Here is a 115343-nt window from a genome sequence, read left to right on the forward strand (position 1 = left end):
GAGTACTGGTACCTGCCGATGTTCCTGAAAGGCTATGGAATGTGTTCATTGTTCATTTCAGTCTGGTTTTATACCTTAGATAAGCTTGAAATGGATGATATGCTGGCTGCGATCGGGCTGGTCCTGGTCTGGAGGACGTTTCTGGCAGTCGGGATCTTCTCGGCGCTGTATTCATGGTTTCAGTACCGATTCCAGGTCATTGCTGTTGGAGACCTGGCTGTATATCTGGATGGTATGACCCTTACACCCCAGAATGTCGCAGGAAATATGAAAGCGATCCAGCTCAATGCGATTCTCATTGCAGGTAAAAAACTGTTCGGATACATTATCCTCGCCGGTTGCGGAGTACTGCTGTATGTATTCACCCATCATTTCGGCCGTGAACGGTTTGAATATGTGCGTTTCATCAGGGTACTGACCGGAAAATCAGTCATAGCCAGGAGAAGGCTGCGTGAAAGGAAAAAATTAATCGAAGAAATAAAAGACGCCGCAGGTCCTGCCGTCTGAAGAAACCTTGTTTTCACTAGTGAAGCCCTGCTCTTATCATGAGAGCGGGGCTTTGCGTCTAAAGATGCTGCGTATTGGCAGGAGCTTTTTCCCGCTATCCGCTCATACTCCTCGCGCCATTGCTTTCCCGGCGCCTGCTGTGGGGTAACCGCTCCTATCGGGGCTAGGCTGTAGTCCTTTGTTTGCATTCTTTGCCATAAAGTGATAAACCTTATAGGTTTTTAAAACCTATAAGGTTTAATGACAGTCAAAAAACGTCCCCTGAACTATTCAGGGGACGGAATTTATAAGCTAAACCAAAAATTTTAATTCCTGTAATACGGGTTGATTTCCGCAGAATCAAAAGTAAAGGCATTGCTGTTTTCAGATTTATCCAGCTTTTTGCTGATGGTCAGTGCCCATAAGACAAGCTCCTTGCAGAAGTTCTGGTCTTCCGGGCTAAGGTCTGATGCATTTTCTTCCACCACGGTTGATAATGGAGCAATGCTGTCCAGCTTGCGGTAAAATTCTTCATCGGTATCATTATAATGAAGCTCTAGCTGATTTTTATTGAACCATTTGATCAGATCTGTGTACGGCGTCTTGATGCTTTCTTTCTCCAGCTTGGAAATGCGAGGGAATAGGCTTTCAAACTGGGTCATCACGGCTTTGTCAATCAGGATTTTGGCCACATAGTCGGCACCTTCCTGTTCACCTTCGTAGACCAGTTCTATTTTCCCGGTGATGGAAGGGATAATCGATATAAAATCAAGCAGGCGGACCGTTGTGCGTTCGGCTCCGGATTCAATCAGTCTTAGCCTGGCTGCGGCCATCAGGTTTTCCATGGCACTGATGCTGAGACGGGCACTGACACCGCTTTTCGCATCCACATATTCACTGTCGCGTGCGGCAAAGGATACTTCTTCCAGCAGGTCTTTTGCGAGGTCCGGAATATGGATTTTAGACTGTTCCTCGGCAGGAACCTGCGCTTCCTGTTCGGTAATCTGACGCGCGAGCGCAATCGTCTGCGGGTAATGGGTGAAAATCTGGGAACCGATCCGGTCTTTCAGCGGAGTAACAATGCTGCCCCGGTTGGTATAATCTTCCGGATTAGCCGTAAATACAAACTGGATGTCCAGTGGCATCCTCAACTGGAATCCGCGGATCTGGATATCGCCTTCCTGCAGGATATTGAACAGGGAAACCTGGATCCTGGCCTGTAGATCCGGCAATTCATTCAGCACGAAAATGCAGCGGTTGGCGCGTGGGATCATTCCGTAATGCAGTACGCGTTCATCAGAATACGGAAGCTTTAATGTAGCAGCCTTGATCGGGTCGATATCTCCGATCAGGTCGGCAACGTTTACATCCGGCGTGGCCAGCTTTTCAAAGAAACGGTCTGAGCGGTGTACCCAGGAAATCGGGGTATCGTCACCCATTTCGGCAATCAGGTCCCTGGCATATTTGGAAATCGGCTGGAACGGGCTGTCGTTGATTTCAGAACCTTGTACAATTGGCATGTATTCATCAAGAAGGCTTACCATGCTCCTGGCGATCCTGGTTTTGGCCTGTCCGCGCAATCCGAGCAGGTTAATGTGATGGCCGGCAAGCAGGGCCTTCTTCAGTTGCGGAACTACGGTATCTTCGTAGCCCCAAAGCCCTTCAAATACCGGTTCCTTCGCCCTGATCTTGGCAACCAGGTTCGCCTGGATTTCTTCATTAATGGTTTTATGGGTATATCCTGAGTTTTTTAGTTCTTTAAATGTCGTATCGTTTTTCATTGTATTTTGAGCAGTAATCATTTAATAATATAATATAGTACATTGTTCATTATCCTAAAATTTATTCTAATCTCAGATTTCAATCTAAAATCTGGCATCTGACATCTGACATCTGGCATCTGATATCTGGTATCTGAAATTTATCATCATATCCTTCTTTTCCTGTTCTTCTCATAATCCTCAAAAATCATCTGGCCCAGTCCGGAAAGCCCCGTCAGGAATGCTTTTCCCTGGTTCTGTTCGGTAAAGGCTTCCACAAACTTCCTGAGGTAAGGGTCCTGGGCAATCATAAAGGTGGTGATTGGGATTTTCAGTTTCCGGGCCTGCGCGGCTCTGTTGAGGCATTGTGACACGATCATCTGGTCGAGCCCCACACTGTTCATGTAAAATTCCCCGGTAGGCAGCTGGATGCAGCTCGGCTTTCCGTCGGTGATCATGAAGATCTGCTTATTGGTATTCCGTTTCCTGCGGAGGATGTCCATCGCCAGTTCCAGTCCGGCCACCGTATTGGTATGGTAAGGCCCGACTTTCAGATAGGGAAGGTCTTTGATCTTGATCGGCCAGGCTTCATTCCCGAAAACAATAATGTCGATGGAATCTTTCGGGTATTTACGATGAATCAGTTCTACCAGTGCCATGGCCACTTTTTTGGCCGGTGTGATCCGGTCTTCGCCGTATAGAATCATCGAGTGGCTGATGTCGATCATCAGTACCGTGCTCATCTGTGCTTTATGGCGCGTCTCTTCTACGATGAGGTCATCTTCCGTCAGCTGAAGGTCACCGATGCCGTTGTTTACCTGGGCATTTTTAAGGCTTTCAGTCATGTTCACCAATGAAAGGTCATCACCGTACTGAAACGACCGGTGGTCACCATCCTTTTCATCTCCAACACCGGTTTTGGAAGTGCGGTGGTTTCCAATCCCGCTTTTTTTCAGCTTTCCGAATATCTGGTCTAATGCGTATTCGCGAAGTGCAGATTCCAGTTTGGGAGTCAGGATGTTCTTTCCTTTTCCCGTTCCGGTATTTCCGTCTTCTTCATCCACTTCTTCCCTGATGTAGCCGCGCTTCTTAAGGTCTTCCTCAAAATCCTCCAGGGTATATTCATCGGTGAAGATGTCGTATTCCTGGTCCAGCATATCAAGCCACTCGAAAGCCTCCTCGATATCACCGGAAGTATGGGTCAGCAGATCTTTGAATACATCAAAAACCCGGTCGAAATTCGATATTTCCTCCGGAACGTGTTTGCTGAAGATGTATCCTTTCTGGAAATTAAATTCTTTATTGGTCATTCAATCAATCTTCTTTTGAACAATACAAGTTAGGGAATATTATGATAAGTTTCAGAGTTTGAAAGATAGAATTTGGTTATGATCGTGATGGCAATCGGATGATAAAAAATATACAGCTATAGCCGCAAAATTCAAATTGCTATATTTGTACTGCGAGACCTTTTGATTATGAAAAAAATAATATTGCTTTCCCTGTCCGTTTTAGTATTGAACTCCTGTGTGGTATCCACTGCCGCTAAAGCCGTAAAAGGAGCGGTCAACCTCAGTTACAAAGCCGTAAAGGGAACCGTTAACGGAATCAGCTGGGCCGTTCGTAAGGCCAATGGAAAAATTGATGAAGACCGGATTGACGGTACCTGGAAAGTAGTGGGGGTATACCGGGGGTCTTTTGAAGACTTCACCAAAGACCAGAACCCGGAAAGTTCATTCACTTCAGAATGTGTAGACAGTTACGACCAGATCATCTTTAAAGCCAAAAGATCTAAGTTTCAGCCGGTACACTGCAGCTCCGAAAAGGAAGACTGGATAAGGTATTCTTTTGAATTTGGTAAAAATCCTGTTACCAAAGAGAAAGAGAATTATATAGAATACAATTCCAACAACTACATTTCTGTGATCGACGTCAATAACAAGACCATGGTCCTGGAGGGAAATCTGATGCCGAAACTGTCATTTTCAGGGGCTAAATTATACCTGCTGGAAAAAGTGAAATAAAGATTCTTTCAATACCGGAAACCTTGTCTTCAACGGATGCATTGTAGTCTTACTTTCTTGTGAAAGAAGAGTAAGGATATTCGTTTTTGGTATCTAAAGCCTTATCTTTGCCTCCATTAAAACTGCAGCATGAAAGACCTGATGGGCCAAGCCATTCACGACTATTATCACAACAACAATCCTGAAGATTTACAGACCGAAACTTCCATTTCGGAACTGGATGAAATGCCGGTGGCGTACCTCTTCCGGAAATTTGAGGAAATGAATGCCCTTGAGCGGAAAGCCCTGAGCTTATGCCGGGGAAAAGTCCTGGATATAGGAGCGGGAGCCGGTTCGCATTCCTTGTACCTCCAGAATGAAAAAGGTCTTGAGGTAACCGCACTCGATATTTCACCCAAATCCATCGAAATATGTAAAGCAAGAGGCCTTCAAGAGGCAGTCTGCGGAAATATGCTCCAGTTTCCGGAGCAGGAATTTGATACTATTGTACTGCTGATGAACGGTACCGGGATTTTCCAGAGCCTGCAGGTTATTGATATCTACCTTAAAAAGCTGTATTCACTCCTGGATAAAAACGGGCAGATCCTCATCGACAGTACGGATATTATTTACATGTTTGATGCAGATGAAGATGGCGGGGTCTACATTCCGGCAGAGGGCTATTACGGGGAACTGGACTATATCGTTCATTACAAAGGACAGTCGGAAGACCCGATCAAATGGCTGTACCTGGATTTCAATACCCTGAAAAATGCGGCTGAGCACAACGGTTTCAGGATTGAAAAAGTCCTGCAGGAAGAAGATTCTTATCTGGCAAAGCTGAAGAAGAAATAACAGACAAAAAATGAATTAACAGCGTATCAGGGAGATATGCTGAAGTGTTCTTACCAAGTCATTAAAAAATGTTGGATATTTAATAAGGCCGGGATCCCGGAATTATGCATTGTTATGATTCCGTAAATAATTCTTGATAACTACCGATCAGGCTGTTGATAATATTGTACGAAAACAAATGATGATCATTCACCACAATGAGGTACAGCATGATGCATGAAATGATGATTGGTAATAGATAGGATGTCGTCCGGTAAGGAAGCTTTTTAGGAGTGTATACCACCCACAGGACCATCAGGAAAATTGTACCGAATGCTGAAATAAAAAACTCCGGACTTCTTTTAAATACAATGATCTCTCTTCACTGAAAATTCTTCCTCTTCTTTCCAGCATTTCAAAAGCCATCTGAACTGCTTCGGGCGTAAGCCTGTTGCCTTCCTTCAGATAGTCTTCAAGTTCGGAGTCTGTACATTTTTCTAAAACTTTTCTCTATATCATGCCAAAAAAAATGGGCAAAAATGCCCATTTCAAAATATGATCAAAAAAATTATCCGATTTCAATACCATTCTCAACAGTGCTGTCGTCCGGCGTCACGAAAGACAGTTTACCATCCGGCTTGGTCGTCAATAATAACATTCCCTGCGATTCGATACCCCTGATTTTTCTCGGAGCCAGGTTCAGTAGGATCATCACCTGCTTGCCAATCAGTTCCTCGGGGGTAAAGCTTTCAGCAATCCCTGAAACCACGGTTCTTACATCTACTCCGGTATCCACTTTCAGCTTCAGAAGTTTGTCTGCTTTTTCTACTTTTTCAGCTTCCATGATGGTTGCCGTTCTCAGGTCGATTTTCGTAAAATCATCAAAAGTGATTTCTTCTTTCATAGGATTCGCGTTAGGATTGGTTTTTTTATTGTTTTGCTTTGTATTTTCCAGCTTCTGGATCTGAGCTTCGATAACGTCGTCTTCAATTTTGGAAAACAGAAGAGAAGCTTCGTTGATCTGATGTCCGGTTTCTATTAGAACCTGCTTTGTTTCCACATCATTCCAGTCCATTTTTTCAACATTGAACATATTGAGAAGTTTACCTGAACTGAAAGGCATGAATGGTTCACAAAGCTGAGCCAGTGCTACAGCAATCTGAGCTCCTACAAATAAGGAATGTGCAGCCTTTTCAGGGTTATCCTTGATGGTCTTCCAGGGCTCTTCCGTCTGAAGATACTGGTTCCCGAAACGCGCAAGGTTCATCAGGGCAGACAATGCATTCCGGAACTCATAACGGTTCAGGAATTCTGAAATTTCTTTGGCTGATCTGTTGATTTCCTTTAGTTCAGGAGCATGGACATCACCCTGTGGAATAACACCATCATAATATTTGTGCATCAGAACGGCAACCCGGTTGATGAAGTTCCCGAAAATTCCAACCAGCTCAGAATTATTCTTTGTCTGGAAATCCTTCCAGGTGAAATTATTGTCCTTGGTCTCCGGAGCAGAAGACAGAAGCGCATATCTCAGCACATCCTGCTGTCCCGGAAAATCATCTACATATTCATGTGCCCACACCGCCCAGTTTCTGGAGGTGGAAATCTTGTCGTTCTCAAGGTTCAGGAATTCGAAAGCCGGAACATTGTCGGGCATAATGAAATCACCGTGTGCCTTCATCATCGATGGGAAAATAATGCAGTGAAAAACAATATTATCCTTTCCGATGAAATGGACCAGGTCGCTTTCCTCGCTTTGCCAGTAGTCTTTCCAGTCTTTTCCGTTTTTCTCTGCCCACTCTTTGGTAAAGGAAATATACCCGATAGGAGCATCAAACCATACGTACAGCACTTTCCCTTCTGCACCCGGTAGCGGAACCGGAACGCCCCAGTTGAGGTCACGGGTCATAGCCCTAGGTTTCAGGCCGTCGTTCAGCCAGGACTTTACCTGTCCGTACACATTAGGCTTCCAGTCATCTTTATGGCCTTCGATGATCCATTCATTTAAGAAGGTTTCGTATTCATTCAATGGCAGGTACCAGTTTTTCGTTTCCTTAAGGATGGGTACATTTCCGCTGAGCATGGATTTTGGGTTGATGAGCTCGGAAGGCGACAGGGTAGAACCGCATTTTTCGCACTGATCGCCATAGGCGTTCTCATTGCCGCAATTAGGGCAGGTCCCTACAATATAACGGTCGGCCAGGAATTCTCCGGCCTGCTCATCAAAATACTGCTCGGAAACTTCTTCTGTGAATTTCCCTTTTTCATACAATACCTTAAAGAATTCCTGGCTGGTTTCGTAATGTTTCTGAGATGTAGTCCTGGAATATTCATCAAATGAAATTCCTAAATCCGAAAATGATTTTTTAATGATTTCATGATACTTGTCCACGATATCCTGAGGCGTTACGCCCTCTTTTTTAGCTCTGATGGTGATGGGGATCCCATGCTCATCCGAACCGCATATAAAAGCGACTTCCTTTCCTGATCTTCTCTGAAATCTTGCGTAAACATCTGCGGGAATATATACTCCTGCCAGGTGTCCTATATGAACCGGTCCGTTGGCATAAGGCAACGCAGCCGTAATCATTTTTCTGTTCGACATCTTATCGTATAGTTTTATCGGGCAAAGATAAGGAATATCCGCGGAAAATTTATTTCCGGTTTTTGGAGCGTCAGGATGTCCGAATGTTAACTGAATGTTACAAATAGTTAAACGACTGTTTAACTATTTGTTAAAACAACTTAACTGTTATGTTGTGCATATTTAAATTGATTATTTTGAAAATCAATGTTTTAATGTGCATAACTCGTTAAATATATACAAAATTAACTTAATTTAAAATAAAATTACCATCGTTAACTTTTTTTTATAAATTGCAAAAGCTTTAGCTTTTATAAAAGAAGAATAAACTATATAAAAAAGATATTGTGAAAAAATTTACAACAGTATTAAAAATTGCGCCGGCATTTCTACTCGCCGGCACAATGGTCCATGCGCAAACAAAGGACTCAGCAACAAAAGAGAAAAAAATTGAAGAGGTGGTGCTAATTGGGTACGGGCGGCAGAAGAAGACGGATTTAACGGGATCCGTAACGGCAATTTCCGCAAAAGATTTTAATGAAGGAAGTATAAACTCTCCTGAGCAATTAATTCAAGGTAAGACTTCAGGAATTCAGATAACCACCAATGGAGGGGCTCCAGGTTCAGGATCTACTATCCGAATCAGAGGAGGTGCTTCTTTAAATGCGTCCAATGATCCTTTGATTGTTATTGATGGTGTTCCGGTAGATAATAACGGAATCAGTGGAGCTGCGAATCCTCTTGCTTTAATTAACCCCAATGATATTGAAAGCTTCAGTATTCTTAAAGATGCTTCTGCAGCCGCTATTTATGGAAGCAGAGCTTCAAATGGAGTTATTATTATAACAACGAAAAGAGGAAGCTCCGGGAAATTACGGGCAAATTATAGTACCATTACTTCGGTATATACCAAAATGGGAAATATAGATATGCTGTCTGCGGATGCTTTTCGTCAGGTAGTAAGAGACAAGGCAACAGCTCAATATCAAGGTTTGTTGGGAAGTTCAAATACAAATTGGCAGGATCAGATTTATCAAACTGCATTAGGTGTTGATAATACGGTTTCTTTATCAGGAGGAATTAAAGCATTGCCATATAGATTGTCACTAGGCTATTTCAACCAGGAAGGTATTATAAGGACAAACACTATTGAAAGATCTACGGCATCTTTAAACTTAAATCCAAAGTTTTTTGATAAACATCTTGAAATTAACTTTAATGTTAAAGGTACCTATGTAGAAAACAGATTTAAGGATGATGGTGCCATTGGTTCTGCTGTTGTATTCGATCCTACTCAATCCGTTTATGATCCCTCATTTTCAAACTATGGCGGTTATTGGGAGTGGCTTGATCCTTCAACAGGAAAGCCTAACACCAATGCCACAAAGAATCCTTTATCAATGCTTAATCAGAGATGGGATCTGTCTTACGTTAAAAGAGTATTAGGGAATATTCAGTTTGATTATAAATTTCATTTTCTGCCTGAATTGAGGGCTAACCTTAATGTAGGATATGATTATAGTGATGCAAACGGAAATACAACGGTATTGCCAACAGCTGCAATTGCTTACTATAATCAGGGGAGCTACAGGAGATATTCTCAGGAAAAGAAAAATAAATTACTTGATTTCTACTTTAATTATCTAAAAACTTTTGAGTCTATAAGGTCAACCGTTGATCTTACTGTTGGGTATTCTTATCAGGACTGGCAGAGATCAGAGCCTTTTGCACCGACAGTATATGGTACTGGAGTATCAAATCCGGCAAGTGGAAACGATTTCTTCACTCAGAACACTATAATTTCTTATTTCGGGAGATTAAATTATACTTTCAATAATAAGTATCTTTTGACAGCTTCATTAAGAAGAGATGGATCTTCCCGTTTCAGCGAAGAAAACAGAATAGGTTATTTTCCTTCAGTGGCACTTGCCTGGAGAATTGATCAGGAAAATTTCCTGAAAGATTCCAAGACAATTTCTACTTTGAAGTTGAGAGCAGGATGGGGAGAGACAGGTCAACAGGAACTTAATTTAGGAGATTATCCGTATCTGGCTAGATATATACTATCTGATAGTGGAGCACAATACCAATTGGGAAATCAGTTCTACAATACTTACAGAGCGCAGGGATATGACAAAAACCTTAAATGGGAAACTACTGTGACAAAAAATTTAGGTCTTGATTTTGGATTTCTGAATGACCGGATCAACGGTACTATTGACGTTTATGAAAAAGAATCAAAGGATCTGATCAGTTTTATTCCCGTGCCTGCGTTATCTAACCTTACTAACTATTTGCTAACTAACGTTGGAGACATGCGGAACCGTGGTATCGAGGCTAATATCAATGTTAAGGCAGTTGATACAGAAAATTTTAAATGGGAGTTTAACGTAAATGCTACTCATTTCAGGTCGGAAATTACTAATCTGAACTCAAGCCAGACATTAGTTAATACCATAGGAGGAGCTACCGGTACTACAATACAGGTAAATACAGAAGGATATCAACCAAATTCATTCTATGTTTACCAACAGGTATATGATAATAATGGTAAACCCATTGAAGGCGTATATGTTGACAGAAACGGTGACGGTATTATTAATACGGATGATCTATACAGATATAAATCTCCTGCTCCTGATGTTTTATTAGGTTTCTCGTCTAAATTTAATTTTAAAAACTGGGATTTAGGATTTACTATGAGGGCAAGCATTGGAAATTATGTATATAATAATGTTGCATCTCAGTATGGTACAGAGCAGGCTATTACTTTGAATAACTATCTTCAGAATATTCACAGCAGTTACCTTGAAACCGGTTTTAAGCGTACGCAGCTTTTATCAGACTATTATGTTGAGAATGCTTCTTTCGTAAGAATGGACAATATCAATTTAGGATATAATTTCCCAAGATTTATAAAAGATTCAAAACTAAGAATTTTCGGTTCTGTTCAGAATGCATTTATCATTACAAAGTATAGTGGTTTAGATCCTGAAGTTTTCAACGGAATAGATAATAATCTATATCAGAGACCTAGAGTGTATTCATTAGGATTTAACTTTCAATTTTAATTAAGAATTATCATGACATTTAAATATATTAATAAGACAATTTTTGCAGCGGGTTTAACGGCCGTTTTATTTCTTACTTCTTGTGAGAATGACCTGGACAGAATGCCTCAGACAGAAGTTACTTCAGCATCAGTATATGCTGATTTCAATAACTATAAAAATGTTCTGGCTAAAATATATGCAGGCCTTGCCATGAGTGGTCAGAACGGCGGAGATGGTAATCCTGATATCAGCGGTATTGACGGTGGTACATCAAATTATATACGACAGTATTTCCAATTACAGGAATTGCCTACTGACGAAGCAGTAATAGCATGGGGAGATGGATCGCTTCCTGATTTGCATAATATGACCTGGTCTTCAAGCAATGAATTTATTGCCGCACTGTATTATCGAATCTATTATCAGGTTGGGCTTGCTAATGAGTTTATAAGAGAAACAACTGATGAAAAATTAGCTTCCAGAAATATTTCAGGTGCCAATGCGGAAGAAGCAAGAGCATTCAGAAATGAAGCTCGCTTTATGAGAGCACTTAGTTATTCACATGCCATAGATCTTTTTGGAAACGGACCTTTTTCTACCGAAGCTGACGAAGTGGGTATTAAACCCCCAAGAAGAATTGATCGCAAAGAATTATTTACTTATGTAGAAACTGAACTAAAAGATCTTGAGGGCTTACTAAAAAATCCTAGAACAAATGAATATGGACGTGCAGACAAAGCTGCTGTCTGGATGCTGCTTGCTAAACTTTATCTGAATGCAGAAGTTTATACTGGGCAGTCAAGATATTCTGATGCAAGAATATATGCAGAAAAAGTTATTAATGCAGGATACTCTTTAAAAGCAAATTACGGCGAATTATTTTTAGCCGATAATAACCTGGATAACAATGAAACAATATTCGCCGTGAACTATGATGGGCTGAATACGAGAACATTCGGAGGAACTACGTATATCATACATGCCAGTACCGGAGGATCCATGAATCCTGCACAGTTTGGAATTAACAGCGGTTGGGGAGGATTACGAAGTACAAAAAATATTGCTGCTTTATTTCCTACTACAGATGGCTCTACCGATAAACGAGGAAACTTCTATACGAGTGGGCAGAATCTGGAAATTAATAATGTAGGTACTTTTACGGATGGATATCCTATTATTAAGTTTAAAAACATTAAACGAAACGGGCAGCCTGGCTCAGATGCTGCAGGAGATTTCGTAGATACGGATTTTCCAATGTTTAGGCTTGCGGAAGCTTATCTTATTTATGCCGAAGCCGTTTTACGTGGGGGTGGTGGAAGTAATGCAACTGCTATTCAATACATTAATTTATTAAGACAGAGAGCCTATGGTAATGCATCAGGAAATGTGACATCGATTAATTTAGATTTTATTTTAGATGAGAGGGCTCGAGAATTATCTTGGGAAGCAGTGCGAAGAACAGACCTTATTAGGTTTGGAAAATTCACAGCAGGAAGTTACTTATGGCCATTTAAAGGTGGTGTTAAAGATGGTAAGGGAGTTGAAGATTTCAGAAAGCTATATCCTATTCCTGCAAGTGATCTTAATGCAAATCCAAACCTAGTTCAAAATCCTGGCTATTAATTTTTAATATACCCTAAAAATGAAACATTTACTTAAAATATTTACTCTTGCACTGATTGGCTTTCTAGTGATTTCATGTGAGAAAGACGAAGATCAGGCAGTTCTTGGGCAAGGTACAGACCCTGTGATTTCTGCAAATAAAACAACTATAGTTCTTTCAAGCAGTACTACAGCTAGTGAAGCTGTAGCTTTTAGCTGGGCAAATTCGGACTACGGTGTCAGTGTTCAGTTGACCAACCAACTGGAAGTAGCTAAAAAAGGAACTAATTTTAACGGTGCTAAAACAATAGACGTCATTAATGGTGCAAAAGTCTATAGTATGATGGGTGCTGATCTAAACAATCTTATCCTCTCTATGGGGGTAACTACAGCCACTGCTACTGCTATAGAAGTAAGATTGAAATCTTCAGTGGCCGGCAGGACCCGTTATTCTAATACGGTTTCATTAACAGTAACGCCATTCATTAACGGTCCGGTGTATACATTTACAGACCTATACCTCATCGGTGATGCTACCGCAGGAGCATGGGACAACCTGGCAACCAATACCAAAATCTATCCGCTTGTGAAAACTACGACGGCGGGTACCTATACTTATACCGGATATTTTGCACAGGGAGGATTCAAGATCATTAAAACTCCTGGTAGCTGGACTACCCAATATGGTGCTGGAAGTTCGGCAGGAGTGCTGGATACCAGCGGAGGCTCAGGGAATATTTCAGTGGCTGCAGCAGGGTATTATAAGCTTACTGTGAATACATCTGCTCTTACCTATACTTTTGTGCCGGTGGCAGCACCAACGGCTACTTATACTTCGATTTCCATGATCGGGCCTGCAGCAGGAGGATGGAGCACTGATCTTGACCTTCAGAAATCAACTTTTGATCCGCATGTATGGACCAAGAAAAACGTGATGCTGAGCTCAGGTGAATTTAAATTCAGGGCTAACCATGACTGGGGAACCAGCTGGGGCGTAGCACAGGAATTTTTCGGGACTGCTGCATTAGGCGGAGCCAATATCCCTTTAACCACAACATTCCATTATGATGTTTACTTTAATGATGCTACAGGGGATTATTCTCTGATTCCGGTGAATTAACAGTAAATATGAATAATAAATAACATAGAATACTTAGGGAAAAGTGTTGCTTTTCGGCAGCACTTTTTTTATTTTTAAAGCGTATAAATAGTCATTATGAAGAAAATTACGATGGGAGCAGTATTGTTCTCGATGATGTTTGCAGGCGTTCATGCCCAGACCTTACAATCGCCGGACGGGAAGTTTGAAATGAACTTCCAGCTGAAGCAGGGAATCCCGTATTATAACCTGAAGTACAATGGAGCAGTGGTCGTGGAAGACTCAAAGCTGGGGTTAAGGTTGTTTAAAGATACCGCTATTAAGTTTGCCTCTGAAATTGCGAAGCCGGAAGATGCAAAATTCGATCTGAATAATGGGTTTACCAAAAAAGCTGAGAACCGGGATTCCAAAAATGAAACCTGGCAGCCGGTACTGGGTGAGAAGAAAAGCTACATCAACCATTATAATGAACTGGCGGTTACCCTGCACCAGGATGCGACTGACCGGGATATAGTGGTTAAATTCAGGCTGTTCAATGACGGGTTGGGATTCAGGTATGAATTTCCGGAGCAGAAGAACCTGAATTATTTTGTAATCCGTGAAGAAGATTCTGAAATCGATTTCCCAACCGATATGAAAGCCTGGTGGATTGCCGCCGATTATGATTCCCAGGAATACCAGCCGCAGACCACTAAAATTTCTGAAATCCCGGCAAGATGGCCGAATTCTTTCGACAGTAATGCATCACAGCAAATGGTACAGAATGCGGTACAATCGCCTTTGATGTTGAAAAAAGAAGGTAAAGATCCATTATATGTGAATCTTGGAGAGGCTGCAGTTTTAGATTATCCGGCTTCCAACCTTGAAGTGGATGCCGTGAATTTCAAATTCAAAACCCATTTGACGCCAGACAGACAGGGAGCTAAGGGGTACATGCAGACGTCAACCGTATCGCCGTGGAGAACGATTATCGTTTCCCCAAAAGCAGAAGAAGTGCTGGCCTCCAAAATGATGTTCAACCTGAACGAACCGACGAAATACAAGGATACTTCCTACATCCATCCTACGAAATACATGGGTGTATGGTGGGAAATGATCATCGGGAAATCCCAATGGGCATATTCTACCGCAGAGAATGTCCATATCGGGGAAACCGATTTCAGCAAGCTGACGCCGAACGGAAAACATGCGGCCAACAATACGAAAGTGAAAGAATACATTGACTTCGCGGCGGCTAATGGTTTCGGCGGCCTTCTGATCGAAGGATGGAATGTAGGCTGGGAAGACTGGTTCGGCCACTCTAAAGAATTTGTTTTCGATTTCATCACCCCATATCCCGATTTCGATCTTACAATGCTTAATGACTATGCCCATTCCAAAGGCATTAAGCTGATCATGCACCACGAAACTTCCGGTTCTGCAACCAATTATGAGCGGTGGGCGGATAAAGCATTCAAACTGATGAACGATTATGGCTATGATGCTGTAAAAACCGGCTATGTAGGTGATATTATCCCGAGAGGAGAGCACCACTATTCCCAGTGGACCATCAATCATTTCTACAGGATTGCCCAAAAGGCCAATGAATATAAAATCATGGTGAATTCCCATGAATCCGTTCGTCCGGGCGGGGAGAGCAGGACATATCCGAACTGGATCTCAGCCGAAGCTGCCAGAGGAACCGAATTTGAAGCCTTTGCCGGAAACAATCCGGATCATCAGACCATTCTTCCATTCACCAGATGGATGGGCGGACCGATGGATTATACACCTGGAATTTTCCAGACGAAGCTGGATTATTATTTCCCTGGAGACAAACGTTTTGTGAAGACTACTCTTGCCAAACAGCTGGCTCTGTATGTGGTGATGTACATGCCGCTCCAGATGGCTGCAGATTTACCGGAAAACTATCAGAAGCATATGGATGCTTTCCAGTTCATCAAAGATGTGGCTGCAGACTGGGATGATACAAAGATTTTATCCGCCGAACCGGGCGATTATATCATCACCGCCAGGAAGGCAAAAGGCACGGAGAACTGGTTTGTAGGCGGAATCACCGATGAGAACAGGCGGGATTATACGGTTGATTTCTCATTCCTGGACAAAGGCAGGAAATATGAAGTAACGGTATATGAAGACGGTAAAGACGCAGACTACATCAATAATCCGCAAAGCTACCATATTTATAAAAAGACGGTTACCAGCAAATCGAAAATTAAAATCAATATGGCAAGAAGCGGTGGTTTTGCTATATCGATTAAAGTGATAAAGTAAATAATTTTTAATAGAAAATATTTTTTCTTATGAATTTAATTTTCTATATTTGGTGAGATAATTAAATTAATAACTCATTAAATTCATTTTTATGAAAAAGAAATTCAAAATTACAAGCAATCTTGAGCAAAAAGAAATTCTTAAAAAATCAATCCAGAATTCTGAGAATCAAAATGTAGATCTTTACAAATCTATCTTTGGAGGATTGAATTCAGGTATTGCTCCGGGAAACGGAGGTGGTGGTAGTATTATTTTGCCTCCAGGAGGTAGCTGTGATGTGGTAGCAATTTCTGGTGCATCTGCTGCTTACGATAGAGTGGATCAATTTTTAAGAGCTTAGAACTTGCTGGTTTTTAAAACATTAGTTCTTCATCAGTCAAATGATGAAGAACTTTATTTATTTCATACAACATGGTTACTTCTTTTGTTCTGAAGGTTGCAAGCAGATGCAATCTCAATTGCTCATATTGTTACATGTATAATTTAGGGGATAAAACTTATCTGAAACAACCTAAATTTATGTCAATAAGCACTATACATACTTTCGCTGAAAAATTGGCCCATTATAGTAAAGAAAATGGTTTGAGATCTTTTCAGATTGTCTTCCATGGAGGTGAGCCTTTATTACTTCCAAAAGAATTTTACAAGGAAAGTGTTAGGATATTTACTGAAACGCTAAGCGATGCTTATTTTGATTTTGTTATCCAGACTAATGGTGTTGGATTGGATGGGGACTGGTATGCACTATTTAATGAACTGAACATTCGTGTTGGCATCAGTATGGACGGACCTAAGGAATATCACGATAGGTACCGTGTATTTCATAATGGAAAAGGATCTTATGACGAGGTAAGGCACGCAATACAGATTGGATTGGAAAATGGGATGCATGGGGTACTGTCTGTAGCTAATCTTAATATCTCCCCTAATGTATTATATGAGGAATTCAAAAGCCTGAATGTTCCGAGTTTTAATCTTCTTCTTCCGGATGGTCATTTCGATAAGTTACCGGATGACCTCATAAAAGATAGAGTCAATACCTATGATTATACGCCATATGCAGATTGGCTGATTGAATTGTTCACGATCTGGAAAAGCGATCCTGATAGGCCGAATATGAGATTTTTCAAAACTCTTATTCAGCTGATTGCAGGAGAGGATGCTGGTGACCAGATGGTTGGGTTGAAAAAAAACGGCGTCGCTGTAGTGGAAACCAATGGAAACCTGGAAGTGGCAGATTCTATTAGAGCTTGTTATGAAGGCATTACCAGAAACAGCATCAATATCCATACTCACGAGATCAGCTCTATTTTAGAAGATCCGCTTTTTGATATCTATATCAATTCTCATCAGATGGTCAGTGAAAAGTGCATTAACTGTCCTATTTATGAAATATGCGGAGGTGGTTTTCTGTTGAACAGATATTCTAATGAAAATGGGTTTGATAATCCTACCATTTATTGTCACGATATGATAAAATTGGTAACTTACATCCAAAATGATCTTATTGACAGCTTGCCGGATGAGGTTTGTAAGGAAATGGAACTCAACAGAGTTTCCTATGATGAGATTTTGGAAGAGCTTGAGAATAAGGGTCCTGTTTCCATTCAGAAAAATATTAAAGATAAATTAGTAGCCTACAGTCTGACATGAGTTTAAAAAAAGGTATCAAAGTCGATGATCGTCATCTTAACAGTATGAGAGATCAGATCAGCATTAATACAGGAGTTGTTGCTGTTAAAAGCATGCATCCTGAAATAGACTATTACGATAATGCCTATTTACCTGATGCAAACTGGCGGTCCCTAACAGATGTTGAATATAAAACTATTTCAACTGCAGATGCTGACAGAAAAATATTCAATACTCTTGGAGTAGGCACAATTCCTGCTCATCTGAAAACGTTATTTCAAAAACTAAGTTTAGAAACCTGTACATCGCTCTTTGATGTTCCGGGGAAGTTTCAGGAAAATGAAATGCTCACAAAAGAGATTAACAAAGCAATCAATACGTTTCTGGATGAAAAATCTCTAAGTCGTAATTATAAATTTCACAGAATTGCACGTTCTCTTCCCGGTATGCAGAGTACGACGTTTCATCATATCGGGCAGAATGTTTTTAAATATACGGGCCTGCATATTGATAAAAGTATTCATTTTACTCCTCATACTGCATATAAATCGGGAAACAGGATTTCTATCAACATCAGTGAGGAATCACGTTACCTCTATTTTATCAATTTAACATTAAGGCAGATTTACGCTGAAATAAAGAAAAAATATCCTGAAAAGATCACATCTGAAAATATTGTTGAACAATTTTTCAAACTTTATCCCAGTTATCCTGTTCTAAAGCTTGAAATCAAACCTTATCAATATTATATAGCACCTACAGATAATTTTATTCATGACGGCACAACTCTAGGAAATAAAGGGTTCGATATTACGATGGTATATACTGGTGTATTTGATAAATATTAATCTATGAAAAAACTAAAACCTGGAATTAAAATATACTCAGATAAGCAAAATGGGAATCTCCAGATCAATTCAGGAGTCATCCATCATTCAAAGCAAGCTCCGAATGAACTTGTTTTTAAAAGTCAGAAGTTTATACAGCAGTATGAACCGGAAGCATATTTGCCTAAAAGAGATTGGCGGCCATTAAAGGCAGAAGAATACAATATATTAAAAGGAGATCATTTAAATAAAAAAGACTTTAATTCGGTTTTTATCGGTGAACTTCCCGATCCTCTGAAGATTCTTTTTGATAAATTAAATTTAGAGACTGCTCAATCTCAGGATGAAGTTTTTGACAAATTTAAAAACAATCATGAATTGGTCAATGACATTAATCTTAAGTTAAATGAATTTATCGAGCCTGTTTCATTAGGGCCCTATAAGTTCATGAGTCTCGCTACAAATTATGCGAACAGTGAGATTGTATCTTTAGATAAAAGAAAATTACCTGCAGGGTATACAATCAATGATTTACGTTTTATAGGAGTCCATAAGGACAGTTCCCAAAACATGACATTGCATACAGCGCATCGGTTTGGTAATAGAATAACATTTAACCTTGGAAAGGAATCCAGATATTTGTTGCTGATCAATTTAACCATGCTGCAGGTTTATCATATGATTAAAAAAGAAATAGATATAAAAGAACATAATATCAATAACAAAAATATAACGTCTTATTTCATGCAGCTGTTTCCTGATTATCCTATGTTGAAAATAGAACAGAAGCCTTATCATTATTATATTGCTCCTACAGACAACTGTTTTCACGACGGATCTACCTTTGGGAGTATGTCTCTTGATATTGTAATGACGTATCTCGGTAGATTTTTAATATAAAAATAACCTGTTTATATGAAATATGCTTTAACTTTTTTACTATTATGTATTTCGCTTATGCATATGGCTCAGAAAAAACTTCCCGTAATCAGGGCTAATTCATCTAAAGCGGTCATCCTTGAAGAAGATAACGGACTGAAGACGGACTGGAATATTGATCCGTCAGTAAAACCTGATATCTACATCGTATCCAAAATAAGCAGAGGTTCTAAGACGGTTAAGATAAAAACAGATATTGATTCGATTAGGATAAAAATAAAGCAGGGTGAAAAAAAAGACTTTGTAATTCTTCTGAAAGGCAAAGATTCCTGCCTGACAAGAATTGAGAGCCAGGTTCCTAAGAATTTCAGTACCGTGCAGCCAGCTTTTCATGACAGCATCCGTTTAGGAATTAACGGGCAGAATACGATGTTTGTCAAGGCGGCACTTAATAAAACAGATTCGTTAGTGCTGAATTTCGATACGGGAACCAGCAACCTTTCCCTTACTGCAGAAGCTTTGAAAGATAAGATCAAACAATCCCTGAAGGCAGGAGTCAACGTACTTTCCATTGGGAACAAGAAATACGACGGCTTTAAAATTTATAAGGTGGAGCTGTCGGGACACGGAACAGACGGCAGGTTCGGCTGGGACCTTTTCGACGGAATGGTGGTTGAGCTGAATTATGACCATGGAATCATGGTCGTTCATTCCCAACTTCCGGAATATGTAAAAAAAGACAAGGCTTACGAAAAGCTGGAGGTGAAATATCTTGACAAGCTTTTTTTTGTGGAGACTACAATCAACCAGGGTTCAAGATCATATAAGGATTGGTTTCTTTTTGACACCGGATACCAGCGTACGGCGATGCTTGACGGTCCTTTGTTGAGAGAACATCATTTCCCGACCACACAAATGAAAGAGATTAAAAAAGTCATCATGAGGGGAGGCCAGGGAAATGAAATTCCGGTCATTACGGCCAATCTCGAATCATTAAGCCTGGGTAAATATAAACTTAAGAATATTCCGGCTCAGCTTCTCTCTGAAAGCAGGCTGGTCATCAACAAAAGGATGAATATCCTGGGCAATGAAATCCTGAAACGTTTCAACGTTTTCCTGGATTTTCAGAATAACGCAGTTTACCTGAAACCCAACAGATTATTCAATGACAGCTACATTGAAAAAGAATAAAAATAGGCTGTAGAATAATATTTTCATAACTTTATGATCCTTGAAGGTTGTTTTGCCTTTAAGGATTTTTTATGATCATGATTTTATCCTTGATATACTGAAGATGATGAAGCAACTTTTTAACAAGCAGAATACATTTCTGTTCCTGCTGATTATGATGGTTATACTGGCAAGGTTTTTTCCCTTTCTGGAGTCGTACAGTACCTACTTTAACCTCCCGGGATTCATAGACTGGGGAATTGCCGCAATATTCCTGTTATACGGTCTTAAGCTGAACCTGAAAGAAGTGATGAAAGATGTGGCCAACTGGAAGCTGCACCTTTTGATTCAGTCCGGTACTTTTATCCTGTTTCCGTTACTGGTACTCCTGTTTTATCCGCTGGTGAAAGATTCTCAATACACTACGGTCTGGCTGTCCGTATTTTTTATGGCCTGCCTTCCGTCTACAGTCTCTTCATCCGTAGTGATGGTCTCCATTGCCAGGGGAAATGTGACATCCGCTATTTTCAATGCATCCGTTTCGGGGCTGATAGGTATATTGATGACCCCTTTGCTCATGAGTTTCTTTCTTGTGCCGGCAGAAGGTTCCGGCGATCAGGGAGAAATTATTCAGCAGTTGCTTATTAAGGTCTTGCTGCCCATTGTGCTGGGAATCCTGCTGAATCCTGTCCTTAAAAAATGGGTGACCAAATATTCTTCAGCCATTGCTGAATTTGACCGGCTGATCATCCTGCTGATCGTTTATGAAAGTTTTTCTACAGCGTTCTCACAACATATCTTTGCATCGGTTCCTGCCGTAACGTTCCTGATATTGGCCTGCAGTGTGGTATTCCTGTTTTTTGCCGTATACCATATCCTGCAATATGCCGCACGGAAAATGAAATTTAAACGGGAAGACGTCATTACCGCAACCTTTTGCGGATCCAAGAAATCTCTGGTCCACGGAAGCCTTTTCCTGCTGGTACTCGGGATTCCGGATGACCAGAAAGTCCTGTTTCTGCTTCCGGTCATGATTTACCATAGCTTCCAGCTCTTTTATGTAAGCTGGCTGGCCAGCAAGATAGCAAAAAGAACAGAAGGATTACAGCCTGAAAAAATTATTTAACTATCTTTAAACAGTATGAAAGTAAGTAAGGCAGCTGTATTGTCTCTGTTGGCTATGGCTTCATCCCTCTCTTCACAGCAGGTGAAATCCGTGATGAATAATGAAGGAAGGTTCAGGAAAGACATCATTCTGCCAGTAAAAAGCGGACAGAGTGATACCTATATTCCCGTTACCATTATCAAAGGAAAAGAAAAAGGACCGGTTTTCAGTATTGTTGCGGGAATCCATGGCTATGAATATCCGCCTGTTATTGCGGTTCAGGAACTCCTGAGAGAAATCAGTCCCGAGTCTGTTAGAGGCACCCTTATCATCATTCCTATAGCCAATATCGAAGCATTTAAGAAAAGAACGCCGTTCATCAGTCCGCTGGACCAAAAGAATCTGAATAATGTCTTTCCGGGTTCTCCTGACGGCTCACCAACCGAACAGATTGCCCATCTGATCACAAAAGAAGTTATTTCAAATTCCGATATATTCCTGGATATCCACGGAGGTGATGCCAGTGAAGACCTGATGCCTTTCGTGTGTTATTACAACAGGTCGGATGCCCCTGAGCAGACCGCTTCAGCATACGAGCTGTCCGTACAGTCGCAAATACCTTATGTTGTTTCTTATCCTTACACTATTACAGGAAAAGAACCGGCAAAATACGCTTTTAAACAGGCTGTGCAGCAGGGCATCACTGCGCTGAGCATAGAAGCCGGAAAACTGGGAAATGTTCAGGAGGACCAGGTAGCATTGATTAAAAATGCCGTTTACCGTATGCTTGAGCACTCAGGAATTTATACATTTAAAAAATATACAGATAAAGAAACTTCAAAAGTTACGCTGCTGAACCGACAGGAGTATATCCGTGTTCCGCAATCCGGGATATTCTACAGTCGCTTTAAAAGCGGCGATACGGTAAAAAAGAACCAGACGCTTGGCTTTATCACGGATGAATTCGGTACCAGAAAACAGGATATCATTGCTCCTGCAGACGGAATCATCCTTTACAAAATAGGCACTCCGCCGGTCAATCAGGGAGAAACCCTGTTCTGTATCGGCTATAACCAATAAATAAGTATTATGAAAAAGATATATGCATTCTGTGCGCTTTCTGCTGCTGCCTTTGCTTTTTCCCAGACCAAACCCCTGGAAAAAGTAGAGCCTGCATTCTGGTGGAAAGGCATGAAAAATCCTGAGCTTCAGATTCTGGTGTACGGTAAAGATATTGCCAGCCGGCAGATTGAGCTTTCAGACGGCATTCAGATCAAAGACATTCAGAAAGTTGATAATCCTAACTACGTCTTTGTGACCGTCAATACCAATGAAATCAATGTCCCGAAATTTAAAATCAGCCTTAAAAACGGCAGGAAAAATGTAGGTTCCTATACTTATGAGCTGAAAACAAGAAATCAGGGTTCCGCGGACCGGGAATCTTTTTCTTCCAAAGATGTTATGTACCTCATCATGCCGGACCGTTTTGCCAACGGGGACGAGAAAAACGACTCTGTTCCGGGCCTGACGGAAAAAGCCAACAGGAGCCTGCCTAACGGAAGGCATGGCGGGGACCTGCGCGGAATCATCAATCATCTGGATTATCTTCAGGATTTGGGAGCTACCGCAGTATGGCTTACTCCGGTAAATGAAGACAACGAAAAGGTATATTCCTATCACGGATATGCGCAGACCGATCTGTATAAAATAGACGCACGGTACGGCACCAATGAAGAATACCGTGATCTTTCCCGCGAACTTAACAAGAGAAATATGAAGCTGGTGATGGACTATGTGACCAATCACTGGGGAATTTCCCACTGGATGATCAAAGATCTGCCTTCAAAAGACTGGATCCACTGGTTTAACGATGGTGACAACGGGTTTAAGCGTTCCAATTATAAGATCACCACACAGTTCGATACGAATGCTGCGGAAGCAGATAAAAAAAATGCATTGGACGGATGGTTTGATACCACCATGCCGGATATCAACCAGAAGAATCCGCTGGTCCTGAAATACCTTACCCAGAATGCCATCTGGTGGATTGAATATGCCGAATTAGGCGGCTTCCGCGTGGATACCTATCCTTACAACGATAAAGAAGCGATGGCGAAATGGGCAAAAGCCATTACGGATGAATACCCGAAATTCAATATCGTCGGGGAAACCTGGCTCAGCAGTCCCGCTTATATTTCAGCCTGGCAGAAGGATTCCAAAACCGGTGAGGCGGCCCATTACAATTCCAACCTGCCTTCAGTAATGGATTTTATTCTGTACGGGAATATTCCGGGTGCCCTGATGGAAAAACAGGGATGGGACACCGGAATGATGAAACTGTACGACGGGTTTACCAGCGATTTCCTGTATCCTGATATCAACAACGTCCTGGTTTTTATCGAAAACCATGATACCGCACGATGGAATGAAATCTTCAATGCAGATCCAAAAGCCTACAAGATGGCCATGACCATTTTATTAACCGTCCGCGGAATACCGCAGCTTTATTACGGAACGGAAATAGGAATGAGAGGCGATAAAAATAAAGGCGGCGATGCCGATATCCGTAGGGATTTCCCGGGCGGCTGGAAATCAGATCCTCAGAACGCCTTCAATGCTTCCGGACAGACCCCTGAGCAGAAAGAATTCCATGATTTTACCCGGAAACTGCTGAACTGGAGAAAAAATAAGGCTGTAATCCATACCGGTAAAACCAAAAACTTCCTTCCGCAGGACAATGTATTTGTGTATTTCAGGTATGACGGCCGGGAAAGCGTGATGGTGGTCCTGAACAATAATGAGACAGAACAGAAACTGGATCTGAAGCGGTTTGCTGAATCACTGGACGGTTTTTCAGGCGGTAAAGATATTATTTCCGGCAAAGATATTTCCTTTCAGGGCAGCCTTTCAGTTCCTGCAAAAAGTTCCACGATCATAGAATTGAAATAATCACTAATTTACGCAGGTCAAATTAAAATTGAATACAGATACTTTATTATAGTAAACATGAAAAAACCAACCTTACTGTTTGCCTTCATCCTGATGGTGCTTAACCTCTCAACAGTTTCCGCACAGGCAAAATATGAAAATGAAAAAACAGCGATCAATAGGATGCTTGACGGATTCAATACTGCCGCAGCAAAAGCGGATTTCAATACCTATTTCGGCTACTTTGCCGATGAATCTACCTTCATAGGCACCGATGCTACGGAAGTCTGGGACAAAAAAGCATTTATGGTCTGGGCAAAGCCGTATTTCGATAAAAAACAGACCTGGAACTTCACCTCCCTGAAACGGAATATCTATTTCGGCAAAGACGGCAGGCTGGCCTGGTTCGATGAGCTGCTGGATACCCAGATGAAAATCTGCCGCGGTTCCGGAGTCGTGGAAAAAATCAACGGGCAGTGGAAAGTTAGACAGTATGTCCTTTCCATGACGGTTCCTAATGAGATCGTGGATAAGGTAGTGCCGGAAAAAGCACCTATTGAAGATATATTAATTCAAAAACTGAAAACTAAATAATGCAACCAACCTCTTTACCAAGCCAGCGTTCAGCAAAGAAAAAGCCTGATCTGTCTATGCTGCAGATCATCAATATGAGCATGGGATTTCTGGGGATCCAGATGGCTTTCGGTCTCCAGAACGGAAACGCCAGCCGCATACTGGCCAACTTCGGGGCAGACGTCCATGAACTGTCATGGTTCTGGCTGGTCGCACCGGTTACCGGGCTCATCGTTCAGCCCATTATCGGTCATATGGGAGATAATACCTGGAGCCCGCTGGGGAGGCGTAAACCGTATTTCCTGATTGGGGCCGTTCTCTGTGCCATCGGTCTCGTCATGCTCCCGAATGCTGCTTCCGCTACCCAGATGATGGCTGCCAATGTTTTGCTACTGGCTGTTATTTTCCTGGCCATGATGGATGCTTCCATCAATGTCGCTATGGAACCCTTCCGGGCCCTGGTGGGCGATATGCTCCCAAAGCATCAGGGAACTCTTGGCTTTTCCGTACAGACCATTCTGATCGGTATTGGTGCGGTCATTGGATCTTATATGCCGGACTGGCTGACGAAACTGGGTGTTTCCAACACGGCACCGGCGGGATTTGTCGCGGATAATGTGATCTATTCATTTTATGCGGGAGCAGTATTGCTGTTACTTACCATCCTGTATACTATTTTCACCACCAAAGAATATTCGCCTCAGCAGTTTGCTGAATTTGCCAATGAGAGTCCCGACACCATTCATACGTCCAAGTTCTCGGATATCTTCAAAGATTTCTCCAATATTCCTTCCCAGATGAAAAAACTGGGAACAGTGCAGTTCTTTTCCTGGTTTGCCCTGTTTACCATGTGGGTATTTACCACCAGTGCCCTGGCAACGCATCACTTCGGGCTGTCGCCGCAGGATACGCATTCCAAAGCCTTCAATGATGCAGGTGACCTTACCGGAAAGCTGTTCGGAATGTATAACCTTTGGGCTATTCCCTTTGCTTTCCTGCTGACGCCGCTCGCTAAAGCGATAGGGAAAAAACAGACCCATGCACTGGCATTGCTGTGTGGTGGACTGGGGCTTATCTCCATGTTCTTTATCAGGGATACCGGGCTGCTCTGGATTTCCATGATCGGACTGGGATTCGCCTGGGCAAGTATCCTGGCCATGCCATATGCCATGCTGATTGAAGTGATCCCGCAGAAAAAGATGGGTGTTTATATGGGCATATTTAACTTTTTCATCGTTATTCCGCAGATCATCAACGGGATTTTCGGAGGTCCTATTGTCAGCCGTTTCTTTGGGAATTATGCCATAGATTATATCGTTGTGGGAGGCATATGCATGATCATCGGAGCGGTGATGACCATGTTCTTTATTAAATCTGATCATGAAACCCCGGAAGAAATTAAAGAAGAAATTCAGCAGATCCATTTCTGATTTTTGGAGACTGTATCAAACATTACAAAGAGAGCTTGAAAAAGTTCTCTTTTTTTGTGCAGAAAAACATCAGTTCTGGCCTGCTTTTAGATTCTCAGATGGCAGGAATGCTTTTTACAATTAGGGATGTAGTTCTTAATAAAAGATCAGGTTCCAACATAAATCTTAATGACAAATACCAAATTTTAAGAAATGTATGACATCATCATTATAGGAAGTGGGGCAGGAGGAGCCACCATGGCCTATGCACTTGCAGACAGCGGAAAAAAGATCCTGATTGTAGAACGGGGAGGTTATGTTCCCGTAGAAAAAGAAAACTGGGATTCCACGGAAGTGTTCCAGAAGAACAGGTATACGACTACCGACCTATGGCTGGATAAACATGGAAAAGAATTCAGGCCGGGCATGCATTACAATGTAGGAGGAAATACCAAATTTTACGGTGCGGCCCTGTTCAGGTTAAGAGAGGATGACTTTAAAGAAATCCGGCATTACGGCGGAACTTCACCGGCCTGGCCTATCGGGTATGAAGACCTGAAAGACTATTACTTGGAAGCTGAAAAATTATTTTATGTCCATGGTAAAAGAGGATCAGACCCTACCGAGCCTTACGACTCCGAACCCTATCCTTACGAAGCCCTACCGCATGAACCACGGATCCAGGAAATATTTGATGAGCTAAAGCAGTACGGACTGAAGCCTTTTGAGCTGCCAATCGGAGTTAATTTCACGCCGCATGCTGTTATCAATGCCCCCTATACGTTAGACCGTTTCGACGGATTTCCGGATGCTGCAGAACGCAAAGGGGATGCCCATCTCTGTTCGCTTTCCAAGGCCCTCGAACATCCGAATGTAGAACTGATGATCAATACCAAAGTGTTGAAACTGGTCACTGATGAGGATGGCAAAAAGATTTCCGAAATCATCGTGGAACAGGACGGCGAAACCAAAACCCTGAAAGCCGGTTATGTAGTGCTTTCTGCGGGTGCCATCAATTCTGCCGCTTTGCTTTTACAGAGCCGTAGCGAAAAATTTCCTGCCGGCCTGGCGAATTCTTCCGACCAGGTGGGAAGGAATTATATGTTCCATCAGAATTCCGCGCTGGTCGCCTTATATACCGAGCCAAATTATACCAAATTTGGAAAAACGTTCGGCATCAATGATTTTTACCATGCGGCAAGAGGCTATGAATTCCCATTGGGACACATTCAGATGCTCGGTAAGTCGGATGAGCATCAGATCAAGGCAGACAGCCCAGTTCCGGCACCCGGTTTCACATTCGAGCTGATGGCTAAGCATGCGGTAGATTTCTGGCTCACGTCAGAAGACCTTCCGGATCCTGAAAACAGAGTTACCGTTGAAGAGAACGGGCAGATCAGGATTACCTATACCCCAAACAATACTGAAGGCCATAAACTGCTTAAAGATGAGCTGATCAAAGCCCTGAAAGCTTCCGGGAAATTTGATTCCTTTTTCTTTAAAGGCATCTATTTCAGCAAAGGAATGGACATCGGTTCCCCGGCACACCAGAACGGGACAACGAAAATGGGCACTGATCCGGAGAATTCCGTAGTGGATCCCTATTGTAAAGCCCACGATCTGGATAATCTTTATATTGTGGACGGAGGATTTTTCGTATCCAGCGGAGCTGTGAATCCTGCGCTTACGATTATTGCCATGGCATTGCGAGTAGGGCAGCATATCAAAAATAATGTTTTAGCATCATGAAACCTGAATTGGTGAAAACCGGACTGGTCTTTTTGATCGCTTTCCTTACCGGAGTTAATTTTGTCGTATTTCCGGCATTGGGAACGGCATTCACGGATCCTTCGGTTTTTGCACTTTCGTCTTCACAGTTCGGTAGCCTGTTTCTTCCGCAGGTGGTTTGTATCATCATTTCATGCCTGTCAGCACCATTTCTTGTCAACAGATTCGGGCCTAAGATCATCCTGGCATCCGGTATTCTTCTTATGATCATTTCCACAGGAGTTTTATGGTCTTTACAGTTTTTCATGCATGATAAAAGCCTGCTCTTTCCTGTTCTTATGGTGCTGGTGGCCTTCACAGGTTCCGGGTTCGGGCTTTCCATTACAACCCTGAATCCCCTGGCGGCAAGCCTGTTTAAAGACAATCCTTCATCAGCCATTCTCATTCTGCAGTTTCTGGTGGGGTTGGGAACGTCTGCCTCACCCCTTATGATGAGTGTTGCCGGTGATGTGCACCGCTGGATGTATGTCCCCGGAATTATTGTTCTCGCAGTAGGTTTTTCTCTTATTGCTTTTCTGTTTATCAGTCTCCCTAAAGAGCAATTTTTTGAACTTCCGGCAAAGCTTCGGATTCCGGTTAAATTATGGCTGTTTTTCGGAGTTATTGTCTTGTATGGATTTATTGAAGGGACTTTTGGCAGTTTCGGGACAATTATATTAAAAGGCCGCGGGCTGAGCAATTCAGAAGCCAGCCTCGGACTGTCGCTTTTCTGGGGTGGGATTGCCGTTAACCGTTTGCTATTCGGTATTTTTGCGAGGAAACATGACCTGTCGTTGATTTATCTGCTTTCACCACTTGGTGTAGGGACAGCCATTGTGTTGCTGCTGATATTTTCCGGAGCCGGATGGATCCTGTCGCTGATGTTCGTTACAGGATTTTTCATGGGAAGCATATTTCCCGGAACGATAGGATGGGGTACCGTGGAATTTCCTACGCTGACGGTCATGGTGTCTGGGTTTCTTATGGCGGCGAATCAGGTGGGCACCGGTATTGTAACCAATGTCTTAGGTCACTTTACCAGCCGGACTTCCTTTATTCTTGAAGCATTGGTCATTCTGGCTGCACTGATCTGCATGTGCCTTTTCCTGCTGAAGAACCACTCGAAAATAAAGGAAGCATTTTAAAACGGGACAGTATTAAAACCATATCGGTATCAGACCTGGATCTTTCTTATCCTACGTCAACAGCACGTCCCGGCGCCTGATGTACCTTTGTACCATATAATAAAAGATATGAAAACAGTTTATCATAAAGCAGATTCAAGAGGCCATGCCGATCACGGATGGCTGAACAGTTACCACACCTTCAGTTTTGCCGGATACCAGAACAGGGACAGGATGAACTTTGGTGTACTGAGAGTATTGAATGATGATACCGTTACCCAGGGAATGGGATTCGGTACACACCCGCACCGTGATATGGAAATCATTTCCATTCCGCTGGAAGGTGACCTGGAGCATAAAGATTCTATGGGCACAACGGCCGTGATCAGAAAAGGTGAAATACAGGTGATGAGTGCCGGAACGGGTTTGATGCACAGTGAATATAACAAAAACAAGGATGTACCCGTAAAGTTTTTGCAGATTTGGGTTTTTCCGCGTGAAACAGGCGTTCAGCCAAGATATGACCAGAAAAGCATTAAAGAAGGTGAGAAGATCAACGGTTTCCAGCAGATCTTATCACCGGATAAAAATGATGACGGAGTATGGATCCATCAGGATGCCTGGTTCAATCTGGCTCATTTTACGAAAGGAAACGGCAAAAATTATATGCTGAACAAAAAAGGGAATGGTGTTTATGTTTTTGTATTGAAAGGCAGTGCCAGGATCGGCGACAGAGTCCTGAATGAAAGGGATGGATTAGGAATCTGGGACACCCAGAGTTTCAATATTGAAGCTGTGGAAGACGCAGAAATCCTGTTAATGGAAGTTCCGATGGAATTACCCGAGTACCTGAAATAGCAATATGGTGTATTCCTAACGAATGTTCGGGAAATTAAAATAAATGATAATTTATGCAAATCTATATTGTGTATTTGGATATACTTCCTATATTTGCATTGAATTATACATAAAATGAACACGTTTTTCAACCTTATTATTGTCATTATCATTATTGGATCCCAATAATGCGAGGTGGCGTATAAATAATAATGTATAAAATATTTTCAACCATCCTCGCATGAGGGTGGTTTTTTTATGGTCAGAATTTAAATTAAAACAGCAATACATGTATTACAATGAGAACAGCGTCCTCTATTTTAACGGGGAATATGTAAAGGCAGCAGAAGCAAAGACAGACTTGTACAGCCAGTCCCTGCACTATGGCTATGCCGTTTTTGAAGGCATAAAATCTTATGGGACGGCTCAGGGAACAAAGATCTTTAAAGCAAAAGAACATTATGAAAGGCTGAAAAGATCAGCAGAACTGATGCTGATGCCTTTTGACTATACAGCCAAAGAAATGGTGCAGATCACGTATGAACTGCTTGAAAAAAACGGGCTTTCCAATGCGTATATCCGTCCTATTGTAGTTTGTTCACCCAATATGTCCCTCTCAAAAGGTAGAGAAAGCTATCTCGCTATTGAAGTATGGAATTGGGATAACGGCTACTTGGCTAATCAGATGAATGTAATGACTTCCTCCTTTGAGAGGCCGAATCCAAAAGCGTTTAAAGTAGAGGCAAAGGTCAGCGGCCATTATGTAAACTCTATCCTGGCCTGTCAGGAAGCCAAGGACAAAGGCTTTGATGAAGCGGTGGTTCTGGATCATGAGGGATTCGTTGCAGAAAGCTCCGGCGCCAATGTATTTTACGAAAAGGACGGAGTGCTCTTTACACCGCCGAAAGGAAGTATCCTGCCTGGAATTACCCGTGCAACCGTATTTGAAATCTGTGATGCACTGGGCATTCCTTATACAGAAAAACACTTCACACCTGAAGAAATGAGAGGCTCCGATGCCGCTTTTTTCTGTGGGACCGCAGCTGAAATTGTTGCGCTGGGTTCAATGGACAGCGTACCTTTTTCTTTATCCTGGGAAGATACCCTTTCGTCAACAGTTCAGAAAGCATACAGGCATCTGGTAATGGAAGAGGACTATTCGTATTTAAAATCACAATTAAAATTGAAGTATGCCTGATTCAGTATTAAATAAATATTCGAGGACCCTTACCCAGGATCCTACCCAGCCTGCAACCCAGGCACAGTATTACGCGATAGGATTTACCGAGCAGGATTTTGGTAAAGCTCAGGTAGGGATTGCGAGTATGGGTTACGACGGAAATCCGTGCAATATGCATCTCAACAGTTTGGCGGAACTGGTAAAACAGGGGGTAAAAAAAGAAGATCTGATGGGCCTCATGTTCCACACCATCGGGATCAGTGACGGAATGACCAATGGCACGGATGGCATGCGGTATTCGCTGGTCAGCAGGGATATTATTGCTGACAGTATTGAAACGGTGTGTGCAGGGCAGTATTACGATGCACTGATCACCGTCCCGGGATGCGACAAGAATATGCCGGGATCCCTGATTGCTATGGCGCGCCTTAACCGGCCTTCCATCATGGTATACGGCGGAAGCATAGAAGCCGGTCACTATAAAGGCGAAGACCTGAACATAGTCTCTGCTTTTGAAGCTTTGGGCAATAAGCTGGCCGGCAAGCTTTCGGATACGGATTATAAAGGAATCATCCAGCATGCCTGTCCCGGTGCAGGGGCCTGTGGCGGAATGTATACGGCCAATACCATGGCTTCTGCTATCGAAGCACTAGGGATGAGCCTTCCGTATTCTTCTTCCTATCCTGCACTCAGCAGGGAAAAAAAAGAAGAATGTGCGTATGCCGGGCATTACATTAAAAACCTGCTGGAAAAAGATATCAAACCTTCGGACATCATGACCCCGAAAGCTTTTGAAAATGCAGTAAGGCTCATCATGGTTCTTGGTGGAAGCACCAATGCGGTGCTGCACTTTCTGGCGATTGCCAAAAGCATTGGGGTGGAACTGACGATTGACGACTTCCAGAAGATCAGTGATGAAACACCCCTCCTGGCCGACCTGAAGCCAAGCGGCAGGTACCTGATGCCGGACCTGCATCTGGTGGGCGGCGTCCCGGCAGTGATGAAATACATGCTGGATCTCGGAATGCTTCACGGAGACTGTATGACCGTTACCGGAAAAACCATTGCCGAAAACCTGGAACTGGTGACTTCAGTCATCGAGAGGGACCAGGACATCATCAGGGATATCAGGAACCCGATAAAGGATACCGGCCATATCAGGATCATGTACGGAAACCTGGCTGAAAAAGGCTGTGTAGCCAAAATTACCGGTAAGGAAGGCCGTTTTTTCAGAGGTCCGGCGGTTGTTTTTGACGGCGAAAAGCAATTTATCAAAGGCATTGAAGAAAAGAAAGTGAAAGAAGGCAATGTGGTAGTCATTAAAAATGAAGGACCTAAAGGAGCACCGGGCATGCCGGAAATGCTGAAGCCGACCTCCGCCTTAATGGGATCCGGATTAGGAAAGAATGTAGCCCTGATTACGGACGGAAGATTTTCCGGAGGTACGCATGGCTTTGTCGTTGGCCACATTACACCCGAATCTTTTGACGGAGGCCTCATTGGTCTGGTCAAAGAAGGGGACATCATAGAAATTGATGCCGAGAAGAATACCATCAACCTGATGGTTTCTGAGGAAGAAATTGCAGAAAGAAAAGCCGCTTTTGTACAGCCCGACTATAAAGTGAAATACGGCGTGCTTTATAAATACGCAAAATCCGTAGCCGATGCTTCACAGGGATGTGTAACCGATCTTTAAGTAACAAATAAACAGAATATATATGAACACCATTCAGAAAACAGGCTATGAGCCACAGGTGGAGGAACATGGGAAAGCCGTAGAGATTTCAGGATCCAAGGCCGTACTGGAAGCGTTGCTGGAAGAAGGCGTGGATACCGTTTTCGGATATCCGGGAGGGGCCATTATGCCCATTTATGATGCTTTATATGATTATAACAGCCAGCTGAAACATATTTTGGTTCGTCATGAGCAGGGAGCCATCCATGCTGCCCAGGGTTTTGCAAGAAGCTCCGGGAAAACAGGAGTGGTTTTTGCCACCAGCGGTCCGGGCGCGACCAATCTGGTGACCGGACTGGCAGACGCCATGATAGACAGCAACCCCATTGTATGTATTACAGGACAGGTTTTTGCCTCGCTTTTGGGAACCGATGCTTTTCAGGAGACGGATGTGATCAACATCACAACGCCCATTACCAAATGGAACTATCAGGTGACGGATGCTTCGGAGATTCCTGAAGCCATTGCCAGGGCATTTCATATTGCATCAACCGGCCGCCCCGGTCCTGTATTGATTGATATCACCAAAAATGCACAGCTGCAGTTGTTTGATTATATGGGATATAAGAAATGCAGCCATATCAGGAGTTACCGTCCTGAACCTGAAATCAGGAAGGAGTACATTGAAAAAGCAGCAGCACTGATCAATCTGGCTCAGAAACCGTTGGTCCTGTTTGGCCAGGGGGTCATTCTCGGTAAGGCTGAAGCTGAATTCAGGGCATTTATTGAAAAGGCAGGCATTCCCTCAGCAGCAACCCTGTTAGGCCTGAGTGCTTTACCTTCCGATCATGAACTCCATGTAGGCATGCTCGGGATGCACGGCAATTACGCTCCGAATGTGATGACCAATGAGTGCGATGTCCTCATTGCAGTGGGAATGCGTTTCGATGACCGGGTGACCGGGCGGCTGGACCAGTATGCAAAACAGGCAAAGATCATCCATCTGGATATTGATCCCGCGGAAATCGATAAAAATGTGAAAACGACAGTGCCTGTCTGGGGGAACTGTAAAAAAACACTTCCCATGCTGACAGAATTGATCCATCCGGGAAACCATGGTGACTGGCTTCAGCAATTCCGTGAACTGGAGAAAGAAGAAGTGAAAGAAGTCATTCACAATGAGCTGAACCCTTCCGGTGAAGTCATGACCATGGGGGAAGTGATCAAAGTTTTGAATGAACTCACCAACGGTGATGCCATTATTACGACCGATGTCGGGCAGCATCAGATGGTAGCCAGCCGGTATGCGAAATTCAACCATTCAAAATCCAGTGTAACGTCCGGAGGCCTCGGAACGATGGGGTTTGGTCTTCCCGCCGCCATCGGGGCCTGGTACGGAGCACCGGAAAAAACCGTGATGGCCATTGTAGGGGATGGGGGCTTCCAGATGACGCTTCAGGAACTGGGAACGATAATGCAGTTCGGCGCCAAAGTGAAGATTATCATCCTGAACAATGAATTTTTAGGCATGGTGCGCCAGTGGCAACAGCTGTTTAATGAGCGGCGTTATTCTTTTGTAGATATAACGAGCCCTAATTTCGTTGCCCTTGCCAAAGCCTACCACATTGACGGGCAGAAAGTTTCCAAAAGGAAAGACCTTAAAGAAGCTCTTAAAACAGCCCTGGATCATGACGGAGCCTACCTTCTGGAAGTGATGGTAGGTAAGGAAAACAATGTTTTCCCGATGGTTACCCAGGGTTCATCCGTTTCAGATATCCGTTTAAAATAATACGATCATGGAAAAAAAAGAATATACCATCACCCTGTACACAGAAAATTCAATCGGTCTGATAGGACGGATCTCAGGGATTTTCTCACGGAGGAAAATTAATATAGAAAGTTTAAACACCTCACCGTCTGAGGCAGAGGGGATCCACCGCTTTACCATTGTCATTCAGGAGTCGGAGGAAGTGCTTAAAAAACTTTGCCGGCAGCTTGAAAAACAGATAGATGTACTGAAAGCTTATTACAATACGGATGAAGAAATTGTCTGGCAGGAGCAGGCACTCTATAAGGTTCCCGCAGATGTGGTTACTGAAAAATTATATGTGGAACGCCTTCTCCGGCAGTACGGAGCGAGTACTGTAGTCATCCGCCAGGATTATATTGTGTTTGAAACTGCAGGACACCGGGAAGAAATAGACCGGCTTACCGAAGAGCTGAACAAATACGGACTCATAGAATTCGTGCGCGGGGCCAGGATTGCCATCATTAAAGACAGTGCAGGGTTCCATGAAAAGCTGATGGAATTTGACCATCGTGAGCCGTCTCCAAATCTGGTTGAAAACGAATACCTGGACCAGAGGGGAAGCGTTTTCACGATGTAACCTTCACCATCTCATTTATTATCATCATCATCAATATTCATCATGAAGTCAGTGATAAAAACACTCTGACTTGCAACTTAAAATTAAAAAAATGACAAATTATTTCAATACACTTTCACTTCGTGAACAATTATTACAATTAGGACAGGCAGAATTTTTAGATTCTTCAGAATTTTCAGAGGGTGTGGAAGCGCTTAAAGGAAAGAAAATCGTAATTGTAGGATGCGGTGCGCAGGGCCTTAATCAGGGCCTTAACCTGAGGGACAGCGGCCTGGATGTATCGTATGCCTTACGCAAGGAAGCTATTGACGGTCAAAGGGCATCATGGAAAAATGCCACCGAAAATAATTTTCAGGTAGGGACTTATGAAGAGCTGATCCCGACGGCAGATCTCGTTATCAATCTTACGCCGGACAAACAGCATACTTCCGTTATCAATGCCGTGCAGCCTCTGATGAAGCAGGGAGCTACATTGTCATATTCCCATGGATTCAATATTGTAGAAGAAGGTATGCAGATCCGTAAAGATGTAACGGTGATCATGGTCGCCCCGAAATCACCGGGTTCCGAAGTGAGGGCAGAATTCGTAAGGGGATTCGGAGTGCCTACGCTGATTGCCGTGCATCCTGAAAATGACCCTCAGGGAAAAGGCTGGGCAGAAGCAAAAGCCTATTGTGCAGGAACAGGCGGGCATAAAGCCGGTGTCCTCAAATCTTCTTTCGTGGCGGAAGTAAAATCTGATTTAATGGGTGAGCAGACTATTCTTTGCGGCCTTTTGCAGACCGGCTCTATCCTTTCATTCGATAAAATGGTGGAAAAAGGAATTGATCCGGGGTATGCTTCGCAGCTTGTACAATATGGTGTTGAAGTGATCACTGAAGCTTTGAAGCACGGCGGAGTAAGCGGGATGTTCGACCGGTTGAGCAACCCTGCGAAACTGAAAGCTTTTGAGGTTTCAGAAGAACTTAAAGAGATCATGCGTCCACTGTTTCAGAAACACCAGGATGATATCATGTCAGGACAGTTTTCCAAAACCATGATGGAAGACTGGGCGAATGACGATGCCCAGCTGTTGAAATGGAGGGCGGAAACAGGAGAAACAGCTTTTGAAAAAACACCGGCAGCCAATGCCGATATTCCGGAGCAGGAATATTTTGACCATTATACCCTGATGGCAGCTTTCATAAGAGCCGGAGTGGAACTGGCGTTCGAAACCATGGTAGATGCAGGGATCAAAGCAGAATCCGCTTATTACGAATCATTACACGAAACTCCTTTGATTGCCAATACCATTGCCAGGAAAAAACTGTTTGAGATGAACCGTGTTATCTCCGATACCGCAGAATACGGATGTTATCTTTTTGATCAGGCATGTAAACCTTTGCTGGCAGACTTTATGAAAACAGTAGAGGTGGATCTGGCCGGTAAAAACTTCAATGAAGGTAAAGACGGCTCCGTAGACAATGCAACGCTTGTGAAGGTTAATGAAGTACTCAGGAACCATCCGGTGGAAGTCGTGGGAAGAAAGCTAAGGAAAGCCATGACGGCCATGAAATCCATCAAAACGGCATAGCATCTGCCTGTGCAGACGTGCTCCGGTTAAACCATTAAAAAAGAATGGAAAAAATGAAGACGAAAGAAAATCAGCATCGTTTAACGATCGATGCCATCAACAAAGCCAAGGAAAATATTGCCGGTGTTGTAGTCACCACACCGCTGCAGGAAAACTTCCGGCTTTCCAGAAACCTGAAAGCAAAAATCCTTTTGAAAAGAGAAGACCTGCAGCCGGTACGTTCTTACAAGCTGAGGGGTGCGTACCACAAGATTAAAACTCTTTTCGACCAGGGGAAAACGGATGGCGGAGTCGTGTGCGCCAGTGCCGGCAATCATGCGCAGGGTGTAGCGTTAGCCTGCTATGAGCTGAAGATCAGTGGTGTCATTTTCATGCCGGTAACCACTCCCAAGCAAAAACTGGAGCAGGTCAAAATGTTCGGGGGCGAATACGTTAGCTTACAGCTGACAGGGGATACGTTTGACGAATCCAAACAGGCAGCAATAGAGTACAGCAGGCAAAATGACACCATGTTTATCCATCCCTTTGATGATCCTCAGATCATCGAAGGGCAGGCTACCCTGGCCATGGAAATCCTCGAGCAGTCCGACACGAAAATAGACTACCTTTTTGCGCCGGTTGGCGGCGGAGGCCTGATTTCAGGAATTGTCAGTGTATTTTCGCTGCTGTCTCCCCATACCAAAATTATCGCGGTGGAGCCTAAGGGTGCCGCCTCGATGAAAGCGGCTCTTGAAGCAGGTGAAAATATAGAGTTGCCATCCATTGATAAATTTGTGGACGGTGCCGCGGTTCAGAAAGTCGGGAACCTGCCTTTTCATATCTGTAAAGATTACCTCAGCGGCTGCATCACAGTAGACGAAGGAAAAGTCTGCGATACCATCCTGGAAATGTACAATAAAGATGCGGTGGTCCTGGAACCGGCCGGTGCTTTGTCGCTTTCAGCACTGGAACAGTACGCCGCGGAACTGGAAGGGAAAACAGCCGTCTGCATCATTAGTGGCAGCAACAATGACATTACCAGGATGGAAGAGATCAAAGAACGGGCGATGCTGTATAAGGGCATTAAGCATTATTTCCTCGTGAAATTTCCGCAACGTCCGGGATCCCTCAAAGAATTTGTCCTGAATGTCCTTGGAGCCGACGATGATATTGCTTTTTTTGAATACACCAAAAGAAATTCAAGGGAAACCGCTCTGGCTACCGTAGGCATCGAGCTGGCCCGTTCCTCCGATTTTGAAGGGCTGAAACAGAGGATGCAGGATCGGGGATACTTTGAAGCCTATCTCAATAGGAGCCCACAGGTGCTGAACCTGCTGATCTGATTAAAATTTTCAGATAATTATCCTACATCAAGAATATAATGCCCGTCTTTGCGTAATTTTGCCGGAATGACCCGCAATAATTTGCCGGATAATACTCATTTAAAGGATAATTTATTTTAAACCAAAATATACAATGAAAATTTTAGCTATAGCAGGAAGCAATTCAGACACCTCGATCAATAAGCAGCTGGTAACATACGCCGCTTCATTATTTGAACATGCAGAAATCGAAACGGTAGACATGAACGATTTCGAAATGCCGCTGTACAAGCATCAGCGCGAAGTGGAAAGCGGAGTGCCGCAGCAGGCCGTGGATCTAGCATCCAAAATCGATGGAGCCCATGTGCTTCTGGTGGCCCTTTCCGAACACAACGGAACCTATTCCGCAGCGTTTAAGAATGTGTTCGACTGGACCTCAAGAATCAAAAATCGCGCAGTATGGAATGAAGTGCCGATGCTTTTGATGGCTACCGCTCCCGGCGGAAGAGGCGGTCTCGGCGTTCTGGAAGCTGCAGAAAAACGTTTCCCGCTTCACGGAGGCAATATTGTAGGTACTTTTTCACTTCCGTTCTTTAACGATAATTTTGATAAAGAAAATCAGAAAATATCAAACGAGGAGAAAGACAATGAATTAAAGGAATTGGTACAGAAGATTTCTGCAATTGAGTCGATCCTTGAAAAATAGAATTTGAATATTCATTTTAAATTACTATTTTTGCAAAAAGAAAAGAGATGAAAATTCAGACCTACTACAAGCAATGTTTTTCCGGAAAAGGCAAAACTGTGGGCTCTGAAATTCTGAGATAAAACAACGGCCGATAATCTACCAAGATTGTCGGCTTTTTTGTTTCCGAAATTTAAAATTGAAACGTAAATAATAGTAGAGATACAAGATCGGAAACCAGGCCCGGACCATGCACCCGGAATCTGGAATCTGATATCAAAAATCCGAATACAATGAGCAATACTTACAAATCTGCAGGTGTAGACAAAGAAGAAGGATATAAAACGGTTGATAAAATCAAAAAAGCAGTTGGGGAAACCCATAATTCCCGGGTGCTGAACCAATTGGGAAGCTTCGGTGCCTTTTATGAAATCGGAGGGTACAAAAACCCGGTATTGGTTTCCGGAACAGACGGGGTAGGAACAAAACTTAAAATTGCTTTGGATACGAAACAGTATGACTCTATCGGGATCGACTGTTTTGCCATGTGTGCCAATGACATCCTTTGCCATGGTGCAAAGCCGCTCTTCTTTTTAGATTACCTGGCTTGCGGAAAGCTGGATTCCGAAGTAGCCGCTGAAATTGTCCTGGGGATGGTGAAAGCCTGCAAAGACAACCAGTGCGCGCTTATTGGTGGTGAAACGGCTGAAATGCCGGGCATGTACCAGCCGGGAGATTACGATGTCGCAGGATTCTGTGTAGGGATTGTAGAAAAAGATCAGATCATTGACGGTTCGGCCATCAAAGCAGGAAATAAAATTATTGCATTGCCAAGTTCCGGGTTCCATTCCAACGGATTCTCCCTGGTAAGAAAAATATTCCCGGATTTTGAGGAAGAATTTGAAGGTAAACCGCTGTATGAAACCCTTCTGGTTCCTACAAGGCTGTACTTCAAAGACATTCATAAGGTCCTTGAGGAAGTCAATGTGGCTGGAATTGCCCATATTACCGGAGGAGGATTATACGAAAATGTTCCGAGGATTATTCCTCAGGGATTATGTGCTTCTATTGATGCTTCAAAAATCAGGATCCCGAATATCATGCTTGAACTGGAAAAGAGAGGCGGAATCGCCCGCGAAGAAATGTTTGGTACTTTCAATATGGGAATCGGAATGACCCTGGTCGTAGATGCAGAACATGCTGAAAAAATCCTTCACCTTCTGGATGATGCCTACGAGATCGGAGAAATCACAGAGGGGAGCGAAAAAATAGATTTAAAATTTTAAGATACCAGATATGAGACATCAGGCATCAGATTGTACCTAACACCTGATGTCTGATATCCGTCATCTCAATTATGAAAAACATTGTTGTACTTGTTTCCGGTTCGGGGACTAACCTGCAAAGGATTATCGATACCATTGATGAGGGAGCGATCCGCAATGCCAGAATATCTCTGGTGGTGGCAGACAGGGATTGTTACGGACTGGAAAGGGCAAAGAAACATACTATTCGCCATGTGCTGATCCCGAGAGGGAAAGATTTCAGCAATGAATTGGATAAAGTTATTCCTGAGCATACGGATTTAATCGTCCTGGCAGGATTTTTATCTATTCTGAAGCCTGAATTCTGTGAAAAATGGAGCGGTAAAATAATCAATGTCCACCCGGCACTGCTTCCGAAATACGGAGGTAAAGGCATGTGGGGACACCATGTTCATCATGCCGTGATTGAAGCCGGGGAAAAAGAAAGCGGCGTAAGCGTTCATTTTGTAACGCCCGGTATTGACGAAGGGGAAATCATCATGCAGAAATCATTTCCGCTGAATGAAGGTGAAACACCGGAAACCCTGGCCGAAAAAATTCATGAAGTTGAATATGAAATCTTTCCGGAAGCCATTGACAGGGTGCTTAACCCATAAAAGATAGAGGCAAACATCAGTAAGAGATATGAAAACAGACAGCCCTTCATTGATTGCTATTTTGGATGACTATCAGAACTCCGTAAAAACTTTACGCTGTTTTGACATCATCAAAGATCAGAACGTGCTGGTGCTTACTGAAACCTATAAAGATCCTGAGGTTTTAGCAGAGAAACTGAAGGATGCGGAAGTTTTGGTACTGACCAGGGAACGGACTGAGATTAATGAAAATCTCCTTTCACGTTTGCCTAATCTGAAACTGATCAGCCAGACCGGGAAAATATCCAATCACCTGAACCTGGCCGACTGCACGAAGTTCGGGGTAGCTGTTGCGGAAGGCGTAGGCTCTCCCACTGCTCCGGCAGAACTTACCTGGGCTTTGATGATGAATACGGTACGGAGGATTCCTCAGTCCATACAATCCATGAAGGAAGGAAAATGGCAGGGTGAAATAGGGGAAACCATTTACGGTAAAACCATTGGGATTTGGGGTTACGGTAAAATAGGAAAGAAAATTGCGCAATATGCGAAAGCTTTCGGCGCCAATGTCTTGGTCTGGGGAAGCGAAAACTCCCGGGAAGCAGCAGTACATGACGGCTTTGAGCGCGCAGAAAGCAAGGAGTACTTTTTTAAAAATGCTGATGTGGTTACCCTTCACCTGAGGCTGAATGGCACCACGTCAGGGATTGTAAAGGAAACGGATCTTATGATGATGAAGCCTGGTGCCGCACTGATCAATACCGCAAGGGCCGAACTGATCGAAAAGAATGCCCTGGTCAATGCGCTGAAAAACGGAACACCCGGATTTGCCGGGATTGATGTTTACGAGGAAGAGCCCGTGTACAATCCGGACTTTGATCTGCTGAACATGCCGAACGTAGTCTGTACGCCGCACCTGGGATATGTGGAAAGGAATGGATATGAGCTGTATTTCGGGAAAGCATTTGAAAATGTTATGGCATTCCTGAACGGCCATCCGGAAAATATTGCCAATCCGGAAGTGATCAATAAGAAATCTAAGTAAAAATAAAGACCGGAGGTGAAAGAACCGGTCTACAGTTTGAAATAGCTGTAAAAAGTAAAAAATTGAAAGAAAAGATGAGCAAAAAGAGAGTTTTAATCAGCGTATCGGACAAAAGCGGACTCACGGAATTCGCACAGTTTCTCGAAGCCCAGGGCTATGAGCTGATTTCTACCGGAGGGACATTCAAACACCTGAAAGAAGCAGGATTGAATCCGATCCAGATTGATGAGGTAACGGATTTTCCGGAAATGCTGGACGGAAGAGTTAAAACTTTACATCCCAAAGTTCACGGAGGGCTTCTGGCCGTACGTTCCAACGAGGAGCACATGAATACGGTTAAAGAACATGGCATCGGTTTGATCGACATGGTGATCGTTAACCTGTATCCGTTCTTTGAAAATGTGAACAAAGACATTTCCCTGCATGAAAAAGTGGAGTTTATTGACATCGGCGGACCTTCCATGCTGCGCTCCGCAGCCAAGAATTTTGATTCTGTAACCGTAATCACCGATGTGGCCGATTACGCAACAGTGAAAATTGAAATGGAGCAGAATGGCGATACCTACATTGAGACCCGTAAAAAGCTGGCCGGGAAAGTATTTAACCTGACCTCTGCCTATGATGCAGCGATCTCAAGAATGCTTCTGGACGAAGCGTATCCTGCTTATCTTAATGCCTCTTACAAAAAAGTTTCCGACTTACGTTACGGTGAAAATCCGCATCAGACAGCAGCCTATTATGTTTCCACTTTTGAAAACGGAGCGATGAAGGATTTTGAGCAGCTGGGCGGAAAAGAACTGTCTTTCAATAACCTGAGGGATATGGATCTGTGCTGGAAGGTAGTCACTGAATTTAAAGAAGAAATGGCATGCTGCGCTGTAAAGCACTCCACACCGTGCGGAGTAGCGATCGGAACATCCGCGCTGGAAACCTACCAGAAAACGTTCGAATGTGATCCGGTTTCCATCTTTGGCGGAATTGTTGCCATGAACTATAAGATTGATGCAGCAACAGCAGAAGAACTCAACAAAACATTCCTTGAAATCGTAATGGCTCCTGAATTTGACGAGGATGCTCTGGAAGTTTTAAGGAAGAAAAAAAATCTGAGGATCATCAAAATCATTAACCCGGTTTCAGATCAGCAGACCTGGGTGAAGATCGACGGAGGAATCCTGGTTCAGGATAATGATTCCGTATTCTCGGATGATATTAAAGTAGTAACAGATATTCAGCCTAATGAGGAGCAGAGAAAAGCATTGCTGTTTTCCCAGAGGGTGGTAAAATATGTAAAGTCCAATGCTATTGTGGTTTCCAACGGGATCCAGGCTTTCGGGATCGGAGGCGGACAGGTGAACAGGATCTGGGCAACACAGCAGGCGGTGGAAAGAGCGAAAGAGAAATTCTCAGGAGATCTGGTTCTGGCTTCAGATGCTTTCTTTCCGTTCCGTGATGTGGTGGATTTCTGCCATCAGGAAGGTATCAAAGCCATCATACAGCCGGGCGGAAGCGTGAAAGACCAAGACAGCATTGATGCAGCCAATGAGCACGGCATCCCGATGATGTTTACCGGTATCAGGCATTTTTTACATTGATAAATCAATCAGAACACTGAGGGATTCAGAAGGCAGAAATTTGGAATTTTCCGGTTTTCCGGCTTCTGAATCGCTTCATATTTTAATTCAAAATTATATATTTGTAAATTATAGACTAGATAATAAATAAAGTATGAGAATATTAATCATAGGTGAAGGTGGTAGGGAATCTGCGCTGGCTGCAAAGCTTCAGAACGATTCCAGAGTGACCAAAATGTTTTTTGCCAACGGAAATGCTAGTACGGATGTCATTGGAAAAAATGTTCATTTGTCAGAAATTAAGGAACTTAGGGATTTTGCCATCAAAGAAAAAGTGGACCTGACGATCGTGGGTCCGGAAGCACCACTGGTAGCAGGCCTTAAAGATGAATTTAAAAAGCATGACCTGAAAGTTTTCGGACCGAATCAGAAAGTGGCAAGCCTGGAAGGCAGTAAGGCGTTTTCTAAAAAATTCATGCAGACCTATGATATCAAAACAGCAAAAGCTGTGGTATTTGATTCCTATAACGATGCTAAAGACTATGTTCAGGACCATGAATACCCATTGGTAATCAAGGCAAGCGGACTGGCAGGCGGAAAAGGAGTGGTGATCTGTGATAATGTGGAAGAAGCGGAAGCCACCATCCACGACTTTATGATCAGAAGAATTTACGGTGATGCCGGGATCCGTCTGGTTATCGAGGAATACTTACAGGGGTTTGAAGCTTCAATCATTGCATTTTCCAATGGAGAAAAGCTGTTCCCATGCATCGCTGCCAAAGATTATAAAAAAGCAGGAAACGGAGATACAGGACCGAATACGGGCGGAATGGGCTGCGTGGCGCCAAGCCCGGAGTTTACCCAGGAACATTATGCCGATTTTGAAAAAAATATTTTAGAGCCGACAATCAACGGACTGAAAGGCGAAGGATTCAGCTTCAAAGGAATTATTTTCTTCGGGCTGATGGTCACCAAGAACGGAACATACCTGCTGGAATACAATATGAGATTCGGGGATCCTGAAACCCAGGTATTGATGGCATTGATGGAAAACGACCTTCTGGACGTTATCAACGACTGTATGAGCGGAAAAGACCTGAACCTTACCTTCAAGGACGAAAAGGCAGTTTGCCTGGTGATGTGTTCGGGCGGATATCCCAGAAACATTGAAACAGGGTTTGAGATTGTAGGTGAAGATAAAGTTAAACACAGTAAGCTGTTGTATGCCGGAGCTGTAAGAAGAGGGGATAAAGTGGTTTCCAATGGCGGAAGGGTGTTAAACATCGTGGCTACCGGAGCTACCTTTGAGGATGCCCGTAAAAAGGTATACGAAGATGCCGGCCATGTACATTTCGACTACTGTTTCTACAGAGAAGACATCGGAAAGTTCTGATAGAAAATACAAAAAAAGATTTGGAACACTTCCAGGTCTTTTTTTGTACCATATACCATATATAAGTACACATTTGCAGCTGAACAGCAATGGTATTTATTATTCATAATTCATCATTCAAAAAAATCATCATTTAAAAAATGAACAACGGTATTATCATATTGGATTTCGGATCACAGTACAACCAGCTTATCGGAAGGAGAATCCGTGAGATGGGGGTTTACTCTGAAATCTTACCATTCAACACGCCTTTACAGGCCATCCTGGAAAAACAGCCGAGAGGGATCATCCTTTCCGGCGGGCCAAGTTCCGTTAATGCGGAAAATGCCCACCTGGTTGAAAAGGAATTATACGAGCAGGGAATTCCCGTCCTGGGCATCTGTTACGGAATGCAGCTTACCGCACACCTTATGGGAGGTACAGTGCATAAGGGCGTAAAAGGAGAATACGGGAAAGCCCGTCTGGATATTGTAAAAGAAAGCTCTCTGCTGAAAGGAGTGGCACAGGACTCTGTCGTATGGATGAGCCATTTCGATGAAGTAGGCATGCTGCCTCCCGGATTTGAGCTGAATGCCAGATCCGGTGTTATTGCTTCCATTTCCAATGAAGAGAAAAAGATTTACTGTGTACAGTTCCACCCGGAAGTTTCCCATACTGAAGAGGGAGGGAAAATGCTGGAAAACTTTGTCTTTGCCATCTGTGATGCAGAGAAAAACTGGAAGCTGACCAATTATATTGAAAAAACCGTAGCGGAAATCCGTGAGAAAGTAGGGGATAACCAGGTAATTCTGGGGCTTTCCGGCGGTGTGGATTCTTCCGTAGCGGCAGTACTGATCCATAAAGCCATCGGTGATCAGCTAACCTGTATCTTTGTGGATACCGGATTGCTGAGAAAAGATGAAGGGAAAAAAGTAATGGACAATTATGGCGAGCATTTCCATATGAATATCAAGCTCGTAGATGCTTCCGAAAGGTTCCTTACCAAACTGGAAGGCATTGATGATCCTGAACAGAAAAGAAAGATCATCGGAAATGAATTCATTCATGTTTTCGATGAAGAATCCCATACAATTGAAGGGGCGAAGTTCCTGGCACAGGGAACCATCTATCCGGACGTGATTGAAAGCCAGTCGGTGAACGGCCCTTCTGCGGTAATCAAATCCCACCACAACGTAGGCGGGTTGCCTGAGGAAATGGAATTCGAGCTGCTGGAACCTTTAAGAGAACTGTTTAAAGACGAGGTAAGGAAAGTAGGCGAGGAATTGGGAATCCCTCATCACCTGGTGCACAGGCATCCTTTCCCGGGTCCGGGATTAGGAATCCGTATCTTGGGTGCTGTAGATCACGAAAAAGTAAGGATCCTTCAGGAAGCTGATGATATCTTTATTGAAGAGCTGTATAAAAATGACCTGTATGAAAAAGTTTCACAGGCATTTGTGGTCCTTCTTCCGGTAAAATCGGTAGGCGTTATGGGTGACGAAAGAACGTATGAATACACTGCTGTGGTACGTTCAGCCAACACCATCGACTTTATGACGGCCACCTGGAGCAAGCTTCCATACGAATTCCTGGAAACGGTTTCCAACAGGATTATCAATGAAGTAAGAGGGATCAACAGAGTAGCCTATGACATCTCCAGCAAGCCACCAGCGACCATAGAATGGGAATAATATAAAAAAGGTGGTGTTTTATGACCACGCTCATAAAATTTCGTTGTTATAGCTGTTATCTTTGTAACAGAAATTCAATCCGAAATAATTTTTTTTTCATCATTTGTGTTTTTGCCTCCCGCAAGGGAGGTTTTTTTATGCATGAAAATTAAGGTATCTTTTAAATTTTATAAATCTTTTTATTTGCAGGTCTTTTGATCCTATGTACTGACTTCTTTAATATAGTTTCCAGCTTAAGCCTGAGCCAGCAGTTTTTTTAATTTCTGTTCTAAAAATCTTCAATCTTACCATTCCATTTTATACATCAAGAATTCCGCAAATCTCGTAGGAAATTGATCTGATGTGTCCTGCATGTTTTCAAAGTTGTATCTGAATTTCTTATGTGTTAATCATCATTAAGATAAAGGCTTGGTAGTACGAGTATTCTGTTCCGGAAATTTTATAATTTTTTTGACATTATCAGTGTATAATCGTAATCATTTATTTCCTAATTTTAATATTTATTCTGCTATGAAATTATTGGGAACATTCACATTGGGCAATGATTTTTCACTGATCTTTATTTCTGTGCTGATCGGCCTTCTGATTGGGGCAGAAAGGGAATACCGCAATAAATCAGCCGGACTCAGGACGTTCATCCTGGTGAGTTTCGGCTCCTGTCTGTTCACCATTCTCTCGCTGAAGATCGGGATAGCCAACCCGGACCGACTCGCGGCCAATATCATTACGGGAATCGGATTCCTTGGAGCGGGAGTGATCTTCAAAGACGACAACAAAATAGGAGGGATCACCACAGCGACTACCATCTGGGCTACCGCTTCTTTAGGCATGTGCCTCGGTTCGGGGCATATCTATCTTTCTTTACTCGGGATGGTATTGGTGCTACTGGTGCTTACTTTACTGACATACCTGCAGGATTACATCGACAGCCGTCATAAGATCCGGGAATACCATATTACCATTGATGTCCAGGATGGCCTGGAATATTGTGAAAATATGTTCATCCGGCACCACCTGAAGTTTTTTGTACTCAGGCAGCAGTACAGTTCGGACAGTCTTTCCACGACATGGAAAATCACAGGCAATCTGCAAGATCATGAGGGATTGGTGAATCAGATGATGAAGGACAGCCACATTCGTTCCTATCAGTTTTAATTTCAAAAATACATTTTATGGATCGTAAAGAAAAAAGCATCCGATATGCTGATTTGTGGCTTAAAGAGCCTGAAGAGCATGACTTTCCCGCTGCTTTGGATTATCTGGAACTTCTTTTTGAACCCGAAGCTGCTGCCGGTCTGGTCACACAGCTGAGGCAGGCTAAAACCATACAGAAAAAAGCGAAGGACCTCTTCAGGGCCAGCAGGCTCCCGCTGCTTCCCAGGGATAACATCCATGTGAAAGAAAACCTTAAAAAAGTAAAGAACAAGAAAAAGCTTTCCCCCATTCTGCTTGTCAGAGGCAAGGAAAGGCTGATTATAGCAGACGGATATCACAGGCTTTGTTGCAGCTATTACCTGACGGAAGACCTTGAAGTGCCCTGCCGGCTGGTTTAAGTTCAGGAATAATCAGTAATATATTGGTTGCATTCTGTTCTTAAAGGAAGCCGATCTACCATAGCAATCGGAAATGCCTCATGGTTTATATTTTATGGAAGCAAAATAGGGTAGATCGTGAACCCGGTAAAAAACTTCGGCTGAATTTTTTTACTTATATTTAATGTAAATTTATATGATATCAGATGCAAATAGAAACAAGAACCCTCAATGTCGGGGATTATGAAGAACTGGTAGAGACCATGAGGCGTGCTTATCCTAATATGTCAGAGTACGTCTGGTCTAAAAAAAGTATTGAGAAGCTGACTAAAATGTTTCCTGAAGGGCAGATCTGTATTACCGTGGACGGAAAACTGGCCGCAGTAGCCCTTTCCATCATCGTCAACTATGATGAGTTTGGAGACGATCACACATATGCCGATATCACGGGGAATTATACGTTTAATACCCATACGTTCAGCGGGAACGTCCTGTACGGGATCGAAGTGTTTGTAGATCCTCAATACCGTGAGCTCAGGCTGGCCAGAAGGCTTTACGATACCCGAAAAGAACTGTGTGAGCAACTGAACCTGAAATCCATTATCCTGGGCGGAAGAATCCCGGATTACCATAAATACAGCCATGAGCTGTCGGCAAGGGAGTACATCCGTAAGGTTCGGGATAAGGAAATTTATGATTCTGTGCTATCTTTCCAGCTATCCAATAACTTTTTACCGATCCGTGTCCTGAAAAAATACCTTCCCGAAGACGAATCTTCAAGAGAAAATGCCGTATTGCTTCAATGGAACAATATCTATTACAGCAAAAAACCGAATACGATGCAGGACAGCATCATCCGCCTCGGATTGGTCCAGTGGCAGATGAGGCATTTCAAAGACATCCATGCTTTTTATGAACAGGTGGAGTTCTTTGTGAATGTGATGGGGGATTACAAATCTGATTTCGTGCTGTTTCCGGAGCTCTTCAATACACCGCTGCTGGCTCCGTTCAACAACCTTTCAGAACGCGACAGCATGATTGAGCTTGCGAAAATGACGAATGAAATCAAACGGAAGATCTCTGAATTCGCGATCAGCTATAATGTCAATATCATTTCCGGCAGCATGCCCGTATTTGAAAATAATGATTTGTACAATGTGAGCTACCTTCTTCACCGCGACGGAAGAATTGATGAATACCGCAAAGTGCATATCACACCGAACGAAAGAAAATACTATGGGATGAAAGGCGGAAATGAAATCAAAGTATTCGATACGGATTGCGGAAAAATAGGCCTGGTAATCTGCTACGACGTAGAATTTCCGGAGCTGCCGAGGATTTTAGCGGATCAGGGCATGAAGATATTATTTGTGCCGTACCTCACCGATACCCAGAATGCCTACATGAGGGTCCGCCACTGCGCCGCAGCGAGGGCCATTGAAAACGAATGTTACGTAGCCATTGCAGGCTGTGTCGGAAACCTTCCTGGGGTCAATAATATGGACATCCAGTTCGGTCAGGCTGCCGTGTTTACGCCATCCGATTTCGCTTTTCCATCCAATGCCGTTAAAGGAGAAGCGACTCCTAATACAGAAATGACGCTGATTGTAGATGTAGACCTGAACCTTCTGAAAGACCTCCACCACCATGGCTCCGTACAGGTGATGAAAGACCGGAGAAAGGACCTGTATGAAACTTATCTCAGATCATAATAAAAAAAAAGAATGCCATCGGCATTCTTTTTTTATTTTTTACAAAGCTTATAAAGCCTGCGGGCAGACTACAGCCGGACAGATCAGTCTCGGGCATCTTGGTCTCCCATCATCAGGACAGCATTTGTTTGAACAGTTGGTGTAAATAGGTCCTACAGTTCCTGCTCCTGTAACATCCTTCAGTTCAGTTCTTGAAAGTTTCTTTAAATTTTTCATAAGACAAATATTTTGTGATTAATTTCTGTAAATATAATAAAATTTTGATAATATTTAGCTTTATAGAGAATAACTGAGAATTATTCTGAAATGCTTGGGTTAATATTTAATAAGAAACAGTGCATATTATTCTTGGAAAATATTTGCTATCTGGTGAATGATCACAAAATTTAAATCTGAAAGAAGCTGTATGAATCCTTTCTATTTCAGTCTGAATTTGAAAAGTTCGTTTATTTGGTTTGGTACTGGAATTTCCTCTTTGCTTATCACTTACTTTACTTCTGTTCATTATAAAATTGTTTTATGTTGAAAGAATGTTTTTAATTGATGGTTTTGGAAATACATTTCAAATGTGTTCGAAAATATATTATTTAAAAATTTTAATTATTTCATAAACTATGATAAAAATTTTAGTGATATCTATAAAAATGAAATAGGCTGCTTATTTAAGGCAGCCTGTAAATTATTATATAATTAAAAATTACGTTTGAATAATCTTAAGTAATTTTCTGGTATTTGCACAATCGAACCTCTAATTTTTTAAGTATTTTTTATAAAAGAAAATGGTTAATACTGCAAAACTAATTATTGCTTTTACTAATCCATCTAAACTTAATGTTTTTTGAGATGTAAAATAAGCATAAAGGAAATACTCAATAGATAGAATACCAAATATAATAATAAAAAAAAGATATTTATTTTCTATTTTGAAAGAATAATACAAAGGAGCAGAGAATATTATGACATCCAAAACAGGAAAAAATAGCATAATCCATAGGAAGTAAAATAAGTCTTCTCCACTTCTAATATTGCTAAAATTCAATACTCCATAACTACTGTTTGCAATCATCAGAAAGATGTAAAATATTATATATTTTATAAATGTACATATACATATATTTAAAAAAGTAGGTTTAAACATATTACTTTCTTTTATAAAATTTTGATGGATAATAAGAGTAATCATATACGGCCTGTTTTGTAGCTATGGTTCCGGAGCCTGTAAATGTGGATAAATATCCTTTTAATGGTGCTGTATGAGTTCCGACAAAAGAAGGCTGTTTATAGTTCATTAATGTTGTTCCTGTATTGTTAGCTTTAAAGTTGCAGAAGGAAATATATTGGTATATGCATTTAGAGATAAATTACCGCTTTCTCTATCAAAACTGATGTTTAGCTTTTGAGCTACATCTACAATTTTGAAGCCCATTGCGTTTAATTCAGATTCTTCAAATTTAGGAATACTTGCGTGCTGTTCATATTCAAATCCTGCACCTTTAGTTATGAAATGATTATTATCACCTCCTTTTCCATGATAAAAATCTCTACCTTCAAATAATCCAAAGGTTCTGCCTATTTTTGGACTACCTTTTTCTAATTCTCCTGATAAACCTACTAATTCACCTTCATTATTTTCCTGAGCGGAAATATTTATGGTAGTATTTAGTTTATCACCTTCTGGCAAACTTCCCATTGGACCATCATAGTTATTGGCTATGTAACTATTGAAAGTAAAGAATAGTTCTTTTCCTAAATAAGTTTCTCCATTTTTTGTCGTAGCTTGAGAGTTTGCATTTTTATCCCAATAAATACTTCCATCTTCTCTTTTAACAAAATCATTTACTCCTCGTCCATCCGGATCTATAAAACGAATAGGATTTTCATTGCATAATTATAAGTAGAGTATCTACGATATTGTTCCGCCAGCGGATCCACTACACCCCATCTTCCAATATCCGGCATATAGAACCTCGCTCCATAATCATACATTCCCGTCTCTGTTTGCAGCTCCTTTCCATTATACTTATACTGGTAAGCATTCTGTGTCGGGCCTGGATAATTATGAAGTAACCCAAAAGGATAATAAGTATTCACTTCCGTAATCTCTCCTGATTTCCATACTGTATAACAAACATTTCCGGCCGGAGAAATCGTACAGGTTCTCCCCTGATAGCTTCTTGGCTGTATTGATCCATCTCTATTGGTATCAGTATAGCTCAATCGTATGTTTCCTAAATGATCTGTATAATTATAAACATACTGGCTCAGCAAATCATTATAATACCCTTCTGACGTCGGAATAATCCTCAATTTTATCACAGGGATTTCATCCGGGTCATCAATAACAAATCCTCCGTCATCTGGCTTCTCATAGGATTTTTGAATTTCTTACATATGGTTAACAGATAGATAATTCTTCACTATAGAAATAAAATTTAAATCAAGAATGAATTTCGCCTAAAACTTCAGATACTTTACCAACGATTAATCAATTAATCTAATCAGTTCTCCCAAATATAATTTTTTATTATTCAGATTATAATTTTGTGGAATATTTATGATATATTCTTTTTTGTTTTTTAAATCACTTTTTTGCAACGATATAGCTGTATTTTGCAAACCGTTATAATTTCTGATAAAATCAGATACAGGAAGATCATCTTTATCAATGACATATAAAGTATCACTGGTATGAATATTTCTTACCAAATAGAAATTCGACTGGCTTTTTTCCTCTGCGGGGTAATAAGATAATAATTCGACGTAAATGTTTTTTTGTGGTTCGATTAAATCAGAAAAAACTACTTTCTTTTCAGCTAAAATTTCTTTTTTCTTGCATGAAAGAAAAGCTAAGAATACAACTAAAATTATACTTTTCATTTTGTATTTACTGGATTTATATTTTTATTATTTAGTTTGCCTGCTTTGTACAATCTATACATCCTATTAATCTGTTTAACAGTAAAACCTGTAGGTTTGGCAATAGCTCCTTGTATCATAAAATTACTTTTGGATGTTTCAAAAGTTTCAGAAAGCCCAAATATTGAATCATTGGTTGACATAGCAGGATGTTGTAATCCACCTGTATGACCAATTTCATGCGGCAATGTTTTACTATTTGTACCATCTATTATATCATCCACATAATTTTCATTGATAGAAACTTCCTTGCCATTCATTGCAATCCCCACAACATTGGATTTGCCATCTTTATAAACATCAAATTCTTTAGAATTAGAATCTTTGATTTCAAGTAGGGTATCTGTATTTTTCAGATCCTTCTTATCGTTTATAGATCTAATATTGACACTTGTTGTGACAGTATAATTTGGGTTTTTATCTATGTTATTAAAGATAGCTTTAGTTTGTGATTGAACTGTTGCTGCAAACTTTTTCATATCAATTTTTTTATTTGAAGAACTGTTGAGTACAGCTCCAGTAAATGTTATTTGATAATGAGTTGTATTTGTTTTTTTATCATAACTCTGTGTTATAACCCAATCCTTTCCATCTGGATCAATCATCATAATTGGATTGTTTGCAGCATACATCATTGGATTTGAGTCTGGATGTTTCTCCGCCAACGGATCCACCACACCCCATCTACCGATGTCCGGCATATAGAACCTCGCTCCATAATCATACATTCCCGTTTCTGTTTGCAGCTCCTTTCCATTGTACTTGTATTGGTAAGAAGGATTTCCCGTTAACCCATTGTATCCTTCATGCTTTAATCCAAATGGATAATAATTGTTTTCTTCAAGAACCTCTGCGCCATTTCCATTATTGAAATAACTTAACCGTACATTTCCTAAATGGTCAACATAATTGTAAATATACTTATTATTTTCAAAATTATAATATCCTTCTGGTGTGGGTACGAATTGTAACACATACCCTGAGTCGTATGGATTCTGTGCTGTACTGGATTTGTTATATTTCCTTTTATACTGAAAACCATCCAGGTAATTGATGTACGTATAATCCGTAGTGTATGGATTGACATAATTTATAGTTTTTTCAACCTTAACGCCATCTGCCCGATATTTATAATCAATTTTGTTTCCTTCGCCCGGCATTCCGAATCCACCTCCTTGTACCATATTGACGTTTGAAGGAAGATTCAGATAATTATAGGTAATGGCTTTTATGTTTTTATCCGGGTGGCTTGTCATATTGCCATTCAGATTATAACTTATCGTATTTCCACCTATAGGATATCCCAAATTATTACCAGAGTTATCAATTACCCTATCTAACTTATTTCCAGTATAGCCATAGTCTAATTCATCAATCATTTGAGCCTGATTAGTATCCATCAATCCGTACCTGTCTATATGGGTAATATTTCCATTTAAATCATACGAAAGCCATTCATCGTATGCCATGGTACTCACTACTGTATTATTGGGCTTAGAGTACATGGCATAAAACATCCTGTTTAAACTATCGTATTGATAAGTATACCTTCTTAAAACATGATCATTTGTCGTTTTCCAGTCAATCTGTGAAATATTCCCGTTATATCTGATCAGTGAGCTAGAAACATTGGTGGGATTTTGATACTTTATTTCGTATCCAAAGAGCTTTCCGCCTGTAAGGGTCGCAGAAGGATCATTGATCTTAGTCATCCATCCGCGGATGTTATACGCATAGTCTATGCTCTGTAACGGATTTGAAGCAGATACGCCGCCTACTTTCTTATTGGTTAGCTGTGAAAGTTCGTTATAGGTATTCTGCGCCAGGATTTCCTCAGGATTATTATCCACTTTATGCTTATGGACCAGAAGCCTGTTCTGGCTGTCATACTGGAAGGTCTCGGTAATGACCCGCTCCGTATCCGTAGATAACCTTTTATGTTTGGTAATGGTTTGCTGAGGAATCCCTGCAAAATCAAGCAGGGATTCCGTGTGGGTATAACCGCCTAAATGATTAATGGAATACGTAATGACCGGCCTTCCTTTCATATCGTAACCGGTATAATTCTTCGTCCAGTTGTCGTCCTCTATATTCTTAAGGTAAGATGCTAAAGGAAGGCTTTTGGTACTTACTGCTACGCCCGGTCCTGCCTGGGGAAGTAGAGCCTGGCCCAGCACCTGGGAAGTCGTTATAGGAGAACCCGGTGGATAGGTGTCGTAATAATTAACGGAAAAAGCCTTATCAAAGTAAGGAAAGTGTCCGTTGGTGTAATAGATCTGCATCCCGTCACTTTTGGCAAAACCTGTATTATCACGGTTTTCCGTAACCACACCCACGATCATATCCTGCATCTCCAGCCTGCTTCCTCCCTGAACAATCCCGGTGATAATAGCTCTCCCGAAAGTATCATATTTGGTGAACAGCCATTTGGCCGTAGGACGCATCACAGCATCCTGAGTGAAAATAAGCCGGTCTGCTTTATCATAGACCAGATATTCCCAGCCTTTTCCCGGAACTTTCTTTTCCACCAGACGGTTCCTGCCGTCATAACGGTATTGGTAACATAAGTTATCCAGAGTGCTTTGATCTAAGGCCGAACTCACAGAAGCCAGGGGAGGTATAACAAATGCCAGCTGATTATATTCATTGTACACATAATATGTATCAGCATTTTCTGTGGCACTCAATACTTTCCTGACCAGTACGGTCTGGCCCTGTCCGTTTTTAAACTCTATGGTTATATTACCATCCTCATCGGTTACGGTATTTTTATACAGCTGGCTGGCTCCATAAGTACCGGAAGAACTCAAGGAAGAAGAAGTGGCATTATTTACCGTAGTGGTGGTGGTTGCATATTTTTTTACTTCTCCTGCTGCATTGGCATCATACCGGAAGCTGACCGGATGATTCTGCCAGTCCGATCCGGGCTGGACCTGGGAGAGTACCCGGTCCAATGGGGAGTTCTCCAGGTTTTTATGGGTGAAGGGAAAGCTATCGTTATGGTAGCTTTGGGCCGAGGCTTCCACTCCTGACTGGATGCCTCCGTTCTGGGTAGCCATGGGAACAGGAAGAAAGGAGTCTGCCTGCCTTCCAAACCCGTCATAAGGAATGGGGGTAACTAAGTCTTTCCCTGAAGGGGAGGCTTTGACATTCACGACCTGTTTTGGCCTTCCAAGCCCGTCAAAGTACTGGACGGTCTCTGAGGTCTTAGGCAATAAAGCCGAAGGGTCTGATAAATAGGTTTTGCTGTATACATAGTTTTCGGTTGTGCTCGGGGAGGCCTGTCCATAGGACATACCTGATATCAGTAAGCAGCTGGCCGGGATAAGTATTTTTTTCATGATTTGCTTTTTAGTTTTTGTAGTTGTACTTAAATTCTTTCAGCACCTTCTTATCGGAATCAATAACTTTCTCAAGCCTGTTGGCAGCGTCGTACCTGTAGTATTCCCGGATCCCGGAAGGCGGGGTAATGCTCCTGACGCCGATCAGCGGGTCATAGGTATAGGTGGAGATCTGGTAACCGGAAAGGGAAGCATCACTCCTGAAAGTATCCAAAGCTGAGATAAGGTTTTGTTCAGAGGTTTCGGTTCCATTCTGGGCATCGGTATTGGAGGCGTTCACAATGGTATCAATCAGCGACTGGGAAATACCGGAAAGCTGCGCACCCTCTATTTTAGCGATCGGGTGGGTATGGTCATAGCCCCAGATTATCACTGTGGAGATGCCGTCTTTGGTTGTATACTGCTGCAAATTGCCTTTGGAATCGTATTTGTCATATGTAACTTCAGTATAAGAGTTATTATTGTTTAAAAGATCATAAGTAAGTATGGAAGTCGGATTATAGTGGCTAGTATCATTGTAATTTGTAGTCTGATAAAGAATTTGTCTACCATTCTTGTAAACCCTTTTTTCAGTATTTTCGGATAATATATTTGCCTGTGACAATCTTGGAATCAGTGACGAATATGAAAAGCTTTCAGATATTTGAGTAGATGCCGGTGTTAGTGTGGACTTTTGGCTCAGAAGATTGTTATCATTGTAATAATTTGTTATTACCGTCTGCAGTTCTTGTCCATTGATATAGTCAATAATCGTGCTGCTTGACAACAAACTCTCTTTTGAAAAAATTGAAAACTGGCCGATAATTGATATAGGGACATTCATTCTTCCTCCATCAACTGTACAATAATTAAGATACCTACTTGTTTTCTGAAAAGATGTGCCATAATATATATTGGAATACACTGTATTGTAACTATTTATAGTTTCTTTTATTTTTAAGTTACTACTATTATAAGTGTACTGACTTAATATATTACCATTATCTGTTCCATTTGCTTTAATTGAAGGCATAACTACAGGCAATTGTTCCTCATAAAAAAGGTAATATTTATCTGGATTATTGCTATAATAAGTTTCTATTTTATATGAAGTTTGATCTAATACATTTTTAATTATTTTAGTAACTTTTGAATACCCCAAAATATCTCCCGAAGATAAGGATGAAGCTGTATTGTCATTAGCCCCTTTCATAGTTACAACAGAATAACTTTTTATACCCCCTTTACATCCTCCAAGAGAAGGCATTGATTCATAAGTAGTATAAGTAGCATTTTTTATCAATGATAATGGGTTCATTGATATTCCTCCTTCATATAAAAAATCCGTCTCATTTACTTTATTATTATTACTATTATAATCAAACTGTGATTTTAGTCTTAATCCTCCACCAACATTTAATTTGCTAGTCCAATTTGTCGGAAAAAATAAATTATTTGCAGTATTAAGTTCATAATCAAATATTGAATACCCTTTAGTAGGATAAATTACTTTTTCTAAAATTCCAGCTTTTGCAAATAAAATGTCTGCATTTTTCTTATTATTATTTAAGTCTGTTATGGGGATGTTAATTGAAATATTAAAGTCATTTGGGTTAGGATATAGTGTTTTGTTAGTATTACCGCCATTATATAATCCCCAATAATCTGTTGAATTTGATACTTTTGAAGGTAATTCGATTGTATTATATTCAAATAAATATTTTTCATCATTTCCATTTAATATTAATGAATTAAGCTTGAGCCTTTTATATTTCCTATTATTATCAAAATCATTTAAAGTTGGATCATTAGAATTTGATAATGAAGTAAAATAATCATAATCGAATATAATATTTCTAACAGTGGACTCTGAATAGTTTTTTAAAACAATATTATCTAACTTTTTTGTTGGATAATCAAGCCTATTTGAATAATTAAAAACTATACGACCAAAATTACCAGTAATTGTTTTTATTAAAGATTGATTATATATTTTAGACTTTATAATCAATGACGGCACTTCATAAAGATTAACTACTGTTGTACCAAAATAAGGTGGTGGTGATCCTGGTGTCATATAATCATATTGACCATCGGCTCCCCAACCATCATTAGTTGGTATGTTCGAACCATTTCCTCCTATAGTTTGGGTATAATTATATGTATAATTAAGATTCCTAGAAGTAGGAGGAAGTATATCTACATCATAATGCTCATATTCTAATTGAATAATATTATTATTTATATCCGTAATTTTAGTCAAATGATAATTTCTTTGATCTTTTTCCATACTAAAAATCCCTATCTCTTCCTTATCTGCAAATTCATAGGTATTTCCATTAGGAGCAATTATCTTAAATATATCATTGATATAAGTTATTTTGTAGCCTTTGTTATCTAAAGTCTTAAAATTGAAGTTATGAGAAGCTCCATATTGTGATGTTTCATAATTTTCATCTATAAATAATATTTTTTCCCCAAATAAATTTAATGTAAAGACATCAGGAGATGTGTCATAGTTAATATTATTGTTAATGTCTTTAAAGATCCCATTTATTGGAAGAATAATATCTTGTGACCAAAAATAAGAGTATTTTCCTTTTTCAGGTTGCTTTATAAAATCAGTTGGCACTGGATAACCTGCTTTCTTCAAATAATATTTTTGATTATAATTAAGTATGGGAAATGGTGGCCCGTCTGGATTATATGATAGATCTACCTTTAAACTTGCAATTCCTGACAAGTCATTATAGCCTAAAACACTTTGAGTAATTGTTGGCAACGGTATGTCCCATCCTAATCCTACACTAGTGGCTTCATCCCGAGCTTTAATTCCATTTCCTGATATATACTGTAAAACTAATCCGAATTTTATATTTCCCGATTTAACATCGAATAAAGGGATCCCTAAAGAATTAGTGCCTGTATATTCATTATTCTGTATATCTCCATATCTTAAGAAAGATGACGTTGTTGGAGCATTAGGAGTATTATTAAAATAATAATTCTTATATCTTTCATCAATTTGAGCCTTGATATTATATATTATAAATATCAAAAAAAGCATAAATATCTTGTTAGTAATTCTTTTTAATAATATCATAGTTATTTTTTAATCAGTTTAGCACTTGCTGTTTTGTTATCACTGGTTTTTACGCTCACCAGGTAAGCCCCCTGCACCAAAGCCTGGGTATTAATCTTAGTTATTGTGTTCTTCGTCTTCATGCTCTGAAGCTGCCTTCCGCCCATATCATACACGCTGATCTCAGCTTCAAACGCTCCCGCTCTCTGGCCCTCAAACCCTATTTCTACATACGCATAATCTGAGACCGGGTTCGGGTAGATCCTGATATCCTGCTTCTCGATCAGCTGGTCGATCTGGCTGTCGTCAAGCTTCACGATCTTCCAGTTTTCTTTACCCAACTCCTCTGCGCTGGTTCCGGCCAGGATAATGGAACCGTCACGGTTCAGCTTAATATCTGATAGTCTTTCCTCTTTCTTGCCGGATTCTCCCTTCACGTGCTTCCGCCACTGCTCATTGCCATTCTGGTCCAGGTACAGCATCCAGAACTTCTCATCATCAGATTCGATCCTTCCTTCTGCCTGCGTATAACCACCTAATAGAATCCCTTTAGTAGTATCCTGTCCATCTTGGCTCTTGGTTCCTGATTCTTGGTTCTTGGTTCCCAGCTCCTGGCTCTTAACCTTACTCACCACACTCATCCCCATCAAAACATCCCGGTTCTTAAAGCTATAGGATTTCTGCCAGCTTTCTTCTCCTCTCTCATTTAACGCGATAAGCCAGATATCAGTCCCTTCTTCTATGCCCACGGTTTTATTCCCTGATCTTTCCGATCTGGATTCACCTCCAATCAGGTAGCCGGTAGAAGTGAGAGCCAATGTTCTCAAATGATCATCACCTTTGCCGCCGAAATTCTTTTCCCACTCGACCTTGCCTTCTTTCGACAGCTTGACAATCCAATAGTCGCCTTCCCCGTAGTTTTCGACCGATTTAGCATAATTGATAAGTGATGATTGATGAGTGATTTTATCATTTATCAATGATCGATCATCATTTATACTAACGCTTCCGCTCCTGGAATACATCCCTAATAAGGCACCGCCGTCTTTCGTCGGGATCATCTTTTCCACTTCGTCCAGGCCTCTGCCGCCTAAGATCAATTGGGAGATCTCCTTGCCGTTTTTATCCAGCCTGATGATCCAGGCATCTTTGGAACCGTAGCCTTTCGCTGAGTTTTGGACATTCCCGGCCACAAAGAATCCTAAATCCGTGGTCTGGATCACCGACCTCGCTTCTTCATCCGAAGCAGTGCCTAAAGTCTTCTGCCACAACTCATCTCCAAACTCATTGATCCGAACCAACCAGATGTCTGATCCACCTTTAGAATCCTCCTTCTTATCTAACCCCTTTCCGCTGAACGAAGTTCCTGCCAGAAGGGATCCTCCTTCCTGGGTATTCACCGTAGCGGAAAGAAAATCATGGTTTTGCCCTGAGAAATATTTTTCCCAAACCTGTTCTCCTGACTGGTTAAATTTTATCAGGTGATAGTCGTAGCCCAGGTTTTGATTGCTTTCCCCAGAAAGCTTTTTGGATTGGATTGAGCTTCCGGTAATTAAGTACTGCTGGTCAATGGTGGTGGTTACCTGGGACAGGAAATCCTGTGAGGAAGACTCAATGTCTTTCTGCCAGAGGACATTCTGGGCAGACATACTCAGAACTGCGCATAAGAAATAAGCGCCGGTGTAGAATTTCTTCATATCTGTGTTTGTATTAAGGTTATTGTTCTTATTTTGATAAAAATTTCGCGGCTAAAATACTCTTTTTACTTCACCGGTAAAAGAGGCAAAATGATAATTTAACAGGATGCTGATCATTATTTAATCATCCTGTAACAAAGATACATGCGCAAAGCGACAAAACTTGTCGTATTAAAATAAAAAATCAATTTCATGCAGTAGCTAATATAATCCAGCTCTTGGGAACAATTTTTGGAGTACATTGCAGCCATTAATAACACATATGTTTGATAAGCAACAAAGAAAGCTGAAACGGTCAGCGCGGCTGATCTCGGTACTCAGCAAATACGGATTCAGGGATCTGCTGGCCAGGATGAACGGCGGCAATAAACAGGAATATGCGGGCGGCGATGTTGATCAGGATGCTCCAAAAGGAACGGTGTACGAGAGGATCAGGATGGTTCTGGAAGAACTCGGGCCTACCTTTGTTAAGCTTGGACAGTCATTCAGCAACCGGGAAGACCTGCTGCCGGTTGAGCTGATCCGCGAACTGGAAAAACTTCAGGATAAGGTGGAAACCGTAGCCATGAATGTAGAGGAAATCCTTGAGAATGAACTTAACATTTCCGTTACGGAACATTTTATTGAAATCAATGAAAAGCCTCTGGCTACGGCATCTATTGCACAGGTGTACCGTGCTGTACTGAAAGACGGAAGTCCGGTTATTCTTAAGATTAAAAAACCGAACGTGCAGGCTGTTATCGAAGATGACCTGCTGCTGATCAAAGACCTCGAAAAACTCGTTTCTTCCTATTCTGAAATAGGGGAGCGCCTTAACCTGAAGCAGGCGATTTCCACCTTTGAAAAATCGCTCCTGGAAGAAATCTCCCTGATCAACGAGAAAGAAAATATCCTGCAGTTTGCAAGGAATTTTAAAAATGACCCTGAGACCTATGTCCCCAAAGTATATGAGGAACTTTCCAATAATAATGTGCTGTGCATGGAATTCATTGACGGGATTAAAGTGACAGACCTGTCAGGGTTGCAGAACCATGGGATTGACCCGGTGAAAATCTCCGAAGTAGGATTAAGGCTTTTTGTTTCACAAATCCTTGATTACGGCTTTTTCCATGCCGATCCGCATGCCGGCAATATCCTGGTAAAAAAAGACGGAAGAGTCGTGTTCATCGATTTTGGGGCGGTAGGAAAGATTCAGCCGAATGATAAGGAGATTCTTGAAGAGCTTATTGTAAGTTTTGTAGCTAAAAATGCACGCAAAATCGTACGTTCCCTTAAAAAAATGGCGATCAAATATGAAATCCCGGATGAAAGAAAGTTTGAGGCAGATGTACAGGAAATCATCAATTATATCCATAGTTCTTCCTTGCAGGACATTGATGTGCAGGATATCATCAATACCATGAAAGATGTGCTGCAGGAAAACCGCCTGTATATGCCGGGCTATTTTTACCTTCTGTTCAAAGGCATCAGCCTGATAGAAGGGGTAGGACGGAATATCAATCCGGACCTTGATGTGGTGAAAAGCCTGCATCCGTACACCAAAAAAATCCTTGCCCGGAAAATAAACCCTAAGAACTTGCTCAAAAGCGGCATGGACCGTATGATGGATTTTACAGACAGTGTGGATGAAATCCCAAGAGAACTCAGGTCTGTCCTCCAGAAACTGGATGAAAATAAATTCACGGTTTCCAGCGAAATTAAAAATATGGATGCCATAGGCAAGCTGATCAAATCCAGTGTCACCAATATCATTTTAGCCATTGTGCTGGGAGCTAATATCATTGCAACAGCGGTGATTATGGTTTCTGAAAAAGGACCGAAGGTAGGAGAAATGTCCGTGATTGCCATATTAGGGTTTATTTTTTCCGTTTTTCTGGTGTTGGTGCTTTTGCTGAGGGTGAACAGGAAATGAATATATGAGTAATGAGCAATGGTTAATGGGTAATTTGAAGTGTACGGGTTAAGATTTTTTTATGAATGAGTGGTTGAAACAGAAAATGTAGGGGCTGACTGTACAGTGTATATCAGGGTTTTGAGAATGACAAATAATTAATACCTATCTTTGCACCATGGAAAAACTCACTTTTGCAGATTTCGACCTTCCGGTTAAGATCCTTGATGTTTTGGCAGATATGGAATTGTTTGAGCCTACGCCTATCCAGGAGAAAAGCTTAAAGCCTATACTTTCCGGCAGGGATGTTATGGGAATTGCCCAGACCGGAACCGGAAAAACATTGGCTTACCTGTTGCCGGTGCTCAAAACCTGGAAATATAACAAAAACGGCAATCCTACTGTTGTCATCCTGGTTCCTACACGAGAACTGGTTGTTCAGGTAACGGAAATTCTGGAAAAACTGACTGAAAATATTACGGCTAGAGTAATCGGCATCTATGGCGGAAAAAACATCAATACCCAAAAACTGCTGTTCAACGATGGCTGTGATATCCTGGTGGGAACACCGGGAAGGGTTATGGATTTAGCGATTGATAATGCCATTTCACTTAAGGAAGTTCAGAAACTGATTATTGATGAGTTTGATGAAATGCTGAATTTAGGATTCAGGCCACAGCTGACCCATATTTTTGAAATGATGAAGGGGAAGAGGCAGAACATTCTTTTCTCCGCTACCATGACGGAAGCCGTGGATGAAATGCTGGATCAGTATTTTGCCAGTCCGGTAGAGATTTCCCTGGCCAAATCCGGGACTCCGCTGGAAAAAATAGACCAGTCTGCCTATAAAGTGGAAAACTTCAATACCAAGATCAATCTCCTGGAGCATCTGTTGAAAAACGATTCGGAAATGTCCAAAGTTTTGATTTTCAATAATAATAAAAGGCATGCAGATCTTTTATTCAACAAAATAGAAGAGCTATTCCCGGAACAGTTTGATGTGATCCATTCCAACAAATCTCAGAATTACAGGCTGAAAGCCATGAAAAGATTTGAACATGAAGAAATCCGCGGACTTATTACGACAGATGTTATGGCAAGGGGACTTGATATTTCAAATATTACCCATGTGATCAATTTCGAAGTTCCGGATGTTCCTGAACAGTATATTCACCGGATCGGTAGGACCGGTAGGGCAGATAAGGATGGTAAAGCCATCACTTTTGTAACTAAAAAAGAGGAAACACTCGTCCTGGACATCGAATTGCTGATGGATAAGGAATTAAAATACCTTGATTTTCCGGAGGCTGTTAAAATCAACCCTAAAAAGATCGCTGCAGAGGAAGAGAATATTGTGATGAAAAACCCTGCCCAGGTAAAGCTGAATGAGGGCGGCGGCGCATTCCATGATAAGATAGACAAAAACAAAAAAGAGAACTGGGGTGGCCCTTCAAAAAGGAAAGCGCCTAAGAAGTTCGGTGCCAACCGTGCCCAGCAGAAAGCAAAATCGAAATCCAAAAGAAAGAAATAATAAAAATTCCCGGAAAACAATTTTCCGGGAATTTTTATTATGGATTGACTTAAAGCTATATTTATTTCATATAAGGTTTCATGACAGAGGTCCAGAGGCGGTAGCCTTCAGGCGTCATGTGGAGCATATCTTCCACAAAAAGGTCCTTCCTTACATTTCCGGAAGCATCCTGCATCACTTTGGTGATATCAATAAACTCAGCATTCAGTTCCTTTTTCATAAAAGCCGCAATTTTTTTGTTGGCTTCCTTCATCTGCGGCCATAGGTTTTCGCGGCTTGGCGAATACTTTATGGAGATATAATCGACTTCAATTTTTGGAAACCGTGCCCGGATCTTTTTATAAAAAGTCTTGAAGCGGTCAACCACCACCTGGGCTTTCAGATCTTTATTGTCTGCAAAATCATTTTCACCGCAGTAGACAATAATCTGTTTGGGCTGGTAAGGATTGAGGAGATCATCGGCATAATCATTCAGGTCTGTTAGCCTGGATCCTCCAAAACCCCTGTTGATAATCGTCTTATCCGGGAAATAGCTTGCAACATCGGTCCATTTGGTAAAGGATGAGCTCCCGATCAGGAGGATCGCATCTTTGGGCGGCGGGTTTTCCTGATCCAGTTTTTTGAAATTCTGGATGTCCTGCCAGTACATCGGCTTCTTTTCCTGTGAAAAGAAAAGGGCAAAAGTCAGCAGTAGAAATGCTGATAACGTCTTCTTCATTGTTTACTGTTTTAATACATTAATTCTTCGTTTCATAAAAAACTCCCGATATTTCGGGAGCCTTCTTTTTTATCTTTTGTAAGAGATATAGGTGACATCCACCACCTGATCTCCGTTTTCGTCTATATTATCAAATAATTTCATCAGCTTCAGTTCCGTACTGGTCAGGATAACCACTTTATATTTCCTTTCGCTGTCATTCAGGTATTTGATGTTCAGGTTTTTGGTATCGGTATCATAAGTATATGTTCCCTCAGTTTTCCCGTTGACCTGGCAGTTGGTTCCGCTTCCTGAATAATACGTATAAGAGGTAGAGTAATCAATACTGAAATAATAAGTGTCTTTTACAGCACACCCGGTAGGGGTGGAAGTTGACAGTACTGTTTTATTATCTTTTCCGGAAATAACTTCTTTTTTGACTTCTTTCCAATCTCCTTTCATCATGTCTAATTCATATCCCTGAATGTCATCATCATTACATGAAGTAAGAGCCAATGCGGAAAAGGCAAATAAAAGTAGCTGTTTTTTCATTTTTACAAATTTAGAATATGCTAAAATATAAATAAATTTGAAATATCCGTAATGAAATCACGGTTTTTTAAATGAATGTATACAGATAAAAGATTTATAAAAGAAGTGCAGATGGGAATTTCAGGTCATACAGATCAGAATTCCAAAAATAAAGGTTCTTATTTCCAAATCCTGATCTGAATTCCTGGTATCTTAATAACTCATTTCTACAATCTGATAAGCATCTTCCGGACTTAAGGCTTTATATTCTCCCAATCCGAGCCAGTTTCTTTCCGTAAACGCTTTTTGCACACGCTCAGCGGTATTCTGATAATCCGCTACATAGTCTGAAAGCCTGGTACGGATGTTCAGGCTGTGGAAAAATGCTTCCATTTTCCTGATTCCGGCTTCTGCTTTTTCTTCCAGGCTGCCTTCAGTTATATTCCATACCCTTTCCGCATATTGAGCCAGTTTTTCTTTTTTCGTCTCAAAATTATACCGGTAATGTGAAGGCGCAATGATCGCGAGCGTTCTTGCATGATCGATACCGTAATAGGCGGTCAGCTCGTGGCCCATGGCATGTACTGCCCAGTCGGTAATTACCCCTTTCTGAATCAGCCCGTTCAGGGCCATGGTACAGCACCACATGAAATTTCCGGCTGCATCATAATCAAAATCTTCGGCCATTACTTTAGGGGCAGTCTGCTGCAGGCTGACCAGGATACTTTCTGCGATCCTTTCCTGCAGGTCTGCTGATGAAGGCGCTGTCATGTACTGCTCCAAAACATGGGTGTAGGCATCGGCAATTCCGTTAGCAATCTGGTTTTTCGGAATTGACCGTACAACTTCAGGATCCAGTACGGAAAACTGTGGGAATAATCCGGGACCGCCGGAGGACAGTTTTTCATTGGTCTCCCTTCTGGAAATCACATATCCTGAATTCATTTCCGAACCGGTTGCCGGTAACGTAAGGATGGTTCCGAACGGCATTCCCTGGCCTTCGAAGGTCCGTACCGGTTTCTTCAGGATTTCCCATGGTTCGCCTTCATATTCAGCTGCGGCAGATAAAAATTTAGTTCCGTCGATCACAGAACCGCCACCAACGGCTAACAGATAATTGATATTCTTTTCTTTGATGAAGTTAAGGGCATTGATCAGTACTTCATATTCAGGATTGGCCGGCACACCACCGAATTCATAGAATTCAAAGCCGGCCAGGGCCTTTCTTACCTGGTCGTACACCCCGTTGTTTTTAATGCTTCCGCCTCCGTAAATCATTAATATTTTAGCTCCCTCAGGAATCTCTTTTTCAATTTTGGCAATTTCACCTTTGCCGAAAAATATTTTGGTTGGATTTTTAAACTCGAAATTAAGCATTGTTCTAAATTTATGGTAGACCAAATTTACGGATTGCCCGGTGAAAACTGAGTTAATAAAGTTTTAAAATTGATATGATGCATTTTTATGAAAGCTATTGCATCGATTAGGAAATGTAAAATATACTATTATTAAATCTATTAAACCTTGTCAGGGTTCTGAACCCTGACAAGGTTTAGCAATGTCTGACATCTCGTTATTAATCCTTGATGCAGTCTTTCCCTTTAAAATAGATCCCGTTGCTTTTGCTTTTCAAATGGCCGGTCTTCCTGTTGATGGTAATGAAGAACGATTCTTTCGTCGACGGGCATTTCTTTATTTTCGAAAGGTAAAGGAATACAGACTGGTCATCCATTGCATAGGAACTTCCCATAGTTGCGGACATATCAACAATAAATCCATAGGTATTGGCGATCAGGACGGCTTCCGGCAGGTTATCTACCGAGCCGATGAAATCCCTGAGCTGCCGCTCGGTAAAAAAGTATTGTGCCTTTCCGCTCTCGCAGGCCAACAGGTAGGAGAAGCAGTTTTCGCCGATGCACTGCTGGAAGAATCCTTTTTCCGGAGCCGGGTCATTGATCGTCATATAGGGAGGCATCTGGCTTTCATAGATCACAGCTTTGTCAGGATCCGTATTGTTGCGGAGGACAGACCAGTAATCATATTTTTTATCGGGAATAATAAAGGGATAAAGCAGTTCCGTATTATCAAGGATTTCCGGGATTCTTTTAAAGTCGGAGGGAATTGATTTCTGAGCGCATGCTGAAACAAAACATAAAAAAAGAGCCGGGAAAAGTAATTTCATTGGAAATGCATTTTTGCAGGGATAAAGAAGCATATACTATTCCAATATGATCTTATAATACCCATTTTCGTCCTTTACATCAATGCCAATTCCCGTAAATGTCAGCTTATTGATCTGATAACCGTCACAGCCGCCTTTGAATTCTGAAGACTGAATGGTAAAAGTGAAGTTCCTGAGATTGGAAGTGAAGGCATAGTTTTTTGTCCCGTTGTAAGCGCCTACATTTTCCAGAATCAGCATGTCTTCGCTGGTTTTGGTAAGTTGTATGGTATTCTGGCTTTCCTCTTTCACGGAATAGTTCGTCAGCATCCCGTTGGTAATCAGGTTTTCATTGTTGGCATTCACCAGTTTAAAAGCGATCGGCTGAGGGGCGTTATAGCAGGTTTCGCCACAGGCCGTGAGCATAAAAGATGCTGAAAGAAATAGTAAGAGTTGCTTCATAGGTTACGCTGATTTCTGTGCAATTAAAAGTAATGATTAAAAACGTAGCTTTAAAATTATTTTTCCCGAGGATATTAATTCCGGATGATCAAAGAAATTAATCAAAATTTAACTGGATTTCAGCGGTACACGATTTGAATTCACTGCAAAATCCATTACATTTGTTATATGATACACGACCAGCGCGCAGAAAAATTCAGGCAGATCGTTGAAAATAAATACCAGATCTATAACTCACTCTTCATGAGTTTGCCTTATGATAAAATGACCAATATCGGGATGCTATTGCCTTTCCTCAGCGAAGAAAGCAAGGCAGGCTATGAAGCCGGAAAAACCCCCGAGGAAATTGTTGAAGAATTTTTTAAAAACCATACCGACCTGCAGACGGAAGAGCAGAAGCTTGAACTGCTGTTCAAGATCATTCAGTACATCGAACGCCAGGTTGTGCTGTTCGACAGTATAGAAGATGCTGCGTTTCCGAATCTCCATTCGGAAAGCGACAGCGGTACCATAACACATTTGTATGAACGCTCCGTCCAGGACCATAAGCTGGATAAAGTGCGGGAAAAGCTGGAAGATTTCTCGGTAAAAATTGTTTTTACCGCGCATCCTACCCAGTTTTATCCAAGTTCGGTACAGCGGATCATCCAGGACCTGAGAAAAGCTATTGCATCAGACTCTGTCACCAACATCGATATGCTGTTGCAGCAACTCGGGAAAACCCCGTTTGTGAATAAAGAAAAACCTACGCCTGTGGATGAGGCTATGAGCATTATTTCATACCTGAGATATGTGTATTACGATACCATCGGCGAACTATTTACCAAGATCCGGAAAATGTTCGGAAACGGTAATTTCCATTTGCCCGAAGACATTATCCAGCTGGGATTCTGGCCGGGCGGTGACCGGGACGGAAATCCTTTTGTAACGGCTGAAGTAACAAAAACAGTAGCCTGCGAACTGCATTCTGCTATCCTGAAATCTTATTACAGCCATCTGAAGTACATCAGACGAAGGTTGAGCTTCAGGGGAGTTTCTGAGGTTCTGCAGCAGCTGAACGATGAGCTGTATGCCGCTATTTTCAACGGCGGGGACATCAGTGCGGAAGATATCCTGAAAAGAGCAGCTGAGGCGGAAGATATCCTGATCAGCCAGCATAACGGTCTGTTTCTGGACCTGCTCATCAACTTCAGGGACCGGGTGAAGATTTTCGGGACGCATTTTGCCACCCTGGATGTCCGTCAGGACAGCAGAATCCATCAGAAAGTCATTGATGAAGTCTTTGCAAAGCTGCATGGTAACCAGGAAGCTGGTTTTGAAGAAAAATTCAGCCTGTTGATCCAGCAGTCCGGACAGGTGAATCCCGATGACTTTGAAGATATTGTTAAAGATACCTTGCTTACCGTGTCACAGGTTGAAGAAATCCAGCAACTGAACGGGATGAGAGGCATGAACCGGTATATCATTTCCAATTCCGATGCCGTGAAAGATGTGATGAACGTCTATGCCTTTTTTAAGGTTTGCGGATACCGGGATGAAGATATCAAAATGGATATCGTTCCGCTTTTTGAAACGATGGAAGGCTTAGCCAATGCCGAAAAAGTAATGCGTGACCTGTATCATCATCCTGTATACCAGAAGCATCTGGAAAGGAGAGGACGTCATCAGACCATCATGCTCGGATTTTCAGACGGGACAAAAGACGGCGGATATCTGAAGGCCAACTGGGAAATCTACAAAGCAAAAGAAGTGCTGACGAAGCTTTCGGAAGAAAACGGAATCAAGGTCGTGTTCTTTGACGGAAGGGGAGGACCGCCGGCAAGAGGCGGCGGAAAAACCCATGATTTCTATGCTTCTCAGGGAAAAACCATTGCAAACCACAAGATTGAGCTGACCATACAGGGGCAGACCATTACCAGTATTTTCGGCAATAAGGAACAGGCTACCTTTAATTTTGAACAACTGCTGACCGCAGGGATCGAAAATGATGTGTTCAAAAATTCCAAAAAAGATCTTACGGATGAAGAGAGAGCACTGATCAGAGAACTCGCAGAAATCAGCTATCAGAAATATTCAGACCTGAAAGCGCATCCGATGTTTGTGCCTTACCTCCAGGAAATGAGTACCCTGGAATATTATGGCAAAACCAATATCGGAAGCCGGCCTTCCAAGCGCGGGAACGGCAATGAACTTAAATTTGAGGACCTGCGCGCGATTCCTTTCGTAGGATCGTGGTCCCAGCTGAAGCAGAATGTTCCGGGGTTTTTCGGGTTCGGCTATGCCATGCAGCAGATGAAAGAGCAGGGAAGGTTTGAAGAGGTGAAGGAATTATACAAAGGCTCCGACTTTTTCAAAACATTAGTCCTGAACTCCATGATGAGCATGAACAAAACCTATTTCCCGCTGACCTATTACATCAGGAATAACCCGAAATTCGGGGAGTTCTGGAATATCCTGTTCCATGAATACCGGCTTTCCAAAGATATTATGCTTGAGCTTACCGGTTTCCATATGCTCCAGCAGGAAGATACGTTGTCCAGAAAGTCGGTGAAAATCAGGGAGCGGATTGTTTTGCCGCTGTTAAGCATCCAGCAGTATGCACTGATGAAAATCCAGAAAGGAGAAGGCAATAAGGAGGCTTATGAAAAGCTGGTGACCAGGTCCCTGTTCGGGAATATCAATGCGAGCAGGAATTCGGCGTAACAAAACTTATTGATCAAGACAATAAAATAAAACCATCAAATTTTGGTGGTTTTATTTTTAATGTTTTAAAATCATCGATATACAATTATATCTTTCACTATTTTACTTCCATAAAATGTTTTTTCTTCATTGGTAAAATAGAAAGCATTTTTTTGTTCATAAAATTGTGTTTGGTCTCTTGGTATCGGATCTTGCCATTTTATCAATAAAGTCACTGTACGACGAAAGCTTAGTTCTTTTTCAGCGAATTTAAACCTTGTGTCGGCTGATATTGTTTTTTTTCTCCCCATTGATGCTGCCCATGCCGTTTTTGGCTGTATTTGTGTCATTTCATTTAGAAGTTTTGAAAAAGGTTGACCGATATAATTTGCTTTATTGAATTCGAATTGTTTTAAATAATTCAAAGTATCTAATTGAGCATTTATTTTGCTAATGCCAACTGTTAATATGAATAGAGTAATTATATTTTTCATAGTTATGCTATTAGAAAACCTCTATGTAGGAGGTTTGTATTATTGCTTTATCATTGTGAACTCACCTAATGGTAAAGAAAAATTTGCCGGAGGACTTTCAGTTTCTACATTGTAAGTAACGGTATTAGGATTAGCAATTTTAACTTGTAATACTTGTTGTCCGTTTATAATTGTTCTTCTCATAAGAAAATCAGCATATCGGCTGGTTAATTTATCTGTAATGACTAACCTTATTCTTTTTTCATTTATATTGCATTGTGGACATTTCCATAAACGGGAATTATTTCCCAAAATACTATTCCCAGCAATGCCATGTTTTAAAAACTGATCAGAATAAGATATATTCAAATTAGAAAAGGTATTTACTTTCTCAGTTCCATTTAGAATATATTGATACTCACCGATAATCAAGTCTTCATAATGTGAACCTACTGGTTGCATTATCATCTTCTTTAACACTATTTTAAAAATATCATTTCCATTAGTATATAAATAAGTTCCTTCAAAAGAATTTAATATATTATCTAAATCCTTTCTATAGTAGCCGCTAGGTTTTTTGTAACCAGATTTTGTAATGTCTATTATAGCACTATGAGACTTTAGCTGAGTTGAAAATATTAAAATAAATAAAAACAATATATTTTTCATAAGTTTATTAATTACAATTAATTGTTTGTACTTAAGCATTTGGTGTATTAGATGCAATTTGCAATTTACTAAATCCTGTGAGATCATTATTTGCCTTATAGAGTCCAACATTAGTTCCAAAATTCATTTGTAGAAAAACACTTTCATAATTCGGATTATCTTTTAGTGACTCCTCATCATATGCTAATTTTAATTGGTCATCCATTCTTTTCTTTATTTCTTCATGGGTACACCCAATATTATCAGGGGTATTAAATACATCTTTATCAGGATATTAAAAATAAACCATCAAATTTTGATGGTTTATTTTATCGTTTTAAAATTATCGATATATAATTATATCTTTCACAATTTTGCTTCCATAAAATGCTTTTTCTTCATTGGTGAAATAAAAAGCATTCTTTTGTTCATAAAATTTTGTTTGGTCTCTTGGTATCGGAGCTTGCCATTTTATTAATAAGGTAATAGCATTATGAAAACTTAAATCGATAGTTGTGAATTTAAATCTTGTGTTTGCAGATATATTTTTTTTCCTTTCTGTTGAAATTGACCACGCTGTCTTAGGTTGTATTTGTGTCATTTCATTTAAAAGTTTTGAAAAAGGTTGACCGATATAATTTGATTTATTGAGTTCGAATTGTTTTAAATAATTCAAAGTATCTAATTGAGCATTTATTTTGCAAATGCCAACTGTTAATATGAATAGAGTAATTATTTTTTTTAAATTTTTCATTTATTATGGTTTTAGATTACAATCTGTTGTTTGGTTGTACACATATATTGGGATATAAATTCCCCCTACATTTATATTTGTTATATTTTCATTTACAAATATAGACTTAAAATTTCCTGAAGAATCTTTTTGGCTTAAACTAGCTCCTACATCATATTTACTTAAAATCAATGCCGTTGCATTAGCCATTGCATCGTCTTCTGAAAATCCTTGTCGTTGAAATTGTGTTAATGCGTTTTCAAAACTAACAAATATAGGAGAACTCTCTTTCCAATGTGATGTAGTCATGTCTAAGTTATTACCAGCAGAATGATTGGCAACAAAATCAGCATACTTTATAGGATCGGTAATAGTTAAAGCATATACAATTCCTCCATTTGCAAAGACAAAAAATATATTAAAGCTTGGGTTTATAGTATTTGCACCTTGAAGAGAATAGATATCTCCTGCTGAAAAACAATTAAATAAATCAGTGGTATGTGTATGCGCTCCTCCTTCAATGGAAAGATTGGGATTATTGGCTTGTAATCCTACTTGATTTCCAGCAGTTGCCGTTTTAATAGGCGTTGTCTCATAATTTCCATTTGCATCTTTCCCAAATGAAAAAGATTTCTCATTAGTATCTGTACCTAAGGTGCTTGTGAGTTGTGTTTGTGCTAATGCTATTTTTGTATTATTTAAAAGTGCTTTGGCATTTGTATTATTATTTACTGCTTTTGCGCAAGGATCTTCCGGCTCCGGCTGCGGATCTTCGCCTCCTCCTCCGGGGTAGGGATAGCCCGGATCATTCCCGCCCCCTCCAAGGCATGTTCCGTCAGGAAGCACTTCACCGACACAGCTCTCCAGCTGCTGGCTCTTGCATTCTGTCACATGATGCGATTCCCAGTGCCCGGGACCATCAGGATCACTTTCATTATCCGGGTAAAACATTGAAATGGTCTTGGTTGTACAGACTAACTTTCCCGCTGTATTATCCACAAGAGTCGTCTCTGCCCTTTTGAGCCTGGAGGACATCAGGTTCTGAAAGAATTCCATATCATTCTGTACCTGGGTATAGGTAAAATAAACCCTCTGTCCTTTCCTTGGCACATTCAGTACCGCTATAACTTTTCCTTGCTCAGCTACCGGAACCATCAGGAAACTTTCATCAAAGCGGTCCATGGTCATCGCATAGTCCCACATCGGTTCACCGGCACCCTTTTTTATTTCTTCATGGTGTTCTGAGTAGACTTTCATGACATTTTTAATATACTTTTCATCTTCTTTCCAGAGGCTTTTGGAATGGTATTCCTTAGACGCCGGATCGGAAGCCGTATAGATCTCATCATGGACACAGGAAAGCAGTACAAGGCAGAAAGCCATCATAAAGGCCAGCCACGAAATTAATTTTCTCATCATAAGTTTTGGTTTTTAGTGAGTTAAAGATAGATTATTTTCCTTACTCTACAAAGGTGTGAAAAAAAATAAAATGTCAGTGCCCTATTTTTGATGCATCTTTATTTTTAGAAATAAATTATATTTGCTTATTCAAACAGATAGAGCTATGAATGCAACCATTGGAAGAAGAATAAGAAAGTATAGAGAAGAAAAAGGATTTTCTCAGGAAGACCTTGCCGGGCAACTCCATATTTCCCGTTCAACGTATCAAAGAATAGAAAATGGTGAAACAAATTCATGGGTTAATCATATTGAAAACATTTGTAATTCTCTGGATGTAAATATGGAGGATATTCTTAAGCCAGAAGAGGGCTATACACAAATAAATAAAGAAAATTCGGCTAATGAAAATTCAAGTAATAATATGATTCAAAATCAAACAAATAATTACAGTTCATCCGAAAAACTCATAGAACAGTATGAAGAGCGCATCAAAGAACTGAAAGAACAAGTATCTTATTGGAAAAGCAAAGCAGAAGGTCAGTAGCAAATGTCTGCTTTTACCGAAATCGATATAAACTCTTTTAGACTGCAATGGTTTAAAGAGAAAAATAATTGCTTTAAAAAAACAAAAAACCTCTCAAATCGAGAGGTTTCAATTTATTCCTTTATGAATTTTTCATAGTAAATTTTATCCTTCGTCTGGATTTTCAGGTAATACACACCTTTTGCAAAATCTCCGACCTGTATTGATTTCTGATGCTCCGCTTTTGTGATCAGCCTTCCTAAATGATCATATACTTCAAGATGTATTACTTCGTTTTCCGATGCAACATTTAAAATATTTCGGGCCGGATTCGGAAAAACCGTAATACCATTTTTCCTGACCAATTCAGAAGTATTCAGGGTCATATTATAAAACTTCCCGAAGTTTAAGATTCCATAACCCATCTGATCGGTATGCGCTGGGAACAGGGAGGCGGTCTGCCTCAGCCGGTTGCGCATGAGGTCCCTGTTCATGGTTGTGAAAGCCTGGATCAGGCAGGCAACACCACCGGCAGCAATAGGCGTGGCAATAGAAGTTCCGTTTACGGTTATGGTTGAATTGTTGTCTACGGTTGCAGACGCGGTTCCCCTCGCACTGGCATCAGGCTTGATAACACCGGCGGAATTGGGCCCGTATGAAGAAAACCCTGAAGAAGCCCCGGATGAATCAACGGAACCTATAGTAAATACCTGCGCATGATCTGCGGGTGTGGTAATATAATGCCAGCTCGACTGTCCTGAATTTCCGGCAGCAATCAGTACAAAAATACCTTTACTCACGGCAATACCTGCGGCTCTTGCGATGAAGGAAGTGTTCCCGTTCATATCCGCATACGTATAATTATACTGTGGATCGTCAAAAGTGGAATAGCCTAAAGAAGTGGTGATCATGTCAACCCCTTTCCGGTCGGCTTCTTCTGCCGCTTCAATCCAGTACAGTTCCTCTTCCGGAATTTCTACGGTGGCATTTTCGCTTCGGTACAGGTAAAAATCCGCATCGGGAGCAGATCCGACAAAAGAATTTGTGATATAGCCTCCTATGGCACCCAAAACTACGGAACCATGATTATTAAGCCCAGTATTGTAAATATCCGAGCCTTTAGTAACAAAGTCATATCCGCCTTTGATATGGTTATTGGCCCATAATCTTGAAAAGGCAGATCCGGTATTCACATAGGGGAATCCTGTGTCAATAACGGCAATGGTAACTCCTGTCCCGGTATATCCTGCAAGATGTAACGGTTTCAGGTTAATTTGGTCAATCTGATCATTACCTGAACCATAATCAAATGTCGTCAGCAGTTTCTGCGTGATTGTTTCGGTTGTCCACTTATTGCTATCCGGGATTTTGGTAGTGCCGGAAGTATTTTTGGCAAAGCTTTCAACGGATTGTACGTAAGTCTGTGACTGCAAGAGCTGGATCTGTGCCGGCGTGGCATTGACCGCGACACCGTTCAGCCATTTGGAGTAATCCGTCACAGTGAACCCCAGGTTCTGGACGTTCTGGATGTAAGAAGGCTCAACCGGTGCATCCTGGTCATTCAGGGGAATTCCCAGTGCCGTACGCCTGTTAAGGGATTTCTGGCTGAGTTCGGAAAGCGGGTTGGCATAAAAGGCAGCTTTGTTCGGCTTTCCGGTAAAATACACAAACACCAGCTGGCTTTGGGCAAAACTTACGGAGTAGGCTGCCATCAGCAAAAGAAGTACAGCTTTTTTCATACGGTTCTTTTGGATAAAGATAAAACAAAATCAATAAAATTTTTGACAGGATTTTAATTTCCTTATTTTTACACAAATATTATTTTATGAAAAAGATTCAGATGGTCGACTTACAGAGTCAGTATTACAAGATAAAAAATGATGTGGATAATGCGGTTTTAAATGTAATGGATTCAGCGGCTTTCATCAATGGCCCCGAGGTAAAGTCTTTCCAGAATGAATTGGAATCTTATCTTGATGTACAACACGTCATTCCCTGCGGCAACGGAACAGATGCCCTTCAGATTGCATTGATGGCACTGGACCTGAAAGAAGGGGATGAAGTGATCACAGCCGACTTTACGTTTGCTGCCACTGTTGAGGTGATACACCTGCTGAAACTTAAATCGGTACTGGTGGACGTGGACTATGATACTTTTACCATTTCAACCGAGCAGATCAGGAAAGCCATTACCCCGAAAACAAAAGCCATCATTCCTGTACACCTTTTCGGGCAGTGTGCGGATATGGAAGAAATAATGAAGATTGCCAAAGAGCATAACCTGTATGTGATTGAGGATAATGCACAGGCAATCGGCGCAGAATATACTTTATCGGACGGTTCTGTGAAGAAATCCGGAACAATGGGAACATTAGGGACCACTTCGTTTTTCCCGTCTAAAAACCTGGGCTGTTACGGAGACGGCGGAGCAATATTTACCAATGACGACGCACTCGCACACCGTATACGCGGAATTGTGAACCATGGGATGTATGAGCGCTATTATCATGATGAAGTAGGGGTGAACTCCCGTCTGGACAGCGTTCAGGCTGCAATTTTAAGGAAAAAGCTTCCTCATCTGGACACCTATAACGAAGCAAGAAGAAAGGCCGCGGAATATTATGATGAAGCGTTCGCAGGTCATGACCAGATCCTGACGCCTAAAAGAGCTGAAAATTCCAGCCATGTATTCCATCAGTATACCTTAAGAATCCTGAACGGACAGCGTAATGAACTGCAGAAATTCCTGACTGAAAAAGATATTCCGGCAATGATCTACTATCCGGTAGCATTGAGGAAACAGAAAGCCTATTTCCAGGACAGCAATGATGCCGATTTTGAGAATACCGATAAACTTCTGGATCAGGTAATCTCTCTGCCCATGCATACGGAACTGGACGACGAACAGCTGAAGTATATTACAGATGCTGTACTGGAATTCATGAAGTAAAGGAAAAAAGATTTAACTAATAAGGTGTATGTGATCAGCGTAATGTTGACTGCGTTCACCTTTTTTGTTTATCGGCAGGATTATGTTTGAGAATGTCAGATTCAGGCACAAAAGTTAACTGCATTAGTAAATTGAATAACAGTAGCGGTGTCGGGTTCTTTACCATGTGCTTTCTGTAAATAAATAACTATACAATTTTTGATTGATAATATTTATACTTGTGTGCTGATTAGTTAATAATTTTATACTACAGTTGGTTTTTGATTAAATAAATGCATGTTGAAAATATATAATTTTGAATAAGAATGGCATACTTTTCGGAGTATTATCTTTGTATTATCATTATATATTTTTAATCAATGTAAAGTGCCATGATGAAGTATGAAGATATCAATAAAATCGGAAAAAACACGCATACTAAAAATATACTATAAAAAATGGCAATACTCGTAACAGGAGGATTGGGATACATCGGCTCCCATACCGTAGTGGAACTTTTACATAACGGTTTTGAAGTCGTTATCATAGATGATTTATCCAATTCCGAAAAATTTATACTACACAATATTGAAGAAATTACAGGGAAAAGACCTGTATTTTATCCTTTCGACCTGAAAAGAAAAGAACTCCTTTCACAGGTTTTTGATGCTCATACTATTGAAGGATGCATCAATTTTGCTGCATTCAAGGCCGTTGGAGAGAGTCAGGAAAAACCGGTAGATTATTATGAGAATAATTTATTTTCCCTCATTAATATTTTGCAGGAATTTAAGAAAAGGAATATTTCCAACTTTATCTTCAGCTCTTCATGTACCGTTTACGGACAGGCTGATGTAATGCCGATCAATGAAGATACACCGCTGAAGCTTCCGGAAAGTGTTTACGGGAAGACCAAGCAGATGGGAGAGGAGATACTGGCAGATTTTGCCCGTGCGCACCGTAAAAAAATATCTCTGCTGCGGTACTTTAATCCAATCGGGGCCCATCCTTCAGCCCTTTTAGGAGAATTGCCTGTAGGTATACCGAATAACCTTGTACCTTATGTAACCCAAACAGCTGCCGGAATCCGGGAGAAGCTGAATATCTGGGGCAATGACTATGATACACAGGACGGAACTGCCGTGCGTGACTATATTTATGTAGTAGACCTTGCCAAAGCCCATGTTGCGGCATTAAAGAAATTAATGGAGCATGGTGACGAAGAAACTTTAATTGATATCTATAACCTTGGGACCGGTAAGGGCTCTACTGTACTGGAAGTTGTAGAGGCATTTGAAACCGCCAATAATGTTAAGGTACCATATCAGATCTGTGACAGGCGTGAAGGCGATATTGCCAGAGCCTATGCCAATGCAGATAAGGCAGCGCAGGAACTGGGATGGAAATCGGAAACCACTCTTCAGGAAGCTCTGAGAACGGTATGGGAATGGCAGAAATACCTGGCTTCAAGAAACTGATATACAACAGATGAATTAAAATTGAATACAAGACACACTAAATATTTTTAACTGCCGGTTTTATGATATATAAAGCGATTCGGCACAAATTAACAAAATTATGAAAACGCATAAAATAGGTATTACGTTCTCTTCATTCGATTTACTGCATGCAGGGCACATCAAAATGCTTGAAGAAGCAAAAACGGTTTGTGATTATCTTATTGTGGGATTACAGATCGATCCTTCCCATGACCGTCCGAACAAGAACAAGCCTACACAGACCATTGTGGAAAGATACATCCAGTTAAAAGCGGTTAATGCTGTTGACGAGATCATTCCTTACTACACGGAAGAAGATCTTCTGGATATCCTGAAATCGTTTGTGATTGATGTAAGGATCATTGGTGATGATTATATGGACAGGGATTTTACAGGCAAAAAATACTGTGAGGAAAAAGGGATCGAGATTTACTATAATAAAAGAGACCACCGGTTTTCCTCCAGTGACCTGAGAAAAAGAATTTTTGAAGCTGAGAAAAATAAAGCCAGTCAGAAAGAAGTAGCTGAGGCTGTGAAATAAAAAATATCCCGAAATTATTTTCGGGATATTTTTTTGTATTTGTCTTACATCGGTGCCTGCTGGTCGTCGCCCGCGGCGTTGGAGTTGATGTCCTTTTTTCGTTTCGGCTGGTCAATTTTTTCACCCTGCTTAAACCTGTAGGTAAAGGAAAGGGCAAACTGCCGTGGCTGCCACTGCATGTAAGAATCTCTGGTAAAATCTGCAGAGTAGGTCGTGGATCTCATTGCTCGGGTATTGAAGATATCCTGTATGTTAAAGCTGATAGTTCCATTTCCGTCCAAAACTGTTTTTGAGGCTCCGAAATTGATGGCGTACATATCTTTTCTATCCTGACTCTGCGTCTTTTGCCCGCCTCTATAGAATCCCTGAAGCTGGAAATTGAAAGTCTTGTCGACTTTAAATGTCGAAGTCAGCCTCGCTCTGGTAGAGAATCCGCTTCCTTCAAAAGACATAGCTTTATCCATTACCGCTGCATCATAATAGGAACCGGTTGTCTTATACCCGAATAAATCCAGGTTACCCATCAGTCTCAGCCATTTGGTAGCATCCCAGTTGAAATTGAAATCTAGGCCATACCGGTCGTCAGTACCTAAATTAACAGGTTTGGTATGGAAAACGGGAAGTTCATTTTCGTTTGTCCTGTATACCAGCATTTTCACATCATCCGTAGTGTGCCTGTAATATAAGGTAGGATTAATGGTGAAACTTTTCTTTGAAATGCTGTATCCGAACTCATAGGAATCCACATAAGAAGGATTAAGGTCTATATTTCCGTCAAAGATATTCTGGTTATCACTATAGCTTGGATTTGGAATCAGGAAGAACGAACGGGGACGGTCAATTCTTCTGGAATAGTTGATCAGGAACTGATTGTCTTTTGCAATATCATAACTCAGGAAAACACTTGGGAAAAGGTTGTTGTAATTTTTGGTCTGTGTCTTTCCTAAGCCATTCAGATTCAGGTAGTCGATATCGATCTTAGAAATTTCATCCCTTAAACCCAGCTGATAGCCCAGCTTGCCTATCTTGCTCTTAAACTGGAGATAAAAGGCATTGAACATTTCCTTGTATAGGGCATTGTAAGAGTAGTTCCCTAAATAAGTGTGGATAGGACTGGCCGCTGTGCTTTCCAGTACCATATTTTTATAATCATTATTATTGACATCTAACCTGTAACCCGCTTCAAGTTTAGAAACTTCGCCGATTGGTAATTCGTAGTCAGCCTTTCCTACAATACTTTTATTGACTGTTTTCTGGTTGATGTCATCCTCTAAAAGAGGAATATTATTGGACTGGTCATTCACATCCGTATCATTATAGGATCTGTTTCTTTGCAGGCTGAGGGATAAGGAAAGATTTTGTCCTTTGTCATCGAATTTATGATCCAGTCCGAAATCACCCTGAAATGCAAGATTATTGTTGCTGCCTTTATTCAGTCTCTGCCTGAAGGCATCCGGGGCATTCAGGTATTGGTAAAAATAGTTGATCCTACCATTATTTTCGCTGTCAAAAGACCTTACCGTTCCGGATGCGTTAACAGAGGTATGGTCTGTGATATCAAATGTGAGCCCCCCTGAAGCATTGTAGTTATTACTCTTGCTTTTGGTAATTGACTCCTGATCTGTATAGGTCTCATCCGTATTTTCTACCGGATTGTTAAACCAGCTGGTATTGCGGTTTGTATTTTTGGATTCTCTATATCCGCCTCCGCCGTTCAGGAACCAGGTGAATTTGCCTTTTCGCCAGCTGAGGTTGGTATTCATATTGGTTTGCGGAAGATAGCCCAGTGTTCCTGTAACGCTTCCGTTGAAGCCCATTTTTTTGTTTTTCTTCAGGATGATATTCAGGATACCTGCCGTTCCGCTGGCTTCAAATTTTGAAGAGGGATTGGTAATTACTTCAATTCTTTCAATCTGGTCTGCAGGGATACTCTGCAGGGCATTGGCTCCGTCATCAATTCCCAAAAGGGCAGAAGGCTTACCGTTAATCAGAAACCTCACATTGGAGCTTCCTCTCATGGATACGGTACCGTCCGTATCTACCGACACTGAAGGTACATTGGAAAGAACGTCCTGGAGATTTCCTCCTCTGCTCACAATATCCTGCGACGGGTCATAGGTCCTTTTATCAAGTTCAACCTTATAAGGCTTTGTAGAAGGTGCTGTAATGACAACTCCCTGAATGTCCTGTGTTTTAAGATTGGTTGCACTGGCTTCAGGTTCAATGGAAAAAGCGCCGATATTACCTGCAGCTGTAATCTGTTTGTTGATCATATTTTTCTTATAATCAATAGCTTCTATGCTGATATCATAATTTCCAGGCGTAATCTCAAGTTTATACTGGCCTTTTTCATCAGTGAGTGTGGCATCACTCAATAATTTATTTGCCTTGTTGCTGAAGGTAACCGATGCATAGGGTACAGGCTGGTTGCTTTTGTCCACCACCGTCCCGGAAATACCTACTTTCTCCTGTCCGAACGCCAGCGCCGCTGCCGAAAGCACAAAAGTAAGCCCTAAGGTTTTTCTTGTAAAGATGTTAATGATTTCCGTCTGATTCATAAGGGTATTGTTTGTGTAAAATCGTGAAAAGTTCCTTCTCAATCTTAAGAAATTAATAATATTCAATTTTTCAAAAGATTAAGATAATTTTATTATTCTAAAGAGATATGTCGCTTTAAAACTTAAAATGTTAATTGCTGAATTGTTAAAATAAAGTTAAATTAAGCTATTATTTGATATTCCTGGAATTCAGCCAGTCTTGATACGCTTTCGCGTTGACGGCGTGCTCTTCCGCATTATCAGTAAATTTGTGGTAGCCGAACCTTGACGGATCTGCACACATGAATATATAGTTATTGTTTTCGGCGTTTAATACTGCATCTACAGAATTTTTATCCACGATACAGATCGGCCCCGGAGGAATGCCTTTATTTGCATACGTATTATAAGGTGATGGGGTAGACAGGTATTTATAGAATACCCTTTTGATGGGCTGCTTAAAATTCGTTTCTTTATTCACGGCGTAGATCACCGTAGGGTCAGACTGGAGCTTCATCCCTTTTCTGTACCGGTTAAGGTATAATCCGGCAATTCTTTTCATTTCATCAGGTTTTCCTCCGGATTCCTTATACACAATAGATGCCAGAGCATAAATCTGATCTCTGGTCAGGCCGGATTGCTGCTCTTTTGCCTTCCTTTCGCTATTCCAGAATTCATTGTACTGCTTTTCGAATTTGCTGAAAAAATCCTCGGGAGTAACCGTCCAGAAAAAATTATAGGTATCTATAAAAAAATATTTTTTGAGGTCTTCCGCGTTGCTGTAGCCTTTTTTCAACGCAATTTTGTTCAGGTCATTTACAAACTGCAGAGAATCAGATTCGGTTTTTTTAGTTACCTTCCCCAACATCTGGTATACATCGCCGAAATCACCGATCCTGAAGCTGTTTTCAGCCTGGCTACCTGCCTTGATCATATTCACCAGTTCCGAGTTTCCCATGCCTTTCCGAAAATGGTACCGTCCCGGTTTGAAATACTTTTCAAGATCTTTCTCCCTGGCTACTGTTTCGAAAGAAGCTTTATCATCCACGTATTGTGCTGCGGAATCCAGAATCCTGCTGAGATTTGCCTTATTTGAAATCAGTATATATCCGTCCTTTGCAATGTTGTTCTTGTAGTATTTCGCATAAAATCTGAAACCAAAAAACCCACCTGCCACAATAACAATCAGGATGATAACGGGAATAGCTTTTTTCATAAACGATAATATAAACGTATATAATTAAATAAGGTCGATTTTTCCTTTGAAAACCTGTTTGGCAGGGCCTTCCAGCCAGATGTTCCGGAAAGAGCTTCCATTCTTTTCCGCATGTACGGCAAGATTTCCTCCCAGGGTCTTCACTGGTACGGAAATTAGATTGTTTTTTTGCATGAAAGTTAAAGCTGCCGCTGTAACTCCGGTTCCGCAGCTGTATGTTTCATCCTCAACCCCTCGTTCATAGGTCCTTACAAAAATTCCATCCTGCCCGTTTTTTTCCACAAAATTGACATTGATGCCTTTCTCCTTGTAGTTTTCAGAATTCCGGATGCTTTTTCCTTCGGCAAAAACATCATAACGGATCAGATCTTCCACATATTTTACATAGTGCGGTGAACCCGTATCCAGTACGGAGTCTTCTCCATCCATGGAAATCATTTCCACATCGCTCATCTTAAGTTTAATAATGCCGTTATGGATTTCCGCTTCATGAGGTCCGTCTATCGCAATAAAGTTGCAGTTGCTTTCAAATATATCCAGGAAGAATGCAAAAGCTACGGAACACCGGGCACCGTTTCCGCAAAAGCTTTTGGAGCCGTCGGAATTATAATAATCCACTTCAAAATCATATCCTTCTGCGATATTGATTTTGATCAATCCGTCTGCACCGATGCCGAACCTCCGGTCACAAAGTTTTGCTATATCTGAAATTTCAAGATGATTCCATTCCCCGGAACGATTATCGATCATCACAAAATCATTTCCTGTACCCTGATACTTATAAAATTCCATATCCACTGATGTAATAATGAAGCTGCAAAATTACTGCATTTAAAACAAAAACGAACAGGGTGAGCTGTTCGTTTTCGCTTATTTAGAATAATTATCTTCTGAATCCGCTTCCCTGGTTGGAAGAGCTGTTCTGCGGCGTATCCCTGAAACCGCTTCCGGAGTTGGAATTCGTATTACCGGGATTCGTATTCCTGAACCCTCCGCTGTTGTCCTGTCTTGGAGGCGTCTGCTGAGGAGCCGTATTCCTGAATCCGCTATTCTGGTTGGTAGAATTACCGGAATTCTGGTTCCTGAATCCTCCGCTGTTGTTTCTGCGGCTGTTATTCCCTTTATTATAGTTTCTGTTAATATAGTTTCCATTGTTGAAACCGCTGCCGGTACCAGTGGACCCTCTGAAGCCATTAGGTCGTTGCGATGTTGCACCGTTTCCTCTTCTTTCTACATAGACTCTTCTCCTGTCATTTCCGTTGTTATAGAAATAGTATGGAATACCGTTGTCATAATAATAGTTGATGTCATTCCGGTAATAGTATCCGTCATTGCCCCAATATCCGCCGCCACCGTAATAATTCTGGGGTGCATAATAATATCCGTCGTTATAGTAGGGATCTCCGTAAGAGTATCCGCTGTCTGAGTACATCGCGCAGGATGTTAAGCTAGCTATAGTGAAAATACTGAATGCTATTTTTAATACACTTTTCATAATGGTACAACATTTTTTTCTTTAAAACTTTTTTTCCAGTTGACGTATCCTGAGTACGCCATGATAGTAAATACCAAATATTGAACCGAAGTGATTCCCAGTCCTTTGAAAATCATCATAGGAATGCAGATCAGATCTCCGATGATCCAGAATATCCAGTTTTCGATCTTTCTTTTAGCCATCAGCCACATCCCTACCAGGAAGATCGACGTGGTAAAGACGTCCATCCAGTTCGCCCAGTCCAGATGGTACAGGCCTAAACTGACTCCTTCCATCGAAAATTGATGGTTAATAAAAGGCTTATAATAATAGATCACCGTAACCAGGATCAGGCTGATAACAAATAAAAATCCTGCGGTAAACCATTCTTTTGCCGTGGCCCAGCTTACCTCTACATGGATATTGTCCTGTGAGCTTTTTGCCCATAATACCCAGCCGTAGATGCTCATGGCCGTGTAATATACATTGATCATACAGTCTCCCAAAAGGCCGAATTGGAACAGCAGATAAACGTAAATCAGTGTAGATACGATACCGGTGGGATATACCCAGATATTTTTTTTGATGGAAAAATAAACACTCAGGATTCCGAAAAAGGTTCCGGCAACTTCCAGAAGGATTTGCCCTGTGTGGTATCCCTCGTAGGGTTTTACGAATAGATCGTATAGATTCATGCGCTCAAAAATAATGAAAAAAAGGCAGATCCGGAAATAGTTTGAATAGTATGGAACACAGTTATTTACTTCCTTGCATCTAAAAATAATATTTAAATTTTATCAATAAACGTTAAGGTTTCTAAAATTTTTATATTTTCGTAAATCTTTAAAAAATTGAATATGTCTAAAATATGGACCAAAAAACCCATGAGCGCTTTCGAAAACGATATGAAAAGCAGTCAGCTCAAAAGGGTACTCGGTAAATGGAGTCTTACAGCGATCGGGATCGGAGCGATTATCGGAGGAGGAATTTTTGTACTGACAGGTACAGGCGCGTATTACCATGCGGGACCTGCACTGGCGATTTCTTTCATCATTGCCGGGATTGCCTGTATTTTTGCAGCGCTGTGCTATTCTGAATTTGCCTCAATACTGCCGGTAGAAGGATCTGCTTATGCGTATGCTTACGGAACAGTAGGGGAAATCTTCGCCTGGATCATCGGGTGGGGGCTCATCCTGGAATATGCTATGGGATCTATGACGGTTGCGGTATCCTGGTCCGGATATTTCAATAAGATGCTAAAGATGTTCGGCCTCCACCTGCCCGAATACCTTACTTCAGACCCTGCAAGCTACAGCGGATCCGGATTTTCCATGAACCTTCCGGCATTCGTTATTGTACTTGTGGTAATCGGCCTTTTGATCAAAGGGACTAAAGAAGCGGCTAAAGCCAATAACCTGATCGTGCTGATGAAAGTATCTGCTGTACTGTTCGTTATTATTGCCGGAGTATTCTTCATCAATACAGCCAACTGGGATCCTTTTATTCCTGCACAGAGAATGGTGATGGAAGGAGATCAGATGAAAGAGGCTTATGGTGTTCAGGGAATCGTTTCCGGAGCAGCTGCCATATTCTTTGCCTACATTGGTTTTGATGCCGTATCTACACAGGCGGGGGAAGCCATCAATCCTAAAAAAGATGTTCCTTTTGCCATTATCGTATCACTTTTAGTGTGTACAGCCCTTTACATCCTGGTATCATTAGTGTTGACGGGAATGATGAATTACAGTAATTTCGATCCTCACGGTAAATACCCTGATGCCATTAAGGCACCGGTAGCCTATGCATTTGAAATTGCAGGACAGGGCTGGGCCGGATACATTATTACCATTGCTGCAACAGTTGGGTTGATTTCCGTATTAATGGTCATGATCATGGGGCAGTCCAGGATTTTCCTGGGAATGTCGAAAGACGGGTTGATCCCTAAAGTTTTCAGCGATGTACACCCGGTAAGAAAAACCCCGGCAAAAAGCCTGATGATGCTGGGGATTGTTATTGCTACCGTGGCTGCCTTCACGCCGATCAGCAAGCTGGCGGATATGACGAGTTTCGGTACCCTGTTTGCCTTCACAATGGTGTGTGTGGCTGTATGGATCCTCAGAAAGAAAGAGCCTCAGTTGCCGAGGAATTTCAGAGTTCCGGCATTGCCAGTGATCGCAACACTGGGAATCTGCATCAATGTGTACCTGATCTGGAACCTGAGCCATGAAGCGAAGCTCTTATCAATGGCATGGCTGTTCCTGGGAGTGATCATCTATTTCACCTACAGTTTAAGAAACAGTAAGCTTCATAAAACCGGATACGGGGAAACGTTCAAAGCAGAGCAGGAACCGCTTCAGAAGACAGATTTAGATTTATAAATATACTTTGAAATCCACGGCGAATGCTGTGGATTTTTTATTTTTGGCCTCTATGAAAAAGATTTTCACCATTATAGGTTCATTCTTGGGAATGACTGTGTTTTCACAACACGTAAAAAGTTTTGAAACCATTCTGAATGATCAGATAAGCATCCGTGCTTTAGAAATTTACGATCATAAAGTCTGGTACAGCGGAACCGACTCCAGGTTTGGTTTTGTGGATTTAAAAGACCCAGTAAACCAGAAGCAGATCAGGCTGTCCGAAAAAAAACTGCAGTTCCGCACATTGGGCCAAGATAAGAATGCATTTTACGCCATCAATGTAGAAAGCCCTGCTGAGTTTTTTAAGATCAGTAAAAAAGATTTACAGCATGAAGTTGTTTTCAGGGATACGGTAAAAACGGCATTTTATGATGCGTTGCATTTTGTGAATCATCGGCTCGCTTACACATTGAGTGATTCAGATAAGGACAACCGTTTAAAGCTGGCTGTTTTAAAAGCTGGAAAATGGGAAATGTTGAAGAATAACCCGGTTTTAAATGAGGGTGAAGCTGCTTTTGCGGCCAGCAATACCAATATTGCATCCACAAAAAAATACCTCTGGATTGCCACGGGAGGCAAGTCTTCCAGGATCATCAGAATGAACCTGAAAAATAATCAGCCTGAAATATTTGAGACACCTTTCATTCAGGGGACATCTTCCCAGGGTATGTATTCCATCGATTTTGCTGATGATACCTTCGGAATTGCTGTCGGAGGTGATTATACCATGCAGGATGCCAATATCAATAACATCGCAACAACCCATGACGGAGGCAGAACCTGGCAGATTCAGGCATCCGGTAAAAATGCCGGGTATATGACCTGTGTGAGGATCAGGCCCGGTTCCGGGGGAAAAGAGATGATTGCGGTTGGTGACCGTCATATCAGCTATTCTTCAGATTACGGAAAGAGCTGGACGAAGATTTCTGATGAAAAGAATTTGTATGTCTGCCAGTGGACCGATGAGGATACCGTAGTGCTCGCCGGAAAAGACAGGGTAGCAGTTTTAGAGCTGACGTTTTAAAAACAGATTCAGCATGTATTCTTCATGAGTATGATCGGTTTTTCGCCCGGAATATTTAAATTTAAATAAAAATACACATGAAAAATAAAGCATTTTTTATTTTAATAATCTTTCCGGTATTCGTATACAGCCAGAAAATCAGGGTTTTTATTCTGGCCGGGCAATCCAATATGAATGGATTTGGTTATAATAAAGACCTTCCGGAAGATCTGAAGGCCTTTCAGGATGTGTACATCTTTCAGGGCAGCTCTGTTCCGGACGGGGATTCCGGCGGCGGAAGAGGAAAGTGGGACCTACTTAGGCCTGGTAATGGCACAGGTTTCAAGACGGACGGTAAAACCAATATGCTTTCAGACCGTTTCGGGCCGGAATTATCTTTTGCCAAAAAAATGAAAGAACTTTTTCCCGGCGAAAAAATTGCCCTGATTAAATACGCCCGTGAAGGAACATCTATAGACAGCCTGGCTGCGGCAGGCTTCGGATGCTGGGACGCTGATTTTAAAGGGAAAAACGGACTCAATCAGTATGACCATTTCCTGAAGACATTAAAAAATGCCTTGTCTGAAACCGATATTGATAAAAATGGACAGAAAGATGATCTTATTCCTTCCGGGATCGTCTGGATGCAGGGTGAAGGTGATGCCAGTTATACCGAAGAAATCGCAGGCCGCTATTACATACACCTTAAAACGCTGATGAACCAAATGAGGGCCGCTTTATTAACCGATGATCTTCCCGTAGTCATCGGAAAAATTTCAGATTCAGGAAAAAATGAAGCCGGAAAGGTATGGCCGATGGGCGAACTGGTGCAGTACGCACAGGAAAAATTTGCAGCAAAAGACGGGCATGCAGCCATCATCCGCACGACCAAGAAGTACAATTACGGAAATGATCCATGGCATTATGACAGTGCCGGATATATTGACCTAGGAAAAAACTTTGCAGAAGAGCTCCACAGGCTTATGATCATTTTTGAACAGCACCGGTAAAGACCTTGCAGGAGAACTTAATCTTAAAAGCCTTTTAGAGTTCGGACTCTGAAGGCTTTTTACTGAGTATCATAGAATGATTCATAACAGCCAATCATGATATTTTACTTTTTCGATGAAGTCTCCGGCATTTCACTATTCAAAATTCATCAGTAATGGTTAATTTTGCACAATGGATTCCGAATGCATTCAAACGGGATTTAAATTTTAACTGACAATGAATTCTTTAATAGATAAATATAATATTCCCGGGCCCCGTTACACGTCTTATCCAACGGTTCCGTATTGGGATGAAAGCAGTTTCTCGCCTCAGAAATGGGAAGAAACGGTAATCAGGTCATTCCGGGAAAGCAATGCGGAAGAAGGTATATCCATTTATATCCACCTGCCTTTCTGTGAAGCTTTATGTACTTTCTGTGCCTGCCACAAAAGAATCACCAAGCAGCACAGCGTAGAAGTTCCGTATCTGGAAAGCGTTCTGAAAGAGTGGAAACTGTACCTGAACCTTTTTGATGAAAAACCGAAGCTGAAAGAGCTGCACCTGGGAGGCGGAACACCGACGTTCTTTTCACCTAAAAATCTAAAAACATTGCTGGAAGGCATCTTTGCCGGCGTGGATATAGCAGACCATCCTGAATTCTCCTTTGAGGGGCATCCCAATAATACAACAAGAGATCATCTTCAGACCTTATACGATTTAGGCTTCAGAAGAGTAAGCTTCGGGGTACAGGATTATGACCTTAAAGTACAGAAAGCCATCAACAGAATCCAGCCTTTTGAAAACGTACAGCAGGTAACCGAATGGGCGCGGGAAATCGGGTATACAGGAATCAGCCATGACCTGGTTTTCGGATTGCCGCACCAGCATTGGGACGCGATGGAATATACCATCCGAAAAACCATGGAGCTAAAGCCGGACCGGCTGGCTTTTTACTCTTATGCGCATGTTCCATGGGTGAAGGGTGTCGGGCAAAGAGGCTTTGACGAAAACGACCTTCCAAGCGGAGAAGAAAAACGCAGGTTGTATGAAGACGGTAAAAGATTGCTGCAGGAACTGGGATACATAGAAGTAGGAATGGACCACTTTGCCCTTGAGCATGATGATCTGTACCAGTCGCTTATCCATAAAAATCTCCATCGGAACTTTATGGGATATACCTCCAGCAAAACCCAGTTAATGGTAGGTTTGGGCATGTCTGCTATTTCAGATTCATGGTATGCTTTTGCCCAGAATGTAAAAACCGTTGAAGAGTACCAGGCTCTCGTAGAGCAGGGAAAAATCCCTGTGGTTAAAGGTCATATCCTGAATGAGGAAGACTTGATTGTAAGGAGGCATATCCTGAACCTCATGTGCCAGCTGGAGACGTCATGGGACCTTCAGAATGCTTTTCCTGAACTGAGCAATGCACTGGATATGCTGAAAGAAATGGAAAAAGATGAACTGGTGGAACTTCATGACCATCAGATAAAAATTACTGAAAAAGGAAGGGCATTCACCAGAAATGTTGCCATGGTTTTTGACCTCAGGATGATGAGGAATAAGCCTGAAACAAGGATTTTCTCCATGACCATCTGATGTGCCTGCATTTAGCTTACTAAAAAATAGTGCTTTCTAGCGGGAAAATTCCGCACCGGCTACCGGATTAATGGTCAAGAAATTGACAGAGGAATTTTCGGTTATTTTAAGTCTATCTGAATAAAATCCCGGCCGTATACGGCCGGGATTTGCATGAAAGTATTAAAAATAAAAAGTTATTTAATGATGATTTTCTGGCTGTATGACCTGAGATCTCCGGATTTGACATTGATAAAATAGGTGCCTGCCGGGATTCCGGTGATGTTAACGCTGTAATCACTTTCCACCTTGGCAGAATCCAGTACTTTTCTTCCTTCAATAGTGGTAATGTCAGCCGTCATATCGGTACCGTAAAACCCGTCAATAAAAATCCTCTCGGAAGCCGGGATAGGATATATCCTCACGGGTGCGGCGAAGCCTCCGTTATCCTGAGTAGCGAGGGTTCCTGTGGTAATCCGGTAGATTTTCCCGTTGTTTACAGCTGCTACAAAGAGCTCATTCTGATTATTGATCCCGAATGTTGAAAAATTATTTCCACTGAAAGCCGGCGTCCAGGTGATCGTATTATCAGCATTCAGCATACCGATCTGGGTAGAGCAGTAATCGGCAAAAAAGTATTTTCCGCTCAGGGCAGGATAGGCAGATCCGCGGTATACATATCCTCCGGTAATCGAACATCTGTTTCCGGAATGGTCGTACACTGCCACCGGGAACGTCATGGTTGAAGCAGCCGCACAGCCTGAGGTATTGTACGCATTATTTCCTTCATAGCATCTCCAGCCGTAATTAACGCCTGCCTGTGTTACCGGAATCCTGTTGATTTCCTCAATCTGGCCTTGTCCCACATCAGCAATCATCGCATTTCCTGTTGCCGGATCAAAAGAAAATTTCCAGGCATTTCTGAGTCCGTATGCCCAGACTTCATCAGCACCGTCCACACCCACGAAAGGATTGGTCGGCGGTATGGCATACGGAGCGGTACTGGTATTCACATCGATCCTCAACATCTTTCCAAGCAGAGAATTCTTGTTCTGGGCATTGTTGTTAGGGTCTCCGCCGCTGCCGCCGTCACCGGTAACGATCCATAAATAACCGTCTGAACCGAAGTGGATGCTGCCACCGTTATGGTTGTCAAATGGTTTAGGGATGTTAAGCAGTATTTTTTCAGTTGAAGGATCAGCCACATTAGGATCGGTAGCACTTACCGTATATCTGGATACAGTGAGGTTGCCGGCAGTGTCGTTATAATAGACGAAAAAGTATCCGTTCGTAGCATACTGCGGATGGAATGCCAGTCCTAAAAGACCGCGCTCACCGCCAAAAGTGACTTTTGAACTGATGTTTAAAAAATTGGCAGCATTAACAGCTCCGCTGGGCTGTACGATTTTAATGATTCCGTTCTGCTGTACCACAAAAAGCCGGCTGTCATTCGCATGCGTGATCTCTACAGGACTCGTCAGCCCCGTAGCAAACTCCTGCAGACTGATGGTCTGCGCATTAAAAATTAGAGAACAAAAGACGCTCCCTGCAAAAAGTAGTTTTTTCATAATATTTTGATAGTTAATGGTTTGAAATTATGTATGAAAAATCTGTACCAAGTAAAATTGAAAAATCGTTGAAAATACAGCCGAATATTTAATAAATATCTAATATGGGTGAAAAGACCGATATATCTGGAAATAAACCATTTCTGCTGTTAAAAATTCATAAACTATCAAGAAAATCATTATATTTGCCGACTTAATTTAACGTAGTTTATAACAAAATGCAAGGAAAAGGACTTATTACAATTGTTGCTATTGTACTGGGGCTAATTTGCTTAAATGAGCTGTTACCCACCTGGTACGTGAGCAAAATTGAAAAGCAGGCAGCTGCTGTCGCAGGAGACAATCCGGAAAAGTATCAGAAAGAGATTGCAAGGCTTTCTAAGGATACACTGAACTTGGGGTTTACCAAACTTTATTACACGAAAGCTAGGGACAAGGAAATGAAACTCGGTCTTGACCTTAAGGGAGGGATCAACGTCCTTTTGGAGATCAACCAGAGAGACTTGGTGAATGATTTAACCAATTATTCTACCAATCCTGTTCTTATCGAAGCTTTGAACAAGACAGATGAAGTACAGAAAAATTCCACTAAATCGTATATCGATAACTTTTTTGATCAGTTCGATGCGATTAACAAAGCTAAAGGAACCAACCTGAAACTGGCTGATCCTGAGCTTTTCGGGAATACGAATCTTTCCGAGATCAAGTACAACACCACAGATGAGCAGGTGAAAAGCATCATCAAAAGAAGAATCGACCTTTCCGTAGGAACCGCTTTTGAGGTAATCAGGACAAGGATCGACAAGATGGGTGCCGTACAGCCTAACGTTCAGAGGGTTCCGGGTACTGCCAGGATTTCTGTGGAAATGCCGGGGATGAAGGACATCGATAAAGTAAAGAAAATGCTCCAGACTTCAGCAAAACTTCAGTTCTGGGAAGTACAGCAGGTTCCGGAAGTAGCACCTTATTTTCAGACTCTGGGGACCATGGTAGCTGCTAAAGCAGATTCAATGGGAGTTGCGAAGAATACCAACTTTATGAATCTTCTGCACATCGATAAGCTGAGAACCAATGGTGTAGCTAATGTTAAATTGTCTGATACTGCTGTAGTGAATAAAATCCTGAACAGCAAAGTAGCCCAGTCTCTACGTCCGGCCAATATTAAATATACCCAATTCATGTGGGGATACAAGCCTGAAGCTAACGATTCCGAAAGCCTTGTTTTGTATGCCATCAGAAGCAATATCAATCAAAAAGCTCCGGTAGACGGTGCTGTTGAAAGCGCCAACATCAGTTATGACGAACTGGGAAGGGTAGTGGTAGACATGCAGATGGATTCCAAAGGAGCCAAAGAATGGAAAACCCTTACCGAGAAAAATGTTGGGAAGCCGGTTGCCGTAACCCTGGATAACAGAGTGTATACTGCTCCGAACGTAGTCAGTGCCATTCCGAACGGTAGGACCCAGATTTCCGGGAACTTCTCGCAGGAGGAAGCCAAAGAACTGGTAGATGTTCTTGGTGCCGGTAAACTTCCGGCAGGAGCTAAAGTAGTTCAGGCGACTCAGGTAGGTCCGTCATTGGGTCAGGAGTCGATTGATGCAGGGATGCTGTCTTTTGCCATCGCATTCTTAATCATCATTGCCTATATTATTTTCTATTATGGCGGGGCCGGAGTGTATGCGGTGATTGCTATGATCATCAACCTGTTCTATATCTTCGGAATTATGGATTCCGTGGATGCCACCCTTACTCTTCCTGGTATTGCAGGGATTGTACTGACGATGGCCATGGCGGTGGATACGAACGTAATTATTTATGAAAGAACCAAAGAAGAGCTTTTCGCCGGAAAAAGCATTCTTGAAGCTTATAAAGACGGTTTCAAACACGCGTTAAGTGCTATTGTTGACGGTCACTTAACGACATTATTAACGGCCGGTGTTCTTTTCCTTTTCGGAACCGGACCTATCAAAGGATTTGCCCTTACATTGGGAATCGGTATCTTAATGACGTTCTTTACTTCGGTATTAATTTCCCGAGTAATGATCTTCTCAAGGCTGAACAAAGGAAAGCACCTTTCCGTATGGACCGCTCCTACGAAAAATATGTTCAGGAATACCTGGATCGATTTTATCGGAAAAAGAAAATATGCATATATCGTTTCTGCGATTTTAACAGTGGTAAGTATCGCTTCTATTGCGATCCACGGATTTAAATACGGGATCGACTTTACAGGAGGTAGGAATTATGTAGTAAGATTTGACAAACCGGTGAACGCTGAAGATATCGAAGGTAACCTGGTCAAAATATTCCAGACGGAAGATGGGAAAAACTCTTCTGTGGAAGCCAAGACTTTCGGAAATGATAAGCAGCTTAAAATTTCTACCGATTACCTGATCGGGGATGAATCTTTAAAAGCAGACCAGACCGTAGAACAGAAGTTGTTCACAGGGCTGAAGTCAAGCTTACCGGCTAATATGACACTGGCTGATTTCAAATCTGCAGATAAAGACCACGCAGGAATCATTTCTTCCGAGAAAGTAGGTCCTACTGTAGCAGATGACATTCAGAAACACGGTATTTTAGCGGTTGTAGCAGCCTTAGCAGGGATCTTTATCTACATCCTTGTACGATTCAGAAAATGGCAGTTCTCCCTGGGTGCCGTTGCAGCATTGTTCCACGATGCGGTGATCATCCTGGGTGCTTACTCACTGCTTCATAAGTTTATGCCGTTCAACATGGAGATCAATCAGGATTTCGTTGCGGCCATCCTTACGGTATTAGGATATTCCATCAATGATACGGTAATCATCTTTGACCGTATCCGTGAATACCTGAAAGAGAAAAAATCCCTGACGTTGGCAGGATTGTTTGACGATTCCATCTCCAGCACGCTGGGAAGAACCTTCAACACTTCCTTCACAACGATCCTTGTTATCCTGGCCATCTTTATCTTCGGTGGTGATAACCTGAGAGGATTTATGTTTGCCATGCTGATCGGTATCGCGTTCGGTACCTACTCATCCATCTTCATCGCTTCGGCTATTGCCTACGATTTCCTGAAAACAGGAAAAGAAGAAGATGTACACGGTAAATCAACATCCAGTAAAGAAGTCCTTGCTTCAAAATAAGAACTACACTAAATAAGATAAGACAGACTGCCTGAAAAGGTGGTCTGTTTTTTTTAGATTATAGATTATAGATTATAGATTATAGATTATAGATTATAGATTATAGATTATAGATTATAGATTATAGATTGGTTGATAAGCAACAATTTCAATTCTTGCCTATAATAGCTGAAACGACCGCTTACAAAACTCATCACTGATAACTTCTAACTCATAACTCATCCCTATATCTCCAAATTTATTATTTTTGCATCATTATGGATAACACAAAGAAGAAAGCAGCCATCGGCTTCATATTTATTACCTTACTGATTGACATAACCGGCTGGGGAATCATCATCCCCGTTGTTCCCAAACTGATCGAAGAACTGATTCATGCTGATATCAGCGAAGCTGCAAAATATGGTGGCTGGCTTGGATTTGCCTATGCATTCACCCAGTTTATATTTTCTCCTCTGGTAGGAAATCTCAGTGACAAATACGGAAGAAGGCCCATTATTCTGATTTCGCTGTTCGGATTTGCTGTAGACTATATTTTCCTGGCACTGGCCCCTACCATCTGGTGGCTGTTCCTGGGAAGGGTTATCGCCGGAATCACGGGGGCGAGTGTCACAACGGCCAGTGCCTATATTGCGGATATATCTACGGATGAAGACCGGGCTAAAAATTTCGGGCTGATAGGTGCCGCTTTCGGGCTTGGTTTTATCATAGGCCCGGTCCTGGGTGGCGTTCTGGGGCATTATGGTGCCAGAGTACCTTTCTACGCGGCGGCAGGATTATGCCTGCTTAATTTCCTGTATGGGTATTTCATCCTTCCGGAAAGTCTTGATAAGGATAAAAGGAGGGAATTCAGCTGGAAAAGGGCCAATCCTGTAGGCTCATTTAAATTTTTAGGGAAGCACCCTGAAATTTCTGGGCTGATTGCGGCACTCATCCTGATCTATATCGCCGGCCATGCTGTACAGAGCAACTGGAGTTTCTTTACCATGTATAAATTCAACTGGACCGAAAGGATGGTCGGGATTTCACTCGGTGTCGTAGGGTTATTGGTCGGACTGGTACAGGGAGGGCTGATCCGCTGGACTACTCCGAAACTGGGAGAACAGAAAAGCATCTATTACGGACTTACCCTGTATGCCATAGGAATGCTATTATTCGCCTTTGCTTCCCAGGGTTGGATGATGTTCGTATTTCTGATCCCGTATTGCCTGGGCGGGATATGTGGTCCTGCACTTCAATCGGTGATTACGAAAAGTGTCCCTTCCAATGAGCAGGGTGAATTGCAGGGGGCACTGACCAGCCTGATGAGTGCCACATCCATTATCGGACCGCCGATGATGACAAATCTTTTCTACTATTTCACGCATGATGATGCACCCTTTGAGTTTTCAGGAGCACCATTCTTCCTGGCTTTTATTCTGATGGCAGTAAGTGTCGTGATGACATATTATGCTTTTAATAAAGAAAAGAAAATCTGATCTGTTAAATTCAATTTCTTACTTATTGAGAGTCATTGAATATGAGGGTGATGCGAACCAGTCTTAAAATTTCTTTAAAATATAAGATTAATTAAATTATATGTATAATCTTTCGTAATTTTACTTCATGGAACTAAGTTTTGGAGAAATGGCACTGATTGCCATTGCAATCGTAGTCTTATTCGGGCCGGACAAGCTCCCGCAAATCGCGCGTGACCTTGGGGCTGGGGTAAGAAAAATGCGTGGTGCCGTGGAAGATATCAAAACCGAAATCATGAAAGAGACAGATAATCCCGTATCTGAAATCAAACGTGAGATCGAAAAGGTAAAAGATGCCGCAAAAGAGTACAATCCTATGCAGGAACTGCAGAAAAATGCAGTACATGAAACGCCTGCTGTCACTGAACCTGAAAAGCCCAAACCTTCAGAAGACGAAACGTATGAAGGTCCTGTAAGCAGATAGCCTCATGGAAGAGCTTATCCAGGAAGACAAAAAAGTCTTTTTATTTCTCAATAATCTGGGAGATTCATCATTTGACCAGTTCTGGATGATGATTTCCGGCACGTGGATCTGGGTCCCGTTATACATTATATTCCTTTATTTCCTGTACAAAAATTACAAGCTGAGATCACTGGTGTTCATTCTTGTTTTTGTAGCCATAGGTACTGTGGTATCGGACCAGCTTGCAGGAGTTTTCAAATATGGTGTGGCAAGGTTAAGGCCCTGCCATGATCCCACTCTGGAACATCATATGAGAATCGTGAAATGCGGCGGGCAGTACGGTTTCTATTCCGCCCATGCCTCTAATACGTTTTTTTTGGCTACTTATTTAAGTATTCTCTTGAAAAAGAAGCTTAAATGGTTTCCTTATGCTATATTTGTATGGGCAGCGGCAGTTGCTTACAGCCGGATTTATTTAGGCGTGCATTTCCCGATAGATATTTTGGTGGGGGCGTTTGTTGGACTTTTATTGGGGGGTGTATTTGCTGCACTGGCCGGAAAAGTAATCCACAAACAAACAATAACCGAATGAAAAAACATCTATTATCTCTAGCCCTGGTATCTGTATCCTGGTACAGCTATGCCCAGGATGCCAAGAAAGCAGAAGAATGCTTCAAAAAGGCAGATTATCAGTGTGCTGAACAACAGTATTCACAGCTGGCAGAGAAAGAACACATCCAGAAATTCCAGTCGGAGTATTACAATAACCTCGGAACGGCGCAGAGAAGGCTCGGTAAAACCACCCAGGCTTTTAAATCCTATGAATATGCGCTGAAAGCCAATCCTGTGTCTGCACCGGTGTATGCTAATTTAGCATCATTACACAGCCAGAAAGGAAGCAAAGAGAAGGCATTGCAATATATCGGGCAGGGACTGAAAGTAGATCCGGAAAATGCCGACATGTACCTTACCCGGTCTAAAATTTATGACAGCCAGGGAAAGAAAGATCTGGCCATGAAAGACCTCAATCAGGTTTTGAGCTTTGCCCCGGATAATATCTATGCCAGGACCGGACTGGCCAATCTGAAAAAGAATAACGGTGATCTTGAGGGTGCGCTGAAAGATTACAACCAGTTGATCTCTGAAAAACCGGAATCGCTGCTGTATAACGGAAGAGCGGATATCTATCTTAAGATGAAAAAGTCTAAAGAGGCATTGACAGATATTAATAAGGCTATCGCGATAGATCCTAAATTTGCACAGTCTTATGTGACCAAAGCCATGATTCTGTTCGATAATGCTAAAACTAAAGAAGCCTGTAACACACTGGATAAAGCCGTTAGCCTTGGTTATGAAAAAGCAGTCCTTGCTGACTATTATGCTAAATGCGCTGTGAAATCCAAATAAGAAAGTACAGTCTATTTCGAAGCTTTCAAAACATACATAAAGGCTGTCTCACTATTGTAAGGCAGCCTTTTAATATCATTAATACATTTTACACTATATCTTACCTCAGTCATTGTGATACGGCTTCCCCTGTAAAATCTGGTCCGCCCTGTAGATCTGTTCAACAATAAACAGTCGGATCATCTGATGGGTAAAAGTCATTTTGGACAGGGAAATTTTTTCGTTGGCTCTGGTATAAATATCCTCAGAAAAGCCGTAAGCGCCGCCGATCAGGATATGGATTTTCTTTACGGAAGACCCCATCCATGAATCTATTTTCTGCGCCCACTCCCTGCTGGTATATTGTTTGCCTTTTTCGTCCAGGAGAATGATGAGGTCATTTTTATCCGTATGGGAAAGAAAAAGCCTGGCTTCTTCCTTTTTCAGGAGGTCCGGAGAAAGGTTTCGGGCATTTTTCACATCCGGTATTTCAATGATGTCAAAATTCCAGTGTTTCGGCAGGCGTTTGAGATAATAGCTGATGAGCGAGGTGATCTCTTTGTCGTCTGTTTTGCCGATGCAAAGTAAATTAATCTGCATTTCTTATATTTGCTAAGCACAAATATACTTTATGGGTATAAAACTTCCTAAATTTATCTTGAAAATTCAAGACTTTTTCGACAGCATTCATATCCCGCTTCTGGGAATATCTCTCCTGGAGATGTTCCGCATTTACTTTAAGGGGGTTTTCAAAGATAAGATCGGACGTAAGGCGGCAGCGATCTCCTGGAGTTTTACCATCAGTCTTTTTCCCATGATCCTGTTCCTGTTATCGGTACTGCCTTATATGCCGCATTATGATAAGCTTCAGTTTTATATTTTTGAGGTTTTACTGCATAACATCATACCTACCAATATGGAAGGGGATGTAAAAGGATATATTGAAGACAGCATCATTCCCAATATGAAAGGGCTCAGCAACCTGACCATTATCCTGGCTCTGGTCTTTGCGACGAACGGTACATTTTCCCTCATCAACGGATTCAACGAAAATTCAGAAGAGAAGCTCCCGGATGTAAAAGAATTCATCCTTTCATTTTTTATCACAATTGGCTTTATTACCATCATATTCTTAGCGATCTTCGGAATCTATTATTCTGAAGTAGTACTGAAATTATTTACGCCTTCGTATGACATTTCCTGGCTCGTAAAGAACCTTTCCAAAATCATCGGGTTTGTTTCCTTTCCTCTGTTCTACTTTATTCTCCTGGCTATGTTTTACTGGCTTGGAACAGTGAAAATTTCCCGTTTCAGACAGGCTGTTCCAGGCGCGATCCTGACAACAGTTTTATTTGTCCTCACTACATACCTGTTCGCCCTGTATGTTAAAAATATTGCCCGTTACAACGTATTGTATGGATCCATTGGCAGTATGATCCTTTTAATGATCTGGATTAACGTAAATGTTTACCTGCTGCTGTTCGGGAATGAGCTTAACCTGGCTATCAGGAAGCTCAGGACAGAGAAAATTTTATCAGACCAGCTTAAGGAAGAAGAGACCATAGCCCGGGAAGACAAATAGTTATTTCAAAGTAATCTGATGATCATCTTCAATGATATGGATGAAAGATTATTGGATTTCCTGCTGGGATTTTTTGTCTGAACTGGTCTTCAATATCAGGAAACCTAAAGATCCGGCAAGCACTGATGCAATCAGGATCGCAAACTTGGCGTCATTCTGAATCTCAATATCGTTTTTAAAGGATAAAAGGGCAATAAAAATAGACATTGTGAAACCGATTCCGGCCAGAAGACCTGTTCCTGCCATTTGAAGCCATGAACTGTTCTGGGGCAAAGCACTTAGCTTTAAGCGGATCGCCAGAAATGAAAACAGGTTGATACCTATCAGTTTTCCCAGCACCAGTCCTGCAATAATCCCGATTCCAAGGCTGCTGGTGAGGCTGGATGCCATGCCGCTGCTGAAGGTAATATTGGTGTTGGCCAGTGCAAAGATTGGCATGATCAGGAAATTTACCGGTTTATGGAGCTGGTGTTCCAGCTTTTCAAGCGGGGAAATGATGGTATGTGAGGTATTGGTAGGAACGGAAAATGCCAGCACCACGCCTGCAATCGTTGCATGGATCCCGGAATGATGGAGGAAATACCATAAAGCAAGCCCGGGAATGATATAGAAAAAGATTTTTTTTACCTTCAGGAAATTGAGTATAAACAAGAGCAAGGCTACCCCTGCGGATAACAGCAGGTAGGTCCAGTGGATCTGTTCCGTGTAAAAAACAGCAATCACCAGGATCGCTCCCAAGTCATCCACAATAGCCAGTGCAGCCAGGAAAATTTTGATGGACGGCGGAACCTTAGTCCCGAGAAGCGATACGATAGCCAATGAAAAGGCAATATCGGTAGCCATTGGGATGCCCCAGCCGTTGCTGTATTGCGTTCCTGTATTTAGCAGGCTGTAAATTACTGCAGGAATAATCATTCCTCCCAAAGCTGCAAAAATAGGCAGGGAGGCATTTTTAAAAGACGAAAGTTCCCCTTCTATGATTTCCCGTTTGATCTCAAGGCCTACCAGCAGGAAAAATACGGCCATCAGACCGTCATTAATCCAGGTACTGACAGAATAGTTCAGGTGCAAAAAATCTGTTCCCGCCCGAAGATCAAGAAATGCCTGGAAACTATCTTTCAGAGAGGTATTGGCAATACCCAGTGAAATGATGACGCAGAGAATCAGCAGGATCCCGGAAGAACGGCTGTTATTAAAAAAATTAGTAAAATAAGTCGATAATTGCATGATTATGATTGAAGTCTTCTTACCCTTGAAACGCCGTTGATATCTTTCAGCTTTTTAAAGGTTTGTTCCAGCTGGCTTTTGTTTTTTACTTCCAGGTTAATGCTTCCGGTAAAGACTCCGTCATTGGATTCAATAGACATGCTCTTCATATCCATTCCCATGGAACCGCTGATTACCGTAGTAATGTCATTGATCATTCCCATACGGTCCAATCCTTCAATTTCGATTTTAACCCTGTTTTTAAAGCTTTCCTCATTCACCCATTTAGCGGGGATGACACGGTAATCATATTGTGCACGGAGATTGATGGCATTAGGGCAGTTGTCGCTGTGCACCTTAATCCCTTCGGAAATGGTAATGAAGCCGAAGATTTTATCACCCGGGATGACTGTACAGCATTTGGCATACGTATAATTCAGCTTTTCTTCATCCTTCCCGAAAACAATCATATCGAGGTTCTGCTGTTTAGGCTCTTCGATATGCTGTGCCTTAGCCGGTGATTTCCTGAACCTTGAAAGCAGGTTGTTAAATACATTCTTGCTTTCAATATACTTTCGCAGGCTGCTGGCATCCAGTTCGTTGCTCTGGAATTTTAAAAACAGCTCCTGAGACGTTTTCAGGTTGAAGAATTTCTGCAGTTTATTGACCTCTTCATCATTAAAGTTGATCTTGGCATGGCGGAGTTTTCGTTGCAGGATCTCTTTTCCGTCATCGACCAACTGGTTTTTCTGGGAATTTAAGTAGCTTTTGATTTTGGACTTCGCTTTTGAAGTCACTACAAATTCCAGCCAGTCGGATTTTGGCTTCTGGTTCTGCGAAGAAAGGATTTCCACCTGGTCTCCGTTCTGCAATTTATAGGAAATAGGAACCAGTTTGCCGTTGATTTTGGCACCCAGGCATTTCATGCCCAGGTCTGAATGCACGGAAAAGGCAAAATCCAGCGCAGTGGCATTCGTAGGAAGGATCTTGATTTCCCCTTTTGGAGTAAAGACAAAGACCTCTTTGGAGTACAGGTTAAGTTTGATATTATCCAGAAGCTCAGAGGTCGTCAGGTTCTGCTGCTGTTCAAGCACTTCCCGGATCTCCGTGACCCATTTCTCAAAATTACGGTCTTCCGAACTTTGCTTATAGCCTTCTTTATATTTGTAATGGGCGGCAACGCCTTTTTCAGCAATTTCGTCCATCCTCTCGGAACGGATCTGTACTTCGATCCATTTTTTATCAGGGCCAAGTACCGTCAGATGCAGACTTTCATATCCGGTAGAGCGCGGCTGGGTAATCCAGTCCCGCATTCTGGAGGGGTTGCTGTGGTACACATCCGTTACGATAGAATAAATTTTCCATGCCAGGAACTTCTCATTTTTGGCATCTGACTTATAGATGATCCGTATTGCATAGTTATCGAATACTTCTTCAAAGGAAACCCCTTGCTTAAGCATCTTCCTGTAAATCGACGATATTGCTTTGGCACGGCCTTTTATCGTAAAATTCAGCCCTTCCTCCTTCAGTTTTTCCGAAACTTCTTTCTTGAATTCCTCAATATACCGTTCACGGTTTTCCTTCGCCAGTTCCAGCTTGGAAGTAATTTCGTTATAAACTTCGGGATTATTGTATTTCAGGGAAAGATCCTCAAGTTCGGATTTGATGTTATAGAGACCGAGGCGGTGGGCCAGGGGTGCATAAATGTATACCGTTTCAGAAGCAATTTTCTTCTGCTTATCCGGAGCCATGCTTTGGAGCGTCCGCATATTATGCAGCCTGTCTGCAATTTTGATCAGGATTACCCGGAAATCTTCGGACAGCGTAAGAAGCAGCTTCCTGTAATTTTCAGACTGCACCGAAATATTCTGATGGTTCATGATGGAGATCTTGGTAAGACCGTTGACGATATCCGCAATCTTTGCCCCGAAAATCTTTTTCAGGTCATCATATGTATAATCCGAGTCTTCAATAACATCATGCAACAGAGCACATGCAATAGAGGTGGCTCCTAATCCGATTTCGGTTGCTACGATCTTGGCAACAGCAATGGGATGATAGATGTAAGGTTCGCCAGTTTTTCTTCTCTGATCTTTGTGGGCATCCAGTGCAATATCAAATGCCTTCCGGATAAGTTTGTTATTTTCCTCATCCAAAGTCCGGTATGTATTCGATATCAGATCTTTATATCTGGCAAGAATTTCTTTATTTTCCTGTTCTAAGTCGTAACTCATCGGTATCAAAGCCTATATTCTAACGAAAATACGAAATTTTCCAGACTTTTCAAACAACAAAATCCCCAAGATCACTTACGGATTACAGGATGAGTCAAACAATAATTTTAAAATTTCACTTCAGAATCCATTCCGTGGCTGGTTCCTTTGATCTTAATATCAGGACTGTTATGGATCTCAGCTTTATTCCTGGCATCAATATATCCCTTAATGGTATGGTAATGAGCCTGTTCTATATTCATGTTTTCGAAAGTATAGGTCTTGATCGCTTCATTACGGCTGAAAATGTATTTGGCATTTTCGGCCTGCTCCAGGTCCTGTACTGCAACACTGGCCATATATTGCGACTGCATATGCTGGTCGTCAAGGTAAACGATATAATCTGAACTTCCGAATCCTGAATCTTCAAGGTCTGACTCAAGTTTTTTGTAATCGCTGTTGGGTGCAAATAACCCGGCTACTATATTAGACATCACTAAAGATTTAATAATTTCTACTTAAAGGTACAAAATTATTCATTTTATTTTTGTGTATTTTCAATAATTAACGGTATTAATTGTAATTTCTATGTAATATAACGGTGATGTTTGATGGAATCTATTAAACTATAGTTTAATGATTGTGGATTTAATTTCAAAATTTGTCTTTTGCTACATCTGTTCTGATACCTGACGAAACGTTACACCCAAAACATACCGGGAATCTATTCCTCATGATACTATTTCATCATATTAAAAAGTACATTGTGCGGCCATGCGGCAAGTAGTTCCTGAAAACTATTCTAATAAAAAACGGGCCTGAGCCCGTTTTTACTAATCAATTCTTTCATTTTTAATTTCTTCCACAATCTCAGGATTCAGAAGGGTAGTGATATCCCCGAAATTGCTGAAATCACCTTCCGCAATTTTCCGTAAAATCCGGCGCATGATCTTTCCGGAACGTGTTTTTGGAAGCCCGGATACAAACTGGATCTTATCCAGCTTGGCGATAGGCCCGATCTGTTCGGAAATAAGCTGGTTGATCTCTTTTTTAAGATTTTCTTTCTGGCGTCCTTCACCGGTTTCTTTCAGGATCACGAATCCGTACAATGCGTTTCCTTTGATATCATGAGGATAGCCTACAATGGCAGATTCTGCTACGGCCGGGTGCTCATTGATGCTGTCTTCTATCGGAGCAGTACCTAAATTGTGCCCTGAAACAATGATCACATCATCCACACGGCCCGTGATCCGGTAATACCCGACTTCATCCCGAAGAGCACCGTCGCCGGTAAAATATTTCCCGGGGAAAGCCGTGAAATAAGTCTCCTTGTAGCGCTGATGGTCACCCCAGATCGTACGTGCAATCCCCGGCCACGGAAAACGGATGCACAGGTTTCCGGTAACTTGGTTCCCCATGATTTCGTTGCGTTTGTCATCCATCAGAACAGGCTGTATTCCCGGTAGGGGAAGGGTAGCATAAGTGGGTTTGGTAGGGGTTACGAAAGGAAGCGGGGAAATCATGATTCCTCCGGTTTCCGTTTGCCACCAGGTATCGACGATCGGGCATTTTTTCTTTCCGACATGGTCATTGAACCAGTGCCATGCTTCATCATTGATCGGCTCACCTACGGAACCAATGACTTTCAGTGTACTGAGATCGTGTTTATCCACCCATTCCGAGCTTTCCTTCGCAAGGGAACGGATGGCAGTAGGGGCGGTATAAAACTGTGTTACTCTATGTTTTTCGATGACTTCCCAGAAACGGTCAGGTTCAGGATAGGTAGGAACCCCTTCGAAAATAACGGTGGTTGCCCCGTTCAGCAACGGCCCGTACAGGATATAAGAGTGACCTGTGATCCATCCGATATCTGCCGTACACCAGTAGATGTCATTTTCTTTATAATTGAATACATTCTTGAAGGTATATGCCGTATACACCATATATCCGGCACAGGTATGGAGCATGCCTTTCGGTTTTCCGGTGGAGCCGGACGTATACAGGATGAATAACGGATCTTCCGCATCCATGATCACGGTAACGAAGTCAGGGGAGGCTTTTTCGTACAGGTCTTCCATCCAGAAATCCCTGCCTTCTTTCATTTTAACGTCGTTATTTGTTCGTCTGACTACGAGAAGTTTTTCTACAGTCGGTGTTTTTTCAAGGGCTTCATCCACAATGCTTTTCAGGTCCAGCACTTTGTTGCCTCTGTAACTTCCGTCTGAGGTGATGACCATTTTAGCGCCGCAGTCATTCACTCTGGAAGAAACAGCAGAGGCGGAAAAGCCGGCAAAAATGACTGAATGCACGGCACCCAGTTTTGCGCAGGCCAGCATGGTTATCGCAAGTTCAGGGATCATCGGAAGGTAGATGCAGACCCTGTCGCCTTTCTCAATGCCCATATCCCGTAGCACATTGGCTGTTTTATTCACTCTTGTATATAATTCATTATAAGTGATGTGCTGTGCTTCTTCTTTCGGGTCATTGGGCTCCCAGATAATGGCCGTTTTTTCTCCGCGTACGGAAAGATGACGGTCCAGGCAGTTTTTGGTGATATTCAGTTTAGCGCCTTTAAACCACGTGATTTTAGCCTCGTTCATATCATATTTCACTACCTTACTCCACCGCTGGTACCAGACAAAGTTCTGATCGGCAATTTTATCCCAGAATTTTTTAGGGTTTTTAATGGATTTCTTATATTCTTCAAAGTAATGCGGTAAATCTTCTATCAGGTAATTTCTCATATCCCGTTTGTTTTTTTGAATGTTTGTTATGTATATATAATTTATTATCTGTTTCTGTATAACTGAATTTTTTCCTGGATTTCCTCAATGATTTTTTCATCATCGATGGTGGATGGAACCTGGAAGCCCTTTCCATCAAGCAATGTACGGATCAGTTTCCTCAGGATTTTCCCGGAGCGCGTTTTAGGGAGCCTTTTAACGGTCATTACATTTTTAAGGCAGGCCACTGCTCCGATTTTTTCCCGGACCATCTGCACAATATTTTTTTCCAAAGCTTCCTCCGTAACCATGGAACCGTTTTTCACCACAACGGCAGCAAAAGGAATCTGCCCTTTCAGTTCATCATCAATGCCTACGACAGCACATTCAGCAACCTCGGGATGGGATGAGACTATTTCCTCCATTTCCGAGGTAGACAGCCGGTGCCCCGCCACATTGATCACATCGTCCACTCTTCCGGTAATGAAGATATAGCCGTCTTCATCCCTGATCGCTCCATCCCCGGAGAAATAATAACCTTTATATTGAGACAGATAGCTGTTGATAAAGCGTTCATGGTCATTCCAGATCCCGAGCAATGCGCCCGGCGGAAGGGGGAGTCTGATGACGAGGTACCCTTCATGATGGGCATCCAGTTCATATCCGTTTTCATCAAATATTTTGATGTCGTATCCCGGGATGGGTTTTCCGGCAGAAGCTCTTTTGATCGTGTATTGGTCATCAGAAGTCATCAGCCCAAGCATAGGCCAGCCGGATTCTGTCTGCCACCAGTGGTCAATGGCAGGAACTCCGATATGTTTTTCAAACCAGTCCAGAGTTGCCACATCGCAACGCTCACCGGCCAGGAACTGTTTCCTGAAATGGCTCAGATCATATTTTTTTACCAGCTCGCCATCCGGATCTTCTTTTTTAATGGCACGGATCGCCGTAGGTGCAGTAAACATGACGGAAACTCTGTAGTCCGAAATAATACTCCAGAAAGTGCCTGCATCAGGCGTCATGACAGGTTTTCCTTCAAAAACAACCGTGGTATTGCGGTTGATCAGAGGACCGTAGACAGAAAAGCTGTGTCCAACCGCCCATCCGAAATCCGAAGCAGCCCAATAAATTTCTCCCGGTTCAGCCCCATAGATATATTTCATGGAAAGCTTCAGGGCTGTCGCATAGCCGCCGGTATCGCGGACAATGCCTTTCGGTTTTCCGGTCGTTCCTGAAGTGTACAGCAGATAGAGCGGGTGAGTGGATTCCACCGCAATACAGCCTGCCGGCTCCGACTGCCAGACGAGTTCTTCGTAATCCATGATTCCATCAAACATTTCATGGGTATTATCGGTAAGTTTCCTGTTATATACAATAATATGTTCCACTTTATCCTGTGCCAGTTCAATGGCTTTTTCCACCAACGGTAAGTAAGGGATCCTTCTGAAGATTTCGATACCTGCGGTGGCGGTAATAAGTGCTTTGGGCTTACAGTCGTCAATCCGTACGACCAGTTCATGAGGTGCAAAGCCTCCGAAAACCACATTATGGATCACGCCAATCCGCGCACAGGCCAGCATCGCAAAAAGCGTCTGCGGAATCATGGGCATGTAGATAACTACGGTATCACCTTTCTGTAAACCAAGAGAAATGAGGCCGCCGGCTAATTTTGAAATTTCTTCTTTAGCCTGGCTGAACGTGTATGTTTTCTTCTGGCCGGTCACCGGGGAATCATAGATAACGGCCACCTGATCGCCAAAACCATCTTCGATGTGCTGATCAATACAGAGGTGGCATATATTCAGTTCACCATCAGCAAACCACTGCGGATATCCGTTGTCGTCTTCAGACAGAATCTTTTCCGGAAATTTCGTCCATCGGATCTGCCCGGCCTGCTCCTTCCAGAATTCCTCTTTGTGTTCTATGCTTTCTTTAAACAAATCTTCCATATCCATATTGATTTTGTGTTTCAGGTGTCTTTCGGTATGATTAATTTTCAGATGACCCGCAAACGAAATAGTAAAATTTCATTTCCAAATATCTATCTTTCATTACTCATCATCTATTATTCATTTCCTCAATCCGCTGCATAAGCCGCTTAATCGAGTACGGTTTTGTCACATAGGCATCAGCGCCCATTTCAAGGCCTTTTTCGATATCTTTAGGATTGTTCTTCGCACTTAGGAAAATCACGTTTGTATCTTTCAGGCGTTCATCGTGGCGTATCATTTCCAGGGTACTGTATCCATCCAGGTTTGGCATCATAATATCAAGGAGGATGACGTCAGGAACCATGGTTTTAAGGAAATCCAGGACTTCCGTACCGTCCCGGGCGATATAGACATCATAACCGTTCTTTTTAAAACTGTATTCCAGTGACATTAATATTTTGTGTTCATCATCTGCAATAATGATCTTTTTCATAGGGCTTTCTTATCGTTCAACTTCATGTTTTTGTGTCGGTGCGGGAGGTGTATGATGAATGTCACACCCAGCCCGCTGTTCTCTGCCCTGATCGTTCCGCCATGGTTCTGGATGATCTTCCGGCAGATGGCCAGTCCGAGGCCGCTTCCGGCCTGTTTTAAAATATTCTGGTTTTTAGACTGATAAAATTTGTCGAAAATCAGTTCCAGATCTTCTTCCGGAATATGTTTTCCTGTATTGAACACGCTTATCATCAGCTCCTGTTCACGGATGAAAAACTTGGTCTGTATGGTACCTTGTTCACCGGTAAACTTTAAAGCATTGCCCAAAATATTCTGAAACAGCTGGATCAGCCTGGCTTCATCATATTCAAAGATAAAATGATTTAAGAGATTGACCTCACTGATATGGATATTTTTCTGCTGGATAAGGTGCAGTAGGGGATTTAATGCTTTCTTGTATGTTTCGAGGATGTTATTTTTCCTCACATTCAGGGCAATTTCCCCATGTTCCAGTTTATCGAGGTACAGGATATCATTGATGATTTCGTTGAGCCGGTCAGATTCCGTAATGATGTTGTTTAAAAATTCCTTTTTGATGTCAGGCGGGATGTCATCATCATCGGCCAGGATTTCGCCGGCAGAACGGATGGCTGTGATCGGCGTTCTCAATTCATGGGCAACGGAATCCAGGAAATCGTCTTTCTGCCGGTCTTTAACGATCAGGTTTTCATTGGCATTTTGAAGGTCATCGGACAGTTTCTTCAGCTCCTGTGATTGTTCTGTCAGTTTTTTGTTTAAAATAATATTCTCCTTGGATTCTTCCAGGATATTCAGTACTTCTTTGAGAGAAATTTTGTCTTCCTTGGTCACGCCTTCAATAAGGATTTTGGCTGACGCTGTCCCGATTCTTCCTGCCAAAAGGTTTTCTGAAAATTTAATAAACCTGGAATCAGCCGTTTCTGCTTCCGAATCGATATTGTACTTCAGGTTAAAGATGCGCATGGCCTGTTCGGTTTTCTTCTGGCCTAAAAAACGGACGAGAATATTCCGGATATCCGATACATAGGCTGTTCCACGCCAGATAAATGCATTCTCATGATTCTGGATGTATTGATCAATGTCTACATACAGTTCTGCGAAATTGCGTTCCCGGTAATTGCCTTTCATGCTTACGGATATCATGGCAAAAAGTCCGGCATTTAACAGCAAGGACCAGAAAAAAACCTCCGGAATCCTTCCGAGATAAGGGATGTCGAAAAAGCTGAAAGCATCATACATACTTCTCAAAACACCTTTGAATTCCTGATTGTAAGAAAAATAATATTGGGGAATGATCAGTCCGAAATAGCAGATGACCAATCCGGCCACCAGTCCGGTAAGTACGCCTCTGTAGCTTCCGCGCCTCCAGAAAATAGCGCCGAAATAGCCGGGTGCCAATTGGGCAATGATCACAAATGAAATCAGCCCGACGGAATCCAGTGAGGTTTTGAGAATAAAATATTTATAAAAGGCAAAAGCCATGATCACAAGTCCGAAGATGCTGAATTTCCTGATGCGGGTGATGATCCGGGTATTATTCGCCTCATTTTCTGCCTTGAACTTTCCCAACAGCCCGTACGGAATAATCATATTGTTGGAAAGCATAATGGATAGTGTGATAGATGAAATAATGATCATGGAAATACTGGAGCTTAATCCGCCCAGGAATACTAAGACTGTGACCACTGTATTGTTAAAATACTGCGGGATAAGGATGGAATAAAACTCAGGATTGACATTCTGCCCGTTAAAGATCAGTCTTCCTCCCCAGGCAATCGGGAAGATAAAAAGCGTAAATACCAGCAGGTACAGCGGGAAAAACCAGAGTGCGGTTTTGATATGTTTTTCCTGCCTGTTTTCAATGATCGCCGTGTGGAACTGCCTTGGCAAAATACAGATGGCTGTACCGGAGATCATGCACAGTACCATCCAGTTCAGGGCACCTTCAACTCCGTTAAGGGTATTTTTAGCTTTAAAATCACTGAATCGGCTGGCTTTCTCATAAATATCTGAAAACCCGTCAAACACAAAATAGATGACGAACAGCCCGAGGATGATGATGAAAAATAATTTCAGAAAGCTCTCCAGGGCAATAGCTGATATGATTCCCAGGCGCTTTTCTGAAGCATCTACATACCGCGTTCCGTAATATGAAGAAAATACGGCGATCAGCACAACTACAAAAGTGGCGCTGTCCGTGAGTATATTTTTTGATACAGGGGTTTCGGTTACCAGATGAAACGTTTCGGAAATGGCTTTGATCTGCAATCCTATATAAGGAATGATCGCAAAAAGGCATACCATTGTGATAATGGCGCTTAAGCTTCTGCTGTTGCCATACCGGAGGGAAATGAAATCAGCCAGGCTGCTGATCTTGTTGATTCTGGAAATCCTGACGATCCGCGTGTTGATATAAATCCATGCCGGAATAACAATAACAGGCCCGATGTATATGGTCAGATAGCTGAGTCCGCTGGTCGCCGCAACGCCAATGCTTCCGTAATAAGTCCAGGCGGTACAGTATACCGCGAGGGAAAGCGCATAAATGTACGGATTATTGATCCAGAGCTTACTTTTCTTCTTTTCTGCCAGGTAGGCTACCAAGAACAGAAGCGCCAGATACACCAATACGACGGAGATCAGTGCGAAACTACTCATATTTTTTCACGATTACAAAAGCCGTGATAATGGAAACCATCCATACGGCAAAAAAATACACCAGCAGCATAGGGTAGCCCAGGACTTCCTGCTCACTGTTGAAAAGTAAAGAGACAGGAATGCTGAAAGCGACCATCAGTCCGATGCTCAGTAAAATCAGTTTCTGTTCATGTCTCTTTTTCATAGGGGATTATTGATTATTGATGAATGATGATTGATAATCGTGAGCTATTTTTAACCCATCAATGATCAATCATCATTAATCATTTATAAATTTACTCCTTTTCGTCAGAATACTCTCCGGTCAGGGCATAGTATCCGAAAATTGCCATTCCGCCCGATATAATCGGCATCAGTACGAAAAGGATGATGATCCCGAAAACCAAGTCTTCCTGCTTTCCTGAACTGATCTTAGGAATGCCTAACACGGTAATGCCGAAATATCCGACCACCAGCGCAATGCCGATCCATACTAAACCTAATATTTTTTTGATTCCGTTCATTGTAATACATTTAAAATTAATAAAAATTTGATTGAAATCACGGCTATTCGTGAATATTGTTGTTTTTATTTTTCAGGTAAAAGACGCCTATCACCAGGCAGACCGTCGCAACACCCATCGGATACCAGAGACCTTCAAGGTACCAGCTGGAATGTCCCGCTTCTTTTCCTGTCGTTACCAGATATGTTGCCACAGCAGGAAGCAGTCCGCCGAATACGCCGTTTCCGATGTGGTATGGCAAAGACATGGAAGTATAGCGGATCCTTACCGGGAACATCTCAACCAGGAAAGCTGCAATCGGTCCATAGACCATCGTTACAAAGATCACCTGGATGAATACCAGGAAGATCAGGTACCATTTCGTATCAGGGTTCAGCCTTACCGACTGGGTGACTTTAGGTTCCTCAGCTTTGCCGTCTTTCATGACAGGTCCGGCCGGAGACCAATGGGAAATGCTGTCTTTTTTAATCAGGGTGCCGTCAGTGTACAGGGTTTCCTTGTGAAAAGTAATCAGGCTGTCAGTGGTGATCTTGTCATGTACCTTTACCGTCCTGCTTTCCGTAATACCGTTGCTCTCTACCGTTTTATTTTCAACATTTACACTTTTGTACATGGCATCGTAGATCGGGCGGTAAGCTAAAATGGCAACCAGCATTCCGGTCATCATCACGGCCTTTCTGCCGATTTTATCCGAAAGCCATCCGAAGAATACAAAAAACGGGGTTCCCATCAGCAAAGCAATGGCCATCAGGGAATCCACCTGTGCAGATTCTACGTTCATTACTTTCTGGAGGAAGCTCATCGCATAGAATTGGCCGGTATACCAGATTACCCCTTGTCCCATGGCTGCTCCGAACAGGGCCAGCAGGACAAATTTGAAATTGAATTTATTACCGAAACTCTCTTTTAACGGGTTCTTGGAGGTTTTTCCTTCGCTTTTAGCCTTTGCAAAAAGTGGGGATTCCTTCATGTTCTTCCTGATGATATAGGAAACGCCCACCATCAGGATAGAAATCCAGAACGGAATCCTCCAGCCCCAGCCGTCGAACTCTTCCGCAGAAAGCGTGGTTTTAGTGATCAGAATCACAATGAGGGAAATGAAAAGCCCTGCGGTAGCGGTGGTCTGGATCCAAGATGTCCAGTAACCGCGCCGGTGAGGCTGTGCATATTCCGCCACATAGGTAGCGGCACCGCCGTATTCGCCTCCCAAGGCCAGTCCCTGGAGCAATCTCAGGATCAGGACCAGGACAGGAGCCAGAAAGCCGATAGTTTCATAACTCGGGATGCATCCGATGAGAAAGGTAGAGAATCCCATGATCAGTAAGGTTACCAAAAAGGTATACTTTCTTCCGATAAGGTCGCCCAGACGTCCGAAAAATAAGGCTCCAAACGGCCGTACCACAAATCCGGCTGCAAAAGTGGCCAGGGTGGATAAAAATGCGGCGGTAGGGTTGTCTGACGGGAAGAATTTGGTAGCCAGAACCACAGCCAGGCTCCCGAAGATATAAAAGTCATACCATTCGATCAGTGTGCCGAGTGACGAGGCGGTGATAACGCTCCAGATGGTGCGGTTCTTCTGCTTCTCGGTCATATTTTCGTAGCTTTCATAGTGCTTTTCGCTCATAGTGCTTGATTTTGTTTAGTTAATAAATAATAGGATGATCCTGCAATATTATAGGTAGATCTGAAACTGGACAATAAATTCCCCTTTGGAAGTAGGGTTTTCCGTTGGGCTGGTATACACCGGCCGTGTTGAATACTGTGTGGTGATTTTCGCGTGGTGTCCGTCGATGAACCAGTTGGCTCCGACATCAAACTGAGAAGAAGATTTGGTAAAAGCTTCAAAATTCTTGTGGGTAAATGCTGCGAAAGGCTGAATCCTGATTTTAGGTTTTTCTGCCTGGCTCGGTAACAGCAAACCAGCCTGTGCGTAGATAATATTTCCTGTCCCGATCGTCGGCTGAAGGTTTCCGGGGCCCGCTATGGCCCGGTTCCCTACAAAATTAGGATCGGAAGACGCAATATTCATGGTTCCTAGATTCCGGATGTAATTCGGTCCGAACTGATAATTGTAGTATCCGGCATAAGCGGAAACTGCCATTTTGTTCTTGGCATTCCCTAATGGGATATCGGCAAAGGCGTCTACTGCCACAAGGGTGATGTCGTGCTTTTCAATATTGGAATTTACAGAAGTCCGGGTTCCGTCCGCCTGATGATAGAATCCGGCACCCAGATTAAACACTTTTTTAGTTCCGAGATAAGACCCGACTTTAAACGGCAGTGTGTTGGATTCTTCATCCAGGAACTGGTACTCTACATAACCCGCTTTTGAAAAACTTGGGTTGCCATTGTTATCAACGGCAACCGCTCTGGCAGGATCTGTTGCATTGGCCGGAGCAAGGTCTGTTGCAAAAGGTTTATTCAGGCTGAAGCGGTATTCCAGTTTTCCGTATTTTCCTTTGGCGAAAAAACCTAACTGCCTGGCGAACTGGTCCGAGCTGTCAATCAACGGCCAGCTGAAAACCGGTGAGTCCAGGGTTAGGAAATTAAGCGTAGATGCCATGGTCATCCGGGAAAGTCCCATGTAATAATGCAGTCCTGCTCCTAAAGATAAACTGAATTTCTCTGCTTCTCCAGGCATGACAACGGCATATTCATTCCAGGCATCATGAAAAAACAGCTGGGTCTTTTTCCCGTTTCCGTTTCCACCGGTTCCTGTGGTTCCCGGTGCTCCACCATTAATAAAGGTTTGGTTATTGATCCCGAAATGCAGGAGAATCATGTATCTTTTTGAAATCTGTGCGTACGCGAGCGCCCTCAATCTGCGGTTTCCTACATTCCAGGAATTGTCCGTAGGTTCGCCGCCAACCATGCTTCCGGGATTCATTTCGGTATTTCTCAGCCAGAACTGGTCCCATAAAATAAACCGGACGTATTTATCTCCCTGCTGATTCAGGTTGAGTTTCAGTCCGCTGCCATAATCAGGAGAACCTTGTGCATATAGGGAACTGCTGATTACAGCCAATCCTATGCAAATGAGTATTTTCTTCATAAATTACTATTATTTGGCATTGTTTTTTGTGAAAGCCAAATTGTAATTAATAATTTAGTTACGAAAATTCAGTATATATTAATGGTAAGAGTATAGGTGGATCATGAGTAATGAGTAATGGGTAATATGTTATGAGTAATGATGAATTTTATATTTTAAACTTTATATAGTAGTACAGGCAGCAAACAATTATTGTAATTATAACTGTAACAATATTAATCATCAATCATCAATTATTATTTATTACTCATTACCCATTACTCATAGCCCATTGCTCATTTTTTAAATCTTTCCCACTTGATCAGCATATACTTATCAGCAAACTGCGTAATGATCAGTCCCGCATTGTGAAGGTTTTCTTCTTTGGAAATGTATTCTGTGAGCTCATTCTGTTTCAGGATTTTATAGACCGGATGGAATTCGGAATGAGGCGGCCT

93 protein-coding genes and 1 pseudogene (1 of these 94 cut by a window edge) are annotated in these 115343 nt (G+C 41.8%); 53 read left to right on the plus strand and 41 right to left on the minus strand.

The genetic code is table 11. The annotated features are described in order from the left end of the window. A protein-coding gene (locus tag CGB83_RS19325; protein WP_100077300.1) for an MFS transporter crosses the window boundary here: on the plus strand, positions 1–507 show its final stretch. 1086 nt of this gene lie to the left of the window's left edge; only the last 507 of its 1593 coding nucleotides appear in the window; the start codon falls outside the window, past its left edge; the stop codon is at positions 505–507. 305 nt (positions 508–812) lie between these two features. Here CGB83_RS19325 and CGB83_RS19330 read toward each other — a convergent pair whose 3' ends face one another. Together CGB83_RS19330 and CGB83_RS19335 are read right to left on the minus strand one after the other, a co-directional pair. Further along, positions 813–2267, minus strand: coding sequence for a sigma 54-interacting transcriptional regulator (locus CGB83_RS19330; protein ID WP_100077684.1), 1455 nt, complete (start codon positions 2265–2267; stop codon positions 813–815). A 146-nt stretch (positions 2268–2413) separates the two neighbouring features. Continuing rightward, a complete protein-coding gene (locus CGB83_RS19335; RefSeq protein WP_100077301.1) occupies positions 2414–3556 on the minus strand; it encodes a vWA domain-containing protein in 1143 nt (380 codons plus the stop codon). Between the two features lie 168 nt (positions 3557–3724). Here CGB83_RS19335 and CGB83_RS19340 point away from each other — a divergent pair, with 168 nt between their 5' ends. Next, positions 3725–4270: a hypothetical protein gene (locus tag CGB83_RS19340; RefSeq protein WP_100077302.1), complete on the plus strand. Its 546-nt coding sequence runs from the start codon at positions 3725–3727 to the stop codon at positions 4268–4270. A 129-nt stretch (positions 4271–4399) separates the two neighbouring features. Beyond that, on the plus strand, positions 4400–5104 hold the full coding sequence (locus tag CGB83_RS19345; protein ID WP_100077303.1) for a class I SAM-dependent methyltransferase: 705 nt from the start codon (positions 4400–4402) through the stop codon (positions 5102–5104). Between the two features lie 112 nt (positions 5105–5216). Here CGB83_RS19345 and CGB83_RS19350 read toward each other — a convergent pair whose 3' ends face one another. Both CGB83_RS19350 and metG read right to left on the minus strand, forming a co-directional pair. After that, positions 5217–5399: a hypothetical protein gene (locus CGB83_RS19350; protein WP_100077304.1), complete on the minus strand. Its 183-nt coding sequence runs from the start codon at positions 5397–5399 to the stop codon at positions 5217–5219. 252 nt (positions 5400–5651) lie between these two features. Continuing rightward, positions 5652–7688 carry a methionine--tRNA ligase gene (metG, locus tag CGB83_RS19355; RefSeq protein ID WP_100077305.1) on the minus strand — a complete coding sequence of 679 codons (2037 nt, stop codon included), beginning with the start codon at positions 7686–7688 and terminating at the stop codon, positions 5652–5654. Between the two features lie 383 nt (positions 7689–8071). Here metG and CGB83_RS19360 point away from each other — a divergent pair, with 383 nt between their 5' ends. The 33 genes from CGB83_RS19360 to CGB83_RS19520 all read left to right on the plus strand — a co-directional run bounded on the left by CGB83_RS19360 (position 8072) and on the right by CGB83_RS19520 (position 49570). Next, positions 8072–10738, plus strand: coding sequence for a SusC/RagA family TonB-linked outer membrane protein (locus CGB83_RS19360; RefSeq protein ID WP_100077306.1), 2667 nt, complete (start codon positions 8072–8074; stop codon positions 10736–10738). A gap of 12 nt (positions 10739–10750) precedes the next feature. Continuing rightward, positions 10751–12343 (plus strand): RagB/SusD family nutrient uptake outer membrane protein, encoded by a 1593-nt coding sequence (locus CGB83_RS19365; protein ID WP_100077307.1) that lies wholly within the window; start codon positions 10751–10753, stop codon positions 12341–12343. A gap of 19 nt (positions 12344–12362) precedes the next feature. After that, positions 12363–13442, plus strand: a complete 1080-nt coding sequence (locus CGB83_RS19370; RefSeq protein ID WP_100077308.1) for a SusE domain-containing protein — start codon at positions 12363–12365, stop codon at positions 13440–13442. 96 nt (positions 13443–13538) lie between these two features. Further along, the gene (locus CGB83_RS19375; protein ID WP_100077309.1) at positions 13539–15695 is read left to right on the plus strand and encodes a glycoside hydrolase family 97 protein; all 2157 of its coding nucleotides are present in this window, start codon (positions 13539–13541) and stop codon (positions 15693–15695) included. Positions 15696–15786: 91 nt separating this feature from the next. Continuing rightward, on the plus strand, positions 15787–16035 hold the full coding sequence (locus tag CGB83_RS19380; RefSeq protein WP_100077310.1) for a hypothetical protein: 249 nt from the start codon (positions 15787–15789) through the stop codon (positions 16033–16035). A gap of 71 nt (positions 16036–16106) precedes the next feature. Next, positions 16107–17348, plus strand: a complete 1242-nt coding sequence (locus tag CGB83_RS19385; protein WP_100077311.1) for a radical SAM protein — start codon at positions 16107–16109, stop codon at positions 17346–17348. Further along, the gene (locus CGB83_RS19390) at positions 17345–18175 is read left to right on the plus strand and encodes a hypothetical protein (RefSeq protein ID WP_100077312.1); all 831 of its coding nucleotides are present in this window, start codon (positions 17345–17347) and stop codon (positions 18173–18175) included. The genes CGB83_RS19385 and CGB83_RS19390 overlap by 4 nt, the downstream gene beginning before the upstream one ends. 3 nt (positions 18176–18178) lie before the next feature. Continuing rightward, positions 18179–19054 carry a hypothetical protein gene (locus CGB83_RS19395; RefSeq protein WP_100077313.1) on the plus strand — a complete coding sequence of 292 codons (876 nt, stop codon included), beginning with the start codon at positions 18179–18181 and terminating at the stop codon, positions 19052–19054. 63 nt (positions 19055–19117) lie between these two features. Further along, positions 19118–20224 (plus strand): pepsin/retropepsin-like aspartic protease family protein, encoded by a 1107-nt coding sequence (locus tag CGB83_RS19400; RefSeq protein ID WP_228420015.1) that lies wholly within the window; start codon positions 19118–19120, stop codon positions 20222–20224. 106 nt (positions 20225–20330) lie between these two features. Further along, positions 20331–21329: a bile acid:sodium symporter family protein gene (locus CGB83_RS19405; RefSeq protein WP_100077685.1), complete on the plus strand. Its 999-nt coding sequence runs from the start codon at positions 20331–20333 to the stop codon at positions 21327–21329. 15 nt (positions 21330–21344) lie between these two features. Next, on the plus strand, positions 21345–22388 hold the full coding sequence (locus CGB83_RS19410; RefSeq protein WP_100077315.1) for a succinylglutamate desuccinylase/aspartoacylase family protein: 1044 nt from the start codon (positions 21345–21347) through the stop codon (positions 22386–22388). A 9-nt stretch (positions 22389–22397) separates the two neighbouring features. Beyond that, on the plus strand, positions 22398–24257 hold the full coding sequence (locus CGB83_RS19415) for a glycoside hydrolase family 13 protein (protein ID WP_100077316.1): 1860 nt from the start codon (positions 22398–22400) through the stop codon (positions 24255–24257). A 57-nt stretch (positions 24258–24314) separates the two neighbouring features. After that, the gene (locus tag CGB83_RS19420; protein WP_100077317.1) at positions 24315–24830 is read left to right on the plus strand and encodes a nuclear transport factor 2 family protein; all 516 of its coding nucleotides are present in this window, start codon (positions 24315–24317) and stop codon (positions 24828–24830) included. Next, positions 24830–26239: an MFS transporter gene (locus CGB83_RS19425; RefSeq protein WP_100077318.1), complete on the plus strand. Its 1410-nt coding sequence runs from the start codon at positions 24830–24832 to the stop codon at positions 26237–26239. The genes CGB83_RS19420 and CGB83_RS19425 overlap by 1 nt, the downstream gene beginning before the upstream one ends. Positions 26240–26431: 192 nt before the next feature. After that, complete coding sequence (locus tag CGB83_RS19430; RefSeq protein WP_100077319.1) at positions 26432–27967, plus strand: GMC oxidoreductase; 1536 nt, start codon at positions 26432–26434, stop codon at positions 27965–27967. Continuing rightward, positions 27964–29130, plus strand: a complete 1167-nt coding sequence (locus CGB83_RS19435) for an MFS transporter (protein WP_100077320.1) — start codon at positions 27964–27966, stop codon at positions 29128–29130. The genes CGB83_RS19430 and CGB83_RS19435 overlap by 4 nt, the downstream gene beginning before the upstream one ends. A gap of 108 nt (positions 29131–29238) precedes the next feature. After that, the gene (locus tag CGB83_RS19440) at positions 29239–29967 is read left to right on the plus strand and encodes a pirin family protein (RefSeq protein ID WP_100077321.1); all 729 of its coding nucleotides are present in this window, start codon (positions 29239–29241) and stop codon (positions 29965–29967) included. 268 nt (positions 29968–30235) lie between these two features. Then, positions 30236–31144, plus strand: coding sequence for a branched-chain-amino-acid transaminase (ilvE, locus tag CGB83_RS19445; RefSeq protein ID WP_100077686.1), 909 nt, complete (start codon positions 30236–30238; stop codon positions 31142–31144). Then, complete coding sequence (gene ilvD / locus CGB83_RS19450; RefSeq protein ID WP_100077322.1) at positions 31137–32822, plus strand: dihydroxy-acid dehydratase; 1686 nt, start codon at positions 31137–31139, stop codon at positions 32820–32822. The genes ilvE and ilvD overlap by 8 nt, the downstream gene beginning before the upstream one ends. Positions 32823–32844: 22 nt before the next feature. Further along, the gene (gene ilvB / locus CGB83_RS19455; RefSeq protein WP_100077323.1) at positions 32845–34590 is read left to right on the plus strand and encodes a biosynthetic-type acetolactate synthase large subunit; all 1746 of its coding nucleotides are present in this window, start codon (positions 32845–32847) and stop codon (positions 34588–34590) included. 7 nt (positions 34591–34597) lie between these two features. Further along, entirely contained in the window at positions 34598–35188 is a 591-nt protein-coding gene (ilvN, locus tag CGB83_RS19460; protein ID WP_100077324.1) for an acetolactate synthase small subunit, read from the plus strand. Between the two features lie 91 nt (positions 35189–35279). After that, positions 35280–36761, plus strand: a complete 1482-nt coding sequence (ilvC, locus tag CGB83_RS19465; protein WP_100077325.1) for a ketol-acid reductoisomerase — start codon at positions 35280–35282, stop codon at positions 36759–36761. 53 nt (positions 36762–36814) lie between these two features. After that, positions 36815–38083: a threonine ammonia-lyase IlvA gene (gene ilvA, locus CGB83_RS19470; RefSeq protein ID WP_100077687.1), complete on the plus strand. Its 1269-nt coding sequence runs from the start codon at positions 36815–36817 to the stop codon at positions 38081–38083. A 133-nt stretch (positions 38084–38216) separates the two neighbouring features. Continuing rightward, positions 38217–38768 (plus strand): NADPH-dependent FMN reductase, encoded by a 552-nt coding sequence (locus CGB83_RS19475; protein WP_100077326.1) that lies wholly within the window; start codon positions 38217–38219, stop codon positions 38766–38768. A gap of 272 nt (positions 38769–39040) precedes the next feature. Then, positions 39041–40033: a phosphoribosylformylglycinamidine cyclo-ligase gene (purM, locus tag CGB83_RS19480; protein WP_100077327.1), complete on the plus strand. Its 993-nt coding sequence runs from the start codon at positions 39041–39043 to the stop codon at positions 40031–40033. A 71-nt stretch (positions 40034–40104) separates the two neighbouring features. Beyond that, positions 40105–40668: a phosphoribosylglycinamide formyltransferase gene (gene purN / locus CGB83_RS19485; RefSeq protein ID WP_100077328.1), complete on the plus strand. Its 564-nt coding sequence runs from the start codon at positions 40105–40107 to the stop codon at positions 40666–40668. 28 nt (positions 40669–40696) lie between these two features. Beyond that, positions 40697–41692 (plus strand): D-2-hydroxyacid dehydrogenase family protein, encoded by a 996-nt coding sequence (locus tag CGB83_RS19490; protein WP_100077329.1) that lies wholly within the window; start codon positions 40697–40699, stop codon positions 41690–41692. A gap of 74 nt (positions 41693–41766) precedes the next feature. Then, positions 41767–43284, plus strand: coding sequence for a bifunctional phosphoribosylaminoimidazolecarboxamide formyltransferase/IMP cyclohydrolase (gene purH / locus CGB83_RS19495; protein ID WP_100077330.1), 1518 nt, complete (start codon positions 41767–41769; stop codon positions 43282–43284). A 133-nt stretch (positions 43285–43417) separates the two neighbouring features. Next, positions 43418–44656, plus strand: coding sequence for a phosphoribosylamine--glycine ligase (gene purD, locus CGB83_RS19500; protein WP_100077331.1), 1239 nt, complete (start codon positions 43418–43420; stop codon positions 44654–44656). 140 nt (positions 44657–44796) lie between these two features. Continuing rightward, entirely contained in the window at positions 44797–46326 is a 1530-nt protein-coding gene (gene guaA, locus CGB83_RS19505; protein ID WP_100077332.1) for a glutamine-hydrolyzing GMP synthase, read from the plus strand. 510 nt (positions 46327–46836) lie between these two features. Continuing rightward, entirely contained in the window at positions 46837–47481 is a 645-nt protein-coding gene (locus CGB83_RS19510) for an MgtC/SapB family protein (RefSeq protein WP_100077333.1), read from the plus strand. 17 nt (positions 47482–47498) lie between these two features. Then, the gene (locus tag CGB83_RS19515; protein ID WP_100077334.1) at positions 47499–47879 is read left to right on the plus strand and encodes a hypothetical protein; all 381 of its coding nucleotides are present in this window, start codon (positions 47499–47501) and stop codon (positions 47877–47879) included. A gap of 185 nt (positions 47880–48064) precedes the next feature. After that, a complete protein-coding gene (locus CGB83_RS19520; protein ID WP_100077335.1) occupies positions 48065–49570 on the plus strand; it encodes a carbon-nitrogen hydrolase family protein in 1506 nt (501 codons plus the stop codon). Positions 49571–49618: 48 nt separating this feature from the next. Here the strand turns inward: CGB83_RS19520 and CGB83_RS20365 are convergent, their stop codons facing one another. The 8 genes and pseudogenes from CGB83_RS20365 to CGB83_RS19550 all read right to left on the minus strand — a co-directional run bounded on the left by CGB83_RS20365 (position 49619) and on the right by CGB83_RS19550 (position 60585). Continuing rightward, the gene (locus tag CGB83_RS20365) at positions 49619–49786 is read right to left on the minus strand and encodes a bacteriocin-like protein (RefSeq protein ID WP_172954725.1); all 168 of its coding nucleotides are present in this window, start codon (positions 49784–49786) and stop codon (positions 49619–49621) included. Positions 49787–50318: 532 nt separating this feature from the next. Next, positions 50319–50753 (minus strand): hypothetical protein, encoded by a 435-nt coding sequence (locus CGB83_RS19525; RefSeq protein ID WP_157761469.1) that lies wholly within the window; start codon positions 50751–50753, stop codon positions 50319–50321. Positions 50754–50858: 105 nt separating this feature from the next. After that, positions 50859–51260 (minus strand): hypothetical protein, encoded by a 402-nt coding sequence (locus CGB83_RS20495; protein ID WP_228420194.1) that lies wholly within the window; start codon positions 51258–51260, stop codon positions 50859–50861. A gap of 156 nt (positions 51261–51416) precedes the next feature. Further along, positions 51417–51877 (minus strand): annotated as a pseudogene (locus CGB83_RS20500) (RHS repeat-associated core domain-containing protein); the annotation flags it as partial. A gap of 174 nt (positions 51878–52051) precedes the next feature. Continuing rightward, complete coding sequence (locus CGB83_RS19535; protein ID WP_100077337.1) at positions 52052–52447, minus strand: hypothetical protein; 396 nt, start codon at positions 52445–52447, stop codon at positions 52052–52054. Then, positions 52444–55827 carry a DUF6443 domain-containing protein gene (locus CGB83_RS19540; protein ID WP_100077338.1) on the minus strand — a complete coding sequence of 1128 codons (3384 nt, stop codon included), beginning with the start codon at positions 55825–55827 and terminating at the stop codon, positions 52444–52446. Before CGB83_RS19540 ends, CGB83_RS19535 begins: the two co-directional genes overlap by 4 nt. A gap of 10 nt (positions 55828–55837) precedes the next feature. Beyond that, positions 55838–58909 carry an RHS repeat domain-containing protein gene (locus CGB83_RS19545; RefSeq protein ID WP_100077339.1) on the minus strand — a complete coding sequence of 1024 codons (3072 nt, stop codon included), beginning with the start codon at positions 58907–58909 and terminating at the stop codon, positions 55838–55840. Between the two features lie 2 nt (positions 58910–58911). Further along, a complete protein-coding gene (locus CGB83_RS19550; protein WP_100077340.1) occupies positions 58912–60585 on the minus strand; it encodes a T9SS type A sorting domain-containing protein in 1674 nt (557 codons plus the stop codon). Positions 60586–60847: 262 nt separating this feature from the next. Between CGB83_RS19550 and CGB83_RS19555 the strand changes: the two genes are divergently transcribed. Both CGB83_RS19555 and CGB83_RS19560 read left to right on the plus strand, forming a co-directional pair. Continuing rightward, entirely contained in the window at positions 60848–62497 is a 1650-nt protein-coding gene (locus CGB83_RS19555) for an ABC1 kinase family protein (protein ID WP_100077341.1), read from the plus strand. Between the two features lie 157 nt (positions 62498–62654). Further along, positions 62655–64007 carry a DEAD/DEAH box helicase gene (locus CGB83_RS19560; protein ID WP_100077342.1) on the plus strand — a complete coding sequence of 451 codons (1353 nt, stop codon included), beginning with the start codon at positions 62655–62657 and terminating at the stop codon, positions 64005–64007. 61 nt (positions 64008–64068) lie between these two features. Here CGB83_RS19560 and CGB83_RS19565 read toward each other — a convergent pair whose 3' ends face one another. From CGB83_RS19565 to CGB83_RS19585, 5 genes are all read right to left on the minus strand, one after another. Beyond that, entirely contained in the window at positions 64069–64725 is a 657-nt protein-coding gene (locus CGB83_RS19565; protein WP_100077343.1) for a GDSL-type esterase/lipase family protein, read from the minus strand. Between the two features lie 69 nt (positions 64726–64794). Next, positions 64795–65256, minus strand: coding sequence for a lipocalin-like domain-containing protein (locus CGB83_RS19570; RefSeq protein ID WP_100077344.1), 462 nt, complete (start codon positions 65254–65256; stop codon positions 64795–64797). Between the two features lie 192 nt (positions 65257–65448). Further along, complete coding sequence (locus CGB83_RS19575) at positions 65449–66612, minus strand: iron-containing alcohol dehydrogenase (protein ID WP_100077345.1); 1164 nt, start codon at positions 66610–66612, stop codon at positions 65449–65451. 199 nt (positions 66613–66811) lie between these two features. Further along, positions 66812–67417: a hypothetical protein gene (locus tag CGB83_RS19580; protein WP_100077346.1), complete on the minus strand. Its 606-nt coding sequence runs from the start codon at positions 67415–67417 to the stop codon at positions 66812–66814. Positions 67418–67453: 36 nt separating this feature from the next. Continuing rightward, a complete protein-coding gene (locus CGB83_RS19585; RefSeq protein WP_157761470.1) occupies positions 67454–67858 on the minus strand; it encodes a hypothetical protein in 405 nt (134 codons plus the stop codon). Between the two features lie 168 nt (positions 67859–68026). On the opposite strand from CGB83_RS19585, the gene CGB83_RS19590 reads away from it, so the two are divergent. Continuing rightward, positions 68027–70561, plus strand: coding sequence for a phosphoenolpyruvate carboxylase (locus CGB83_RS19590; RefSeq protein ID WP_100077348.1), 2535 nt, complete (start codon positions 68027–68029; stop codon positions 70559–70561). A 71-nt stretch (positions 70562–70632) separates the two neighbouring features. Here the strand turns inward: CGB83_RS19590 and CGB83_RS19595 are convergent, their stop codons facing one another. The 5 genes from CGB83_RS19595 to CGB83_RS19610 form a co-directional block, all read right to left on the minus strand. Further along, positions 70633–71034: a hypothetical protein gene (locus CGB83_RS19595; RefSeq protein WP_100077349.1), complete on the minus strand. Its 402-nt coding sequence runs from the start codon at positions 71032–71034 to the stop codon at positions 70633–70635. Between the two features lie 39 nt (positions 71035–71073). Further along, on the minus strand, positions 71074–71682 hold the full coding sequence (locus tag CGB83_RS19600) for a DUF6705 family protein (RefSeq protein ID WP_157761471.1): 609 nt from the start codon (positions 71680–71682) through the stop codon (positions 71074–71076). A 31-nt stretch (positions 71683–71713) separates the two neighbouring features. After that, on the minus strand, positions 71714–71887 hold the full coding sequence (locus CGB83_RS20265) for a hypothetical protein (RefSeq protein WP_157761472.1): 174 nt from the start codon (positions 71885–71887) through the stop codon (positions 71714–71716). A gap of 117 nt (positions 71888–72004) precedes the next feature. After that, on the minus strand, positions 72005–72415 hold the full coding sequence (locus CGB83_RS19605; RefSeq protein WP_100077351.1) for a hypothetical protein: 411 nt from the start codon (positions 72413–72415) through the stop codon (positions 72005–72007). A gap of 3 nt (positions 72416–72418) precedes the next feature. Further along, the gene (locus tag CGB83_RS19610; protein ID WP_100077352.1) at positions 72419–73813 is read right to left on the minus strand and encodes a hypothetical protein; all 1395 of its coding nucleotides are present in this window, start codon (positions 73811–73813) and stop codon (positions 72419–72421) included. A gap of 145 nt (positions 73814–73958) precedes the next feature. Here CGB83_RS19610 and CGB83_RS19615 point away from each other — a divergent pair, with 145 nt between their 5' ends. After that, positions 73959–74339 (plus strand): helix-turn-helix transcriptional regulator, encoded by a 381-nt coding sequence (locus tag CGB83_RS19615; protein ID WP_100077353.1) that lies wholly within the window; start codon positions 73959–73961, stop codon positions 74337–74339. 113 nt (positions 74340–74452) lie between these two features. Here CGB83_RS19615 and CGB83_RS19620 read toward each other — a convergent pair whose 3' ends face one another. Continuing rightward, the gene (locus CGB83_RS19620; RefSeq protein WP_100077354.1) at positions 74453–76057 is read right to left on the minus strand and encodes a S8 family peptidase; all 1605 of its coding nucleotides are present in this window, start codon (positions 76055–76057) and stop codon (positions 74453–74455) included. Between the two features lie 86 nt (positions 76058–76143). On the opposite strand from CGB83_RS19620, the gene CGB83_RS19625 reads away from it, so the two are divergent. The 3 genes from CGB83_RS19625 to CGB83_RS19635 all read left to right on the plus strand — a co-directional run bounded on the left by CGB83_RS19625 (position 76144) and on the right by CGB83_RS19635 (position 79287). Continuing rightward, a complete protein-coding gene (locus CGB83_RS19625; protein WP_100077355.1) occupies positions 76144–77268 on the plus strand; it encodes a DegT/DnrJ/EryC1/StrS family aminotransferase in 1125 nt (374 codons plus the stop codon). A 437-nt stretch (positions 77269–77705) separates the two neighbouring features. After that, on the plus strand, positions 77706–78725 hold the full coding sequence (gene galE, locus CGB83_RS19630) for a UDP-glucose 4-epimerase GalE (protein ID WP_100077356.1): 1020 nt from the start codon (positions 77706–77708) through the stop codon (positions 78723–78725). Between the two features lie 100 nt (positions 78726–78825). Beyond that, complete coding sequence (locus CGB83_RS19635; protein WP_100077357.1) at positions 78826–79287, plus strand: adenylyltransferase/cytidyltransferase family protein; 462 nt, start codon at positions 78826–78828, stop codon at positions 79285–79287. Positions 79288–79331: 44 nt separating this feature from the next. Here the strand turns inward: CGB83_RS19635 and CGB83_RS19640 are convergent, their stop codons facing one another. The 5 genes from CGB83_RS19640 to pnuC all read right to left on the minus strand — a co-directional run bounded on the left by CGB83_RS19640 (position 79332) and on the right by pnuC (position 85209). Next, positions 79332–81845, minus strand: a complete 2514-nt coding sequence (locus tag CGB83_RS19640) for a TonB-dependent receptor (RefSeq protein ID WP_100077358.1) — start codon at positions 81843–81845, stop codon at positions 79332–79334. Positions 81846–82014: 169 nt separating this feature from the next. After that, on the minus strand, positions 82015–83040 hold the full coding sequence (gene mltG / locus CGB83_RS19645; RefSeq protein WP_100077359.1) for an endolytic transglycosylase MltG: 1026 nt from the start codon (positions 83038–83040) through the stop codon (positions 82015–82017). Positions 83041–83064: 24 nt separating this feature from the next. After that, entirely contained in the window at positions 83065–83832 is a 768-nt protein-coding gene (gene dapF / locus CGB83_RS19650; RefSeq protein WP_100077360.1) for a diaminopimelate epimerase, read from the minus strand. A 91-nt stretch (positions 83833–83923) separates the two neighbouring features. After that, the gene (locus CGB83_RS19655; protein WP_100077361.1) at positions 83924–84535 is read right to left on the minus strand and encodes a hypothetical protein; all 612 of its coding nucleotides are present in this window, start codon (positions 84533–84535) and stop codon (positions 83924–83926) included. Continuing rightward, positions 84532–85209: a nicotinamide riboside transporter PnuC gene (pnuC, locus tag CGB83_RS19660; protein ID WP_100077362.1), complete on the minus strand. Its 678-nt coding sequence runs from the start codon at positions 85207–85209 to the stop codon at positions 84532–84534. Before pnuC ends, CGB83_RS19655 begins: the two co-directional genes overlap by 4 nt. Before the next feature lie 162 nt (positions 85210–85371). Between pnuC and CGB83_RS19665 the strand changes: the two genes are divergently transcribed. The 4 genes from CGB83_RS19665 to hemN all read left to right on the plus strand — a co-directional run bounded on the left by CGB83_RS19665 (position 85372) and on the right by hemN (position 90523). Next, positions 85372–86892 carry an APC family permease gene (locus tag CGB83_RS19665; protein WP_100077363.1) on the plus strand — a complete coding sequence of 507 codons (1521 nt, stop codon included), beginning with the start codon at positions 85372–85374 and terminating at the stop codon, positions 86890–86892. Positions 86893–86944: 52 nt separating this feature from the next. After that, entirely contained in the window at positions 86945–87958 is a 1014-nt protein-coding gene (locus tag CGB83_RS19670; protein ID WP_100077364.1) for a WD40/YVTN/BNR-like repeat-containing protein, read from the plus strand. A 77-nt stretch (positions 87959–88035) separates the two neighbouring features. Then, positions 88036–88947, plus strand: coding sequence for a sialate O-acetylesterase (locus CGB83_RS19675; protein ID WP_100077365.1), 912 nt, complete (start codon positions 88036–88038; stop codon positions 88945–88947). Positions 88948–89164: 217 nt separating this feature from the next. Then, positions 89165–90523: an oxygen-independent coproporphyrinogen III oxidase gene (gene hemN / locus CGB83_RS19680; protein ID WP_100077366.1), complete on the plus strand. Its 1359-nt coding sequence runs from the start codon at positions 89165–89167 to the stop codon at positions 90521–90523. A gap of 176 nt (positions 90524–90699) precedes the next feature. Here hemN and CGB83_RS19685 read toward each other — a convergent pair whose 3' ends face one another. Continuing rightward, positions 90700–92070, minus strand: a complete 1371-nt coding sequence (locus CGB83_RS19685; protein WP_100077367.1) for a PQQ-dependent sugar dehydrogenase — start codon at positions 92068–92070, stop codon at positions 90700–90702. A 218-nt stretch (positions 92071–92288) separates the two neighbouring features. Between CGB83_RS19685 and secD the strand changes: the two genes are divergently transcribed. The 5 genes from secD (at position 92289) to CGB83_RS19710 (ending at position 98525) form a co-directional block, all read left to right on the plus strand. Next, positions 92289–95198, plus strand: a complete 2910-nt coding sequence (gene secD / locus CGB83_RS19690; RefSeq protein ID WP_100077368.1) for a protein translocase subunit SecD — start codon at positions 92289–92291, stop codon at positions 95196–95198. 257 nt (positions 95199–95455) lie between these two features. After that, positions 95456–96676: a TCR/Tet family MFS transporter gene (locus tag CGB83_RS19695; RefSeq protein ID WP_100077369.1), complete on the plus strand. Its 1221-nt coding sequence runs from the start codon at positions 95456–95458 to the stop codon at positions 96674–96676. Positions 96677–96803: 127 nt separating this feature from the next. Continuing rightward, the gene (locus tag CGB83_RS19700; RefSeq protein ID WP_100077370.1) at positions 96804–97139 is read left to right on the plus strand and encodes a Sec-independent protein translocase subunit TatA/TatB; all 336 of its coding nucleotides are present in this window, start codon (positions 96804–96806) and stop codon (positions 97137–97139) included. Between the two features lie 4 nt (positions 97140–97143). Then, positions 97144–97710, plus strand: coding sequence for a phosphatase PAP2 family protein (locus tag CGB83_RS19705; RefSeq protein ID WP_100077371.1), 567 nt, complete (start codon positions 97144–97146; stop codon positions 97708–97710). Beyond that, a complete protein-coding gene (locus CGB83_RS19710; RefSeq protein WP_100077372.1) occupies positions 97707–98525 on the plus strand; it encodes a tetratricopeptide repeat protein in 819 nt (272 codons plus the stop codon). The genes CGB83_RS19705 and CGB83_RS19710 overlap by 4 nt, the downstream gene beginning before the upstream one ends. 105 nt (positions 98526–98630) lie before the next feature. Here the strand turns inward: CGB83_RS19710 and CGB83_RS19715 are convergent, their stop codons facing one another. Continuing rightward, the gene (locus tag CGB83_RS19715; RefSeq protein ID WP_100077373.1) at positions 98631–99104 is read right to left on the minus strand and encodes a 23S rRNA (pseudouridine(1915)-N(3))-methyltransferase RlmH; all 474 of its coding nucleotides are present in this window, start codon (positions 99102–99104) and stop codon (positions 98631–98633) included. Positions 99105–99135: 31 nt separating this feature from the next. Between CGB83_RS19715 and CGB83_RS19720 the strand changes: the two genes are divergently transcribed. Further along, a complete protein-coding gene (locus tag CGB83_RS19720; protein WP_100077374.1) occupies positions 99136–100086 on the plus strand; it encodes a YihY/virulence factor BrkB family protein in 951 nt (316 codons plus the stop codon). 48 nt (positions 100087–100134) lie between these two features. Here the strand turns inward: CGB83_RS19720 and nhaA are convergent, their stop codons facing one another. From nhaA to CGB83_RS19775, 11 genes are all read right to left on the minus strand, one after another. Further along, the gene (gene nhaA / locus CGB83_RS19725; RefSeq protein ID WP_100077375.1) at positions 100135–101313 is read right to left on the minus strand and encodes a Na+/H+ antiporter NhaA; all 1179 of its coding nucleotides are present in this window, start codon (positions 101311–101313) and stop codon (positions 100135–100137) included. 2 nt (positions 101314–101315) lie between these two features. Continuing rightward, complete coding sequence (locus CGB83_RS19730) at positions 101316–103526, minus strand: RelA/SpoT family protein (protein ID WP_100077376.1); 2211 nt, start codon at positions 103524–103526, stop codon at positions 101316–101318. 107 nt (positions 103527–103633) lie between these two features. Continuing rightward, positions 103634–103999 carry a hypothetical protein gene (locus CGB83_RS19735; RefSeq protein ID WP_100077377.1) on the minus strand — a complete coding sequence of 122 codons (366 nt, stop codon included), beginning with the start codon at positions 103997–103999 and terminating at the stop codon, positions 103634–103636. A gap of 339 nt (positions 104000–104338) precedes the next feature. After that, entirely contained in the window at positions 104339–106249 is a 1911-nt protein-coding gene (gene acs, locus CGB83_RS19740) for an acetate--CoA ligase (RefSeq protein WP_100077378.1), read from the minus strand. A gap of 44 nt (positions 106250–106293) precedes the next feature. Next, positions 106294–108183, minus strand: a complete 1890-nt coding sequence (locus CGB83_RS19745) for an AMP-binding protein (RefSeq protein ID WP_100077379.1) — start codon at positions 108181–108183, stop codon at positions 106294–106296. A 103-nt stretch (positions 108184–108286) separates the two neighbouring features. Continuing rightward, entirely contained in the window at positions 108287–108652 is a 366-nt protein-coding gene (locus CGB83_RS19750; protein ID WP_100077380.1) for a response regulator transcription factor, read from the minus strand. Continuing rightward, a complete protein-coding gene (locus CGB83_RS19755) occupies positions 108649–111351 on the minus strand; it encodes an ATP-binding protein (RefSeq protein WP_100077381.1) in 2703 nt (900 codons plus the stop codon). Before CGB83_RS19755 ends, CGB83_RS19750 begins: the two co-directional genes overlap by 4 nt. Beyond that, positions 111344–111535, minus strand: a complete 192-nt coding sequence (locus tag CGB83_RS19760; RefSeq protein ID WP_100077382.1) for a hypothetical protein — start codon at positions 111533–111535, stop codon at positions 111344–111346. The genes CGB83_RS19755 and CGB83_RS19760 overlap by 8 nt, the downstream gene beginning before the upstream one ends. Before the next feature lie 91 nt (positions 111536–111626). Beyond that, complete coding sequence (locus tag CGB83_RS19765; RefSeq protein WP_100077383.1) at positions 111627–111854, minus strand: DUF6814 family protein; 228 nt, start codon at positions 111852–111854, stop codon at positions 111627–111629. A 43-nt stretch (positions 111855–111897) separates the two neighbouring features. Continuing rightward, positions 111898–113478 carry an MFS transporter gene (locus tag CGB83_RS19770; RefSeq protein ID WP_100077384.1) on the minus strand — a complete coding sequence of 527 codons (1581 nt, stop codon included), beginning with the start codon at positions 113476–113478 and terminating at the stop codon, positions 111898–111900. Between the two features lie 48 nt (positions 113479–113526). Further along, the gene (locus CGB83_RS19775; protein WP_100077385.1) at positions 113527–114906 is read right to left on the minus strand and encodes a porin; all 1380 of its coding nucleotides are present in this window, start codon (positions 114904–114906) and stop codon (positions 113527–113529) included. Positions 114907–115343: the final 437 nt, after the last annotated feature.

The sequence above is a fragment of the Chryseobacterium camelliae genome, assembly GCF_002770595.1.
GTDB classification, from domain to species: domain Bacteria; phylum Bacteroidota; class Bacteroidia; order Flavobacteriales; family Weeksellaceae; genus Chryseobacterium; species Chryseobacterium camelliae.

Coding starts and splice junctions, on each gene's coding strand:
- CGB83_RS19750 (WP_100077380.1), bottom strand. CDS start 108,652: ATGAAAAAGATCATTATTGCAGATGATGAACACAAAATATTAATGTCA.
- CGB83_RS19585 (WP_157761470.1), bottom strand. CDS start 67,858: ATGAAGCAACTCTTACTATTTCTTTCAGCATCTTTTATGCTCACGGCC.
- CGB83_RS19510 (WP_100077333.1), top strand. CDS start 46,837: ATGAAATTATTGGGAACATTCACATTGGGCAATGATTTTTCACTGATC.
- CGB83_RS19575 (WP_100077345.1), bottom strand. CDS start 66,612: ATGCTTAATTTCGAGTTTAAAAATCCAACCAAAATATTTTTCGGCAAA.
- CGB83_RS19555 (WP_100077341.1), top strand. CDS start 60,848: ATGTTTGATAAGCAACAAAGAAAGCTGAAACGGTCAGCGCGGCTGATC.
- metG (WP_100077305.1), bottom strand. CDS start 7,688: ATGTCGAACAGAAAAATGATTACGGCTGCGTTGCCTTATGCCAACGGA.
- CGB83_RS19720 (WP_100077374.1), top strand. CDS start 99,136: ATGGGTATAAAACTTCCTAAATTTATCTTGAAAATTCAAGACTTTTTC.
- CGB83_RS19520 (WP_100077335.1), top strand. CDS start 48,065: ATGCAAATAGAAACAAGAACCCTCAATGTCGGGGATTATGAAGAACTG.
- CGB83_RS19435 (WP_100077320.1), top strand. CDS start 27,964: ATGAAACCTGAATTGGTGAAAACCGGACTGGTCTTTTTGATCGCTTTC.
- CGB83_RS19605 (WP_100077351.1), bottom strand. CDS start 72,415: ATGAAAAATTTAAAAAAAATAATTACTCTATTCATATTAACAGTTGGC.
- CGB83_RS19525 (WP_157761469.1), bottom strand. CDS start 50,753: ATGATTACTCTTATTATCCATCAAAATTTTATAAAAGAAAGTAATATG.
- CGB83_RS19545 (WP_100077339.1), bottom strand. CDS start 58,909: ATGATATTATTAAAAAGAATTACTAACAAGATATTTATGCTTTTTTTG.
- CGB83_RS19550 (WP_100077340.1), bottom strand. CDS start 60,585: ATGAAGAAATTCTACACCGGCGCTTATTTCTTATGCGCAGTTCTGAGT.
- CGB83_RS19735 (WP_100077377.1), bottom strand. CDS start 103,999: ATGTCTAATATAGTAGCCGGGTTATTTGCACCCAACAGCGATTACAAA.
- CGB83_RS19535 (WP_100077337.1), bottom strand. CDS start 52,447: ATGAAAAGTATAATTTTAGTTGTATTCTTAGCTTTTCTTTCATGCAAG.
- CGB83_RS19710 (WP_100077372.1), top strand. CDS start 97,707: ATGAAAAAACATCTATTATCTCTAGCCCTGGTATCTGTATCCTGGTAC.
- purM (WP_100077327.1), top strand. CDS start 39,041: ATGAGCAATACTTACAAATCTGCAGGTGTAGACAAAGAAGAAGGATAT.
- pnuC (WP_100077362.1), bottom strand. CDS start 85,209: ATGAATCTATACGATCTATTCGTAAAACCCTACGAGGGATACCACACA.
- CGB83_RS19335 (WP_100077301.1), bottom strand. CDS start 3,556: ATGACCAATAAAGAATTTAATTTCCAGAAAGGATACATCTTCAGCAAA.
- CGB83_RS19395 (WP_100077313.1), top strand. CDS start 18,179: ATGAAAAAACTAAAACCTGGAATTAAAATATACTCAGATAAGCAAAAT.
- CGB83_RS19600 (WP_157761471.1), bottom strand. CDS start 71,682: ATGAAAAATATATTGTTTTTATTTATTTTAATATTTTCAACTCAGCTA.
- CGB83_RS19770 (WP_100077384.1), bottom strand. CDS start 113,478: ATGAGCGAAAAGCACTATGAAAGCTACGAAAATATGACCGAGAAGCAG.
- secD (WP_100077368.1), top strand. CDS start 92,289: ATGCAAGGAAAAGGACTTATTACAATTGTTGCTATTGTACTGGGGCTA.
- CGB83_RS19350 (WP_100077304.1), bottom strand. CDS start 5,399: ATGGTCCTGTGGGTGGTATACACTCCTAAAAAGCTTCCTTACCGGACG.
- purH (WP_100077330.1), top strand. CDS start 41,767: ATGAGCAAAAAGAGAGTTTTAATCAGCGTATCGGACAAAAGCGGACTC.
- CGB83_RS19635 (WP_100077357.1), top strand. CDS start 78,826: ATGAAAACGCATAAAATAGGTATTACGTTCTCTTCATTCGATTTACTG.
- CGB83_RS19365 (WP_100077307.1), top strand. CDS start 10,751: ATGACATTTAAATATATTAATAAGACAATTTTTGCAGCGGGTTTAACG.
- CGB83_RS19760 (WP_100077382.1), bottom strand. CDS start 111,535: ATGAAAAAGAGACATGAACAGAAACTGATTTTACTGAGCATCGGACTG.
- CGB83_RS19675 (WP_100077365.1), top strand. CDS start 88,036: ATGAAAAATAAAGCATTTTTTATTTTAATAATCTTTCCGGTATTCGTA.
- hemN (WP_100077366.1), top strand. CDS start 89,165: ATGAATTCTTTAATAGATAAATATAATATTCCCGGGCCCCGTTACACG.
- CGB83_RS19590 (WP_100077348.1), top strand. CDS start 68,027: ATGATACACGACCAGCGCGCAGAAAAATTCAGGCAGATCGTTGAAAAT.
- CGB83_RS19405 (WP_100077685.1), top strand. CDS start 20,331: ATGAAGCAACTTTTTAACAAGCAGAATACATTTCTGTTCCTGCTGATT.
- CGB83_RS19755 (WP_100077381.1), bottom strand. CDS start 111,351: ATGAGTAGTTTCGCACTGATCTCCGTCGTATTGGTGTATCTGGCGCTT.
- CGB83_RS19390 (WP_100077312.1), top strand. CDS start 17,345: ATGAGTTTAAAAAAAGGTATCAAAGTCGATGATCGTCATCTTAACAGT.
- CGB83_RS19430 (WP_100077319.1), top strand. CDS start 26,432: ATGTATGACATCATCATTATAGGAAGTGGGGCAGGAGGAGCCACCATG.
- CGB83_RS19595 (WP_100077349.1), bottom strand. CDS start 71,034: ATGAAAAATATAATTACTCTATTCATATTAACAGTTGGCATTAGCAAA.
- CGB83_RS19570 (WP_100077344.1), bottom strand. CDS start 65,256: ATGAAAAAACAGCTACTTTTATTTGCCTTTTCCGCATTGGCTCTTACT.
- acs (WP_100077378.1), bottom strand. CDS start 106,249: ATGAGAAATTACCTGATAGAAGATTTACCGCATTACTTTGAAGAATAT.
- CGB83_RS20495 (WP_228420194.1), bottom strand. CDS start 51,260: ATGGGAAGTTTGCCAGAAGGTGATAAACTAAATACTACCATAAATATT.
- CGB83_RS19695 (WP_100077369.1), top strand. CDS start 95,456: ATGGATAACACAAAGAAGAAAGCAGCCATCGGCTTCATATTTATTACC.
- CGB83_RS20265 (WP_157761472.1), bottom strand. CDS start 71,887: ATGGATGACCAATTAAAATTAGCATATGATGAGGAGTCACTAAAAGAT.
- CGB83_RS19775 (WP_100077385.1), bottom strand. CDS start 114,906: ATGAAGAAAATACTCATTTGCATAGGATTGGCTGTAATCAGCAGTTCC.
- CGB83_RS19745 (WP_100077379.1), bottom strand. CDS start 108,183: ATGGATATGGAAGATTTGTTTAAAGAAAGCATAGAACACAAAGAGGAA.
- nhaA (WP_100077375.1), bottom strand. CDS start 101,313: ATGCAATTATCGACTTATTTTACTAATTTTTTTAATAACAGCCGTTCT.
- CGB83_RS19685 (WP_100077367.1), bottom strand. CDS start 92,070: ATGAAAAAACTACTTTTTGCAGGGAGCGTCTTTTGTTCTCTAATTTTT.
- ilvE (WP_100077686.1), top strand. CDS start 30,236: ATGTATTACAATGAGAACAGCGTCCTCTATTTTAACGGGGAATATGTA.
- CGB83_RS19560 (WP_100077342.1), top strand. CDS start 62,655: ATGGAAAAACTCACTTTTGCAGATTTCGACCTTCCGGTTAAGATCCTT.
- CGB83_RS19655 (WP_100077361.1), bottom strand. CDS start 84,535: ATGAAAAGTGTATTAAAAATAGCATTCAGTATTTTCACTATAGCTAGC.
- CGB83_RS19515 (WP_100077334.1), top strand. CDS start 47,499: ATGGATCGTAAAGAAAAAAGCATCCGATATGCTGATTTGTGGCTTAAA.
- CGB83_RS19375 (WP_100077309.1), top strand. CDS start 13,539: ATGAAGAAAATTACGATGGGAGCAGTATTGTTCTCGATGATGTTTGCA.
- CGB83_RS19345 (WP_100077303.1), top strand. CDS start 4,400: ATGAAAGACCTGATGGGCCAAGCCATTCACGACTATTATCACAACAAC.
- CGB83_RS19765 (WP_100077383.1), bottom strand. CDS start 111,854: ATGAACGGAATCAAAAAAATATTAGGTTTAGTATGGATCGGCATTGCG.
- CGB83_RS19615 (WP_100077353.1), top strand. CDS start 73,959: ATGAATGCAACCATTGGAAGAAGAATAAGAAAGTATAGAGAAGAAAAA.
- CGB83_RS19415 (WP_100077316.1), top strand. CDS start 22,398: ATGAAAAAGATATATGCATTCTGTGCGCTTTCTGCTGCTGCCTTTGCT.
- galE (WP_100077356.1), top strand. CDS start 77,706: ATGGCAATACTCGTAACAGGAGGATTGGGATACATCGGCTCCCATACC.
- mltG (WP_100077359.1), bottom strand. CDS start 83,040: ATGAAAAAAGCTATTCCCGTTATCATCCTGATTGTTATTGTGGCAGGT.
- CGB83_RS19360 (WP_100077306.1), top strand. CDS start 8,072: ATGGTCCATGCGCAAACAAAGGACTCAGCAACAAAAGAGAAAAAAATT.
- CGB83_RS19420 (WP_100077317.1), top strand. CDS start 24,315: ATGAAAAAACCAACCTTACTGTTTGCCTTCATCCTGATGGTGCTTAAC.
- purN (WP_100077328.1), top strand. CDS start 40,105: ATGAAAAACATTGTTGTACTTGTTTCCGGTTCGGGGACTAACCTGCAA.
- CGB83_RS19380 (WP_100077310.1), top strand. CDS start 15,787: ATGAAAAAGAAATTCAAAATTACAAGCAATCTTGAGCAAAAAGAAATT.
- CGB83_RS19620 (WP_100077354.1), bottom strand. CDS start 76,057: ATGAAAAAAGCTGTACTTCTTTTGCTGATGGCAGCCTACTCCGTAAGT.
- ilvD (WP_100077322.1), top strand. CDS start 31,137: ATGCCTGATTCAGTATTAAATAAATATTCGAGGACCCTTACCCAGGAT.
- CGB83_RS19410 (WP_100077315.1), top strand. CDS start 21,345: ATGAAAGTAAGTAAGGCAGCTGTATTGTCTCTGTTGGCTATGGCTTCA.
- CGB83_RS20365 (WP_172954725.1), bottom strand. CDS start 49,786: ATGAAAAATTTAAAGAAACTTTCAAGAACTGAACTGAAGGATGTTACA.
- ilvB (WP_100077323.1), top strand. CDS start 32,845: ATGAACACCATTCAGAAAACAGGCTATGAGCCACAGGTGGAGGAACAT.
- CGB83_RS19665 (WP_100077363.1), top strand. CDS start 85,372: ATGTCTAAAATATGGACCAAAAAACCCATGAGCGCTTTCGAAAACGAT.
- ilvN (WP_100077324.1), top strand. CDS start 34,598: ATGGAAAAAAAAGAATATACCATCACCCTGTACACAGAAAATTCAATC.
- CGB83_RS19400 (WP_228420015.1), top strand. CDS start 19,118: ATGGCTCAGAAAAAACTTCCCGTAATCAGGGCTAATTCATCTAAAGCG.
- CGB83_RS19610 (WP_100077352.1), bottom strand. CDS start 73,813: ATGATGAGAAAATTAATTTCGTGGCTGGCCTTTATGATGGCTTTCTGC.
- purD (WP_100077331.1), top strand. CDS start 43,418: ATGAGAATATTAATCATAGGTGAAGGTGGTAGGGAATCTGCGCTGGCT.
- CGB83_RS19425 (WP_100077318.1), top strand. CDS start 24,830: ATGCAACCAACCTCTTTACCAAGCCAGCGTTCAGCAAAGAAAAAGCCT.
- CGB83_RS19475 (WP_100077326.1), top strand. CDS start 38,217: ATGAAAATTTTAGCTATAGCAGGAAGCAATTCAGACACCTCGATCAAT.
- CGB83_RS19490 (WP_100077329.1), top strand. CDS start 40,697: ATGAAAACAGACAGCCCTTCATTGATTGCTATTTTGGATGACTATCAG.
- CGB83_RS19640 (WP_100077358.1), bottom strand. CDS start 81,845: ATGAATCAGACGGAAATCATTAACATCTTTACAAGAAAAACCTTAGGG.
- CGB83_RS19385 (WP_100077311.1), top strand. CDS start 16,107: ATGGTTACTTCTTTTGTTCTGAAGGTTGCAAGCAGATGCAATCTCAAT.
- CGB83_RS19330 (WP_100077684.1), bottom strand. CDS start 2,267: ATGAAAAACGATACGACATTTAAAGAACTAAAAAACTCAGGATATACC.
- CGB83_RS19715 (WP_100077373.1), bottom strand. CDS start 99,104: ATGCAGATTAATTTACTTTGCATCGGCAAAACAGACGACAAAGAGATC.
- CGB83_RS19440 (WP_100077321.1), top strand. CDS start 29,239: ATGAAAACAGTTTATCATAAAGCAGATTCAAGAGGCCATGCCGATCAC.
- CGB83_RS19565 (WP_100077343.1), bottom strand. CDS start 64,725: ATGAAGAAGACGTTATCAGCATTTCTACTGCTGACTTTTGCCCTTTTC.
- CGB83_RS19340 (WP_100077302.1), top strand. CDS start 3,725: ATGAAAAAAATAATATTGCTTTCCCTGTCCGTTTTAGTATTGAACTCC.
- CGB83_RS19625 (WP_100077355.1), top strand. CDS start 76,144: ATGAAAAAGATTCAGATGGTCGACTTACAGAGTCAGTATTACAAGATA.
- CGB83_RS19540 (WP_100077338.1), bottom strand. CDS start 55,827: ATGAAAAAAATACTTATCCCGGCCAGCTGCTTACTGATATCAGGTATG.
- CGB83_RS19580 (WP_100077346.1), bottom strand. CDS start 67,417: ATGAAATTACTTTTCCCGGCTCTTTTTTTATGTTTTGTTTCAGCATGC.
- CGB83_RS19670 (WP_100077364.1), top strand. CDS start 86,945: ATGAAAAAGATTTTCACCATTATAGGTTCATTCTTGGGAATGACTGTG.
- CGB83_RS19700 (WP_100077370.1), top strand. CDS start 96,804: ATGGAACTAAGTTTTGGAGAAATGGCACTGATTGCCATTGCAATCGTA.
- guaA (WP_100077332.1), top strand. CDS start 44,797: ATGAACAACGGTATTATCATATTGGATTTCGGATCACAGTACAACCAG.
- dapF (WP_100077360.1), bottom strand. CDS start 83,832: ATGGAATTTTATAAGTATCAGGGTACAGGAAATGATTTTGTGATGATC.
- ilvA (WP_100077687.1), top strand. CDS start 36,815: ATGAAGACGAAAGAAAATCAGCATCGTTTAACGATCGATGCCATCAAC.
- CGB83_RS19730 (WP_100077376.1), bottom strand. CDS start 103,526: ATGAGTTACGACTTAGAACAGGAAAATAAAGAAATTCTTGCCAGATAT.
- ilvC (WP_100077325.1), top strand. CDS start 35,280: ATGACAAATTATTTCAATACACTTTCACTTCGTGAACAATTATTACAA.
- CGB83_RS19705 (WP_100077371.1), top strand. CDS start 97,144: ATGGAAGAGCTTATCCAGGAAGACAAAAAAGTCTTTTTATTTCTCAAT.
- CGB83_RS19370 (WP_100077308.1), top strand. CDS start 12,363: ATGAAACATTTACTTAAAATATTTACTCTTGCACTGATTGGCTTTCTA.